Origin of the sequence: Dactylosporangium salmoneum (assembly GCF_039532525.1) — a bacterium.
Lineage (GTDB): Bacteria > Actinomycetota > Actinomycetes > Mycobacteriales > Micromonosporaceae > Dactylosporangium > Dactylosporangium salmoneum.
In genome coordinates this window covers 194,859-287,375 of record NZ_BAAARV010000033.1, presented here as the reverse complement: position 1 = coordinate 287,375, position 92,517 = coordinate 194,859, and the positions used below count along the sequence as shown (strand labels likewise).

Genomic DNA, 92,517 nt, shown 5'->3' with positions numbered 1-92,517 from the left:
CCCCGCCTCGCCGAGGGACCCCCGTCCGTGCGCGTCGACGCCGCGTGGCGCGAGGTGCTGCTCGGCCTGCGCCAGGCCGGCCGCCCGGCCCCGCCCCACCTGAGCGCGGCCGAGATCGCGCAGTACGCGGCGACGGCGGCCGAGCCGCGGGCCCACGCCGGCCCCCGCGCCGTCCGCCCGCCCGCCCCGCCGGTCGGCGACCTGGCCGGCCTGGTCAACGAGGTCGCCTTCGCCGGGCAGGCCGCCCGTATCGACGAACCGCAGGCCTCGCGGGCCACGGCCCAGGCGACGGCGTACCTGACCGACTTGAAGGCCCGCCGCCCCTGGTGGCGCCGCGTGCTGTGGACGTTCGACCCGCGCCCTCTGCGCTGGCGCAAGTAGCGTTGCATCGACCGGTTACGGTTTCGGGAGTGCGACGGCGACACCTGTTCACCCTCGCCGCCGTCAGTGCCGTGGCGAGCGGCTGCACGCCCGCGGCCGCACCCGGGGCCAGCCCCTCCGCCGAGCCGGCCGGCCCGCCCTCCGGCGGGCTGCGGTTCCCGGACGGGTTCCAGTGGGGGGCGGCGACGTCGGCGTACCAGATCGAGGGGGCCGCGGCCGAGGACGGGCGCGGCCCGTCGGTCTGGGACACCTTCAGCCACCAGGCCGGCAAGGTCCTCGGCGGCGACACCGGCGACGTGGCCGCCGACCACTACCACCGCGTCTACGAGGACCTCGACCTCATGAAGGGCCTGGGGCTCAAGAGCTACCGGTTCTCCATCTCCTGGTCGCGGGTGCTGCCGCAGGGCCGCGGCCCGCTCAACGCCAAGGGCCTGGACTTCTACCACCGGCTCGTGGACGGCCTGCTGGCCCGCGACATCGCGCCCATGGCCACGCTCTTCCACTGGGACACGCCGCAAGCGCTGCAGGACAAGGGCGGGTGGGAGCAGCGCGACTGTGCGCAGTGGTTCGCCGACTACGCCCAGCAGATGTTCTACTCCCTCGGCGACAAGGTGCACACCTGGCTGACGCTCAACGAGCCCAAGACCGTGGTCGCCATGGGGTACGGCGTCGGCGTGCACGCCCCCGGGAAGAAGAACCGGCGGCTGGGCGACGTCGCCGGCCACCACTTGCTGCTGGGCCATGGGCTGGCGGTGCGGGCTTTCCGCGGTACGAACAAGGCAGGAAGAATCGGCGCGGCCCTGAACCTGTCCCCGGTCTACCCCGCTGACAACTCAGCCGGTGCCGCGAAGCAGGTGGTGGCCGTTGACGAGGAGGAAAACCGCCGCTGGCTGGACCCGGTCCTGCTGTCCAGGTACCCCGCGGCCTGGCTGTCCGCCAATGCGGCCCTGCACCCGACCATCCACGACGGCGACCTGGACGTGATCGGCTCCCGCTCGGACCTTCTGGCCGTGCAGTACTACAACCCGGTCAACGTCACCGCCGGCGGCGGCCGGGTGGCCCGCCACCCCACCACCCAGGCGACGTGGCTGGAGGTCTACCCCGAGGGCCTGCACGACCTGCTGACCCGGATCAAGCGCGACTACGGCGACATCCCGCTCACCATCACCGAGAACGGCATGCCCTCGACCGCCGACGTGCAGGACGACGACCGGATCGCGTTCCTGCGCGACCACCTCGCCGCGGCGCACAAGGCGATCCAGGCGGGGGTCAAGCTGGAGGGCTACCACGTCTGGTCGCTGCTGGACAACTTCGAGTGGGCCGAGGGCTACTCGCAGCGCTGGGGCCTGATCCGGGTCGACGAGCAGACCCACGACCGCCGCCGCAAGGCCAGCGCCGACTGGTACCAGGGCGTGATCGCCCGCAACGGCCTGCCCTGATCACTCGGGCGCGAGCATGCCGTGCTGGTCTCCGTCGTGATCAGCCGAGCCAGCCCGGGCGGACCAGGCCGGCCTCGTAGGCGAAGACGACGAGCTGGGCGCGGTCGCGGGCGCCGAGCTTGATCATGGCCCGGCTGACGTGGGTCTTGGCGGTGGCGGGGCTGACGTAGAGCTTGGCCGCGATGTCCTCGTTCGACAGGCCCGCGCCGACCAGGGACATCACCTCGCGCTCGCGGTCGGTCAGGGTGTCCAGGGACATCGGGGCGAGCGGGGCGCGGGAGCGGCTGGCGAACTCCTCGATGAGGCGGCGGGTCACGCCGGGCGACAGCAGAGCGTCGCCGGCCGCGACCGCGCGCACGCCCCGCAGCAGGTCGACCGGCTCGGTGTCCTTGACCAGGAAGCCGCTGGCGCCGACCCGCAGCGCCTCGAAGACGTACTCGTCCAGGTCGAACGTGGTCAGGATGACGATGCGCACGTCGGCCAGGCGGGTGTCGGCGGCGATGCGGCGGGTCGCCTCCAGGCCGTCGAGGACCGGCATGCGGATGTCCATGAGCACCACGTCGGGGCGGGCCTGGACGGCCAGCCTGACCGCCTCCGCGCCGTCGGCCGCCTCGCCGACGACCTCGATGTCGGACTGGGCGTCGAGCAGGGCCTTGAAGCCGGCCCGCACGAGCGCCTGGTCGTCGGCCAGCAGCACCTTGATCACGGCTTGTCTTCCTCACGCAGCGGGATGATGGCGCGGACCTCGAAGCCGCCGCCCTCGCGCGGGCCGGCCTCGACGGTGCCGCCGAACGTGGCGGCGCGGTGGCGCATGCCGGCGATGCCGTTGCCGGACTCGGCCCGCGGCTCCTCCGGCCGGTCCGCGGGCGGGCCCTTGCCGTCGTCGGTGACCACCAGGGTCAGCTCGGCCGGGCCGTAGCCGACGACGACCGTGGCGGTGGCGCCGGGGCCCGCGTGCCGGCGGACGTTGGTCAGCGCCTCCTGGACGATGCGGTACGCCGCCCGGTCCACCTGCGGCGGCAGCGCCCGGGGAGCACCGACGGTGTCGAGCGTGACCGGCAGGCCCGCGCCCCTCGCCTCGCCGGCCAGCCGCTCCAGGTCGGCCAGGCCCGGCGCGGGGGTGCGCGGCGCCGCCTCCCCGGGGTTGAGCCCGGCCAGCACCGCGCGGGTCTCGCGCAGCGCCTCCGCGCTGGCGTGCTTGATCGCACTGAGCGCCACCCGGGCCTGCTCCGGCTGCTCGTCCATGAGGTGCAGCCCGACCCCGGCCTGCACGTTGATGAGCGACAGGTGGTGGCCGATGACGTCGTGCAGCTCCCGGGCGATGAGCAGCCGCTCGTCGCTGGCCTGGCGGCGCTGCTGCTCCTTGCGGGCCTTCTCCTCCTCGGCCCGGGCGAGGGCCTCCTGATGGGCCCGGTCGCGGGCCATCTGGCTGTACCGCGCCCCGCGCACCCGTGCCGCCTCGCCGAAGAACGCGATGATGATGCACCACACCCCGATGACGACCAGGCGCGCGACGGACGCGTGCGGCAGGACGAGCACGACGAACGTGGTGTAGGCGGCGACGACGGCGATCCAGGTCAGCCAGCGGTAGCCTGCCGACAGGGCGCCGTAGACCGCGACGATGGCGGCGAGGAATCCCGGTCCGTTGGGGTACAGCTGGGCGAAGTAGGCGACCGTGGCGGCCAGCGCCCCGGCCAGCGTGAGCAGGGGCGCCCTGGTGCGCAGGATCAGGGCGGCCGGGCCGGCGACGAGCAGCAGGTAGCCGGTCTGGTCCAGCTCGTGGCCGGTGCTGCCGTAGGCGGCCGCCCGGGTGCCGAACACCTGCAGGAGCGCGATGAAGATGGCCAGGCCCATCGGGTGCGGCCCGCCGTGCCAGCGCCCGGAGCCGCGCCGCCGCTCGATGCGCTGCTCGAACCGCTGGAACTTGCGCTCGAGGCGCGCGGCGCGCTGCTGGCTGGCCCACGGCGCTCTCCCCACGCCACAAACGGTAGTGGAGCGGCGGGACGTGCGGCATCGCCTCCCCGGCGCGGCGGCGCGTACTCCCGCGGGAGTACGGCGCCCGTCCGGCTGCGTCTGCCGCGGTACGGCACGAGCCGACGCCGGTGCGACGCGCGGGACCGCCGTGACGGGCACGCTGGAGTCCATCGACGGAAGGGGGCCGAGAACATGGCCGGCGAACGGGTACGCGCCTCGGACAGCGAGCGCGAACAGTACGCCAACATGGTGCGGGCCGGCATGACCGAGGGCCGGCTCACGCTCGAGGAGGGGGAGGAACGGCTCAGCGGGGTCTACGCCGCGAAGTTTCGCGACGAGCTGCCGCCGCTGACCGCCGACCTGCCCGAGGGGGGCCGGCGCGGGCTGTACGAGACGCCGGAGGCCAAGGAGCAGTTCGCCCGGGACTCCCGGCGCCACCTGTGGGGGCACACGGGCTTCGTCGCGGTCCTCGCGGCGACGCTGACGGGGCTGTGGGTGCTGTCGGGGGCGCACTTCTTCTGGCCGGCGATCCCGCTCTTCTTCATGGTGTTCGGCCTGGCCCGGCACGCCCGCTGGCGGGCGTACGGCGGCCACCCGCGCTGGGGCCGCGGCCATCACCACGGCTGGGGGCGCGGACCGTGGGGGGCCGCGTCGGACCGGCAGGGCTGGGGCCGCTGACACACACCGATCGGGGCCGCCGCCGGGGGTGCGGCGGCCCCGCCGACCCGGGGAGAAGGGGCAGGGCATGTTGGGATCGACGTTGTTCGAGCTGAAAGGCCGGGTCGCCGTGGTGCTGGGCGGGCCCGACGGAATGCCTGCGGCGGTGTGCCGGATGCTCGCCGAGCGCGGCGCCCGCATCGCGGTCATCGGCGCGGACGAGGCCGAGCTGGCCGACCTGGTCGACGAGCTGCGCTGGGGCGGCGCCGAGGCGCTCGGCATCGTCGCCGAGGGCACCGACGCGGCCGCCATGGACGCGGTGCGGGTCAGCGTGCTCACCGAGCTCGGCGCGCCGGAGCTGCTGTTCGTGCTGCCCTGCCCGGGGCACGGCGCCGGCGGCTGGCAGCAGACCGTCGACAGTGGACTGACCGCGACCTTCCAGGCGCTGCAGGCGTTCGTGCCGCACATGGCCGAGGCGGGCGGCGGCGCGGTGGTGACGCTCGCGCCGAGCGGGGCGGACCCGGCCACCAACGCGGTCGGCGGCGGCGTGACGGCGCTCACCCAGCACTACGCCCGGCTGGTCGCCGGGGCCGGGGTGCGGGCCAATGTCGTGTCCTGGACACCGCGCGAGTCCACCGTCGACGACGCCGCCTTCGCCGCTGTCTACCTGGCCTCGGACGCCGCGGCGAGCATGACGGCGACGACACTCGACGTTGCGGGTACATTGATGCGGCTGTAGATCCTATGTACGAATGACCGTCCACCTGGGATAGTCACCAGGCATGATGGGCTCTTCGCACGCTCTTTCCGGGGCGGCGGTCTGGTTGACCGGTTCGCTCGCGCTGGACCAGCTCGGGCACTTCCACCAGACCCCGCTGCAGCTGACCGTCGGCACCGCGATCTGCGCCGGCGGCGCCCTGGTGCCCGACCTGGACCTCTCGGGCCGGGTCACGCGGCGGCAGGGCGGCGCGACGGTGGCCCATACGTTCGGCGTGTTCTCGCTGTTCCTGGCCGAGTGTGTCGAGAAGTTCTCGCTCGGCGTCTACAAGCTGACCCGGATGAAGTACGACCCGCCGCGGCACAACGGCCACCGCACGCTGACCCACACCATCATCTTCAACGTCGGCGTCGGCTACGGCACCCTGGCCCTGTGCAACGCCTACGGCAAATGGGCGGTCATGGGCGTGCTGTTCTTCTCCTTCGCTCTGGCGCTGCGCGGGCTGTTCGAGAAGTGGGCCGAGCGGGCCGGCTGGCTCATCGTCACCCTGGCCTCGGCCGCCGCGGCCTTCCTGGTCTACGAGCGGCTGCCCGGCGACCGCGGCTACCCGCTGCTCGGCGTGGCGGTCGGCGTCGGCGGCCTGATCCATCTGCTGGGCGACATGATCACCCGGCACGGTTCGCCGATCCTCTGGCCGATCCCGACCGGGCGGCGGATGTGGCGCTGCTTCGGCCTGCCGCACTCGGTGGCGCTCACCGCCGGCGACAAGACCGAGACCGTCTTCCTGCGCACGGTCTTCGCCACGGTGGCGATCTTCGCCGGGGCGGTGTTGCTGGCTCCCGTACTCATGGATCGGTTTAACATCCAGTTGTGACGGTGAGCGCCGAGACCCGGCTCGTGATCGTGATGCGGACCGACCTCGGCATGGGCAAGGGCAAGATCGCCGCGCAGGCCGCGCACGCCGCGGTCGCGGCGGCCATGGCCAACGTGCGCGCGCCGGCGTTCGCCGACTGGTGGCGGGCCGGGCAGCCGAAGGTGGTGCTCAAGGTGCCCGACGAGGACACGCTGGGCCTGGTCGTGGCCGCGGCCGAGGAGGCCGGGCTGCCGGTCGAGGTGGTCCACGACGCCGGCCGCACCCAGGTCGCCGCCGGCACCGCCACCTGCTGCGCGATCGGCCCGGCCCGCGGCGCCGACCTGCACCCGGTGACGGGCTCACTGTCGCTTCTCTGACACACGCAACGGCCGCCCCCGGAACAACCGGGGGCGGCCGCCGTGGCCCCGTTATCAGTCGGCGAGCGCGACGATGCCCTGCGCCCAGCGGAAGTACTTGTTCGTGCCCAGGTCGCGCACGGTCTTGATGTTGAAGGCGGCCTGCAGCTTCTCGGCGTCGCCCTCGCTCACGCCGGCGATCGCGGTGACGGGGGCGTCGGCGAGCTCCTGCGCGCTCTTGCCTTCCCATTGCTTCATGAGCTTCTTCTCGAGACCCAGCATGGGTTGCTCTCCTTTCCTCGGTCAGATCGGCGCCAGGCTACGTCGCACCTATACCTGTTGCAACGTGAGGGCGTCCGGACGAGTGTGCCGTTCGGCTTGCCACATCCGCCGTTTCGCGGAGATGATCGGCTGATGAACAGCCAATGGGGGCTGACGATCCCTCTGCCGGGGGTCCCGCTGCCCGACCACGCGGCGCTGCTGGCCACCCTCGCGGACCTCGGCTACACCGACGTGTGGACCTCGGAGGTCGCCGGGACCGACGCGTTCACCCCGTTGGCGCTGGCCTCCGCCTGGTCGCCCGGCCTGCGGCTGGGCACCGCGATCGTGCCCGTGTTCACGCGCGGGCCGGCCCTGCTGGCCATGCAGGCGGCGACCCTCGCCGAGGCCGCACCGGGCCGGTTCGCCCTCGGCATCGGCGCCTCCTCGCCGGTCGTGGTCGGCGACTGGAACGCGGTGCCGTTCGAGCGGCCCTACGAGCGCAGCCGCGACGTCCTGCGCTTCCTGCGCGCGGCGCTCGCCGGCGAGCTCGTCGACGGGGACTTCGACACGTTCGCCGTGCGGCGGTTCCGGTTGGAGCGGGCTCCCGCGGTACCGCCGAAACTGCTCCTGGCGGGTCTGAGGGGCCGGATGCTGCGCCTGGCGGCGGCCGAGGCCGACGGCGCCATCCTCAACTGGCTGTCGGTCGAGGACGTGGCGACCGCGCGGGCCGAGCTGGCGGCCGCGCCCGAGGGCTTCGAGGTGGCCGCCCGGATCTTCGTCTGCCCCACCGCCGACGCCGAGGAGGCCCGCGCGACCGGGCGCCGGCTCATCGCCGCCTACCTGACCGTGCCCGCCTACGCGGCGTTCCACCGCTGGCTGGGCCGCGGCGAGGCGCTGAAGCCGATGTGGGACGCGTGGGCGGCCGGGGACCGCAAGGGCGCCCTCGCGGCGATTCCCGACGAGGTGGTCGACGCCCTCATCGTGCACGGCCCGGCCGCGCGGTGCCGCGAGCACGTGCGCCGCTACGCCGCGGCCGGCGTCACCACCCCGGTGATCGCGCTGCTGCCGACCCGGGAGCTCGCCGCCGGCGGCGCGCCCGCGCTGCTGGACACCCTGCGCCAACTGGGGGCCCGATCGTGAACGTGGACGGCAAGGTCGTCGTCATCACCGGCGCCGCCGGCGGGATCGGGGCGGCGATGGCCCGCCGGTTCGCCGCCGGCAAGGCCGCCGCGCTCGTGCTGGCCGACCTCGACGGCGAGGCCGCCGCCGCGCTGGCCGCGAGCCTGCCCGGCGAGGCCGTCGGCGTCGAGGTCGACGTGACCAGCGAGGAGCAGGTGGCCGAGCTGGTCGGGGAGACCCTCGAGCGGCACGACCGCATCGACCTGTTCTGCGCCAACGCCGGCATCACCAGCGGCGCCGGCCTGGAGGCGAGCAACGACGCGTGGGCCCGCACCTGGGCGGTCAACGTGCTGTCCCACGTGTACTCGGCCCGGGCCGTGCTGCCCTCGATGCTGGAGCGCGGGGAGGGGTACCTCCTGCACACCTGCTCGGCCGCGGGCCTGCTCACCGCCGTCGGTGACGCCCCCTACTCGGTGACGAAGCACGCCGCGGTGTCCTTCGCCGAGTGGCTGTCCATCACGTACGGCAGCCGCGGCATCAAGGTCAGCGCGCTGTGCCCGCAGGGCGTGGACACCCCGATGCTGCAGGATGGCCTCAAGGCCGGCCACATCGGCGCCAAGGTGACCGCGGCCGGCGGCGCCGTGCTGTCCGCCGACGACGTGGCCGAGAGCGTCGTGGCCGGCCTCGACGCCGAACGGTTCCTGATCCTGCCGCACCCGGAGGTGGGGCGGTACTACCTGCACCGCGCCACCGACACCGACCGCTGGCTCGCCGGCATGCGCGGCCTGCGCGACTCGCTGTCATGAGGCAGCCGGACGTGCTCCAGGCCGCCCTGGACGTGGTCGTGCCGTTCGCCCGCGGCCGCCAGGGCCGGGTGGTGGTGGGCATCTGCGGCCCGCCCGCCGCCGGCAAGTCCACCCTGTCCTCGGCGCTCGCCGAGGCCCTCCAGGACGTCCACATCGGACTGTCCAGTGTGGCCGTCCCCATGGACGGCTTCCACCTGTCGAACGTGGAGCTGGACCGGCTCGGCCTGGCCGACCGCAAGGGGGCGCCGGAGACCTTCGACTCGGCCGGCTTCGTGCACCTGCTGCGCCGCCTGCGGGCCGGCGAGGACCTCGTCTACGCCCCCGCCTACAGCCGCACCCTGCACGAGTCGATCGGCGGCGTCATCCCGGTGCCGTCCTCGGTGCGGGTCATCGTGGTCGAGGGCAACTACCTGCTGCTGGAGCACGGCCCGTGGGCGTCGGTGCGCGACCTGCTCGACCTGGTCCTGTACCTCGACGCCCCCGACGAGGTGCGCCAGGAGTCGCTGGTGCGCCGCCAGCTGGCGAAGGGCCTCGACCTGCCGGAGGCGCAGGACTGGGTCTCGCGCAGCGACGAGGCCAACGCCTCGGTGATCGCGGCCACCCGCAACCGCGCGGACCTCATCCTGACCCGCTGAACAGCCGCTCGGCGTTGTCCCAGCAGACCTTGCCGAGCCACTCGTCGCCGAGCCGCAGCCGCCGCAGCGACTCGATCTGGTGCTCGTACGGGTACGGGATGTTGGGGAAGTCGCTGCCGAGCAGCACGCGCCCGGCCAGCCCGAGGTCCCTGATCCGGGGCAGCAGCCGCTCGTCCGGGCCGCCGAAGAAGTCCGTGAACACCATGGTGGTGTCCAGGTGTACGCCGTCGTGCCGGTCGGCCAGGTCCAGGAACTCCTCGAACTCGGGCGCCCCCATGTGCGCGACGATCGCCCGCAGTCCCCGGTGGTTGCCCAGCAGCTCGCCGAAGGGCCCGGGCCCGGTGAAGGCGTTCGGGACCGGCCCGGAGCCGGCGTGGACGACCACCGGGATCCGCTCGGCGGCGAGGCGGTCCCAGACGGGGGCGAGGATCGGCTCCCGCGGGTCGTAGGCGCCCACCTGTAGGTGCACCTTGAACACCTCCGCGCCCCGCGCGATGGCGGCGTCCACGTACTCCTCCACCCCCTCCTCGGGGTAGAACGTGGCGCTGGGCAGGCACCCGGGCGCGCGCCCGGCGAAGTCGATGGTCCACTCGTTGAGGCCCCGCGCCATGCCGGGCTTGTGGGCGTACGCGAGCGCCGTGAACCGCTCGACGCCCTGTGCCCGCAGCGTCTGGACGCGCTCGTCCTCGTCGCCGCGGTACAGGATCGGCCACGGCCGGCCGACGAGCGGCCCTTCGGCGTCGAAGTACGCCTGGACGCTCCTCAGCAGCCTCGGCGGCATGAAGTGGGTGTGGACGTCGAACAGTCTCCGCACAGCGTCACGATATGTCGGGCTTCACGCCGGTTGTGCGTCACGCCGGGTTGTCGGCGTGGGTCAGGGTTTCCCAGGCCACGAAGAGGTTGTTGGTGCCGGCCGGGCGGGACGGCTCGGTCAGGCGCTGGGTGTTGGTCATGGCGATGCCCATGCGGTTGTGCAGGGCGTTGTAGGCGACCTCGGTGACCGGGCCCAGGCCGAGGTTGAGCTTGCCGCCGCAGAGCCACGCCGGGACCGCCTCGCCCAGCTGCCTGTCCCCGTCCGGCCAGCGCCGGGACTTCAGCACCCGTTGGGCAGGCAATCAGGTTGCCTCGCCGGTTGCCGGAAAGTGTCGTACCCCGGCGCTATGGTGACCCCGAGTTCGCGCCCCGGCCGCGTCGACCCGCTCGGCACAGCGTGACTCGCTTCGCACGGATGACAGCATTGGGGGATGACCGACGTGACGCGACGTTCCTTGCACGGGCTGGCCGAGCTGGTGCTGGCCGGGCCGCAGTATCGGGCGAGCGGGACCATCCGGCTGCGGGTGACGGAGGACGGGTTCGCCACCGTGGCGGCGCCGGACCTGCGGGTGAATGCCGACTCGCTGTTCGTGGGCGGCCGGCGGGTGCCACTGGGCGGGCGGACGCTGCGGGAGCTGGCGGACGAGGCCGGGGTCGGGATCGGGGCGCCGGAAGGGCTCTACTCGGACAGCTCGGGGGCGGGGCCGGACGACCGGGTCGTGCTCGACGGGGCCGAAGCGATCCTGGACGCGTTCGTGGCCGGCGACGCGGCGCTGCGGAAGCTGGACGGGGAGGCGACGCCGGTGCTGTGGCCGGAGCACTTCGACGTCGGGATCGCGCTCGACGAGGTGAATTACGGGGTGTCCGCGGGGGACACGGCGATCGACGAGCCGTACGCCTATGTGGTGCCCTGGACGCCCCGCGCCGGGGACTTCTGGAACATGCCCTTCGGCGCCGGTCGGCCCGTTCGGGAGGTGGCGGACATCGCGGCCTTCTTCGCCGAGGGGCGGCGCCTGGTCACGCAGGGCTGAGACTCCGGGCCGCGCGCTTGACGGCCTGGTCCCGTCGGCGCGCGAACCGCGGCGGCCGGCCGCGCTCGAGCGGAATGCCCCGGTCGTCGCGGGCCCGCCCCGGCCCACGCGGCCGTGGCGAACCGTACGGCGGGCGGCCAGACCGAGCAGCGCACGGATGGCCGAGCAGCGCGCATACGGCCGGGCGCACAGACGGCCGGGGCGAGCGGCGCACGCGCGGCCGGGTGCACAGATGGCCGGGGCGAGCGGCGCGGCGCCACGGAAGCCGGACAGGGAGACGACGCCCGTGCTGCGGCCCGAGCACTCCGGCGGCGGGATCGCGCTCGACGAGGCGATGTACGGGGTGTCCGCGCGAGATGCAGCGATCGACGAACCGTACGCCTCCGTGGCGACCTGGACGCGCCGCGCCAGGGACTTCTGGAACATGCCCTTCGGCGCCGGTCGGCCCGTCCGGGAGATGGCGGGCATCGCGGCCTTCTTCGCCGAGGGGCGCCGCGTGGCCACGCGGAGCTGAGTCGGTGGCCCGTGCCCCCACGGAGATCGAAGACGAGGCAGGATTGATCGCGTGGGAACCGATCGCGTGACGGTGTGGGACGACCTGTTGACTGCGCACGAGCGGGCCGCGCTGGCGCCCGGGCGGCCGGAGGATCTCGACCGCACCCCCGACGTGCTGGTCGTCGGGGGCGGGGTGATCGGGCTGATGGCGGCCGCGTTCTGCCTGCGGCGCGGGTTCGAGCGCGTCGTGCTGATCGAGCGCGCGCCGCGGCTCGTGCCCGGGGCCTCCTCCGGCAACGGCGGCGCGGTCGCCCCGGACATGCACCTGCTGACCGACACGCCGCAGTTCGTGGCGTTCGGGCGCAAGAGCCGGCAGCTGTACCTCGACCTCGACGCCGAATGGGACGGCGCGATCGGCCTTCGCCGCACCCGCTGGCTCGACATCCGCGCGGAGGTCCCGCGGCAGCTGCCGGCGCCGCTGCGCGCCCTGACCGCGGACGAGGTGCGCGACCTGGAGCCGGACGTGCGGCTGCCCGACGGCGCGTCGGCCGTGCTCGCCGAGGGGCAGCTCGCGGTGCACCCCGGAAGGCTGGCGGCGGCGCTGGCCGGCAAGGCCGGGCAGGTGGCCACCGGGGTCGGGCTGCTCGGCGTGTCGATGCGTGGCGACCGGGTCGCGGTCGCGCACACCACGGCCGGCGACTTCGCGCCCGGCGCCCTGGTCGTGGCCACCGGGCTGGTGCCGCGGCCCTGGCACACCGGCGTGCCGCAGCGCTGGGTCAAGGGGCACATGCTCGCCGTCGCCCCCGGGCCCTGGCGCCTGGGCAGCGTGCTGGCCGGGCCGTACGGCGGCGGCTCCCCGCTGCCGGGCGGCGGCGTGGTCTGCGGCGGCACGTTCGACGACGACGCCGGCCCCGACGTGCGGCCGGAGGTCGCCGACCCGATGGCGAAGGCCCTGGCGACGCTGCTGCCGGGGGCCGCGGAGGTGCCGATCAGCCACCGCTGGTGCTGCTTCCGGCCGCGGATCGAGGGCCGCCAGCCCGTGGTGGACCGGCTGCCGGGCCTGGACAACGCCTGGTTCGCCGGCGGGCACTTCACCACCGGGATGATGATGGCGCCGGCGACCGGGGCGGCGGTGGCCGAGTGGATCGCGACCGGCTCGGCGCCCCCCGAGGTGGAAGGATTCAGCCTGCCCGTGAGCGAAACCTGCCCGTGAGCAAGGCCCGCCCGTGAGCGAGACCCGCCCTTGAGCAAGGCCCGCCCGTGAGCGAAACCCGCCCGTGAGCAAGGCCCGCCCGTGAGCGAAACCCGCCCGTGAGCAAGGCCCGCCCGTGAGCGAAGGGGGCCAGGCGGGTCAGGGGGTCAGGTCGATGTAGGGCGACCAGCGACCCGCGTAGTACTTGTAGTAGCTGTGGCCGTCCTGCGCCAGCGTGTAGGCCTCGGTGGTGCCGAAGCGCGGGTTGTAGAGCACGGACGGCGCGCCGGTGTTGGCCCCGCCCAGGTCGTTCCAGCCGGACCAGGCGCCGAGGTAGTACACGTACTGCAGCTCCGCGCCCGGCGTGTGGACGTACACCTCCGTCGTGCCCGACGAACGGTTGTAGACCGCCGACGGGTCGGTGTCCAGGCTGCCGCCGAGGCCGATCCAGTCCGCCCATCCGCCGAGGTAGTAGCGGTAGGCGAGCTTGTTGCCGGTGGTGCGCAGGTAGACCTCGGTCGTGCCGTACTTCGGGTTGTAGAGCACCGACGGGGTGCCCTGCACGTCGCCGCCGAGGCCGATCCAGTCCGCCCACCCGCCGAGGTAGTAGCGGTAGGCCAGGCCCGCGGCGGTGCGCGCGTAGGCCTCGGTGGTGCCGAAGCGCGGGTTGTAGAGCACGCCCGGGTCGCCGGTCAGCGCGCCGCCGAGGTCGATCCAGTCCGACCAGCCGTTGCTGAAGTAGCGGTACGCGAGGGTGCCGGCCGCGGTGCGGGTGTAGACCTCGGTCGTGCCGAAGCGCGGGTTGTAGATGACCGCCGGGTTGCCGGCCGCGGTGCCGCCGAGGTCGATCCAGTCCGACCAGCCGTTGGAGTAGTAACGGTACGCGATGTGGTTGTTCGACAGCCGCGCGTACGCCTCCGTGGTGCCGAAGCGCGGGTTGTAGAGCACGGCCGGGTCGCCGGCCACCGCGCCGCCGAGGTCGGTCCACGACGACCAGGCGCCGGACCAGTAGGCGTAGACGAGGTGGTCGGTGCCGGTGGCCCGGGCGTAGACCTCGGTGGTGCCGAAGCGGGGGTTGAACAGGCTCTGCGGGCGGCCGGCCGGGCGCGGCGGGTCGGACTGGCGCACGAAGAGCACCCGGTTCGGCGAGGTGGCGGCCGCGTACGCCGGATACGACGACATGTTCAGCGCCCCGACGGTCGAGCTCTGCACCAGCGCGTTGCGGACCTGCTCGGCGCTGTAGTCCTGGTGCGCCTCGAGGATCAGCGCGGCCGCCCCGGTGACGTGCGGCGAGGCCATCGACGTGCCGTCGAGCGTCTTGGTGCCGCCGCCGATCCAGTCCGAGGTGATGCCCTCCCCCGGCGCGTACAGGTCCACGCAGGGGCCGTAGTCCGACCAGTGCACGGGGTGGTCGTCGATGGTGGAGGCGCCGACGACGAGCGCCTCGGCGACGTCGCCGGGCGAGTTGGTGCAGGCGTCGAGGGGGTTGTCGTCGGCGTCGCCGTTGCCGGCCGCCACCGACCAGGTCAGGCCGGAGGCGATGGAGCGGCGCAGGGCGGCGTCGAGGACGACGGAGGTGTCGTCGGAGCCGAGGCTCATGTTGACCACGGCCGGGTGGCGGGCGTTGGCGGTCACCCAGTCGATGCCGGCCACGACCTCGGACAGGAAGCCGTTGCCGCTGCAGTCCAGCACCCGCACGGCGACCAGCGAGACGCCCTTGGCCACGCCGTAGGTGGCGCCGCCGATGGTGCCGGCCACGTGGGTGCCGTGCCCGTCGCAGTCGCTGGCGTTGGCCGGGTCGTTGCTGTTGGCGGCGTTGGCCGGGTTGTCGTAGGGGTTGGTGACCCGGTCGACGAAGTTGTGCCCGTAGCTGGCCCGGCCGCCGAAGTCGCTGTGCGTGATCGCGATGCCGGAGTCGACGACGTACGCCGTGACGTGCGGGGCGGTGTTCGGGTACGTGTAGCTGGCGTCGCGGGTGTTGGCGTGGCTGTCGATGCGGTCCAGGCCCCACGTCGGGTTGGCCTGGGCGGCCGTCGTGCGCAGCAGGGTGTTGCGCTCGACCCGGGCCACGCCGGACGCGGCCGCCAGCCGGCGGGCCTGGGCGTCGGTGAGGTTGTCGACGGCGAAGCCGCGGACCGTGGCGCTGTACTGCTCGCGGACGTCGCCGCCGTACTGCCGGGACAGCTTCTGCGCCGCGTCGCTCACCGCCGCCTGGGCCTGCGCCGCGGTCTGCGCGCCGGGCGGGTCCTCGAGCAGCACCACGTAGCCGCCGGACTCCTCCGCCCCGGCCGCGCCGAACACGACCCCCTCGGGCGGCGCGGCGTTCGCCGCGCCGGGGGCCAGTACGACCAGCGACGCGAGGGCCAGGACCTTGCCGATGCGGACCATCTTCGCCATCACCCTCGGACGTAGGACAACTACTGAGAGTCACCCTAGCCGGGTGGGCCGGTCAGCGGCGCTTGATCCACCAGATGATGCCCAGCACCACGGCGAAGCTGGCGGCGGCGGTCACCACGTAGGGCACGGCCCGGCGCACCGCGAACCCCACCCCGCTGACCGCGAGCAGGTCGATCGGCTCGGCATCGGGCTCCACGGGAGCGATAGGCCCGGCCGGCTCGACCAAAGCAACCGGCGCCTCTTCGACCGCGGCGAGCTTCGACGCCAGGCAGTCGGCGAACTGGCCGATCAGGCGGCCGCTCACGTCGCCGATCAGGCCGCGGCCGAACTGGGCGGCCTTGCCGGTGATGTCGAGGTCGGTGCTGACGTTCACCCGGGTGCCGTCGCCCTCGGCGGCCAGCGTGGCGGTCACGGTGGCCCGGGCCGTGCCGCCGCCGCGGCTGTCCGCCCCGGACGCGGCGATGACCACCCGGCGGCCCTCCTCGTCGCGCTCGACGAAGCGGCCGGAGCCCTTGAACATCAGACTCACCGGCCCCAGCTTCACCTTCACGGTGCCGGTGAACTCGTCGCCGTCGACCGAGGTCAGCGTGGCCCCCGGCATGCACGGCGCGATCGTCTCGATGTCCAGCAGCACCGCCCAGGCCCGCTGCACGGGGACGGGCACGGTGAAGGCGTTCTCCAGCTGCACGGGTACCTCCAGGGCTCGGCGACCGGGTCCCCTCGACCGTAGTCCCCGAGCCCGGGCGGATGTGGGTCAGACCCCGAGAGCGCGGCAGACGGCCCGGGTGGTGAGGACCCGGGCCAGCTCCCTGCGGTAGTCGGCCGACGCCGAGAGGTCGTCCACCGGCGCGATGCCGGCCGCGACCGGCGAGCAGGCCTCGGCGATCGCCGGCTGGGCGGCCGGGGCCCCGGCCAGGGCCGCCTCGATCTCCCGGGCGCGGTGCGGCACGGGTCCGACGTTCGTGAGCGCGATGCGGGCCGCCCCGATGGCGTCCCCGTCCCGCCGGACGGCGACGGCCACCCCGACGATCGCCCACGACTGGGCGGTGCGGTGGAACTTCTCGTAGTGGGCGGCCCAGCCGGCGGTGGACGGCAGCCGTACCTCGACCACCACCTCGTCCGGCCCGAGCGCGGTGGTGAACAGGCCGACCGCGAAGTCGGCCGCCGGGATCGTCCGGCTGCCCGCCGGGCCCTGCACGACGAGGGTCGCGTCCAGGGCCGCCGCCACGGCGGGCAGGTCGGCGGCCGGGTCGGCGTGGGCCAGGGAGCCGCCCAGGGTGCCGCGATGGCGCACCTGGCGGTCCCCGACCGTGCCGGCCGCGGCGGCGAGCAGCGGCGCGTGCTGCCGGACGAGATCGGAGGCGGCGACCTCCGCGTGCGTGGTCATCGCGCCGATGACCAGTGTTTCGCCCTCCACGCGGATGCCGGCGAGGCCGGGCACCGCGCCGAGGTCGACGAGCAGGGTGGGCGCGGCCAGGCGCAGGCGCAGCACGGGCAGCAGCGACTGCCCACCGGCGAGCACCTTGCCCTCCTCGGCCGAGCCGAGCGCGGCCACGGCCTCCTCGACCGTGGACGGCCGCGCGTAGTCGAACGGCACCGGGATCACGCCACACCTCCGCGCTTGACGGCCCGCCACACGCGTTCGGGTGTGCACGGCATCGGTACGTCGGACACGCCGTAGGGCCGCAGCGCGTCCACGATCGCGTTGACCACCGCCGGGGTGGCGGCGATCGCGCCGGCCTCGCCCACGCCCTTGACCCCCAGCGGGTTGGACGTCGCCGGCGTCTCGGTCCGGTCGGTGACGATGACCGGCAGGTCGGCCGCGGAGGGGATCGTGTACTCCACGAACGACCCGGTCAGCAGGGTGCCGTTCGCGTCGTAGACGGCCTCCTCGTGCAGGGCCTGCGCGACCCCCTGGGCCACGCCGCCGTGCACCTGCCCCTCGACGATCAGCGGGTTGACCACGCGGCCGACGTCGTCGACGGCGACGTACCGCCGGATCGTGACCCGCCCCGTGAGCGTGTCGACCTCCGTCGCGCACAGGTGGGTGCCGTGCGGGAAGGAGAACGTCTGCGGGTCGAAGGTCGCGTCGGCGTCCAGCGACGCCTCGACCCCGTCGGGCAGGTCGTGCGCGGCGAAGACGGCGAAGGCGCAGTCCCCGAGGGTCTTCGCGGCGTCGGGGGTACCGCGGACCCGGAACGCCCCGCCGGTGAACTCGACGTCGTCCGGACTGCACTCCAGCATGTGGGCGGCGACCGTCCGCGCCTTGTCCCGCACCTTGCCGCAGGCCTCGACCAGGGCCACCCCGCCCACGGCGAGGGAGCGGGAGCCGTACGTGTCCAGGCCCTTGTGCGACGTGCGGGTGTCGCCGTGCAGCACCTCGACGTCCTCGAACGCCACGCCCAGCTCGTCGGCGACGATCTGGCTCCACGCCGTCACGTGCCCCTGCCCGTGCGGGCTCGTGCCGGTGACCACCTCGACCTTGCCGGTGGGCAGGACGCGCACGGAGGCGCTCTCCCAGCCGCCGGCGGCGTAGCGCAGGGCGCCGAGGATGCGCGACGGGGCGAGGCCGCACATCTCGGTGTACGTCGAGACGCCGAGACCCAGCTGTACCGGATCCCCGGCCGCTCGCCGGCTCGCCTGCTCCGCGCGCAGCTCGTCGTAGCCGAACAGCGCCAGCGCCTTGTCCGTGGCGGCGTCGTAGTCGCCCGAGTCGTACACCAGCCCGGCGACCGTCGTGTAGGGGAACTCGTCGGCCTTGATCCAGTTGCGCCGCCGCACCTCGATCGGGTCCAGCCCGACCTCGGCGGCGAGCTCGTCCATGGCCCGCTCGATCGCGTACGTCGCCTCGGGCCGCCCGGCCCCGCGGTAGGCGTCGGTGATCGTGGTGTTGGTGAACACGCCGGTGCACTCGAAGCGGTACGCCGGGACCTTGTAGATCGCGTTGTACATGAACGCGCCCAGGATCGGCACGCCCGGCCCGACCAGCCCGAGGTACGCCCCCATGTTGGCCAGCAGCCGCACGTCGATCCCGGTGAGCGTCCCGTCCCGGCGCGCGGTCAGCGTGATCTCCTGGATCTGGTCCCGCCCGTGGTGCGCCGAGAGCATCGTGTCCCCGCGCGTCTCCGTGTACTTCACCGGCCGCTGGACCCGCCGGGCCGCCAGGAAGGCGATCAGCTCCTCCGGCGTGACCTGCAGCTTGCCGCCGAACCCGCCGCCCACGTCGGGCGCGATGACCCGGATCTTGTGCTCCGGCACCCCGGTCAGCAGCGCGTAGAACACCCGCAGGATGTGCGGGATCTGGGTGGACGACCAGACGGTGTACTCCCCCGCCCCGGGGTCCACGATCACGCTGCGCGGCTCCATGAACGCCGGGATCAGCCGCTGCTGCACGTACCGCCGGTGGATGCGCACCTCGCCCTCGGCGTCGGCCACGCTGGCCCCGGTCCCCGCCGCGGCCGAGTCGAACACCCAGGTGTACGACCGGTTCGTGCCCTTGTCGGGATGCACCAGCACCTCGTCGCGGGCCGCGGCGGCGAGGTCGAGCGCGGCCTCCAGCGGCTCGTAGTCGACCTCGATCGCCTCCAGCGCGTCCACGGCGCTCGCCGCGTCCCGGGCCACGACGACCGCGACCGCCTCCCCGTGGTGGCGCACCACGTCCACGGCCAGCGGCGGGCGCACCGGGTGCACGATGTCCTCGGTCACCGGCCAGGCGCAGGGCAGGCTCCCCTGCACGTCGGCGACGTCGGCCCCGCTGAACGCGGCGACCACGCCGGGCTCGCGCAGCGCCGCGGACACGTCGACCCGCTCGATCCGCGCGTGCGCGTGCGGGCTGCGCAGGATCGCCAGGTGCAGCATGCCGGGCACCGCGAGGTTGTCGGTCCAGCGCGTGCGGCCGGTGATGAGCCGCGCGTCCTCCTTGCGCCGCCGGGCGGCGCCGACCTCGGTGGTGCTCATGCCATGGCCTTCGCGGCGGCCTGGACGGCCCGGACGATATTCTGGTAGCCCGTGCAGCGGCAGAGGTTGCCGGACAGCCCCTCCCGGATCTCCTCCTCGGACGGGTCGGCGTTGTCGCGCAGCAGGTCGACCGCGGACAGGATCATCCCGGGGGTGCAGAACCCGCACTGCAGCGCGTGCAGCTCGTGGAACGCCCGCTGGACGGGGTGCAGCTCCCCGCCGTCGCCGGCGAGTCCCTCGATCGTGGTGACGCTGGCCCCGTCGGCCTGCGCGGCGAGCACCGAGCAGCTCTTCACGCTGCGGCCGTTCATGAGCACCGTGCACGATCCGCAGTTGCTGGTATCGCAGCCGACGACCGTGCCAACCTTGCCGAGCCGTTCACGGAGATGGTGGACGAGGAGGGTCCGGGGTTCGACGTCGTCGGCGTAGCGGCTGCCGTCGACCTCGACACTCACGGGGACCCGCGCTGATGGGGACATGTGGCCTCCCAGGAAGACACTGCCCCATCAGCAGAACCCATAGATCATGATCGACTCAAGTGCCGGTTCGGCCCGCGTGTGATCAGGTGATCTCGAGGTTGGCCATCATGCCCATGTCCTCGTGCTCGGCGTTGTGGCAGTGGAAGAGGTACCTCCCGCGGTACCCCTCGAAGCGGGTGATGATCTCCACCGCCTCGCCCGGGCGCAGCGAGACGGTGTCCTTGAGCCCCGCGTCGTGCGCCAGCGGCGCCCGGCCCCGCCGCGACAGCACCCGGAAGCCGACCAGGTGCAGGTGCACCGGGTGGTGGACGTCGGCGACCAGCCGCCACACCTCGACATCGCCGAGTGCGGTGGTGACGTCGGCGCGCGCCGGGTCGAAGGGGCGCCCGCCGATCAGCCAGCCGTGCTCGCCGCCCATCCGCCCGGCGCGGAACGCGAGGTCGCGCACCCGGACGGCGTCGCCGCGGCGCCAGGTGGGCAGGTCGGTGCAGAGCACCGGCGGGACGCGGCTGTCGTCGGGCGCGCGACGGGCGACACGGAACGCCATGACGTCCGTGGTCCGGCCCTCGCCGAGCAGGTTGCGCAGCCGCACGCGGGCGCCGGCCGGGACCGCCGAGAAGTCGACGACGATGTCGTAGCGCTCGGCGGGCGCGATCGGCAGGCTCCCGTGCACGACCGGCGCGGCGAGCAGGCCCTGGTCGGCGCCGACCTGCACGAGATCCAGCCGCCGCCCGTCGTCGGTGCGCGCCTCGAGCTCGTAGTGGCGGGAGTTGGACGCGTTGAGGACCCGCAGCCGGTACCGGGCCGCGTCCACCTCGTGCACCGGCCAGGGGGCGCCGTTGACCAGGATGACGTCGCCCTGCACGCCGGCGAGGTAGGCCGGCCGCACGCCCGGGCGCTCCTGCAGCGTCGGGTCGAGCGCGGGGTAGGCGAGGCTCCCGTCGGCGGCGAACGCCCGGTCGGCGAGCACGAGCGGCAGCTCGCGCGGGCCGGACGGCAGGCCCAGGTTCTCCTCGGCGTCGTCGCGGACGATGTGCAGGCCGGCCAGGCCCCGCCAGATCGCCGGGCCGGTGAAGTCCATGCGGTGGTCGTGGTACCACAGCAGGGTCGGCCGCTGCTCCAGCGGGAACGTGTAGTCCCGCGTCACGTGGCTCACCACGGCCCGCGGGTCGTTCCCCATGTGCATGCCGGCGTGGTGGCCGCCCTCCGGCAGGATCAGGTCGGTCGGGTAGCCGTCCGAGGCCGCCGGGGTCCGGCCGCCGTGCAGGTGCACGACGGTCGGGACGGGCAGCTCGTTGCGGTGCGTGACGGTGATCGGGCGCCCCCGCCGCGACTCGATCGTCGGGCCGGGGAAGGTGCCCTCATAGGTCCACATCGGCGTGTGCACGCCCGGCAGGATCTCCATGACCGTTTCGCGCTGGGCGATGGTGTACCTCCCGTCGCCGGCCGGTCGCAGCACCGGCGGGATCGGCAGCGGCGTCCGGTAGGGCTCCGGCAGCGGCAGGGCGCTGCGCAGCTGGGCGCCGGTGGCCGCGGGGCGGCGGGCCAGGGCGGCCGAGGCCGACAGGCCCGCGACCGCCACCAACCCGAGGCCCAGCACCCGCCGCCTGGTCAGGTCGTGCTCAGACAACGCCTGTCCCCTCCCGTGTCCGCCAGACGAGCAGGAACTGCACGACGACGCCGACGACGGTCAGCACGCCCAGCGGGATGTGCAGCCACAGGGCGCCGTCCAGACCGGCGAAGTACTGCACCGTCTCGGCCGTCACCAGGCCGGCCGTGGGCGGGAAGAGCCCCGGCCGGCGGGTGCGGGCCCAGGCCACCGCCGCCACGATCAGCTGCACGTAGCCGATCGAGGTGACCACGTCGGCGCCGGTCGCGTGCCAGCGCAGGGCGTCGAAGTCGCCGCTGAGGTACACCCCGGCGAACACCGGCTGGGCGGCGATCGCCACCAGGTGCGCGCTGACGACGGCGCGCAGGACCCATGCCGGCATCCTCAGTACCCGATCGTCTCGCGCAGCAGCAGGACCGTGACGTGGCCGAGCCGGGGCGGGGCGTTGAGGACCAGCAGCTGGTTGACGGCGCTGGGCTGCCCGTGGGTCCGGCGGACGCGGGCGTCCTCCAGCGGCAGGACGTGCTCCTGCACCCGGCGCACGGCGGCGTCGAGGTCCGGCACCACCTTCTGCGCGCCGACGAGCCAGATCGCGCGCCCGGCGCCGCCGGTGTACGCCGGCAGCTGGCCCCCCGTCGCCGAGGCGACGACCAGGGAGCCGGTCTCGGTGAGCGCGTTGACGCTGCCCACGACCACGTCCGGGGTGGCGACCAGCCGGCGCAGGTCGTCGCCCTCGGCGGCCCGGTCCATGGTCGCCGCGCGGGGCTTGACGGCCCGGTACCGGCCGCTGCGGTTGATGTCGTCGTCGATGCCGGACAGCCGCAGCGTCTCGCTCGCGGCGGTGAAGACGCACGCCTGCGCCGGGATCAGCTCCTCGACCCGGACCCGGGCCTCGGCGGCACTGTCGAGGATCTCGACGGTGAAGCCGTTGCCGGCCAGCGCCTCGGCCGCTCGTTCGAGGGTCGTCATGCCCCGGCCCCCGGTGCGTTGCCCCCGAGGGGGGACATGTCGACGTAACGCATCTCGTACACGCGCTCGCTGAACTTCCAGCCGTCCCCGGTGCGCCGGTACCGGTCGTGGTAGACGGCGTAGTTGACGCCCTGCTTGCCGTCGAGCAGCCGGGCGATCTCCTGCATGTAGGTGCGGCCGGTCGCGGTGTCGCCGTCGAGCTCGATGATGCCGGGATGCGAGTTCTGCACGAAGAAGTCCCACTGCGCCTGGAGCCGCTCGCCCACGACGCGGATCTCCTCGCGCCCGGTCATCTCGGCGACGGGGGGCATCCGCAGCACGCCGTCCTCGGTGAACAGCGACGCGAGGCGGGCCCGGTCGCGCATCATGACGGCGTCGGTGAACTCGCCGCGCAGCGCCTCGATCTCGACGCGGTCGGCGATCGCTTGAAAGTCGGTCATGCCCGTTCCGACAAGGCAGCCGCCCGGAACGTCAGGCTCGGCGCCTGTCGCGGGACGGACCTCACATTCCGGTGCGCTGTCCGGTCGGAGAAGGTATGAGCGACCGAGTCATGAGCGAACGCCGGCAGCTGACCAACGTGGCGTACCGGATGCTCGGCTCCCTGGCCGACGCCGAGGACGTCGTGCAGGAGGCCTACGCCCGCTGGTACGCCCTCTCCCCGCACGACCGCGACGCGATCGCCTCGCCGGGCGCCTGGCTGACCACGGTGGCCACCCGCACCTGCCTCAACCTGCTCGGCTCGGCCCGGGCCCGCCGGGAGCGCTACGTGGGCGAGTGGATCCCCGAGCCGCTGCCCGAGCGGCGGGAATGGGCGGACGCGGCTGCGGCCGACCCGGCGGACCGGATCACCCTCGACGAGTCGATCAGCATGGCGTTCCTCGTCGTGCTGGACCACATGACGCCGGCCGAGCGCGTCACCTTCGTCCTGCACGACGTCTTCCGCTACTCGTTCGCCGAGGTGGGCGAGATCATCGGCCGCACGCCGGCCGCCTGCCGCCAGCTGGCCCTCTCCGCCCGCCGCCGCATCCGCGACTCGCGGCGGCCGGTCACGCCGGCGGGGACGCGGGCCGGCGTCGTGCGGGACTTCAAGCGGGCGTGGGAGGCCAAGGACGTCAAGGCCCTCGTCGGGCTGCTCGACCCCGGCGCCACCCTCGTCGCCGACGGCGGCGGCCTGGTCGGCGCCCTGCGGCGGCCGGTCGAGGGGGCGGAGCGGATCGCCCGCACCTACCTCAGCATCGCCCGCGTCGCGCCGGGGCTGACGCTGGTGGAGCGCACGGTCAACGGCCAGCCCGGGCTGGTGGGGCAGCTGGACGGCGTCACGGTCACCGTGTTCGCGTTCCAGGTCGCCGGCGGCCGGATCACCAACATCTGGGCGATCCGCAACCCGGAGAAGCTGCGCCCCTGGGCCTGAGCGTGCACCTAGTCCATGGTGGGTGCGAGCAGCGGGCGGGCGGTGGACTCCTGGGCGGCCAGGGCCTCCATCGCGGCCCGGTAGGCGGCGCGGTCCAGGTCGCCGGTCAGCAGCCGGGCGGCGGCCGCGCGCTCGGCCCGGTTCAGCTGGCGGGCCGGCCCGGAGTCGATGGCCGCCCGGCGCAGGTGGTGGGCGATGAGGAGGACGTAGACGGCCGCGATCGCCGCGGCGGCCAGCATCGTCGCGAGCATCCGCCGAGGGTAGGCCGGGGGCCGTGCGGGCGGTACCGGCCCTGCGGCTGGAAAGAACCGGCCGGCAGGGTGGCAACCTGTTGGGGTGCCGGAGGACAACGAAAAGGGCTACCGGCGCTCGGCCGGGACCGAGCGCGGGCTGGCGCGGCGCCAGGAGCTGCTGGAGAAGGTGGTCGAGGACCTGGCCGAGAACGGGCTCGTGGACTTCTCGCTGCGGCGGGCGGCCCGCGCGGCCGGGACCACGCACAAGGTGCTGCTGTACCACTTCGACGGGGTCGACGACCTGCTCGTGCTGGCGGTCGACCGGCTTCGGCAGCGGCGCATCGACCACAGCCTCGCCGCGGCGGCCGGCAGCGCGACGACGCTGGCCGGACGGGTCGAGGCGATCTGGCCGGTGCTCACCGACCCGCGCTTCGGGCACCGGGTGCTGGAGCAGTCGACCGGGCTGGCGATGTACGACCCGGGCCGCTACGCCAAGTTCGGCCGGGAGGCCACCGAGCAGTACCTGCCCGCGCTGCTGGCGATCTGTCCCGCGCACTGGGACGAGCGGCGCCGGCGCGAGGTCGCCGAGATGATCCTCGCCACCCTCCGCGGGCTGCTGCTGGACCGGGTGACCGGCGGTGACCACGAGGGCGTCGACGCCGGGCTGCGGGCGCTGCTGCGGGCCCTGCGCCACGAGGAGGAGCGGGACCTGGCGACAATGTGAACCACGTGGTTCACTTCATGGCATGGCCGAGATCGAGCTGAGCGCCGGGACCATCGAGTACCTCGACACCGGGGGCGACCGGCCCGTCGCGCTCCTCCTGCACGGGCTCCTCATGGACGAGACCCTCTGGGGTTCCGTCGTGTCCGAGATTTCGGACACGTACCGCTGCATCGTCCCGACCCTCCCCTTCGGCGCGCACCGGCGCCCGGTGCGCCGGGACGCCGACCTGTCGCTGCCGGGCGTCGCCGGGCTGGTCGCCGAGCTCATGCAGCGGCTCGGCCTCGACGACGTGACGCTGGTCGGCAACGACACCGGCGGGGCGATCGCCCAGCTCGTGGCGGCCGACCCGGAGCGCAACGGGCGCGTCGGCACGCTGGTGCTCGTTTCCTGCGAGGCGTTCGACAACCTGCCCCCGGGCCTCACCGGGCGCACCATCGCGCTGCTCGGCCGCCTGCCGGCCGGGGCGTTCAAGGCGTTCATGCAGCAGATGCGGCTGCGCCCGGCCCGCCGGCTGCCGATCGCCTTCGGCCGGCTCACCCTGCGCGGCGACGCGGTCACCAGCGGCTGGGTGCGCCCGATCCTGACCGTGCCGGGGATCGCGGCGGACGCGGTGCGGGTGCTGCGGGCCGCCTTCGCCGACCGCGCCGTGCTGGAGCGCGCCGCCGGGCGCCTGGCCGCGTTCGACCGGCCGGCCCTGGTGGTGTGGGCCGAGCGGGACCGGGTGATGCCGCCCGAGCACGGCCGGCGCCTGGCCGCGCTGCTGCCGCAGGCCCGGCTGGAGCTGGTGGCGGACAGCTACACGCTCATCCCGCTGGACCAGCCCCGGCGGCTGGCGCACCTGCTGAAGACCGGGCAGCGCTAACCGTGGTGGATGCGGCCGGCGGTGGTGGTCAGCCGGGCCCCGCCGCCGCCCCACCGGCCCGCGATGATCTCGGCTGCGATGCTCACCGCCGTCTCCTCCGGCGTGCGGGCGCCCAGGTCCAGCCCGATCGGCGAGGACAGCCGGGCCAGCTCCGCCTCTGCGACCCCGGCCTCGCGCAGCCGGGCCATCCGGTCGTCGTGCGTGCGCCGCGACCCCATCGCGCCGATGTAGGCGAAGTCGTGGGTGAGCGCCACCTGCAGCACCGGCACGTCGAACTTCGGGTCGTGGGTGAGCACGCACACCACGGTGCGCCCGTCGACCCGGCCGGCGTCGATCTCCCCCTGGAGGTAGCGGTGCGGCCAGTCGACCACCACGTCGTCGGCCCCGGGGAACCGTTTCGACGTGGCGAAGACCGGGCGGGCGTCGCAGACCGTCACGTGGTACCCCAGGAAGCCCCCCATCCGCGCGACGGACGCGGCGAAGTCGATGGCCCCGAAGACGAGCATCCGGGCCGGTGGGGCGTACGAGGCGACGAAGAGCGTCAGGCCCTCGCCGCGGCGCTCCCCGTCCGGGCCGTAGTGCAGCGTGTCGGTCCGGCCGGCGGCGAGCAGGCCGCGGGCGTCGTCGGTGGCGGCGGCGTCGAGCCGGGGCGAGCCCAGCGTCCCGTCGACCGAGTCGGGCCAGACCACGAGCCGGCGGCCGAGGCGGCCGGCGGGGCCCTCGACGACGGAGACGACCGCGACCGGGTCGCGGCGGCGGATCGCCGCGGCCACCCGGTCCAGCTCCGGGAACGACGCCCGGCTGACCGGCTCGACCAGCAGCTCGATGATGCCGCCGCAGGTCAGCCCGACGGCGAACGCGTCGTCGTCGCTGACGCCGTAGCGCTGCACGACCGGGGCGCCGGCCGCGACCACCTCGCGGGCCAGCTCGTACACGGCGCCCTCCACGCAGCCGCCGGACACGCTGCCGACGGCGGTGCCGTCCGGGCCGACCAGCATCGTGGCGCCCGCCGGGCGGGGCGAGCTGCGCCAGGTGCGCACCACGGTGGCCATCCCGACCGGTTCCCCGGCCCGCCACCAGCCCAGCAGCTCGTCCAACACCTCACGCACGGCGAACCTCCATGTTCTCCACCAACGCCTCCAGCGCCGCGATCGTATGGCCCGCCACGAGGGCGTCGACGTGCGGCAGCACCGCGGCCAGCCCGCCCGCGGACGGGGCGAAGCCGGGCCGCCCGGCGTGCGGGCTGACCCAGACGACCCGGGCGGCGAGCCGGCGCAGATGCGCCACGGTACCGGCCAGGCGGGCCGGGTCGCCGGTCTCCCACCCGTCGCTGAAGATCACGACCACGGCCCGGCGGGCGGCGCCGCGGTGGCCGTCGCCGCGCACGAAGGCGGCCAGCGTGTCGCCGAGCCGGGTGCCGCCGCGCCAGTCCGGGATGAGCTGCCCGGCCCGGCGCAGCGCGGCCTCCGGGTCGCGGACCCGCAGCGCGGCCGAGAGCGGGGTGAGCCGGGTGCCCAGCGCGTAGGCGGCGGTCCACCGTGGACGGTGGCGGACCAGCGCGTGGGCGAAGCGCAGCAGCGCGTCGGCGTAGGGCGACATGGAGCCGGAGACGTCGACGAGCAGCACCAGCTTGCGCGGGCGCGGGCGGCGGGCCCGGCGCAGCAGCACGCCGGGGCCGCGCAGCAGGTGGCGCACGGTGCGGCGGCGGTCGACGGCGCCGCGCGGGGCCGGGGTGTACCGCCGGCCGGTCCGCATCGGGTGGGCGCCCGCGGTCAGCGACAGCAGCCGCTGGGCCTCCGTGCGCTCCACGGGCGAGAGGGTCGCGAGGTCGCGATGGCGCAGTACCTCGTGCGCCGACGCCCGCACCGCCAGCGCGGGATCGCCGCCGCCCGCCGCGACCTGCGGCGGCATCGTGGCGCGCAACAGCGACCGCTCGGGCAGCCGGCGCACCTGCCACGGCGTGCCCTTCGCCGCCGCCTGCCCGGCGTGGCCCCGCCAGGCCGCGTCGTAGCGCTCGATGTCCTCGGGCGAGCCGCACAGGGTGAGCCGGCCGACCCAGTAGGCGTGCTCGGGCCCGGCCGCGTCCAGGGCGGTCCAGAACGACAGGAGCCGGTCAAGCGAGTACATCGGAATCCCGCACCAGCTCGATGTCCTCGCGCACCTTGAGCACCACGCCGAGGGTCTGCGGCCCGGGCGCGGTCAGCCCGAGCGCGTCCAGCGCCGCCGCCCAGTCGATCGCCTCGGCCACCCCGGGCGGCTTGACCAGGTCGAGGGTGCGCAGCCGGGCGGTGGCCGCGGCGACGGCGACGGCGAGCCGCTCGCCGACGCCGGGCAGCCGGGCGCGCAGGATCGCGGCCTCCCGCTCGGGCGTCGGGTGGGCCACCCAGTGGTAGAGGCAGCGGCGCTTCAGCGCGTCGTGCACCTCGCGGGTGCGGTTGCTGGTGACGACCACGACCGGCGGCTCGGCGGCCTCGATCCGGCCGAGCTCGGGCACGGTGACCGCGGCGTCGGCCAGCAGCTCCAGCAGGTACGCCTCGAACTCGTCGTCGGCCCGGTCGATCTCGTCGACCAGCAGCACGCACGGGGCCCGCTCGACCGCCTGCAGCAGCGGCCGGGCGATCAGGAAGCGCCGGTCGTAGAGGCCGGCCTCCAGCTGGTCGGCCGACAGCTCGCCCCGCCCGGCCGCCTCCACGGCCCGCAGGTGCAGCACCTGGCGGGGGAAGTCCCAGTCGTAGAGGGCCTGGGCGGCGTCGAGCCCCTCGTAGCACTGCAGCCGGATGAGCTCGACCCCGGCCGCCGCGGCCAGGGCGGCCGCGAACGCGGTCTTGCCCACCCCGGCGTCACCCTCGAGGAAGATCGGCCGGCCCAGGCGCAGGGCGAGGAAGCCCGCCATCGCGAGCCCCTCGTCGGCGAGGTAGCCCGCGTCGGCCAGGCGCGCCGCGAGAGCGGCCGGCGACGCGAAGTCCGGCACGCTCCCACTATGCGCCACGAACCGGCACCGGCGTTAATTCGCCAGGAGCGGGACGACGGGGGTCAATCCACCGGCGGTACGTCGAGGTCGGTGTCGTCGGCGATGTCCTCGCACGGCACGCCCTGCACGTCGCCGGCGTGGGCGACCAGGTAGGCGCGCGCCCCGACGTCGGCCGTGGCCAGCGTGCTCACCCCGGCCCAGTGACCGCGGCCGAGGATCACCGGGTGGCCGCGCTTGCCCTTGTAGGTCGCGGTCAGCAGGGCGCCCGGCCCGGGCGGAGCGGCAGCCAGCAACCGGGCCACGGCGTCGGGCCCGATGCCGGGGGTGTCGACGAGCAGCACGGCGGCCGCCTCGGCGTCGGTCTCGGCCAGGGCGGCCAGGCCGACCCGCAGCGAGGAGCCCATGCCGCTCTTCCAGGCCGGGTTCTCCAGCAGGTGGGCGTCGCCGAGCTGCGCCTCGTCGCGGACCCGGCCCGCCTCGGCGCCGAGCACGACCCAGATCCGCGTGCAGCCGCCGTCGCGGAGCGTGGCGACGGCGCGCTCGACCAGCAGGCGGCCGTCCTCGTGGCGCACGAGCGCCTTGGGCCCGCCATACCGGCGGCCGCCGCCTGCGGCGAGAACCAGTCCGACGATCGCGCTCAGTGCGGACTCCTACGAATGGTCGCGTCCCTTACCGACGCGCATCAGATTAATACGCCGCCCAGTCCGGCTCGATGAGGCTCCGCTCCGATCGACCCAGACGGGCGCCGATCGGTAGGCTGCATGCTCATGGCCCTCCATGATCACTGCTCGTACTGCGGCGCCGCCTATCCGCAAGGGTCGGCCTGGCCGCGGGTGTGCGCGGCCTGTGGCGAGACGACCTGGCTCAACCCCACGCCGGTCGCGGTGAACCTGCTGCCGGTCGATACCGACAACGGCCGCGGGGTGCTGGTGGTCCGCCGCAACATCCCGCCGTTCATCGGCGAGCTGGCCCTGCCGGGCGGCTTCATCGAGGTGGGCGAGACCTGGCAGGAGGCCGCGGTCCGGGAGCTGCGCGAGGAGACCACGATCCTGGCCGACCCGGCCGACGTGCGCCTCTTCGACGTGCACAGCGTGCCCCGCAGCATCCTCATCTTCGCGCTGCTCCCGGCCCGCCCGCTGGCCGAGCTGCCGGCGTCGGTCAGCAACGAGGAGACGCAGGGCATCGAGATCGCCCTCGAGCCGGCGCAGCTGTGCTTCCCCGCGCACACGGACATGCTGGCCGCCTACTTCGCGTCGGAGTAGCGCCCGACGATCGTCACGTCCAGGGGGAAGCGCACCTCGGTGTCGCCGAAGAGCAGGCGGCGGGCCTCGTCGCCGGCCGCGTGCACGGCCGCGGCGACCTCCTGGGCCTCCTCCTGGGGGCAGTGCACGATGACCTCGTCGTGCTGGAAGAAGACCAGCTCCGCGCGGCGGCCGGCCAGCGCCGCGCGGAGGCGGGCCAGCAGGACCAGGGCCCACTCGGCCGCGGTGCCCTGGATGACGAAGTTGCGGGTGAACCGGCCGCGGGCCCGGCCCTTGGCCCCGCCGCGGGACTCGACCTCGGCGCCGGGCTCGTCGAAGCCCTCTCGCCAGCTGACCGAGGCCGGCGGGCAGGTGCGCCCGAGCCAGGTGCGCACCAGTCCCCCGCTCTCCCCGGTGCGGGCCGCCTCCTCGACCAGGTCCCAGGCCGTCGGGTAGAAGCGGCGCAGCGCGGCGAGGGCGGGCGCGGCGTTGCCGCCGGTCTGGCCGTACATCGCGCCGAGCATGGCGATCTTGGCCTTGGCCCGGTCGCCGTCGAACGCCTCGGTGGCCAGGGCCGCGTAGAGGTCGCCGGCCGCGCCCGCGCGGGCCAGGCGCCGGTCGCCGGCGACGGCGGCGAGCACCCGGGGCTCCAGCTGGCCGGCGTCGGCCACGACCAGCGCCCAGCCGGGGTCGGCGACCACGGCCCGGCGCACGATCTTGGGGATCTGCAGGGCGCCGCCGCCACGGGTGGCCCAGCGGCCGGAGACGACGCCGCCGGGGATGTACTCGGCCCGGAACCGGCCGCCGGTGACCCACTGGTCCAGCCAGGACCAGCCGTGCGCCGTCCAGAGGCGGTACAGCTCCTTGTACTCCAGCAGGATCGGCACGGCCGGGTGGTCGACGTGCTCCAGCTCCCATTTGCGGGTGCTGCGCAGCATGATGCCGGCCCGGGCGAAGGCCCGCAGCAGCTCGGCCGGCGAGTCGGCGTGCACTCGCTGACCGAGGGCCTCGTTGAGCCGGACGCCCAGCTCGGCCAGGCGGGCCGGCGGGCCGCCGACCGGCGAGGGCGGGCCGAGCAACTCGCGCAGCAGGGCGTCGTGGACATCTGCCCGCCAGGGCAGGCCGGCCAGGCCCATCTCGACGGCGACGAGCGCGCCGGCCGACTCGGCGGCCACGAGGGTGCGCATGGCGCCGGCCCGCGGCGCGAGGGGGTGGGCGGACGGCAGCTCGGGCAGCGCCTCGATCCGCCGCCGCTGGGCCTGGTAGACGGCCAGGAGGTCGTCCAGCGGTACCGCGGGAGCGTCGAACGCGTCGAACAGCGAATCCTGCGACAGTCCCGGGGGCTCGGCGGCCCGGGCGGGAGGGTCCGGCGGCACCGGGAGCCCGGCCAGCCGGGCGGTCGCCGCGGCGATCGTGCGCGGCTGGCCCCACGCGCCCTCGGCGCCGAGCAGGAGCGCCTCGGCCAGTTCGAGGTCGTGGCAGCGCTCGACGCGGACTCCCCGCTGTACCAGCCGGGGATAGATCTCGGCCGTGGAGGCCCAAAGCCAGCGGGGGCGGTCGCGTGACTCGACTTCCGCGACCGCCCCCGCCAGATCGGGGACGAACCGCTCGGGCCCGGCGGGCGTGCCGTCGTCGGCCAGCGGTCTGAGCAGACCACCGGCCCCGGACGGCACCAGCGCGACGAGCACGAGCCATTACACCGCACCCCGCACGCGGGGCGCGGGACCTACTTGACGGCGCCGGCGGTGAGACCGGCCTGGATCTGACGCTGGAAGATGATGTACATCACGATCATCGGCAGGATCGAGATGGTCAGCGCCGCGAACAGGCCCGACCAGTCGGCCTCGTAGCCGGCCGCGGTCGAGATGTCGGCGATGCCCTGCGTGAGCACCCACTTGTCCTTCGCCCCGGCCATCAGGACCAGGGGCAGGAGGTACTGCGCCCACTGCCCGATCAGGTTGAAGATCGTGAGGCTGATCAGGCCCGGCTTGGCCATCGGCAGCATCACCGAGAAGAACAGCCGGGTGTGCGACGCCCCGTCGATCGTCGCCGCCTCGGCCACCGAGTTGGGCAGCGACCGGAAGAACGCCGACAGGAAGAAGATCGTGAACGGCAGGGAGTACGCGATGTACACCAGGATCAGGCCGGTGTAGCTGTTGAGCAGCCCGAAGTTCTTCACGACGAAGAACAGCGGGACGACGGCGAGGAACGGCGGGAACGCGATACCGGCCACGAACGCGAAGTAGATGATCCGGTTGCCCCAGAAGCGGTACCGCGCCAGCACGTACGCCGCCATCGAGGACAGCAGCATCGTGCCGGCCGTGCTGATGCTCACGACGAGCACGCTGTTGAGCACGTAGCGGCCGACGTGCGCCTTGTTCCAGGCCCGGCCCCAGTTCTCCCAGCGAAGGTGGTCCGGCATGGTCCACGGGGCGCTGAAAATCTCGGTGGTGTTCTTGAACGAGGCCAGGAACACCCAGATCAGCGGCACAATGATGAGCAGGGCCCACACGGCCAGCAGGACGTGGCCGATGCCGCCGAGCAGGTTGAACCTGCGCCGGTTGGCCGGCCGCGCCGCCCGGGGGGCGGCGTGGCTCGGTCCGCTCTGCTGGCCAGGAGTCACCCGGCCGGTGATGGCGGTCATTCCTGGCCTCTCAGAACTCGTACGCTTCGCGCCGGGTGACGCGCAGCGTCAGCGCGGCGAAGGTGAGGGTCAGCAGGCACAGCGCGACGCCGTAGGTGCTCGCGTCGCCGAGGCGGCTCTGCTGCATGTTGTTGTAGATCTCCAGGCCGAGGACCGTGGTGGCGCCGTCGGGGCCGCCGTTGTCCTGGGCCAGCACCTGCACGATGGCGAAGCCGTCGAAGGCCATGATTCCCAGGTACACCCACGCCGTCTGCAGCGTGTCCCACAGCAGCGGCAGCGTCACCGAGAAGAACAGCCGGACCTTGGACGCGCCGTCGAGCTCGGCCGCCTCGTAGATCTCGCCGGGGATGTTGGCCATGCCCGCCGAGAAGAGCACCACGTAGAAGCCGACCGCCTGCCACACCAGCACCGCGATGATCGAGGGCAGCGCCAGGTTCTTCTCGATCAGGAAGCCGATCGGCTTGTCCAGCCCCGCCTTCAGCAGCACGCCGTTGATCAGGCCGGACTCGTTCGGCCGGTACACCGTCTGGAACAGCACCGCGATGACCGGGATCGCGAGCACCTGGGGGAGGAAGAACACCACGCGGTAGAACTTCGACCCCCAGACGCCACGGGTCTGGCCGCCCTGGCCCTTGCCCCCCACGTTGAGCATGAAGGCAAAGACCAGGGCGAACGCGATGGTGATCAGCGGCAGGAAGACCAGCATGATCGCGTGGTGCTCCAGCGCCTGCCAGAACCGGTGGTTTTGGAACATGCGCGAGTAGTTCTCCGTCCCGTTCCACTTGGGCGGGACGAATCCGCGCCACTGAGTGAACGACAGACGAATCGTCTGCACGTACGGGGACAGGACGAAGATCGCGTAAAGCGTCACCGGCGCAACCAGGAACCCCAGAATGAAGGGGTATCTTCCGTGCCGCATGATCAGGCTCCGATCAGCGCTTGAACTTGGTGATGGACGAGTCCTTCTTGATCTCGTCGGCCTTCTTCTGGATGCGCTCGACGAAGGCGTCGGCCTTGATGCGGCCGAACATGAGCTCGTTGGTGGCGGTACGGGCCTCCTTGTCGAGGTCCTTGTACCAGCCGTCGAAGTACAGGTTGAAGACTTCCTGGCCGGCCGCCTTGAGGGCGTCCTGCGAGGACTGGACACCGGGGGTGAAGGTCAGGCCCTCGGTGCTCCCCTGGACAATGGTGGGCGCCTTGACGGTCTCCGTAAAGCCCTTGCCGCCCGCCTTCGACAGCATCTGGCGCATGTACTCCATGCCGCCCTTGGGGTTCTTGCTCTTGGCCAGCACGATGTAGCCCTCGCCGGCGGCCGCGCGCACCGCGGTCGACTTGAGCTTGTCCGACGACGTGATGCTCGGCGTCGTGAACATCTGGTACTTGAAGTCGGCCGGTGTGTCCTTCTTCTGCTCGTTCTCGAGCCAGTCACCGGACGGGTACATCGCCAGCTGGTACTGGTCCTGCTTGAGCTGGACGTCGGTGTGCTTGAGACCCTCCGCGCCCTGCAGGTTGTACTTGGCGCCGATCTCGGCCCACGCCTCGGCGGCCTGCTTGACCGCGTCGGCCTTCCAGGCACCGTCCTCGAGGTTGTCGATGTTCTTGAGGACGTCCGTGCCACCGATCTTGGCGGCGCTGGTGAGGATGACGTTCCACTGGTAGTAGGCGGCGTTCGCACCGGCGTAGGCGTAGGGCGCGATACCGGCCTTCTTGATGTCCTCGCAGAGCGCGGTGAACTCGCTCCACGTGGTCGGCGCCTTCCAGTTGTGGTCGCCGAAGAGCTTGCCCGAGTACCAGATGCCGAACACGGTGGAGACGTAGTACAGCACGTACGGCTTGCCGTTGAACGAGCCGGCCTCGATGGCGCCCGGCATCAGGGTGTCGCGGACCTTCTTGCTCGCGTCGTCGACCGACGGCGCGTCGAACAGCGGCGTGAGGTCCTGCAGCTGGCCGTCGGCGACCAGGGCGCCGAAGTCCATCGACTTCTCACCCGAGTTGTTGACGAACTCGGGGGCGTTGCCGCCGGAGATCAGCGGCTGGACCAGGGTGCTGATGGCCTGGCTCGACTGGTGCTTGACCTCGGACTTCGGGTGCGCCTTCTTGTACAGCGGCTCGTGCACGTCCGTGGCGTACTTGTCGCCGTAGCCACCGTTGAAGATGACGACGTTGATCGGCTGGTCCTCCGGGGCGCCCAGCGGGTTGTTGGCGCTGACGGCCCCGGTGTTCGAGTCGGACGGGCTGTCGCTGCTGCTGTCGGCGCAGGCGGCGAGCAGACCGGCGGCCGGCGTCGCGAGCGCGGCCACGGCCCCCGCCCGCTTCAGGACGGTACGACGAGTCAGATCATTGGACATTTTGGGGGTCTCCTCGGTTCGGGTCAGGCGGTTCGCCGGACACGCCCGGCGTACCGCGACTCGAGGGTGTGGTTGTGCTCGTCCCCGCCAGGGACGTTTGCGGACAGGTAGACGGGTGCCACCTCGCCCGCAGCCTCGATGCGTCGCACGACCTCGGCGACCACCAGCTGCGCGAGCAGCGCGTTGGTGACCGATGAGACCGGGCAGACCGCGCCGCCGCTCTCCAGCGACAGCAGTGCGTCGCCGTACGGCGCGCCGTTGTCCAGCACGACGTCGGCAATGTCGGCGAGCCGCTGGCCCGAGGGGTGCCTGGGGGACACCCGAGCGGTGTGCTCGACCGATGTGATCGCGATCAATTTGTGCCCACGCTGCTTGATCAGCAGCGCCATCTCGACGATCCCCCCGTTGATCCCCGACTGTGAGGCCATCACGAACACGTCCTCCGGACGCGGCGCGGCGATCTCGTAGAGCCGGACCGCGATGCTCGGATCGCGCTCCAGCTTCTCGTCCTCGAGGATCTTCGGGTCCGCGCCGCCGTAGACGACGAGGTCCCGAAGGAGGATCTTGTTCGTCGGCACGAGGCCCCCGGCGCGGCCGGCGAAATCCACCGCCACCGCCTCGGAGTGTCCCGTGCCGAACGCCTGGAGGAGGCCGCCGGCGCGCAGCGCGGCGGTGATGTGGTCGGCCGCCTGGCTGACGGTGTCGACCTGGGTAAGGGCGATCCGGTCGATGACCGACTGGATCGCGGAGACGTAACCGTGAGCGGTGACGGCCATCCCGTCGCCCTTTCTCGCGCGAGCGTCCTGGAGGGTGGTCACGACGCTTCCTTTCCGGTGGCCGACCGGTGACCGGCGACCGCCTGGGCCGTGACGGAGAACGCTGCGTGAGCGCGCTCGTGGGTGCGCTGGGCGACCGCGATGTACAGCAGGTCGAGCACCACGAGCTGCGGGTGGCGGGCCGAGAGGGCGTCGGGCCGGAACGTCGTCGCCTGCGTCGCGGTGAGCAGGACGATGTCGGCCAGCTCGGCCAGCGGCGAGCGCGGGAAGCTGGTCAGCGCGACCGTCGTCGCGCCCCGGCTGCTCGCCTCGGCGATCATCTCGATCGTCTCCCGGGTCTGGCCGCTGTGCGACACGCCCAGGGCCACGTCGCCGGCCTTGAGCAGGGCGGCGCTGGCCAGGCCGTTGTGCACGTCGTTCCAGGCCCAGGCGGCGATGCCGATGCGGTGCAGGCAGAACTGCATCTCCCCGCCGACCAGCGCGCTGCCGCTGGCGCCGTAGATGTCGACCCGGTCGGCCCGCGCGATCGCCTCCGCGGCGCGCTCCACCTCGGTCAGGTCCAGCAGGGCCGCCGTGTCGTGCATGGCCTGGGTATCGGCCGCCATGATCTGCCCGAGCACCCGCTCCAGCGGGTCGGTCGGCTGGATCTCGCGCCCGATGTCCATCGTCCAGCCGCCCGTGCGCGCCGCCCGGCCCGTCTCGCCGGCGATGGCCAGCCGCAGTTCGGCGTAGCCGACGAAGCCCAGCGCCCGGCAGAAGCGGGTCACGGTGGCCGGCGAGGTGCCGCTGCGCTCGGCGAGCTCGACGATGGTCGAGCGGGCCGCGGCGGCCGGGTCGGCGAGGATCAGGTCGGCGACGCGCTGCAGGGCGCCGGTGAGTTCGGGCAGCCCGGCACGGACCCGCACCAGTACGCTCTCCCCGGCCGTGGCCGAGGCGATCGCGAAGCCGTCGCCGGGCACCGCCCCGGCGACCGGAACGGCGGACACCGGCGAGGCGCCGACAGCGGTCTGCACCGCCGTCGTGAGCTCCTCGCGAGATGCCATCTCGTTCCCTTTCAGCAAAGTTCCTTAACTGTTGCGGTAAAAGTTCTTACTGAGGGGCCCTTCTTGTCAAGGAGTTGGGTGAAGTTTTCAAACTGTTACCTAAGAAGTGGATCTTAAAGGGAGCTAAAACCCCAGGTCAGACCCAATATTGATCTTGGGACGGGCGCGTCCTGCGGACGTCCAAGAAGACCATCCCGACCGGGGGTCGCGGCAGCCGCCGGCCAAGATTTAGCCCGTTTTGTTACAAGCGGAGGGTCGGTACGGTTCGCCGGTTTTCACGAGAAACGGCCGAACCAACCCCCTTGGGGATGGTTCGGCCGTGGGCGTGATCGAGCTGTTGACCTGCGCGTTCTCAGTTCGCAACACTTCCGTGCTCGACAAGAGCGCTGGTCAGAATTTCCAAACCTTCCCGCGCCTCGTCCTCGGTGAGGTTCAGCGGCGGGCCCATCCGGATCGTCGTGCCGTACAGCCCGCCCTTGCCCACCAGCAGGCCGTCGCGCTTGCACGACTCGAACACTGCGGCGGTCGCCGCCGCGCTCGTCAGCTCGATGCCGATCATGAGCCCCTTGCCGCGCACCTCGACCACGATCGGGCTCTGCACCGCGCGCAGGCCGCCCAGCAGGATGGCCCCGGTGCGGGCCGCGTTGGCCTGCAGGTCGTGCTCCACGATGTAGTCGAGCACCGCGTTGCCGGCCGCCGTGGCGATCGGGTTGCCGCCGAAGGTCGAGAACGAGATCCCCTGCACCGACTCCAGCACCTCGGCCCGCCCGACGACGCCGGCCAGGGCGATGCCGTTGCCGATGCCCTTGGCGAACGTCAGCAGGTCCGGCGTCACGCCGTGGGCCTGGTAGCCCCAGAAGTGCTCGCCGGTGCGCCCCCAGCCGGTCTGCACCTCGTCGCTGATGAGCAGGATGCCGTGCTCGTCGAGCACCCGCTGCCACACGGCCATCAGCTTGTCCGGGCCGTGCGTGAAGCCGCCGACGCCCTGGATCGGCTCGGCGATCAGGCAGGCCACCGGCCCGGCCGTCGTGGTCGCGAGCACCTCGCGCAGGTCCTCCTCGGCCGCCTCGAGGTACCGCTCGTCGCTCATGCCCCGCAGCAGCCCCCGCAGGCGGTCCCCGGAGTGCAGGTAGCTGACGTTGTACGGGCTGTAGGCCGACGCCGACCACGCCCGGTTACCGGTCACCGCAATGGTCGCCGCCGTGCGGCCGTGGTAGCTGTTGCGCACGGCCAGGATGCTGTTGCTGCCCCGCCGGTTCGTGGCGACCTGCAGCGCCGCCTCGTTGGCCTCGGTGCCGGAGTTGGTGAAGAAGACCCGGGCGTCGGGGATGCCGGACAGCTCCGCGATCTTCTCGGCCAGCTCCACCTGCTTGCGGATCAGGTACAGCGTGGAGGTGTGCACGACGCCGGTGCGCAGCTGCCGCTCGATCGCCTCCCGGACCTCCGGCAGGTCGTAGCCGAGCGAGTTGGTCAGGACGCCGCCGAAGAAATCCAGATATGTTTTTCCGTTACTGTCCGTGACGCGGGCACCCTTGCCCGTGACCAGCTCGATCGGCTCTTCGTAGTACAGGGGCATCCAAGCGGGCATGACCCGCCGATGGCGCGTGAGTAGGTCGTCCATGCCGTACATTCTCACGCTGGCGTTTTCCGGGCGCTTCGGTATGCTGACCCGCGATGTTGACGGCACCCAGACGTCTCCTCACGCTCCTGGTCACCGCACTGCTGTTGGTGGCCACGTTCGGTAACGCCGCGATGGCGGAGCCGACCCCCGGAGCCGACGAGGACGGCGGCCAGAACCTCACCGTGCGTCAGGCTCTGGACAAGGCAACGGCTGAGTACAACGACGCGAAAGGCCGGCTGGACAAGTCCGTGGCCGACCAGGCCGCGATCGGCGACCAGATGACCAAGACCCAGGCCAAGCTGGGCGAGCTGCAGGCGGCCGCGGGCGCGATCGCCAACGCCGCCTACCGCGGCCGGCGGGTCAGCCTGGTCAACGTGATCGTCGGCGCCGAGAACCCCGATGACATGCTGCACAACATGGTCACGGTGGAGTACCTCGTCCAGCGCGAGAACGACCAGCTGCACGAGGTCATCGAGGCCCAGAAGCAGCTGGAGCAGCAGCGCAAGGACGTCGACGCCGCGGTCGCCAACCAGCAGGCCCAGCTCAAGATCATGGAAGCCAACAAGAAGGCCGCCGAGGACGCGCTGCGCAAGGCCGGCGGCGGCGCCGACGTGTCCGGCGGCGCCCCCTCGGGCGGCAAGGTCACCACCAACTCGGTGGCGCGCAACTCGGACGGCTCCTACCCGTCCGAGGGCTGCACGATCGACGACCCGACGACGAGCGGCTGCATCTCCCCGCGGATGCTCAACTTCTACAACCAGGCCCGCATGGCCGGCTTCACGCACTACACGAGCTGTCACCGCAACGGCGGCGGGGGCGACCATCCCCTCGGCAAGGCGTGCGACTTCTCGGCGAATGCATCGACATTCGTCAACGCGAGGGCGACGGGGGCCGACAAGACGTACGGGGACAACCTCGCCGCCTGGGCCCTGGCCAACGCCAAGAACCTCGGCGTCAAGTACGTGATCTGGTACAAACGCATCTGGCAGCCCAGTAGCGGCTGGAAGTCCTACGGCGGCGACGGCACCCCGGCCGGCGACCACTACAACCACGTGCACATTTCGATGCAGTGACGCGGGCGTGTCCGACATGTCGGGCGCTCCGCGCCACGACATGTCGGATTTATACCCCGGCGGGCGGCATCTAGGTCTCGTGTGGTGTTTTCGCCGAAACGCCGGCACTCCTCGGGTTCAAGAGGGCGAAACGACGTTCTGGCCGCTCGCCGCTGCCGGCCGGGTCCGAGGCGGAGAGCCTGCTGTTCGTGGCGCCGAACGCGCTCGAGCGTGGTCGACGGGCTGGTGCGGCGGCTGCGACCGCCGCGGTGCCTCAGCTGCGCAGGGCGTCCAGGGCCAGCAGCGCGACGTGCAGGGACAGGCAGGCGGGGACCGAGTCCAGGTCGGCGCCCAGGATCTTGCGGATCTTGGCCAGCCGCTCGTAGAAGGCCGGGCGCGACAGGTGGCTGTGCTCGGCCGCGGCCGACTTGTTGCGCCCGCACTCCAGGTAGACGCGCAGCACGCCCAGGAGTTGCTCACGCGGGTTGTGGGCGTCGTAGGCCAGCAGCGGCCCCAGCTCGCGCTCCACGAACGTCTGCAGCCGGGGCTCGTCGCGCAGCATGTGCAGCAGCCCGGCCAGGCCCACGTCGGTCAGGCGCACCACGCCGCTCACCGGATGGCGGACCGCCTCGGCCACCTGGGCCGCCTCGACCAGGGAGCGGCGGGCCTCGCGCGGGGACGAGACGCCCTCGCCGGCGGCGATGACGACCGGCTCGCCGCCGGCCGAGCGCTGGAGCCGCTCGGCGAACTGCCGCAGCACCTCGGGTTCGTCCGACTTGTCGCGCAGGGCCAGCAGGACGCCGGCGCGCAGCGGGTCCAGGGTGCCGACCAGGCCCTTGACCGAGAGCTCGGACAGCGCCCGCTCGGCCGCGGCGGCCACGGCGGGGCGCAGGACCAGGCCGACGAGGTGGCGGCGCTCCAGGACCACGCCGAGCGCCCGGGAGCGAAGCGCCACCTCCTCGACCGGCATGGTGTGGTTGAGCAGGGCGGTGAGGAGCGTGCGCTGGGGGCCCTCCGGGTCGGGGTCGATCAGGCGGCCCAGGGCCAGGGTGGAGGCGGCCCGCTCGATGAGGATGACGTGCCGCGCCTCGGCCGACGGCACGCGCATGAGCAGGCGGCCCCAGTCCTGGCCGCGGGCGCCGACCGTGGTCACCAGCCACCCGGAGCCAGGATCGTGTGCGGTACGGCCCGCAGGCCGGATGACCCGCGAGTGCGACTCCCAGTTGGCCAGCAGCAGCTCGGCCGAGCCGCCCGCGGCGTCGTAGGCCAGGACCTGCCGGGACAGGTTCTCGAGGACCACCGGGGCGCCCGCCAGCGCGGCCGCCTGAGCGACGACCTCGGCGGGGCCGGCGCCCTCGACCGACAGGTCGGTGAAGCGCTGGTGGATCTCCTCGGTGGCGCGCAGCTCGGCCAGCTGGGCGTCGATGATCATCGAGTGGACGGCCTCGGTGATGGCGACGAACGGGGTGCCCCGGTGCAGCTCGACCAGCGGGAGGCCCAGGTCGGCGGCGATGCGGACCATCGCGTCGGGCAGGCGGCGGGCGTAGCGGCGGCCCAGCTCCACCGCCAGGCCGCAGGCGCCCACCTCGGCCAGGTCGGCGATGTACCGGCGCAGGCCGGCGTCGTCCGGCGGCAGGCCGATGCCGGTCGTGAGGACCAGCTCACCGCCGCGCAGCAGGGTGGCGATGTCCGGCACCTCGGAGCTGTGCACCCAGCGCACCGCCGCGTCGAGGCCGCGCTCGCCCGCCACGACCCTCGGCGCGCCGTTGCGCACCGGCTCCAGGTCGAGCACCTCGCGGACGGTCGGAAACATCAGCGCGGATGCTACCGCGCGGAGGGCCTCACGCGAGCTCACCGGCTTCCCGGAGGGTCTCCGGGCGCCGCTGCCGGATCGGGGTGGCCAGCGCCGCAAGCGCGATGGCCACGCAGGCGGCGCCGCCGACCGCGCAGGTGGCCGTCACGCCGTAGCGGGCGGCCGCCCAAGTGAGCGCGGCCGCGCCGATCGGGCCGAGCGAGTTGTGCAGGGTCCAGAACGCGGACGTGACCCGGCCGAGCAGATGGCCCGGGGTGATCTCCTGACGCAACGACATCGAGCAGATGCCGGCCCAGCCGGTGGCCAGCAGCTGCACGGTGGCGAGCGCGCCGACGGCGATCACGCTGGTGGTCAGGCCGAGCGCGGCGATGGCCACGCCGCACAGCGCCCACGAGCCGATCCAGCAGGCGCCGAAGCCCAGCCAGTTGCGGAACGGGGCGACGGTGCTGGCCGCGAGCAGCGAGCCCAGCGTCGCCGCGGCCAGCACGTAGCCGACGATGCTGTCGGAGCGGCCGAGATCGTGCTTGAGGTAATAGATGATCAGGTCGGTCAGGCCGGTGGTGATGAACAGCAGCAGCGACAGCAGCACGGTCAGCGAGCGCAGCACCGGATGCCGCCACAGGAACGTGACGCCGGCCAGGAAGTCCTCGCGCAGCGCGCGGCGCCCGGAGGCGACCGGCTCGGCGGCCGTGGCCGTGGCGGCGGGCCGGATGCGGATCAGCAGCAGGCCGGCGGCGGAGGCGGCGAAGGTCGCGGCGTCGACCGCCACGGCGGCCGAGGGGCCGAGCGTGGCGGACAGGATGCCGGCGAGCATGGGGCCGCCGACGCTGGCCACCGCATAGCTCGAGTAGAGGTGCCCGTTGGCCCGCGTGATCTGCTCGGGCGGTACGAGGGCCGGCACCACGGTCACGTAGGTGACCTGGAACTGCATGGCGAACGCGCCGGCCAGCGGGACGACCGCGTAGATCAGCCAGACCTGCGGCGAGATCAACCACGCCAGCGGCACGATGCCGTAGAGCACGCAGCGCGCCACGTCACAGCCGATGAGCAGGGCCCGCCGGTTGGCCCGGTCGGCGATGTAGCCGGCGAACACCCCGGTGACGACGGACGAGACGCCGACCAGGCCGGTCACCACGCCCATCTGCACCAGCGAGCCGGTGGCCTGCAGGACCAGCAGCGGAATCGCCACGAACGAGAACGAGTCGCCCAGCGCCGACAGTGTCTGACTGGCGAGGAAGATCTGGAAATCCCTGCTGCGCCACAGGCTGACGCCGGCCCCGTTGGACATCAGCATCCATGGAACAAGCGGGTCCGCCGGCTGTCAACAACCCGCGGCCGGAAGCGTCACCGGTGGCGCTTCCGGCCGCGGTGCGCTACAGAATGCCCCGGGCGGCGAACGCGGCGCGGGTGGTCCGCGCGGCGGCCGGGCCGTAGAGGCGCTGGGCGGCGTCGACGGTGGCCTGGGCCGCGGCCGCGAACGACACGTCCGGGGTGAACGCGAACTGGGCCTCGACGATCAGGGTCGTCGCCCGGGCGTCGCCGAGCCCGGTGCGGATGTCCCAGAGCGCCCGGGACCAGATCTCGCCGTCGGCGTGGACCTCGCCGACGACGTCCGCGGGGTAGTGCTTGTCGCCGTCGAGGCGGCGCAGGCAGTGCGGGACGGTGGTGGTGTACGCCGTGGAGTCCCAGTCGGCGACGCAGGCCTCCGGGGTCAGCGTGGGCACGCCGGTCGCCCAGCTGGAGACCGCCACCGCGAGGTAGTCGCCGAAGGCCTCGCCGATGGCGCCGGACTCGGGGGTGGTGCCGAAGCCCGGGACCTGGCCGTCCTGCACCGAGTGGCCGTACTCGTGCACGATGACCTCGGCGTCCTCGGCGTCGTCGACGCCGCCCTTGCCGAGGCTGATGTTGGCCTTGTCCTCGCGGAAGAAGGAGTTGTCGCCGCCGTACTGGTCGATGCGCAGCTCGATCTGGCGCTGGTTCACCGGCCGCAGCGTGGAGCCGAAGCCGAGGTGCTGCAGGTAGTGCTGGGCGGTGGTGACCCAGTAGTACCCCATGACCTGCTCGAACTGGTCGGCGTCGCGGTGCCAGGCCGGGAAGGCGCCGTCGACGAGCGCGGCGGCCCGGCCGGTGGAGCTCTTCACGACGACGTAGCGCCCGGCCAGACGGCCGGAGCCGTCGAGGTCGGTGAGCGTCACCCGCCGGTACGCGGCGGCGAACGCCGGCAGGTCGGCGTCCTTGGCGTCGGTCAGGTCCTGGCGGCCGAGCGCCTGCACGGGGTTGGGGGCGAAGACGGTGGCGGCGGCGGAGGTGCCGGCCGCGGCCGCCGGTGTCGCCGGGGCGAGGGCGGCCACCACGACCGCCCCGATCAGCATGAGACTTCGTCGCATGTCGATGCAGCGGCGGAGGGGTCCCTGGCGTTACAGACGTCAGGGGTGCGACGGGTGAGCGGGATGACTTGGCTGCTTACCGTTGCCGCTGCCGTTGTTGGCGCCGTTGCCGTTGCCGCTGTTGCTCTTGCTGTCGCTGCCGTTGCTGCCGTCGCCCTTGTTGCCGTTGCCATTGCCTGGGGTGGGTGCCGCGGCGGAACCACTGGGGCCGACGCCGAGCAGCCGCCGGCAGTACTCCTCGATCGCCGGCTGGCCGCCCGCCAGCCGGGCCAGCTCCTGACGTTCCTCGGCGGTGACGGGGCGGGCGTGCGGGTCCGCCCGGAAGGCCAGGAACCGCTGGCAGGCCTCGGCCGGTACGAAGGACGCCGAGACGGACGGCGACGGCCCGGCCGTCGCCGAGGCGCGCGGCCGCCCCGACGGACGCTGGTCCGCCGGCTTCGCGCTCGGCCGGTCGTCCTCGCCGATCCAGGCCCGGACCGGTTCGGGCAGGTGGCCGGTCCCGGCCGCGTAGGCGGTCCCCCCGGCCGACACCGCGGCGAGCGCGGCGAGGGCCAACGCGACGGCCCGGCGGCGGCGCCGGTTCACGGGCCGGTACTCCCGGCGGAAGCCGGCGACGGCCGCGTCCTCCCCGGCCAGTTCGTGTGGCCGGCCGGGCGCGGCGGCGGCCCGCAGGAGCTCGCCCAGCCGGCCGTCCGGCAGTTCCTCAGGATGCATCTGGACCGTCCTCGGCGGCGTTGCGATAGTCGCGAACCTGTGGATGCTCGGCCAGCCGGCGTAACCCGCGCATCGTGGCCACCCGCACCGCGCCGGAGCGCTTGCCGAGCACCTTGGCGGTGCCGGCGACGTCGAGACCGGCGACGACCCGCAACATGACGGCCTCCGCCTGCTCGCGCGGCAGGGTGGCGATCAGCCCGACGGCCCGGTCGGTGTCGGCGAGCGCCACCACCTCGGCCGCGGCGTCGGGCGCGACGGCCGACGCGGCCAGCTGGTCGATGGCCTCGTGCGGCTCCTCGTGCCGGCGCCAGGCGCGCCGGTTCTCGTCGATGCCGCGGTTGCGGGCTATGCGGAAGAGCCAGACCCGGAACGCCGTCGCCGTACCCCGGAACCGCGAGAGGTCCCGCGAGACCTGCAGCCAGGTCTCGGAGGCGACGTCCTCGGCGGCGTCACCGCACACCACCCGCAGGTACCGAAGCACGTACGGATGCAGGGCACGCCACAGCACGGCGAACGCCGCCGCGTCGCCCTCGATCGCCGCGGCGAGCGCCTCCGCCAAGTCCTCGTCGGCCACACGTCGCATTGAAGCCGTCATCGACGCGCGGCCGCCAGCCCCGAGCGAGTCATGGGCCGCCAGCGCTGCCGCCCGCCGAGCATGGCCGCCACCGTTGCTTGCACAACGACAAGATAGAGCAAGTAGCGGTAGACGGCCTGTTGCAGTGGTACGACCCATACGGCCCCGACCCCCTCTCCGTCCAGGTGCAGCGCGTACGCGGTCGTGGCCATCTGCAGCGCGGTGAACCCGCACCACACGGCGGCGACCTGGGCGACCGGCAGGAACAGCACCCCGTACAGCGCGTACACGTCGATCAGCGGCGCGGTCAGCGGCAGCAGCATCTGGAAGAGCACCAGGTAGAGCAGCCCCCGCCGGCCGAGGCGCCCGGCGCCGCCCGGCTCGAGGACCGCGGCCCGGTGCTTCCAGGCGGCCTGCATGGTGCCGTAGCACCAGCGGTACCGCTGCCGCCACCACTGCCGCGGCGAGCTCGGCGCCTCCGTCCAGGCCACCGCCTTCTCGGCGTAGACCGCGCGCCAACCGGCGCGCAGCACCGCCATGGTCAGGTCGGTGTCCTCGGCCAGCGTGCCGGTGGGCACCCCGCCGGCGTCGCGCAGCGCCTGCCGCCGGAAGGCGCCGATCGCCCCGGGGATGGTCGGCATGCACTCGCCGAGGTCGAACAGGCGCCGGTCGAGGTTGAAGCCGACCACGTACTCCAGGTGCTGCCAGCGGCCGAGCAGGCCGTCCCGGTTGGCGACCTTGGTGTTGCCGCTCACCGCGCCGACCGCCGGCTCGGCGAAGGGCTGCACGAGCCGCCCGATCGCGTCCGGCTCGAAGACCGTGTCGCCGTCGACGAGCACCAGCAGGTCACCGCTGGCCGCCGCGATGCCGGTGTTGAGCGCGGCCGGCTTGCCGGCGTTGGCCTGCCGGATCAGCGACAGCACCGGCACCTGCAGCCGCAGCCGCTGGACGATGCCGGAGGTCGCGTCCGTCGAGCCGTCGTCGACGACGATGATCTCCACGTCGGGATAGTCGCTGCCGGCCAGCGAGCGGACCGTCTGGGCGATGTTCGCGGCCTCGTTGTACGCGGGGACGACGACCGACACCAGGCCGAGGTACTGCCCCGGCCGCGCGGACCGGCGGGCGCGGCGGGCGTGCCGCCGGGCGGCCGTGACCTGCACGACGAGCCGCGCCAGGGCCAGCACCGTGGCGACGATCACGATCCACCGGACCGCGACAGCGAGCAGGTGACCGATCGTCTGGCTCCACCGCAGCGCGAGCCCGCTGACGACCGCGCCCCGCCCGGCGGCCGCGGCCTCCGGCAGGCCGAGACCGGCCGGCACGGTGACGAACCGGGCGCCCTGCAAGCCGGCCAGGATCCGCCGGGTGGCCTCGACGGTCTGTGAGCGGTCGCCTCCGCCGTCGTGCAGCATGATGACGGCCCCGGCGCCCGCCGGCCCCGTGAGCGCGGCCCGCACGATCGCGTCCGCGCCCGGGCGCTCCCAGTCCCGGGTGTCCCGGTCGGCCAGGACGGCGAGGTACCCCTCGCCCGCGGCCGTGCGCAGGACCGCGGTCTCGGCGGCGTCGAGCGCGTCCGGCGTCGAGGAGTAGGGCGGGCGCATGAGGCGCGCGGTGCGCCCGGTCGCCGCCGCGATCGCGTTCGCGGTCATGGTCAGTTCGAGGCGCTGCCGCCACGCCGGCTGGGCGGCGAGGTCGGGGTGGGTGAAGGTGTGCACGCCGACCTCGTGGCCCTCGTCCACCATCCGGCGCACCAGCTCCGGGTAGCGGTTGACCTGCGCGCCGACGACGAAGAACGTGGCGTGGGCGTGGTACTGGCGCAGCAGGTCGAGCAGCTGGGGCGTCCATCGCGGGTCCGGGCCGTCGTCGAACGTCAGCGCGATGCTCCCGGGCGACATCCCGGCCTCGCGCATGCCGCCGTCCGGCGAGGCCACGATGACCGGCCCGGCGGTGCCGGCGAAGGCCGGCCCGGACGCCGGCGCGGCCGCGGCGTGTCCCTCCCCGCCCGGCCGGGCGGCGTAGCCGTCCAGGCACAGCTCGGCCAGCAGCACGACGAGGGCGAGCAGCAGGAGGATCCAGTGGGCCCGAGGTTCGCGCCGGGCCTTGTGGGCGGCCACGGCTACTTCGTCCGGCTCGATTTGGGGTTGCCAGGGTGCGTCGTCGGGCGGTTGCCCGGTTTCGCGGTGGTCGCGGCCGGGGATGGCGTGGCCGCGCCCGCGGACGTTCTCGGCCGCCGCGTGGCCGGCGGCCCGGACGCGGCCGGGGCCGGTGCCGGCGCGAGGCCGCCGCCGGCGTCACGCTGCTGCAATGCGCCGCGCCCGCTGTCCGGCAGGCCGGGCACCGGAATCGGCGAGGAACCCAGCAGCCCGGCGACGAGCAGGCCCACGCCGGCGAACAGCAGCACGCCGAGCCCCGCGCCGAGCGCGGTGATGAGCCGCCGCCGCCGGCCGCTGCGGTCCATGAACACAGGTTCCACGGCACCAACCGGCGGCACAGCTCCCCAAGGCGTTACACCCCGCCCCCGGCGACGCTGCCGCTGACCGTCGCCGCCCCGCTCAAAGCGGCAGGCGCCGGTAGGCGCGGTCGAGCTGGTCCTGGCCGTGCCCGCGGGCGGCAGTGTAGCCGTCGGGTCGCACCAGTACCCACCCGTCGTCGCCCAGACCGAGGGTGTCGGCGGCGGGTCTGTCGACCGGGCAGTCGCGCGCCAGGCCCGGCAGGGACGGTGTCGCGCCGCCGGCCGCCGCGGCGGTGGCCGAGGTGACCAGCAGCCAGGTGGGCTCGCGCAACGCGGCGAACAGCTTCTTCCAGCCGGCAGTGTCGGCCTCGGGGTTCGGCTGTCCCAACCCACGACGCCCCGGTTTCCTGCCGGTTGTAGGTGGTATATGACGCTGGCAGCCGTGTTTCTGCTTCCGCATTCCGATCAGACGGAAGAAAGCGACCACCCAATGGTGAACACCGCGCAGAAGGTCGCCATCATCACGGGCGCCTCGCAGGGCATCGGCGCCGCCCTGGTCACCGCCTACCGGGAACTCGGCTACGCGGTCGTCGCGACCGCCCGTTCCATCGGCGAGTCCGCCGATCCCGAGGTGCTGACCATCCGCGGCGACGTGGCCGAGCCGGGCGTCGGCGCCCAGATCGTCGACGCCGCGCTGGGACGGTTCGGCCGCATCGACACGCTGGTCAACAACGCCGGAGTCTTCATCGCCAAGCCGTTCACCGACTACACCGGCGAAGACTACGACACCGTGGCCGGGGTCAACCTGCGCGGCTTCTTCGAGGTCTCCCGCAGCGCCGTCGCCGCGATGCTCTCCCGGGACGGCGGCGGTCACCTGATCAACATCTCCACCAGCCTGGTCGACCACGCCAACTCGCAGGTACCCTCGGCGCTCGCCTCGCTGACCAAAGGCGGGCTGAACGCGGTCACCAAGGCGCTGGCGATCGAGTACGCGACCCGCGGCATCCGGGTCAACACCGTCGCGCTCGGCAACATCCGCACGCCGATGCACCCACCCGAGGAGTACGAGGCCCTGGCCGCGCTGCACCCGATGGGCCGGTTGGGCGAGATCGACGACGTCGTCCAAGCGGTCGTCTACCTCGAGAACGCCTCGTTCGTCACCGGGGAGATCCTGCACGTCGACGGCGGCCAGAGCGCAGGGCATTGAGCACGACAAGCCCTGAGACGGCCCGCCCTGCCGCCCAGGGCGGAATCCAGTGCGTGCGGGCAGGAGAGGCGATCACCGACGTGAGCTGCGCACCCGGCGCGAACCCGGTGTCGACCTCGGCCAGCCACTCCTCAGCGGCTACGCTGCGCCCCAGTGGCCGCCGTACGGTATTCGATTGTCTCCGCAAGTCATCGATGACGATCCCGGACTTTCGTATCAGGGGGCCGGCATCCACTTTGGCTGGTCCGAGCCAGCACCGGACGTTGTGCAGACATAGCGCTTTCCGGTAGCCGAGTATCCGTACTCGCCCTTGTCCTTCTTCTTGCAGAAGGCACCCGGAGTCACGCCCTGAAGGGCGCCACTGCCAGAACTACCGGTGGTGATCCGCCCCTCGGCCTTCACGTCGGTGTAGACGATGATCTTTTGGCCGATCACGAGGGGCTGGCCCGCCGCTGGGGCGGTGCGGGTCACGACGTGATCACCCCAGTAGTACCCGTCTGGCGGGGTGTGCTCGGTCGCCTCCTCGAACGGCCCAGCGGGAAAGCTAATCCCGTAGTTCCATTTCTCGCCGGTCAGGTCCGGCATCGTCGGGTTGCCCTGGAAGAAGTCCCAAACCTCTGGGTCCACGACGTGGAACTTGACCGTGCCAGTGACCGGCTCGCCGGCTGCCGGCGAAGTGCTGACCACCCGATCGCGGTCACTCGGGTGGCCGTAAAGGTCCGTGGTTTCGATTCCGTTCTTGTACGACACCATCAGCGTGACGTCGGCCTTCGCTGACTTCAGGTCCTTCCCGATGTAGTTCGGCATGGTCAGCGTCGTGCCATCCAGGGCTACCGGGTCGGTGTACTTCACCACACGGAAGCTCACCTGCCGGCCCGCATAGCCGTTTGCATACAGGTCGACGCAAGCGCCAGCATCAGGCGTTTGGGCTACGATCCGCCAGTTATTCCGGTCAAGGACATGCCGGCCCTGCCCGGTCGCGTCGGTCTCGTTCCCCATCGTGAGCTTGGCGGCTTGCAGGGCCGTGTTTGCCTCCGTCAGGCTTGACCCCACCATGTCAGGGACCTGCACCGAATTGCCGGCGCAGCCTTCTGCGTCTGCGTGACTGACAGGGCCGGGCTTATAGCCACACGCCGCAATGGCTACGACCGCCGCGACAACGCCGACTCCTACGAGAACGTTCTTGGCGCCCATCAGTGATCCCGGCCTTCTGACGCGGTCCCGACGGCCCAGCCGCCCAATCGGTGACGAAACAAATTCGGCGGATCTTATCTCAGTTCGGCTGTCCGCAATGCGCGCCTCGTCGCGCATTGCGCCAGGGTCGGGTAGCCCGGGGAAGCGGTCAGGGCCCCGTTTCTGTCTGGTTTGGTGATGGTTTGCTCCAGCTCACCGAATACGAGCAGGCCATGTTCCTCCGCAGCGTTACGGCCATTCGGGAGGGAACCAGTCGGAGCCGGTCTTGGTGCTGGCCCGCGTGCGCCAAGCGCTTGCTTGGCGCCCGCCTCCGCCGGGCGCGCCTGGCGGCCGTCCTCTCCCCCGGTCCGCTACCGGATCCCGGGACGGATCAGCCCGGCCTCGTAGGCGGCGATCGTGGCCTGAACCCGGTCGCGCACCCCGAGCTTGCTGAGGATGACCGCAACGTGGTCCTTGGCCGTCGACGTGCTGATCCCGAGCGCCGCCGCGATTTCGGCGTTCGAGAGCCCGCGGGCCACCTGATGCAGCACCTGCGTCTCGCGTGTGGTCAGCCCGCGCAGGCGCTCAGCGTCGGCCGGGCCGGGGCCGGTCGCGAAGCGGTCGATGAGCCGACGCGTGACACCGGGGTCGAGGATGGCCTCGCCCGCGGCGACGACCCGGACCGCTTCCACGACCTTGGCCGCCTCCGCATCCTTGAGCAGGAACCCGGCGGCACCGGCGCGCAGGGCCGCGAACACGTACTCATCGAGCCCGAACGTCGTCAGCATGACGATCCTGGTCGCCGGCTGTCGCCGGCCGATCAGCTCGGCGGCCGCGAGACCGTCGGTGCCGGGCATCCGCACGTCGAGGATGGCCACGTCGGGGGCGGTGGACGCGGCGATCGCGGCAGCGGCCTCGCCGTCGGCGGCCTGCCCGACGACGGTCATGTCGGGTTCGGCGTCGAGGATCGCGGCGATGCCGGCCCGCACCACCGCCTGGTCGTCGGCAACGATCACGCGGATCATCGCAGCGCCTCCGGCAACCAGACGCGGACCGTCGTGCGGTCGGTGTCGAGCGTCACGGAACCGCCGGCGGCGTCCACCAGGTGCCGCAGCGGCCGCATCAGGTCGCGGCCCGCGGGCGGACGGCGGCGAACCTCCATGCCGAGGCCGTTGTCGGCGTACGTCACGACGACCGTCGCACCGTCGGTGATGAGCGCCGCACCGGCACGGTGCGCGACCACCTCCAGCGGCGCCGGCAGCGGGCGGGGCGCGCCAAGGTAGCGCAGCGAGGACCGGCGCCGCGCCGCCAGGTCGGCCAGAGCGGCCACCGCCGGTGGCGGATCAGGCGAGTCCTCCGGCAGCCCTTGGAGAAGCTTCCGGAGCGCATGCAGGCCGGCGCGGGCCTCTTTGGCGACCTCGTCCAGCCGGCCGGCCTCGGCCGCGGCGACCGCCGACACCGCGTGCCCACGTGCGCTGCGGCGCAGCCCGTCCGCGATGCGGAGCCGCTCGTGCCGCGCGGCGCTCTCCGCCCGGCGCAGCAGCGCCTCCCGTTCGTGTTGCTCGGCCGCGGCTTGCCTCGACCGCCGCGCCGCCACCAACCTCCCCACCAGCCAGGTGACCATCAACGGAGCCCCGAGGATGACCGCCAGCACGGCCGAGGCCGCGATACGGTTCCCCGTGATGTCCGGGCCGGCGCCCAGCGCTACGCCGCCGACGGCGGCCACTGCCAGCGGCGCACCGAGCCCGTAGCGGTTCGCGGGCCGATAGGCGGCCACTGCGTAGACCAGCGCGAGCTCGACCCACCAGCACCACAGGAACGTCTCGGCCGGGTCCCGCCGGGTCCACCCCGCCGCGGTACACCCCAGCCAGGCAAGCAGGATCGCCAGCGCCGCGCTCAGCGCGGGGCCGGGCGCGAGCCGACGCCACGCCAGCGGCAGCGCGTGCAGGGTCAGCAGCGCGACCAGCAGCATCCCCGGCACGGGCGCGGCCAGCGGATCCGGGTCGTCCCCGCTCGGCAACAGCACCGCACCCATCGACAGGCCGAGCGCGAGGACGACCAGCGCCCGGTCCCGGATCACCCCGCCGGCCACGTGCAACGCCGGGGCGCCCGGTGCCGGGTCCGAGCTGGTCGGCAGCCGCGCATGGACCCGCCAGCCCGATCCGGCCGGTCCAGCCTCCAGGCGCCCGCCGGCCGCCTCGACGCGGGCGCGCAGCCCGGCGAGGCCTCGCCCGGCGCCGAGGTCACCGGCGGCCGGTGCGCCGCCGTCGTCGAGCACCTCGACGCTCACCCAGCCGTCGCCGGCCGCGATCCGGACCATCGTCGCGGCACCCTCCGCGTACCGCATGATGTTGGTCAGCGCCTCGCGGACGATCCGGTACACCAGGCCCGCGACGTCCGGCGGCAGGGCCGCCGCGGTGTGTTCGTACCGAACCGACGGGTGTCGGGCCACCAGCGCGTCGATTGCCGCGATGCCGGCCTCATGGTCCGGCTCCGCCAGCACGACCAGGCGGTCCAGGTCCTCGACGGCCTGCCGCCCGGCGTGCACCGCGTGCTCGACCGCCCCCTCCCGCAGCGCCGGGTCCGCGAGACGCAGCGCCGCACCGGCGGACACGACGATCGCGGTCAGGCGGTGCGCGGCCACGTCGTGCGGTTCGGCGGCGAGTCGCCGGCGTTCCTCCGCCGCCGCGAACGGCGCAAGTGCGTCCGACGCCGACCGGAAGGCCGCCGCCGCGTCCCGGTCGACGCGGATCCGCCGCCCCAGCCGCCCGACCGCCCACACCGCGCCGCCCACGGCGCCGAGCAACAGCGCCGCACCGGCCGCCGCCCGCAGCGAGGCACCGTGGAAGGCCGCCGCCACGGCCAGCCCGAGCACCACGGCCGCGACGCCGACCGCCGAGACCACCGCGGTACGGTGCACCACGAGCCCGTACGACGTCAGCACCACCGCGACCGGTCCGGCGACCGCGACCGTGGCGAGGCCCTCGCTCAGCGCCGTGGCGAGCACGGCACACAGCAGCGCGAGCTCGGGCGCGCGGCGCCGGTACAGCAGCGCGCCGAACGCAACCACGGCGACCGCGCAGACCCCGGAGAGCGGGCGCGCGTCCAGCGCGACGCCGAACCACCACGGCCCCAGCGGCCACCACAGCACCTGCGCCAGGACGACCGCCGCCGGCACTCGCAGGTCGCGCCTGGCCGGCGCCCACTGACCCATGCATCGAGCGTACGGGCAGGCTTTCGGCGGGGCAGGCCCCCGCCGAAAGAGGGGGTGCCGGCCCTGGGCATCCCATCCGCGGGCACGACGAGAACGCCCGGCCGGCCGCTCAACATGATCCTCATGGTCCGTACCTTGCTTCGCCGTTGCGCCGGCGGCGTGCTGCTGTCCGTGGCCGTCGTCGCCGCCGTGACCGCGGGCGCCGCCGGCTTCTTCGCCACCGCCGCCGCTACCGCCTGGATCCCGCTGCTGTGCGCGGCCGGGCTTGTCGCGCTGGCCGCCGTCGCCTACCCGCTGGCCTGGCCGGCGTTCGCGCTCCTCGGACTCCGGCGACGGCGGCGTGCGGCGACCACGTTCGCGGCCGGCGTGGCCGTCGCCGTCGGCGGGCTCGCCACGGTGACCGTGTTCCGGCCCGGCCCGCACCCCGCTGCCCCGGCGCCGCCTGCCGGCGTGCGGTTCTGGAACCTGCCGACCGGGTCTCGCATCGCCTACGTCCACGCCACCGCCACGGGTGCGCCCCGGCCCGCGCCGGTGATCTTCCTGCACGGCGGCCCCGGCACCCCCGGCGAAGGCATGCCCGCGGCCGGCACAACGCTCGCGGCCGACGGCTTCGAGGTATACGCCTACGACCAACTCGGCGCCGGCCGCTCCACCCGGCTCGACGACGTGACCGGATACACCGTTGCCCGGCAGGTCGCCGACCTCGACGCGATCCGCGTGACGCTCGGCGCCGACAAGCTCATACTCATCGGACAGTCGTGGGGCGGCTCCCTCGCCGCGCAATACCTCGCGGCGCACCCTCAGCACGTTGCGCGAGCCGTCTTCACCTCCCCCGGGCCCATCTGGCCGGGCGCCTACACGGACGGCGGGGGCGGCGACCCGTGGGCCCGGCTCACCGCGGAACAGCGCGAGCGCCGCGATGATCTGTTCAGCTCGCCGCGCGTCATCGTCGCGTCGATCCTGCAGGCCATCAACCCGAACGCGGCGCACGCCCTCGTCGGCGACGACGAGGCCGACGCGCTGCTGCACGCCGCCGCGCTGCTCGGCAAGGACACCGCCAACTGCCCCGGGGCGCCGCCGGCGAAGGTCCACGACAACCACCAGGGGTACTACGGCAACCAGCTGACGGTCGAGGACTTCGCGCACGTGCCGGACCCCCGGCCGGCGTTGCGGCAGCTGCAGGTGCCGGCCCTCGTCATGCGCGGCGAATGCGACTTCGTGCCGTGGGCGCAGACGTACGAGTACCGGCGCACGTTCCAGCAGGCGACGCTGGTGTACCTGCCACACACCGGACACAATCTCGAAGGCGGTCAGCCGGACGCGTACGTCGCGCTGTTGCGCGCATTCCTGCGCGACGAGCCGCTCCCGCTGCCCGCATACACCTCCGCCGACCCACCCTCGTGAACCATACCGGGGCGAGGGCCTCGCGTTCGGGCTGCGCGGCCGGCAGCCGCTACGAGTCGATGCGTACCCGTGGTGGGCGGTCCAGTCGGCCACGTCCGGCGGACAGCGGCGGTGTGGCGGCCGTCGGTTACGATGCGGGGCTCTGCCTGGCGAACAGGAGATCGTCGATGGGTGCTGTTGCGGGGCTGCGTACGCGAATGCCGCTGGTGATTGCGGTGATCGTCGGTCTGATAGCCGTCGTGGTGACGTACGTGGTGCTCCGTCGCGACCCCGGGGAGGCGGGCGCCGACAAGCGAGCCGGCTGTGAACCCATCGAGGTCAGTTCGTCGACCGAGAAGGCCGACCTGATGATCGAGTTGGCCCGCCGGTACAACGCCTCCGACACGCTGTACGGCGGCAAGCGGTGCGCGTCGGTGACCGTGCACCGGCTCACGTCCGGCGCGGCGGCGGAGGCGCTTGGCTCCGGCTGGGATGAACAGCGCGACGGTGGGCCGGCACCGCAGGTGTGGACGCCCACCGCATCGTTGTGGCTCCAGTTGGCCCGCCACCGGGAGACCACCGGCGGCAAGCAGGTGATGCCAGCGGCCGGCACGCAGATGCCGTCGATCGCGCAGAGCCCGTTGGTCATCTCGATGCCGAAGCCGATGGCCGAGGCGTTCGGCTGGCCGAACCGCGAGTTCGGGTGGAGCGACGTGCTGGCGCTGGCGTCCGACCCGCAGGGGTGGGGCCGGTACGGCCATCCCGAGTGGGGGCGCTTCTCCTTCGGCAAGGACAACCCGCACCGGTCCACGTCCGGCCTGGCCGCGACGGTGGCCACGTACTACGCGGCGACCGGCCTGTCCCGCGAACTGACGGCGGCCGATCTCACCCAGCCCAATGTGATCAACTTCGTTCGCGGGGTCGAAGCCGGCGTCCTGCACTACACCGACGATGCGGTGAAGTTCCTCGGCAACTTGGCCGAGGCCGACGCCAAGGGCGCCGCGATGTCGTACGTGAGCGCCGTCGTGCATCAGGAGCAGCTCACCTTCCTCTACAACAAGGGCAACACCACCGGCGACCCGAAGGTGAAAGGCAAGGCGCCCACGGTGCCGCTCGTGCCGATGGTGCCGCGGGACGGCACGCTGATGCTCGACCACCCGTACGTGGTGCTGCCTTCGGCCAGTGCCGCACAACGGGAAGCAGCCGGGGACTTCCTCGCGTTCCTGCAGCAACCGGCCCAGCAGGCCGTGTTCGCGGCGATGGGCTTCCGCGACCACCAGGGCAACGCCGGCCCCGAATTGACGCAGACCCTGCAGATCCCGGCCGGGCAGAAGCTCAACCTGATCCAGCCGCCCGTCGGGGAGGTCCTGGACAAGATCCTCGCCGGCTGGGACGACCTGCGGAAGAAGGCGAGGGTGCTGCTCGTTCTCGACGTCTCGGGCTCGATGAAGGAGAAGGCGGCCGGTGACATCAGCAAGCTGGAAGCCGCGAAGAACGCGGCAATCGCGAGCCTCGACCTGCTGCATCCCGACGACGAGGTGGCACTGTGGACGTTCTCGGGGCAGCGACCAAACGGTGCGCAGCCCTACACCGAGCGGCTGCCGACGTCGCGCATCCGCGACGCGAAGCAGCAACTCACCGACATCATCCGGGCGCTGAGCGCCGATGGCGGCACGGCCTTGTACCACACGACCCGGGCCGCCGACGCGTACATGCGGGAACGGCTGGACGCCGACCGCATCAACGCGGTCGTGCTGCTCACCGATGGGCGCAACGAGTATCCGGCCGACAACGACCGGGCGAAGCTGCTCCGCGACCTGGACGGGTCACGCCTGGAGAACTCGGTTCGCATCTTCGGTATCGCCTTCGGCGAGGAGGCCGACCTGGACACGCTCGAACAGATCGCGAAAGTGTCGCGGGCAGCCGCCTACGACGCGCGCGACCCGGCCAGCGTCGACAAGATATTCAGCTCGGTGCTGAGTAATTTCTAGCGGGCAACGTCCGACAACCGCGTCTTCAGCGGTCGAACGCGATACCGAGGGCCACCCGCACCGTATGCACGATCACGGCGACCACGGCTCCCGCAGTCAGCACGGCCGCCGCGCTCGCACCGGCGAGGCCGCCGATCGTGCTGCTCAGGGCACCGAGCAGCACGGCCGCTGCCACACTCCACGGATCGGTGAGGTGGCGGCGGATCGATCGCCCCTGCCCCGGTTCGACGGCCTCGTCGATGCGCGACGCTTGGCCTGCCGTCGTCGAGGCCGGCGATAGCTGCATGACTCGCTGCGGCGAGCCCTGCGGCACGGGTGACGGGCCGGCGGCCGTTCCACGCGCCTGCGCAACGGTCTCCTCCGACCCGGCACCGACGGGCAGCCTCATCGTGACACCGGTGGGCGTGCGTTCCTCGCACGCGTCGAGCAGGATCAGTGAACCCTCAGCCACCACGAGCTCGGGCTGCTCCAGAACCGCCGGCGGCATCCCGAACGCGCGGTGCAGCAGCGTCGCAACGAGTGGGACGCGGCTCGACCCGCCGACGAGGAAGATGCCGCCGACGTCTGACAGCTCGATGCCGGCGCTGCGCACCGCGGCGCGGGTGACCGCAACCGTCCGCGCGATGACCGGTTCGGCGAGCTGCTCGAACTCGTCCCGGCTCACCGGAACGGTGTCGTCCAGGACCGGCAGGTGCACCAGCGTCTGCGAACGCCGGCTCAACGACTCCTTGGCCAGCCGAACGTCCTCCCACAGCTGCCACCGGGCACGACGGTCGGCGGCGGTGGCCGGTCGCCGCAACCGGTCCCCAGCGTCCGGGGCCCGCTGCGCGATCAGCCGGCCCAGGTGCTCCACCAACGCGGCGTCCAGGTCCAGGCCGCCCACCTCGGGCAGCCCTTCACTGGCCAGTACCGTCAGCGCTCCTGAGGGGCCGCGCCGAACCACACCGGCGTCGAACGTGCCAGCTCCGAAGTCGTACACAACCGCGCACTGACCCGCGCCGACCCGGCCGAGGAAGTAGGCGGCGGCAGCGATCGGCTCCGACACGAGTATCGGGCTCGGCAGGCCGGCACGGACGGCCGCAGCGGTCAACCGGCTCAACCGCGACGTGCCCCAGGTCTCCGGATGCGTGACCACGACACGATCCGGGAGCTGGCCGACGACCTGCCGCGCCTCCGACGCGACACGTCCCAGCACGGCGGCGACCAGGTCGACCACGTCGGTCTCGTAGCCGCCGAGCAGGACGATCCCGTCTGCCATCCTTCGCTTCGGGTTGGGCTCGTACCGATCCGGATGCACCCGCGCCGACCGCACGGCTTCGGCACCAGACAACACGTCGCCGGGGCCTCCCAGGAGTACCGCCGACGGCAGCAACGGTGACCCATCGAAGAGCAGGGCACGGGCCTCACCGCCGCCGCGACGCACCATGGCCACGGTGTTGAAGGTGCCGAAGTCAATCCCGAGCAGCACGCCGTGAGCCATCGTTGCAGCGTACGCGGCCCCGCATTTTCCGTCCCGCCTTGATCGGTGCGTCCTGGCGATGCCGATAACGGACCTTCCGATGCCCATTCGGATGCCGCCGCAGCTGCTCGCCGAAGCCCGGCAACTCCAAGCGGCCTACCCACAACAGGTCCATTTCCTACTGGGTAACCATGAGCACGCCCACCTTGGCGGCCCACGACTGGCCAAGTTCCATGCCGACGAGGCGGCCCACTTGGAGCGGCAGTACGCCTCGGGTGGTTTCGCCCCGATCCGGCGGTGGCTGGCGGGTTGGCCGCTCGCGGCCGTTGCGCCAGCGCGGGCATCGCCTTCACCCACGCCGCGCCGCACGCGCAGATCTCCGGCCCTCGTGACCTCGATGACCTGGCGCTGACCGGGTACGAGTCGACGCCCCTGGCCGACATGGCATCGACCGGGCCGCTCGGGGCGCTCCTGTGGGCGCGTACCACCCCCGCGGAGCGGGGTTTCGCGTTTCTCCACGCTCTGCACCATGGGTGCAAGGTGGCTGTCTTCGGCCATGACACCGTGCAGGAGGGGCGGGATCGGGTCAGTAGCCCCCTGCATGCAGGACCAACTACACCTGCTGACAAGTCTCCGAGATCCCTGACTCGGTTCGCCCCACCACACCAGGCAGAATCCGGTGCGTGCAGGCAGCAGAGACGATCACCGACCACCACGATGAACGAATCGCCGACTACCGGGCGCTCACCGACGTGGAACTGCGCACCCGGTGGGAACCCCCGAACGGCCTGTTCATCGCCGAGGGCGAGCTCGTCCTACGCCGCGCACTGCGGGCCGGCTACCGGATCCGCTCCGTCCTGATCGACGCCAAACGCGTCGCGCAGCTCGACGACCTGCCGATCGGCGACGCGCCCGTGTACGCGGGCGACCAGGCGACGCTCGAGGCCATCACCGGCTTCCACGTCCACCGCGGCGTGCTGGCCTCGTTCCACCGCAAGCCCGGGCTGGACGCGGCGCAGGTACTTCGGGCCGCCCAGCGGATCGCCATCCTGGAGGACATCAACAACCACACGAACGTCGGCGCGCTGTTCCGCAGCGCGGCGGCGCTCGGCATGGACGCGGTGCTGCTGTCGCCGACGTGCGCGGATCCGCTGTACCGCCGCAGCGTCCGGGTCAGCATGGGCGAGGTCTTCGCCGTGCCGTACGCGCGGCTGGAGCCGTGGCCGGACGCCCTCGATCGGGTGAAGGAGGCGGGGTTCACGGTGCTCGCGCTGACCCCGGCCGCCGACGCGGTGCCGATCCAGACGCTGAGCGCGGCGCAGCGCGCCCGGCCGGCGCTCCTGCTCGGGGCGGAGGGGCCGGGGCTGACCGAGCGGGCGCAGCGGGCCGCCGACGCCCGGGTGGTCATCCCGATGCGCCGGGGCGTCGACTCGCTGAACGTCGCGAACGCCGCCGCGGTGGCCTTCTGGGAGCTCAACCGCGACTTGTGAGCGCGCCGGGCCACCGGGCGCGATGCCCGGTGGCCCGGCGGTGTCGCTCAGGCCTCGTCGCGGTCGTGCTCCGGCTGCGGGTCGAAGACCGACGCCGGCACGCCGGGCGAGCCCGTCAGCTCGCGGCCGGCCTGGTCGCCGGAGACCTGGGCGGCGGCCGCGGCGGCCTCGGCGTTGGCGGCGGCGCCCGCCTCCTCGGCGGACCGCCGGGCCTCGAGGACCTCCGCGGACTCGGCCTCCTCCACGGCGCTCTGGTCGATGTGCCGGCTGCGCTGCTCGTTGGTCATCTGCGCCACGCCGCCGAGCGCGCCGCCGATGCCCTCGAGGGCCTTGGTCAGCTCCACCGGCAGGATCCACAGCTTGTTCGACTGGCCGGCGGCGATCTGCGGCAGCGACTGCAGGTACTGGTACGCCATCACCTTGGAGTCGGGGTTGGCCAGGTGGATGGAGTCCACGACGGTCCGGATGGCCTTCGCCTGGCCCTCCGCCGTCAGGATGCGGGACTGGCGCTCGCCTTCTGCCCGCAGTACCGCGGCCTGCTTCTCACCCTCGGCGGTCAGGATCTGCGACTGCTTGAGGCCCTCCGCGTGCAGGATGGCCGCGCGCCGGTCCCGCTCCGCCCGCATCTGCTTCTCCATGGAGTCGCGGATGCTCGGCGGCGGCTCGATCGCCTTGATCTCGACCCGGGTGACCTTGATGCCCCAGCGCCCGGTGGTCTCGTCGAGCACGCCGGACAGGTGCCGGTTGATCTCGTCGCGGCTGGTGAGCGCCTTCTCCAGGTCGAGCGAACCGATCACGTTACGCAGCGTGGTGACGGTCAGCTGCTCGATCGCCTGCAGGTAGGAGTAGATCTCGTACGTCGCCCGGACCGAGTCGACGACCTTGAAGTACAGCACCGTGTCGATCGACACGACGAGGTTGTCCGAGGTGATCACCGGCTGGGGCGGGAAGTTGACCACCGCCTCGCGCTTGTCCACCTTGTTGCGGACGGAGTCGATGAACGGCACCAGGATGTTGAGGCCCGGGGTCAGGGTCCGGCTGTACTTGCCGAGCCGCTCCACCACGTATTCGACCTGCTGCGGCACGACCTTCACCGACTTGACGACCGTGATGATGCCGATCAGGGCGACGGCAATCACCAGCACAGCCAGGAGCACAGTTGGATCCACGGGGCCTCAGTCCTTCCACACCATTGCGGTAGCGCCCTTGATCTCGATCACCCGCACCCGCTCGCCCTTTTCGAAGCGCTGGGTCGCGTCGTACGGCCGGGCCCGCCAGAGCTCGCCGTCAATCTTGATCATCCCATTGTCGTTGTCGACGTTCTCCAGCACGAGCGCCATCGAGCCCTCGATGGCCTCGACACCCATCTGGGTATCGCGTTCGTCGCGTTGCATGTAGCGGCGCAGCGTGGGCCGCACCGCCACGAACGACAGCGCACTCACCCCGGCGAAGACGGCCGCCTGCACCGGCCCGTTGGCGCCGAGGGCGGCAGCCCCGGCGGCGGCGAACGCGCCGATCGCGAACATCAGCAGCACGAAGGTGGTCGTGAAGACCTCCGCCGCGACGAGTGCGGCGCCGACGATCAACCAGACGATCAGCCAGACATCCACACTTCGATCGTGTCACGCCGATGCACGCGATGCTGTACCCGGGGCGTGGCACTTGCCCCAACCTTGCCGCTTCCCGCCACCCCCGCGGGGGGTGCACAGTTGGGCCGTTCGGACAGCCCGTTCTCCCGGAAGGCTCACCCCCGTGCCCCTCCTGCCCGAAACCGTGTCCCGCATCGACGAGCTGGTGGCCCACGCCCACGCCGGCGCGCGGGTGCCGACCCTGGTGGCCGGGGTCGTCCGCGACGGCGCGCCGGCCCACGTGGCCTCGGCCGGCCCCTACCTGCCCGGCCAGCAGTTCCGGATCGGTTCGATCACCAAAACCATGACCGCCGCACTGGTACTCGCACTGCGCGACGAGGGCCGCCTGGCCCTCGACGACCTGCTGTACCGCCACCTCCCCGGCACCCCGGTCGGCGCGGTGACCCTGCGCCAGCTGCTCGGCCACGCCGGCGGCGTGCAGCGCGAGCCCGACGGCGACTGGTGGGAGCGCAACGCCGGCACGGACGTCGACACGTTCCTGTCCACCCTGACCGCCGACAAGGTCGCCTACCCGCCCCTGCACGGCTTCCACTACTCGAACCTCGCCTACGGCCTGCTGGGCGCCGTGGTCTCCCGGCTGGGCGGCGAGGACTGGCGGGAGATGACCGCCAAGCGCCTCCTGCGCCCGCTCGGCCTGGACCGCACCACCCACGACCCGGCGGAGCCCTTCGCCCGCGGCTACGTCATGCACCCGTGGCTCGACGAGATGCGCGAGGAGCCGCGCCTGGACGCCGGCGCGATGGCCCCGGCCGGCCAGCTGTGGTCGACCGTCGAGGACCTCTCCCGCTGGGCCGCCTTCCTGGCCGACCCCGACCCGGCCGTGCTCGCCCCGGCCACCGTCGAGCAGATGTGCGCCCCGGTGGTGCTCAGCGACCTGGAGGGCTGGACCGCGGGCCACGGCCTGGGCCTGCAGCTGTGGCGGCGCGGGGAGCGGGTGTTCGTGGGCCACAGCGGCTCGATGCCCGGGTACGTCGCCGTCCTCGCCGTCCACCGGCCCTCGCGCACGGCGGTGGTGGCCTTCGCCAACGCGTACACGATGCGGTACCCGGGCGGGATCCCCGGCTTCGGGCTCGACCTGCTGGAGACGGTCCTCGAGCGGGAGCCGGCGCCGGTGGCCCCCTGGCGGCCGGGCACCCCGCCGCCGGCCGAGGTGGCGCCGCTGACCGGCCGCTGGTGGTGGATGGGCCGGGAGTTCGAGGCCGGCTGGGACGGTGGCTGGCTGGTGATCACCCCGCTGACCACGGGCGACGCGCCCTGGCGGTTCGAGCCGGACGGCCTGGCGGCGAACCGGTGGCGGGGCCGGTCGGGCGAGAACGACGGCGAGATCCTGCAGGTGCGCCGCTCGGCGACGGGCGAGGTGACGGCGCTGGACATCGCGACGTTCGTCTTCACCCGCTCGCCGTGGCCGGCATAGCTCCCCCATTTCGGACATTTCACGATTTAACGGCGCCTGACGGTTGACGCGGGTGCCGATAAGTCGGGCGCTGGCGCGCCACGACTTATCGGATTTATACCCTGGCCGGGTAAATGTCCGACATGTCGTGGCGCGCCAGCGCCCGACATGTCGCTTTCGGGGCGATTCAGTCGTCCTCGTCCGGCTCCGTGACGAAGTCGATCAAGCGCTCCATGGAGTTGATCAGCGGGGTCTCGACGTCGCGGAAGCTCGAGACCGAGGCCAGGATGCGCCGCCACATGTCGGCCGGCTCGGCCACGCCCAGCGCCGCGCAGACGCCCTCCTTCCACGGCCGGCCCGGCGGGACCACGGGCCACGCGCGGATGCCGATCGCCGAGGGCTTCACGGCCTGCCAGACGTCGACGTACGGGTGGCCGGTCACCAGCACGTACGGCGACTGCACCGACGCCACGATCCGGCTCTCCTTCGAGCCCGGCACGAGGTGGTCGACGAGCACGCCGAGGCGCGCCACCGGGCCCGGCCCGAACTCGCGGACCGCCGCCGACAGCTCGTCGATGCCGTCCAGCGGCTCCACCACCACGCCCTCGATGCGCAGGTCGTCGCCCCAGATCCGCTCGACCAGGGCGGCGTCGTGCACGCCCTCGACCCAGATCCGGCTGCGGCGGGCCACCCGGGCGGTCACCCCGGCCACGGCGATCGAGCCCGACGCCGTCATCTGCCGCTGCTGTACCCGCACGGGCGCCGGCCGCACAAGGGTCACCGGCTCCCCGTCGAGCAGGAAGGCGGCCGGGTCGAGGGGGAAGTTGCGCCGCTTGCCGTGCCGATCCTCGAGCACCACGGCCCCGAACTCGAACCCGACCACGGCCCCGCAGAAGCCCGAGTCCGCGTCCTCCACGACCAGGTCCAGCTCGGCGTCGACCACGGGCACCGCGCGCCGGCGCCGCCAGTCATTGTTCGCCAGGACGTCCATGCCCGGGAAGCGTATCGGCTGACGGCCTCATCGCCTGCGAGACATACCGGCACGTCAGCACGTACCCTTGCTCCCATGTCCCCCGCAGCACGCGCGGCGACCCTCCAGGCGCGCCGCTCGGCGCGTTTCGTGGCATGGGTCCGGGCGTGGCGCGCCGGCCTGGTGCCGTGCGACGACGCCGCCGCCGAGATCTCCGGCGACGAGGAGCACATGGTCTCCGACGTCCCCGGCACGTGGACCGACGTGTCGCTCGCCGACGCCCTGCCGTCGCTGTCGAAGCTGCACCCCGACGAGGTACGCCTGGTGCTCCCCGCCCCGGGTGACCCCCGCGGCCTGCCGGGCCCCGGTCCCTTCACCGGCGCCGCCCTGGTCGCCGGCGAGGGCGTGATCGCGGGTGGCCTGGGCTTCGTGCCGGAGGTCCGGCTGCACACCTCCGGCTCGGGCGACGAGTTCGAGACCGTGCGCTGGCAGGTGTTCGCGCTCCCGGTCGAGCGCCCGGCCGCGCACGAGCCGACCACCGCCGAGGCCGAGGCCGAGCTCTCCGCCGAGCTGGTGACCGCCACCCGCACGCTGGCCAAGCTCGACATCGCCCAGTGGCGCCCGGAGCTGGCCGGCGCGATCGAGGCCATCCGCAAGCCCGACGGCGCCACCGACCTGCCGCCGGGGTACGACCCGCGGGCCCGGCGCCTCTACGCCCGCGCCAGCATCCTCGACCGCGTCCTCGCCCTGGCCGAGCACGCCGCACCGGGCGGGGCCGTCAACGGCTACGAGGTCCAGCAGCGCGACGCGGCCCTGCGCCCGCTCACCACCGCCTGCCGGCGCGCCCTGGTCGCCGCCTGCAACGCGCCCCTGCTCTGACCGCTCGTCCGGCCGGACCCGTCGCCGGCGAGCGCCCGACATGTCGCCCTGGGCGGGCGATCAGGCCGGGCGCCGGCGGGTTGGGGGGTCAGACCTCGTCGATCAGGTGGGCGACGGAAGGGATGATGCGCGAGGGCCGGTAGGGGTACCGCTCCACGTCCGACGCCGAGCTGATCCCGCTGAGCACCAGGATCGTCTCCAGCCCTGCCTCCAGCCCGCACAGGACGTCGGTGTCCATGCGGTCGCCGATCATGGCGGTGGTCTCGGAGTGGGCGTCGATGCTGTTCAGGGCCGAGCGCATCATCATCGGGTTGGGCTTGCCGATGAAGTACGGCTCGATGCCCGTCGCCTTCGAGATGAGCGCGGCCACGGCGCCGCAGGCCGGCAGGGCGCCCTCGTTCGACGGGCCGGTCGCGTCCGGGTTGGTGCAGATGAACCGGGCGCCGTCGTTGATGAGCCGGATGGCGGTGGTGATGGCCTCGAAGCTGTACGTCCGGGTCTCCCCCAGCACGACGTAGTCGGGCTCGGTGTCGGTCAGGATGTAGCCGACCTCGTGCATGGCCGTGGTGAGGCCCGCCTCGCCGATGACGTAGGCGGTGCCGCCCGGCCGCTGGGTGTCCAGGAACTGGGCGGTGGCCAGGGCCGAGGTCCAGATGGCCGACTCGGGGACGTCGAAGCCTATACGGCGCAGCCGGGCCTGCAGGTCCCGCGCCGTGTAGATGGAGTTGTTGGTCAGGATCAGGAAGGGCTTGCCGGACGAGCGCAGCCGGTTGACGAACTCCGGTGCGCCGGGCACGGGCTCGCCCTCGTGCACGAGGACCCCGTCCATGTCGGTGAGCCAGGACTCGATGGGCTTGCGTTCTCTCACGCGCAACATACTCCCTCAGAAACGTTTCGAGCCTATGCGCGTTTTGGTGACACGCAGCAGTCGGCGGGGCAGAAGTCCCAGGTCGGGACGGTGCCGAGGGCGTGACGCACATTACTGTGAGCAAGCACGCGCTCGTCGACCAGCTGTCGGATCATGTCCACGAAGCGGGGGTCGACCCCGGGGGTGGCGGCCCGGGCGAAGGCGAGGCCGAGGCGCCCGGCGGTGGCCCGGGCCTCCTCGTCGAGGTCCCAGATGACCTCCAGGTGGTCGGAGATAAAGCCGATCGGGCTCACCACCACCTCGGTGACCCCCTGCTTGGCCAGCGCCTCGAGGTGGTCGTTGACGTCCGGCTCCAGCCACGGCACGTGCGGCGGGCCGGAGCGGCTCTGCCAGACCAGGTCCCACCCGAGCTCCGGGGCGGCCTCGGCGGCCACCAGGGCCGCCGTCTCGCGCAGCTGGGCCAGGTAGCGGCCGGTGCCGCCGGGGCCGCTGGCCGCGTTCATCGACGTGGGGATCGAGTGCGCGGTGAAGACGAGGCGGGCGGCCATCCGCGACGGCAGGGTGTCCAGCGCGGCCCGCACGGCGTCGGCGTGCGGCGCGATGTAGCCGGGGTGGTCGTGGTACTGCCGGATCTTGTCGATAGCGGGGGCGTCGGGCACCTCGGCGCAGGCGATCACGATGTCGTCGAGATACTGCCGGCACGACGAATAGGACCCGAAGGGGCTCGTCACAAAGGCGAGCGCCCGTTGTACGCCGTCATCGCGCATCTGCCGGACGGTGTCGGCGAGCATCGGGTGCCAGTTGCGGTTGCCCCAGTAGATGGGCAGATCCAGGTGGGGGCGCAGCGCCTCGATGAGCGCGCGGCACTGGGCGTTGATGGGTGAGACGCCGCCGAAGTGCCGGTAGTGCTCGGCGACGGTCTCCAGGCGCTCCCGGGGGATACCCCGGCCGCGGGTGACGTTCTCCAGGAAGGGCAGGACATCCTCCTGCCCTTCCGGACCGCCGAACGAAAGCAGGAGGAACGCGTCATATGCCACGCTCCTCATTCTGCTCCTGCTCCCGGGGTGAGACCTACTGGGACGAGCCCACCGCGTGGTAGCCGCCGTCGACGTGCACGATCTCGCCGGTGGTGGCCGGGAACCAGTCCGACATGAGCGCGCAGCAGGCCTTGGCCGCGGCGGCCTGGTCGTGCAGGTCCCAGCCGAGCGGCGCGGTCTTGGCCCACGAGTCCTCGAACACCGCGAAGCCGGGGATCGACTTGGCCGCCATCGTGCGCAGCGGGCCGGCGGCGACGAGGTTCACCCGGATGCCGCGCGGGCCCAGCTCGCGGGCCAGGTAGCGGGACGTGGACTCGAGGCCGGCCTTGGCCACGCCCATCCAGTCGTACACCGGCCAGGCCTTCGTGGCGTCGAAGTCCAGGCCGACGACGGAACCGCCGGGGCCCATCAGCGGCAGGCAGGCCACCGCGAGGGACTTGAACGAGAACGTCGACACGTGCAGCGCGGTGGCCACGTCCTCCCACGGCGCGGCCAGGAAGTCGCCGCCGAGGCAGGAGGCCGGGGCGAAGCCGATCGAGTGCAGCACGCCGTCGAGGCCGTCGGCGTGCTCGCGGACCTTGTCGGCCAGCCCGTCGAGGTGCTCCTGGTTGGTGACGTCGAGCTCGATCACCGGGGCCTCCTGCGGCAGCCGCTTGGCGATGCGCTCGACCAGCGACAGCCGGCCGAAGCCGGTGAGCACGACCTGGGCGCCCTGCTCCTGGGCGAGCTTCGCGACGGAGAAAGCGATCGACTGTTCGGTGATGATGCCCGTGACGAGCAGCCGCTTGCCTTCGAGAAGTCCTGCCATGGTCTCCGAGGTCTCCCTAAATCGTGATGTCCGAGCAAATCCGGCACTCGTGCCGGATTCTTCGTGCCAGGCCCCGTCGAAGCCTCAGTGCCCCATGCCCATGCCGCCGTCGACGGGGATGACGGCGCCGGTGATGTAGGCCGCGGCGTCGCTGGCGAGGAACGTGACCACGTCGGCGACCTCCTCGGGCTTGGCCATGCGACCGAGCGGGATGTTCTTCTTGTACTCCGCCTGCGTCGCCTCCGGAAGCACCGCCGTCATGTCGGTCTCGATGAAGCCGGGCGCCACGACGTTGGCGGTGATGTTGCGGCTGCCCAGCTCGCGCGTGATCGAGCGGGCCATGCCGACCAGGCCGGCCTTGCTGGCGGCGTAGTTGACCTGGCCGGGGCTGCCGTAGAGGCCCACGACCGAGGAGATGAAGATGATCCGGCCCCAGCGGGCCCGCAGCATCTTGCTCGCGGCCCGCTTGGCGCAGCGGAACGAGCCGGTCAGGTTCGTGTCGATGACCCCGGTGAACTGCTCCTCGCTCATGCGCAGCAGCAGCGTGTCCTGGGTGATGCCGGCGTTGGCGATGAGCACCTCGACCGGGCCGAGCGCGTTCTCGACCTCGGTGAAGGCGGCGTCCACGGCGGCGGTGTCGGTGATGTCACACTGCACGCCGAAAAGGCCCTCCGGAGCGCCGGAGCCACGGTGGGTGACCGCGACCCGGTCGCCCTGCTTCGCGAACGCCTGCGCGATCGCCAGTCCGATGCCCCGGTTGCCGCCGGTGACCAGCACGGTCCTCGCCACGGTGCCGCCTCTCGTGAAAGTCGGGAAAACAACAAGCATCGTAGGACCCGGGTGGCCGGGCGGCTGATGCCGGGCGGCGCGGGGCGCAGTACGATATTGAGGTTTGGATGTCCGGCCGCGATGACGGCTGGGCCCGATTCGCTGCCCGTCCGGCACGGCAGCCGCTCCCCCGGAGGTGATCGCTGTGCGAAGTAGCGATCCCTCCAGTCGTGGCCGGTAGTTCCCTAGCAGAGCACCCGCCACGGCTTTCCGCGTGTCTGTTCTCCGTTTTCCTGCGCAGACAACACTCGTTGGGAGCACGTCGTGAGCCGTTACCTCGCGCCCATTGGCTTTGTCCTGGCCGCCGTCTGGGTCGCCACCCTGTTCTTCCTCGTCGGCGCGCACTGAGCCGGCGCCCTGAAGCACCCCTGGCCCAGCCGGGCCGCGGCCGTCGTGCCGCGGCCCCGATGAACGCTGCCGTTACGGGATGACGCTGCCGTTACGGCAGTCGCGAACCCCACAGCAGGCTCAGGGCGCCGGCGCACAGCGCCAGCAGGAAGCCGATCCCGAGGTACCACTGGGTGATCTCCTGCGGCTTGGTGCGGTAGCCGATGGAGCTGCCCATGTCGGAGTAGACCCGCTTGAGCTCTTCCTTGCTGGCGGCCTCGTAGAAGTACCCCTTGGTGACCTCGGCCACCTTCTGCAGCGACGGGCGGTCGACGGGGACCCGCTGCGGCGTGTTGCCGATGCGGACCACGCCGTCGTCGGTGCCGAAGGCGATCGTCGACACCGGCACGTTGGCCGCGGACGCGGCGGCGGAGGCGTCCTCCAGCGAGCGGCCCGCGGTGCGGAAGCCGTCGGAGAGCAGCACGATCCGGGCCGGCGGCGGGCCGGCGGCGCCGTCGGCGGGCACCGTGCGGATGGCGTCGAGGCTGGTGAACACCGCCTCGCCGGTCGCCGTCGACTCCTGCAGGGTCAGGCCGTCGATGGCCTGCATGATCGCGCTGCGCTCCTTCGTCGGCGAGACGAGCACGCTGGCCGTCTTGGCGAAGGAGACCAGGCCCACGTTGAAGCTCGCCGGCAGCTGCCTGACGAAGTCGCTGGCCGCCGACTTGGCCGCGTCGATGCGGGTCGGCGCGACGTCGGTGGCCTGCATCGACAGCGACACGTCGATGGCCAGCATGATCGTGGCCCGCTCCAGCGGCTCCTTGGTGTCCACCGACGGGCGCGTCAGGCCGAAGGCCAGCACGACCAGGGCGAGCAGGAAGGCCGTGGCGCTGACGTGCCGGCGCACCCCGATGCCCTTCGGCACCAGGCTGCTGAGCAGGTCGACGTTGGTGAATCGGACCGCGAAGGCGCGGCGGTGCAGCTGCCGCCACACGTAGATGCCGATCACCGCGGCGACCGGCAGGAGCGCCAGCAGCCACCACGGGTTGAGCAGACGGATCATCGGGTCGTACCTCGAGTTCGGGCGTGTCGCTGAGCAGCGACGAACCGGACGATGTCCAGGAGCCAGTCGGAGTCGGTGCGCAGCCGCAGATGTGCCGCGTTGGCGCCACGCAAGGCCGAGGCTATCTCGGCGCGCTGGGCCGCCGCGGCGTGGGCGTAGCGGTGGCGCAGCTTCGGGTCAGCGGTCTGTACCTCGTGCATCCGGCCCGTCTCCGGGTCGACGAGGGCGATGACGCCGACGTTTGGCAGTTCCAGCTCCCGCGGGTCGACGACCTCGACCGCGAGGAGGTCGTGGCGCACCCCGAGCTTGCGCAGCGGCCGGGCCCACTGGCTCGGCGGCGTCATGAAGTCGGAGATCACCACGGCGAGGCCGCGCCGGCGCGGGGGCCGGTTGAGCATGTCGATGAGCGCGCCGAGGTCGGCCCGCCCGGGCACGCCCCGGGTGAGCGCGATCGCGCGGAGCAGGCCCTGCGCGTCCTTGCGGCCCGGGCGGGCCGGGAGGCGGCTCAGGCTGTCCGCCGTGCCGACGACGGCTCCGATGCGGTTGCCACCGCGGACCGTGAGGTGCGCGACGGCGGCCGCGGCGGCGATCGCGAGATCGCGCTTGAGGTACTTCGCGGTGCCGAAGTCCAGGCTGGCGCTCAGGTCCACGGCCAGCCACGCCTCGAGCTCGCGGTCGGAGACCGTCTGGCGCACGTGCGGCAGCGTGGTGCGCGCGGTGACCGGCCAGTCCATCCGGCGCACGTCGTCACCCGGGCGGTACTCCCGCGACTCCCCCGCCTCCGTGCCGGGCCCGGGCAGCAGGCCGAGATAGTCCCCCTGCAGCAGCCCGTCGAGCTTGCGCGTGACGAGCAGCTGCATGCGGTTGAGGACGATCTCCGCGCGCGCGTCGTCCAGCCCGGTGCCCGCCTGGAGCTTCACCGCCCCGGCCAGGTGGTGATGGTGGTGGTCGGCGGCTGGCCCCCGGGCGGCGGGCCGGCCTGACCCTGCGGCGCGCCGGTGGTGGCCTGCTGGCGCGGGGCGACCGTGGGCGGCGGCACCGCGGCCATCACCCGGCGCACGACGTCGTCGGCCGGGATGTCGTCGGCCAGCGCGTCGTAGGACAGCACCAGGCGGTGGCGCAGGATGTCCGGGGCGATGTCCTGGATGTCCTGCGGCAGCGCGTAGTCCCGGCCGCGCAGCAGCGCCAGGGCGCGCGAGGCCCGCACGATGCCCAGCGAGGCGCGGGGGCTGGCACCGTACTGGATGAGGTGCGCGATGTCGGCCAGGCCGTGCTCGGCCGGCGCGCGGGTGGCGACCACCAGCCGCACCGCGTAGTCGACGAGCGCGTTGTGCACGAACACGTCGTCGGCCCTGTCCTGCAGCGCCATGAGCTCCTGGGTGGTGAGCACCGCGACCGGCTCCGGGGTCTTCACGCTGACCCGGTAGACGATCTCGCGCTCCTCGGCGTCGGTGGGGTAGCCCACCTGGATCTTCATCAGGAACCGGTCGCGCTGGGCCTCGGGCAGCGGGTAGACGCCCTCCTGCTCGATCGGGTTCTGCGTGGCCATGACCAGGAACGGGCGGGGCACGTCGTAGGTCTCGCCGCCGATGGAGACCTGCTGCTCGGCCATGACCTCCAGCAGCGCGGACTGGACCTTGGCGGGTGCCCGGTTGATCTCGTCGGCCAGCAGGAAGTTCACGAACACCGGGCCCAGCTCGACGTCGAACTTCTCGCTGGACTGCCGGTAGATCCGGGTGCCCACGATGTCGGCCGGCACGAGGTCGGGCGTGAACTGGATGCGGGAGAACGTGCCACCGACGACCCGGGCGAGCGTCTCCACGGCGAGCGTCTTGGCCACGCCCGGCACGCCCTCCAGCAGCACATGGCCGCGGCACAGCAGGGAGACGAACATCCGCTCGATCATGCGGTCCTGGCCGACGATCACCCGCTTGACCTCGAAGAGCGCCCGCTCGAGCACGGTAGCGTCCTGGGCGGGGGTCGAGACAGGGTTGTTCGGCTGGGTCACCGGTCCTCCACGCGTATGTCTGACAGCTTGCCAAAGCTATGGCAAACCTAGCGTCGCACGACGCGGCGACCGACCGCGATCCGACGCCGCTGAGAGCCTACTGGGAGTTCGCATACGGTCGCCTTAGTCCGAAATATCACATATGTGGCTATCAATGCTGGGGATTTCTCGGAAATTCCGTCGCTCGGCGCCCCACACGACTGGACATCACCCGTACTTCGGTGGGTACCATTTCACCCGTCGCCGGGCGGCTTCCCCCGTGGCCGCCCGGCGCTCACCACCGGCGCACACTGTTGGCGTGGACGAGCTCATCTGCTCCGCCAAGGGGTGCCGATCCGGAGCCATGTGGCGGCTGCTGTGGAACAACCCGAAGCTGCACACCCCGGACCGCCGCAAGACGTGGCTCGCGTGCGACGAGCACAGGGCGTCGCTGTCGGCCTTCCTCGACGCGCGCGGCTTCCTGCGGGACGTCGCCGCGATCGATGACCGGGATACGCTCGAGGGGTGAATGCTCCGGTCGCGCCCGATCCGTTGCGCCCGTGGCCGGACTCCGTGGAGTGGAGACCCGTCTCCCCGCGGTACTTCCTGGTCAGGCTGGCGGCGCTGGCCGCCTGGGTGATCCTGCTGGCCGTCGCCGGGGTCGTGGCCGCGGCGCTGTGGTCGGCGTGGTGCCTGCTCGGCTCCGCCGCCGTGCTCGTCGCCGGCATCGTGCGGGCGGTGTTCATGCGCCGCTCGGTGCGCTCCTGGGGCTACGCCGAGCGGGCCGAGGATCTGCTCGTCCGGCACGGGCTGCTGATCCGGCGGTTGTCCATCGTGCCGTACGCCAGGATGCAGTTCGTCGACGTGACCGCCGGCCCGATGGAGCGCGCCGCCGGCCTCGCCACCGTCACCTTGCACACGGCCGCCGCCGCGAGCGACGCCAGGGTCCCCGGCCTGGAGGCCGCCGAGGCCACGAGGCTGCGCGACCGCCTGGCGGCCCTCGGCGAGATCCGGGAAGAGGGTCTGTGAGCGGTTCGGAGCGAAGCGGCGCCTGGTCCGGGTCGATCGGTGCGGAGCCTCATCGAGCCGGACCGGGCGTTGAGGCCGCTCACCATCAGCACAGCCCGCGGTCGCGCCGCCGCAGCGATGCGGAGGCGGCGTGACGGAGCCGCTGTCCCTTCCGCGGCAGCGGCTGCATCCGCTGACCCCGCTGGTGCGCGGGGCGAAGATCCTGTTCCTGGCCGCGGTCGCCGTCTCCTGGCGCGGGCTGAGCGACCTCGGCCTCGAGCACTGGCTCATGGCCATGGCGGTGGTCCTGGTCGGCGCGGTGGTCGTCTCCGCCGTGGTGTGGGCCTTCACCGGCTACGAGGTGGTCGGCCGCGAGCTGCGCGTGCACGAGGGCCTGCTGTCGCGCCGGGTGCGCACCATCCCGCTCGAGCGGGTGCAGGCGATCGACGTGGTCCGCCCGGCCCTGGCCCGCGTGTTCGGCCTGGCCGAGCTGCGCCTGGAGGTGATCGGCGGGGCGAAGGCGGAGGCGCCGCTGGCGTACCTCACCGTCGACGGCGCCACCGCGCTGCGCGCCTCCCTCCTCGGCCTGGCCACGGGCGCCGCCGCGGCCGAGCCCGCCGCCGAGCGGCCCCTGTTCGCCGTCGACAACGGCCGGCTGCTCATCGCCCAGCTGCTCACCCCGCAGGTGGTCGCCGTGCCGATCGGCGCCGCCTTCGTGATCTGGCCGGCGCTGGTGCACCCGGACTGGACGCTCATCGGCGCGGCCAGCACCATCACCGCGTTCCTCGGCGTGTTCCAGGTGCCGGTGCGCCGGGTCCTCGACGAGTGGGACTTCCGCATCGCCGCCGACGCCGCCGCGCTGCGGCTGCGCCAGGGCCTGCTCAACAAGCGCAGCCAGTCGGTGCCGCCGCGGCGCGTGCAGGGCGTGAAGGTGACCTGGCCGCTGCTGTGGCGGGGCGTGGGCTGGGCGAGGGCCCACATCGACGTGGCCGGGTACGGCGGCGACGGCGACGAGCAGCTGCGCGCCGGCACGCTGGCCCCGGCGGCCCCGACCGGCGAGACCACCGCCGTCGCCGCGATCGTGCTCGGCGCGGCCGTCGACCCGCGCCCCGGCCCGCACCCGATCGACGCCGCCGCCCTGCCGTTCAGCGGCCCGCCGCGCCGGGCCCGCTGGCTCGCGCCGCTGTCGTGGTCGCGCATCGGCGTGGCCGTCACCGACGACGTGGTGGCCGTGCGGGAGGGCGTGCTGACCCGCGAGCTGGTCTCGGTGCCGCTGGCCCGGGTGCAGAGCGTGCGGGTCGTGCAGGGGCCGTGGCAGCGGCTGCTCGGCCTGGCCACCGTCACGGTCGACACGGCGGGCGGGCTGCACGCCACCGCGCGGCTGCGCGACGCCGCCGACGCGTACCGGCTGACCGGGGAGCTGGCCGCCCGTTCCCGCGCGGCCCGCCGCACCTTCTCGGCCCGCCTGGCCGAGGCCCGCTCGGCCGCCGCTCCCCCGCCCGCGGTCGCCGCCGACCGGCCCGAGCCCTTGGCCTAGCCGGCGGCCAGGAGCGGCAGCACCTCGCCGATCGGGTCGCGGATGACCTCGTCGGCGATCGGGTCGTACGGGGTCTCGCCGGCGTTGACGATCACGATCCGGGCGCCGTGCTTGGCCGCCACCTCCACCAGCCCCGCCGCCGGGTGCACGGTCAGGGAGGTGCCCACGGCCACGAACGTGCGGCAATCCATCGCCGCCTCGGCCGCCGCGGTCAGCGTCTCCATGTTCATCCGCTGCCCGAAGGAGATGGTGGCCGACTTGAGGATGCCGCCGCAGCCGAGGCACGCCGGGTCGGCCTCGCCCGCCTCGACCCGGTCGAGGGTCTCCCGCATCGGCCCGCGCGCCCCGCAGCCCAGGCACTCGGTCTCGTGCAGCGTGCCGTGCAGCTCGATCACCCGCGCCGGGTCCAGGCCGGCCCGCTGGTGCAGCCCGTCGATGTTCTGGGTGACGACCGCGGTGAGCCGCCCGGCCTCGGCCAGCGCCGCCAGGGCGAGGTGCGCGGCGTTGGGCCGGGCCGCCCACGCCGGGTGGTGCAGCCGCTCCTGCCACGAGCGGCGGCGCACGTCCGGGTCGGCGACGTAGTGCTCGATCGAGGACAGTTTCATCGCCTCGGGGTCGCGGGTCCACACGCCGTTGGGCCCGCGGAAGTCGGGGATCCCGGAGTCGGTGGAGATGCCGGCGCCGGTCAGCGCGACGACGGACCCCTCGGCGAACCACTCGGCGGCGTCATACATGCCCGCCAGGGTAGATCGCCGGTTCCGGTCGCGGCCGTCGAATTATGGCGGTCTCTGGGTGATGGGTCATTAGGCTGGAGGGTATGCAGCCGAGCGAGCGCCCCACGGTCGATGCCGCCCCCTGGGTCGGGGCCCTCACCCGAGTCGAGCTGACGGTCACCGACGCCGACACCGCGCAGGCACTCGGCTCGGGCGACGTGCCCGTGCTCGCCACCCCGCGCGTGCTGGCGCTGGCCGAGGCCGCCACCGTCGGCGCGACCGCGAGCCGGCTGCCACCCGGCTACACCACCGTCGGCACCCGGATCGAGCTGGAGCACAAGGCGGCCACCCCGATCGGCGGGCGGGTCGTCGCGGAGGCCCGGCTGGCCAAGGCCGACGGCCGCCGCCTGGTCTTCGAGATCCTGGTCCGCGACGGCCGACAGACCGTCGCCGAGGGGCGCGTCGAGCGGGTGATCGTCGAGCGCGCACGGTTCCTGGCCAAGGCGCTGGAGGAGTCATGACCGTTCTTCGCGAGATCGCCGCGGGCGTCCACGTCCTGCGCCATCCGGTCCTCGACGTCAACGCGACCCTCGTCGTCGGCGGCGAGGCGGCGCTGGTCGTCGACACGCTGTCCACGGCCGAGCAGGCTCAGGACCTCCTGGCCGCGGTACGCCGGGTCACCCCCCTCCCCCTGCTCGTCGTCAACACCCATCACCACTTCGACCACACCATGGGCAACATGGTCTTCGCCGCCGGCGGGGCGCCCATCTACGGCCACGAGGAGGCCGCCGCCCTGATCGGCCCGGCCCTGCGCGACCGGGCCGTGCTCGAGTACCCGGAGCTGGCCGACGGCCTCGCCTGCACCACCCCGGTGGCGCCCGGCCGGCTGGTCCGCGCGGCCGACGACCTCGACCTCGGCGACCGCCTGGTGCAGCTGCGCCACTACGGCCGCGGCCACTCGGCCGGCGACCTCGTCGCCCTGGTCCCCGACGCCGACCTGGCCATCGCGGGCGACCTGGTCGAGGAGAGCGGCCCGCCGCAGTTCGACGACGCGTACCCCCTCGAATGGCCCGACACCGTCGCCACCCTCCTCGCGCAGCTCGGCCCGCAGGCCCAGGTGGTGCCGGGCCACGGCAAGGTGGTCGGCCCGCGGTTCGTCACCGCCCAGCACGAGCAGCTCGCCGCCCTGGCCTGGCTGATCCGCGACGGCGACCGGGACGGCGCCCCGGCCGAGCGGGTGGCCGCGAAGTCCCCGTTCCCGCAGGACATGGCCCTGTGCGCGGTGAAGCGCGGCTACGTCCAGCTCAACATGCCCTGAACCCTGCGAAAGCCCCGCCAGGCGGCAGGGTGTGCTGAATCGGACATGTCTCTCGTCGGGGCGTAAGTCCGATAAGTCGTGGCGCGCCGGCGCCCGACGTATCGACCAAGGGTCACGCCGGGATGGCCGACACGTCGCGGTCGAAGTTGCGGTGCGCCGCCACCGCCGTCAGCAGCCTCTGCGGGAACTGTCGTGGCGCGCCGGCGCCCGACGTATCGACCAAGGGTCACGCCGGGATGGCCGACACGTCCCGGTCGAAGTTGCGGTGCGCCGCCACCGCCGTCAGCAGCGTCTGCGGGAACTCCGGCGTGAACTCCTCCTCCACGATGAGCGCCGGATCGGCCTCCGCCGTCGTCAGCGGGATCTGCGCGCGCTGCAGCACCCCCAGCCCGGACCCGAACGCCGCCACCGGCTTGCCGTGCTTGTACGCCTCGGCGGCGAAGTGCACGGCGGCGCCGTCCACCGACAGGTCGGCCGCCGCGCTGGGCACCACCACGGCGTCGTACAGCACCGAGGAGGTCGTCGCGATCGCCCGGGTCACCTCCACCGGCACCCCATCGGAGCCGGTCACCGAGCCGTCGAACGGCGCCAGCAGGTCGGCCGAGGCGCCGGCCGCGGTGCAGGCGTCGCGCAGCAGCGCGAGGACCCGGGCGTCGGCGCCGTCGGCGACGAGCACCGCGATCCGGCGGGTGCGCGGCGACGCCTCCACGCCCTCCCGGTGCGCCTGGGACAGGGCGGGCGAGCTGCGGCCATGGTTGTCGACCGACTTCACCGGCTCCTCGACGCCGATGCCCCGGGCCACCGACACCGCGAGGTCGTAGTCGATCCGGTTGAGGTGCTCGACGGCCCGCACCCGGATCGGCAGCGCGACCTTGCCCAGCTCGTAGCGGTACGCGGCGATGATGTGCTCCTGCTCCCAGGACGTCATGCTGTTCCAGAACAGGGTCGCCTGCCAGTAGTGCTCGGCGAACGTCTCGCTGCGCTTGCGCTCCTTGGGTCCCTCGACGTGCTCGGGGTAGGACCGGAAGCCGGGGCCGCCGGTGGGCGTGCCGTTGAGGTAGTTCGGGTGGTAGTTGGCCCGGCCGACCGGCACCGCGCTCTGGTGCGCCCCGTCCTGCTGGTGGTTGCGCACCGGCGCGAGCGGCCGGTTGATCGGCAGCTGGGCGAAGTTGGGGCCGCCGAGGCGGGTCAGCTGGGTGTCCATGTACGAGAACAGCCGCGCCTGCAGCAGCGGGTCGTCGGTGAAGTCGATGCCGGGCACGACGTTGCCGACGCAGAAGGCGACCTGCTCGGTCTCGGCGAAGAAGTTGTCGGGGTTGCGGTCCAGGGTCAGCCGGCCGACGGGGGTGACCGGGACGAGCTCCTCCGGGATGAGCTTGGTCGGGTCGAGCACGTCGATGTCGTCGAGCTCGAACGCCCGCTCCTCGGGGATGAGCTGCAGCCCGAGCTCCCACGACGGGAACTGGCCGGCCTCGATCGCGTCCCACAGGTCGCGCCGGTTGAAGTCGGGGTCGCGGCCGGAGATCAGCTGGGCCTCGTCGAAGACCAGTGAATGGGTGCCCAGCACCGGGGTCCAGTGGAACTTCACGAACGTGCTCCTGCCGTGGCCGTTGACCAGGCGGAAGGTGTGCACGCCGAAGCCCTGCATCATCCGGTAGCTGCGCGGCAGTGCCCGGTCGGACATGAGCCAGATGACGTGGTGCATGGTCTCCGGCTGCAGGGTGACGAAGTCCCAGAAGGCGTCGTGGGCGGAGGAGGCCTGGGGCATCTCGTGGTGCGGCTCGGGCTTGAGCGCGTGCACCAGGTCGGGGAACTTCATGCCGTCCTGGATGAAGAAGACCGGCATGTTGTTGCCGACCAGGTCGAAGTTGCCCTGCCGGGTGTAGAACTTCACGGCGAAGCCGCGCACGTCGCGGGCCGTGTCACTGGAGCCGCGCGAGCCCTGGACGGTGGAGAAGCGGGCGAAGACCGGCGTGCGGGCGTCGGGGTCGGTGAGGAAGTCCGCCGTCGTGTACTCGTCCAGGGGCTCGTACACCTGGAAGTACCCGTGCGCGCCGGCCCCGCGGGCGTGCACCACCCGCTCGGGGATCCGCTCGTGGTCGAAGCGCATCAGCTTCTCCCGCAGGTGGAAGTCCTCGAGCAGGGTCGGCCCCCGGGCACCCGCGCGCAGCGAGTTGTCGGTGTCGTCGACCGGAGTGCCCTGGTCGGTGGTCAGCGCACCGGCGCCGAACGGGCGCCGGCTCCCGGCGAGCTGCCGGTCCTTGGACGTCATACCTCTACCGCTACCACCGGTGGCACGGTTTACACCTTCTGCCCGACCCGGCCGCAGATCGTGGCCAGCGCGCGGGCCAGGTCGGCGCCGCTCATCGCCCGCTCCGGGGCGACCAGGTGCTGCACGACCACGCCGGCCAGCAGCGCCTGGTAGAGCCCGCCGACGACCCGCGCAGTGTCCGGGTCGGCCGCCGCGTCGATGTCGTGGAACAGCCCGGCCAGCGCCACCTCGGCCTCCACCTGCGCGGCCGCCCACGGCGACTCCGGCGCGGCCTGGTGGCCCAGGTGCGTCACCAGCTCGAACTGGGTCGTCCAGAGCGCCCGGTTCGCGGCCACCGAGGCGATGACCCGGTCCCAGATCGCCACGAACCGCTCCCGCTGGTCGGTCAGGTCGGGGCCGCCGGTGAGCGCCCGCTCCAGCTCCTCGCCCCAGCGGTCCAGGGCCAGCCGCAGGGCCTCGTTGAGCAGGGCCTCCGTGGTCTTGAAGTGATAGCCGATGGCGGCGAGGCTCACGCCGGCCGCGGTGGTGATGTCGCGCGCGGTGGTGGCCGCGTAGCCCTTCTCGAGCAGGCACTGCACGGCACCCTCGAGCAGCTTCTCCCGGTTACCCATGCCGCTGATCCTACGTCTGAGAATTCCGTCTTGCACAAATGTCTCAGAAGTTTGTACAGTAGGGACACCACCGCATGAGGGAGATCGAACATGTCCGTCGTCGCCACCACCGCCACCACCGCCATCACCGCCGCCGCCGTCCTCGCCGCCGGCTCCGTCCCGCTCGCCTACCGCGCCGTGCTCCAGCGCCGCCGGGCCGCCGCGGCCCGCATCGACGCGCCGAACAAGGTCGTCGAGAGCCGCTACGTCACGATCGGCGGGGTCGAGCAGTGGCTGCAGATCCGCGGCGAGGACCGCGCCAACCCGGTCCTGCTGGTCGTGCACGGCGGCCCCGGCTCGCCGTACTCGGTCTTCACCCCGGTGCTGCGCGAGTGGGAGAAGCACTTCACGGTCGTGCACTGGGACCGCCGCGGCGCCGGCAGGACGCTGCGCAGGAACGGCTTCCACCCCGAGGAGATCACCTTCGAGCGGATGGTCGACGACGGCATCGAGGTCGCCGAGTTCCTGCGCGGCCACCTCGGCCAGGAGAAGATCACGCTGTTCGCGGGCTCGATGGGCACGATCGTCGGCCTGCCGATGGTCCAGCGCCGCCCCGACCTGTTCCACGCCTACGTCGGGACCGACTTCTACGTGAACATGGTCGACAACGAGCGCACCGGCCGGCAGGAGACCCTCGAGCGGCTGCGCGCCGCCGGCAACGCCAAGGGCGTCGCCGCGCTCGAGGCCCTCGACCCCGACCCGCGCACCTGGGACGTCAAGGCCTGGGGCACCCGCATGCAGTGGTCGATGGGCACCGACCCGATCACGGGCAACGGCGCGCTCAAGAACCTCTTCGCGCTGCTGCTCACCAAGCCGGACTACTCGCTGGGCGACGTGGCCGCCTGGCTCAAGGGCTTCAACAAGACCCGCGACACCATGTTCGAGCAGTTCATGCGGTTCGACGCCCGGGCGCTCGGGCTGCGGTACGAGGTGCCGTTCTTCCTCTTCCAGGGCGCCTCGGACGTCGTGACGCTGACCGGCCCGGCCGTGGAGTTCTTCAACGAGGTCGACGCGCCGCAGAAGGAGCTGGTGCTGATCGAAGGGGCGAGCCACTTCGCCGCCTTCACCCAGCCGGCCGCCTTCCTCGACGCCCTGCGCGAGGTGAAGTGCTAGGTCAGCGTGACCACGGTGCCGGTGCGGCGGGCCTCCTCCGCCGCCCACACCACCCGGTGGCCGTCGAGGCTCTCGGTGACGTCGGAGCGCAGCAGCCCGGCGTCACCGGCGGCCACGGCGGCCACGAACGCGTGCACCAGGCCCGCGTCGCCGTCGGAGTGGTCGCCCGACACCGAGCGACCCAGGTCGATCACGTCGTCCTCGCCGGTGCGGAAGTCGACCACGCGCAGCCGGGCGCCGTCGCCGTCGATGTAGCCGTGGGTGCCGAAGAGCCGGGTCTTGCGCTGCTCGGCCGGGGCGAACGCGGTCATCGTGAGCGAGACGGTCGCGCCGTCGGCCAGCTCCATCGACACCACCTGGTGGTCGACGACGTCGTTGTCACAGGCATAGACGCAGCGGCCGTACGGCCCGTAGCGCAGCGCCTCCACCAGCGCGACGGGATCGGCCAGGGGCGTGAGCACCGACGCCGGCCACGGCGCCCGATCGGCCGGGTCCAGCCCGGCGAGCACCCCGAGGTACAACCGGGGGGCCGAATATGGGCAGGTGGGCTCGATCCCGCAGTCCAGGCACCGCTCGGCCGCCCCCTCCGGGCGCTGGTCGGCCCGGAAGTGCGCGAGGCCGCCGAACGAGGAGACCCGGCGGGCCGGGCGGCCGGCGAGGTACAGCAGCCAGTCCACGTCGTGGCAGGCCTTCGCCAGCAGCATGGGCGAGGACTCGTCCTCCCGCCGCCAGTTGCCCCGCACGAACGAGTGCGCCTGGTGCCACCACCCGACCGGCTCCAGGTGCTGGATGCTCACCAGCCGGCCGATCCGACCGGCGTCGAGGAGCTCCTTGAGCGCGGCGGTGTAGGGGGTGTACCGCAGGACGTGGCAGACCGCGGCCATGACCCCGGCCCGGCGCACCGCCTCGGCGATCGTGGTCGCGCCGGCCTCCGTCGGCGCCATGGGCTTCTCCAGCAGCAGGTGGTACCCCTGCCCGGCCAGCAGCACCGCCGGCCCGACGTGGTGGGTGTCCTGCGTCGCCACGATCGCCCCGTCGGCCAGTTTCGGGACGTCGCGCAGCCGCTCCCAGCCGTCGAACACGCGCTCGTCCGGGATGGCGAACTCCTCGGCGAAGGCCTTCCGGCGCGCCGGATCGGCCTCGGCCACGGCCACGATCCGGGCCCGCCCGGTGTCGGCGGCCATCCGCGCGTATCGGGCGCCGCGCTGCCCCGCGCCGACGACCAGCAGGTTCACGACGTCGTTCATGCTAGGACCACCTCGGTGCCGGCCTTGCGGATCGCCTCGACGTGCCCCGGGTCCGCGCTCGCGTCGGTGACCAGCACGGTCACGTCGCCGATCGGGCAGATCCCGGCCAGACAGGTGCGGCCCACCTTCGAGCCGTCGGCGACCACCATGACCCGGTCGGCCCGGCGGATCATCGCCGCGTTGGTGTGCGCCTCGATCTCGTCGTGCGTGGTGAGCCCGCCCCGGGCGCTGATCCCGTCCACGCCCACGACCGCGATCTCCATGTTGAGCCCGGCGAGCGCCTGATCGGCGATCGGGCCGACGAGCTCGTACGACTGCGTCCTCGAGACGCCCCCGGTCATGATGAGCTTCAGCCGCGGGCGAAGGGCCAGCTCGGCCGCGATGTTGAGGGCGTTGGTCACCACGGTGAGGTCGACCCGCTCGGCCAGCAGCCGGGCGAGGATCAGGGTCGTCGTGCCGCCGGTCAGCCCCAGCGTGAGCGGCCCGTGCGGCAGCAGCCCGGCGGCCCGCCTGGCCACGAGGGCCTTCGCCTCGCGGTTCTGGCCTCCGCGGTACCGCACGGGAAGCTCATAGGCGACGTCCACCGCCACCGCGCCGCCGTGCGTGCGGGCGAGCAGCCGCTGCTCCTCCAGCACCTGCAGGTCGCGCCGGATGGTGGCGGCCGAGACGTCGAACTCCTCGGCGAGCGCGCCCGCGTCGACCGAGCCGAGCCGGGACACCCGGTCGAGGATGGCGGTCATGCGATCGGAGCGGCGCATGTGCACCAATGCTAGGCGCGTTGCGCGTTCACCGTCAAAACGCGCAATCTGAAATGTCCACTTGCGCATTCAGCCTTGCCCGGCGAACGAAAACGCGCATAGCGTCGAGTACATGGTTGCTGCCACTGATCTGGAGATCGCCAGCCAGCCCGACGTGTGGGCCCGCGGCCTGACCATGGCCGACGAGGTCCGCGCCGCCCTGGCCGCACCGGGCGAGCGGATGCTCGTGCTCGGCTGCGGCACGTCGTGGTTCGTCGCCCAGAGCCTGGCCGAGCTGCGCGAGTCGGCCGGCCTCGGCGAGACGGACGCCGTCTGCGCCTCGGAGTTCGTCCCGCGCCGCCGTTACGACCGCGTCGTGGCCGTCACGCGCTCGGGCACCTCGACCGAGGTCCTCGACGCGCTGCGCCGGCTGCCGGCCGGCCCGCACCGCGTGGCCTTCACCGCCGTCGACGGCGAGCCGGTCGACGGCCTCGCCGACACCCGCGTGCTGCTCGACTTCGCCGACGAGCGCAGCGTCGTGCAGACCCGCTTCCCGACCACGGTGCTCGCCGCCGCGCGGGCCGCGTTCGGCCTGCTGGGGGACGGCCTGCTGCGTGACGGCGCGGCCGCCCTGGCCGCCGACCTGCCCGCCGACCCGGCCTCGGTGGACCACCTCGTCTTCCTCGGCACCGGCTGGACCGTCGGCCTGGCCCACGAGGCCGCGCTGAAGGTGCGCGAGGCCGCGCAGGCGTGGTCGGAGTCGTACCCCGCGATGGACTACCGGCACGGCCCGGTCGCGGTCGCCGGGGAGCGCAGCCTGGTCTGGGCCTTCGGCGACGTGCCGGCCTCGCTCGACGACACCGTGCGCGCGGCCGGCGCCCGGGTGCACCGCGACGGCCTGGACCCCCTCGCCCAGCTGGTCCTGGCGCAGCGCTTCGCCGTGGCCCTGGCCGCCCACCGCGGCCTCGACCCGGACTACCCGCGCCTGCTGACCCGCTCCGTCGTGCTGCCCGCGTGATCCTGACCGTCACCCTCAATCCGGCGCTCGACCTGACCTACGAGGTCGAGCAGCTGCGGCCGTACGCGACGCATCGGGTCTCGGCGGTGCACGAGCGCCCGGGCGGCAAGGGCCTCAACGTGGCCGGCGTCCTGCACGCCCTGGGCGAGCCGGTGCTGGCCACGGGGCTGCTCGGCGGCCCGACCGGCGCCCGGGTGCAGGCCCTGGTCGACGCGGCCGGGCTGCCGTCGTCCTTCGCCCCGATCGCGGGCGAGACCCGCCGGACGGTGACGGTGGCCGACCGCACCGACGCGACCGGCCTGTGGGAGCCCGGCCCGGTGGTGAGCGCGGCGGAGTGGTCGGCGTTCGTCGCCCGCTTCCGCGCGCTGCTCGACGGCGCCGCAGCGGTGGCCCTGTCGGGCTCGCTGCCGGCGGGTCTTGCCCCGGACGCGTACGCGGTGCTGATCGAGATCGCGCGCTCGCTCGGCGTCCCGTCGGTGCTGGACACCAGCGGCGAGGCCCTGCGCCTGGGCCTGCTCGCCGGGCCGACGCTGGCCAAGCCCAACGAGGCGGAGCTGGCCGCGCTGGTGGGCTCCTCGGGCTCGTCCGAGCCCGGGATCCGCTCCCTGCTGGCCCCCGGGTCGGCGGCGGTGGTGGTGTCCCGCGGCCCGCGCGGGCTGCACGCGGTGACGGCGGACGGCTCCTGGCGGGCCGCCCCGCCGTCCGCGCTGCGCGGCAACCCGACCGGCGCCGGCGACGCCTGCGTGGCCGCCCTGGCCAGGGGCCTGCGTGACGACACCCCGTGGCCGCCCCTGCTGGCCGACGCGGTCGCCCTGTCGGCCGCCGCCGTGGCCGCCCCGGTCGCCGGCTCGATCGACATTGAGAGATATTCGCAGTTCAAGGAGGCCATCGATGCTGGTACCGACGGGTGATCTGGTCGCCGAGGCGCGCCGTCGCGGCGTCGGGGTCGGCGCGTTCAACGTGATCACCGTGGAGCACGCCGAGGCGATCGCGGCCGGGGCCGAGGCCGCCGGCGTCCCGGTGATTCTGCAGATCAGCGAGAACGCGGTGCGCTTCCACCACGGCCGGCTCGCCCCGATCGCCGCCGCCGCCCGGGCCGTGGCCGCGCTGGCCGCCGTGCCGGTCGCGCTGCACCTCGACCACGTGGAGAGCGACGAGCTCTTCGACCAGGCCGCCGAGCACGGCTTCGGCTCCGCGATGTACGACGCGGCGCGCCTGGACTACGCCGCCAACGTGGCCGCGACCGCCGCCGCCGCGCGGCGCGGGCACGGGCGGGGGCTGTGGGTGGAGAGCGAGCTGGGCGAGGTGGGCGGCAAGGACGGCGCCCACGCCCCCGGGGTGCGCACCGACCCGGGCGAGGCGGTCGCCTTCGTCGCGGCCACCGGCGTCGACGCCCTCGCCGTGGCGGTCGGCTCCTCGCACGCGATGACCACCCGGGCCGCGCGGCTCGACCACGGGCTGATCGCCGAGCTACGGGCCGCGGTCGCCGTGCCGCTGGTGCTGCACGGCTCGTCCGGGGTGCCGGACGACGAGCTGCGGGCGGCGGTCCGCGGCGGGCTGGTGAAGGTCAACATCGGCACGGCGCTCAACGTCGCCTTCACCGGGGCGGTCCGCGCGGCGCTGGAACAGGACGGGCGCGTGGTGGACCCTCGCAAGTACCTCGCCCCGGCCCGGCTCGGGATGGCCGAGGCGGTCACGCGTGCCCTGCAGGTCGTCACGAATTCCGGCGGTGCGGGCGTTCCTTAGATCCACACCTTACCACACGTCATCAAACCTCATCGATCAGTGATCGACTAGGCTCGACCCACCGTCACGACGGGCCTACCGGCAGCATGCGGACCGCGGCGACGCCCCGAGCCTGGCGGGTGTGTTCACGGGTCGGTGCCGTCCGAGCCTGGTGGGCAGTGGCGGTCAGCCGAGGGATCTCCTTGTCGGTCTTCACGTACAGTGCGGTCAAAACCCAGGCATCTCAGCGAGAGGCCGGTGCCCTGGTGGAGACCGTCGGCGAGAGCGTTGACATGTCGCGCGGTGCGCGTCTGGCCGTGCACGGTGCCGTCTCCACAGCGCTGGCCCTGTGTAGTGATCGTGAACTGCGTGACCTCGTGGATGCGGCCGAGCCGATGGGTTCTGGTATCGGCGGGACATCGGCGCTGCTGGACATCGGCGGGACCCCGGTGTTCGTCAAGCGGGTGCCGCTGACGGCTCTGGAGCGGCAGCCGGAGAACGTCCGGTCCACGGCAAACCTCTTCGGGCTGCCCATGTTCTGCCATTACGGCGTCGGAGTCATCGGGGCGCCGGGCTTCGGGGCCTGGCGGGAGTTGGCCGTGCACACCATGACGACGAACTGGGTGCTCGCGGCGGACTGTGATGCCTTTCCACTGATGTACCACTGGCGGGTGTTGCCGCACTGCGGGCAGGCGCTTCCCGAGGAACTGGCCGACGTAGAACGGGCTGTCGCCTACTGGGGAGGCGGAGCGGAGATGCGTCGCCGGATCGAGGGTCTGCGAGATGCTTCGGCGAGCATCGCGCTGTTTCTGGAGTACATCCCGCAGAATCTGCACGATTGGCTGGGCGCTCAGGTCAACGCCGGCGACGAGGCGGCCGACCGGGCCTGCGCCATGGTCGCGAGGCAACTGGAGGCTGGGACCTCGTTCATGAACGCCCGCGGGCTCCTGCACTTCGACGCCCACTTCCAGAACATCCTGACCGACGGCGAGCGGCTGTTCTTTGCGGACTACGGCCTCGCGATCTCCTCCCGGTTCGACCTGTCGAAGGAGGAGGCCGGGTTCTTCGCCGGGCATCAGACCTATGACCGTTGCTACACCATCACACACCTGGTGATCTGGCTCATCACCGCTCTGTACGGGTACCAGCAGGACGACCGCAACGCGTTCGTACGCGCATGCGCCCAGGGGGAGCACCCGACGAAAGTTCCCCCGCAGGTCGCGGCGATCCTCATGCGCCACGCCCCGCTCGCCGCGGTGATGACGGACTTCTACCGCAAGTTCCAACTGGAGAGCAGGCAGACCCCGTACCCGATGGAGCAGATCCGCCGGATCGGCGGGTTGGGCAGCTCGCCCATCGGCTGATGGACCCGGCTCGCCGGCCTGGGTCGCTCGGTTGAGGGCACCGTTACGACGGGCCCACCGACAGCACGCGGACCGCGGCGGCGCCCTGGGCGTCGGACTCGGCCAGGTCGACCTCGGCGACGATCGCCCAGTCGCGGTCGCCCTCCGGGTCGTCGAAGATCTGGCGCACCTGCCAGCGGTCCGGCTTCTGCTCGATGACGAGCAGCGCCGGGCCACGGGCGTCGGGGCCCACGCCCAGCGAGTCGTACTCGTCGAAGTACCCCTCGATGGCCTCTTCCCAGGCGGCGGCGTTGAACCCGTGCTCGCCGTCCAGCTCGCCCAGCTCGTCGTAGCGGCGCAGCGCGGCCAGCTCCACCCGCCGGAACAGCGCGTTGCGTACCAGCACCCGGAAGGCCCGCACGTTGCGGGTGACGGCCGGCGGCTCGTCGCGCACGGTCTCCTCGACGGCCGAGGGGTTGCGCAGCCGCTCCCACTCGTCGATGAGGCTGGAGTCGACCTGCCGCACCAGCTCGCCGAGCCACTCGATGAGGTCGGTCAGCTCCTCGGTGCGGGCGTCCTCCGGCACCGTCTGGCGCACGGCCTTGTAGGCGTCGGCGAGGTACCGCAGGACCAGCCCCTCCGAGCGGGACAGCTGGTAGAACCCGACGTACTCGACGAACGTCATCGCCCGCTCGTACATGTCGCGCACCACGGACTTTGGCGACAGCTCGTAGTCGGCGACCCACGGGTGGCCCTGCTTGTACAGGTGGTAGGCGTTGTCCAGCAGCTCCACCAGCGGCTTCGGGTGGGTGACGTCCTCGAGCAGTTCCAGGCGCTGGTCGTACTCGATGCCTTCGGCCTTCATCGCCGCGACGGCCTCGCCGCGGGCCTTGAACTGCTGCGCGGAGAGCACCTGGCGCGGGTCGTCCAATGTGGACTCGATGACCGACAGCACGTCGAGGGCGTAGCCGGGGGCCTCCCGGTCGAGCAGCTCGATGGCGGCCAGGGCGAACGGCGACAGCGGCTGGTTGAGCGCGAAGTCCATCTGCAGGTCGACGGTGAGCCGGACCCGGCGGCCCTCCTCGTCGGGCTCCGGGAGCTGCTCGACCACGCCGCCGGCCAGCAGGGCGCGGTAGATGGCGATGGCCCGGCGGATGAGCCGCCGCTGCGCGGGGGCGTCCTCGTGGTTCTGGGTCAGCAGGTGGCGCATCGCGGCGAACGCGTCGCCGGAGCGGCTGATCACGTTGAGCAGCATCGCGTGCGACACCTGGAAGCTCGACTTGAGCGGCTCCGGCTCGGCCTCGACGAGCCGGTCGAAGGTGGGCCGGCCCCAGCCGATCGAGCCCTCGGGCGGCTTCTTCTTGACCACCTTGCGGCGCTTCTTCGGGTCGTCGCCGGCCTTGGCCAGCGCCCGCTCGTTGTCGATGACGTGCTCGGGCGCCTGTACGACGACGGTGCCGATGGTGTCGAAGCCGGCCCGCCCGGCCCGCCCGGCGATCTGGTGGAACTCGCGGGCGTACAGCAGCCGGGTGCGCTGCCCGTCGTACTTCGACAGCGCCGTGAACAGCACCGTGCGGATCGGCACGTTGATGCCCACGCCGAGCGTGTCCGTGCCGCAGATGACTTTCAGCAGGCCGGCCTGTGCCAGGGTTTCCACGAGTCTGCGGTACTTCGGGAGCATCCCGGCGTGGTGGACCCCGATCCCGTGCCGGACGAGCCGGGACAGCGTCTTGCCGAAGCCGGCCGTGAACCGGAAGTTCCCGATCGCCTCGGCGATCATGTCCTTCTCGGCGCGGGTCGACACGTTGACGCTCATCAGCGCCTGCGCCCGTTCCAGGGCGGCGGCCTGGGTGAAGTGCACGATGTAGACCGGGGCCTGCCGGGTGCCCAGCAGCTCCTCGATCGTCTCGTGCAGCGGGTCCATGGAGTAGGTGAACATCAGCGGTACCGGCCGCTCGGCGTTCTTCACCACCGCGGTGGGCCGCCCGGTGCGCCGGGTCAGGTCCTCCTCGAAGCGGGTGACGTCGCCCAGCGTCGCCGACATGAGCACGAACTGGGCCTGCGGCAGCTCGATCAGCGGCACCTGCCAGGCCCAGCCGCGGTCGGGGTCGGCGTAGAAGTGGAACTCGTCCATGACGACGATGCCGACGTCGGCCTTCTCGCCGTCGCGCAGTGCGATGTTGGCCAGGATTTCCGCGGTACAGCAAATAATCGGCGCATCGGCGTTGACGCTCGCGTCGCCGGTGAGCATGCCGACGTTCTCCGCGCCGAACATCTCCACCAGCGCGAAGAACTTCTCCGACACCAGCGCCTTGATGGGCGCCGTGTAGAACGTCGTCCGGTCGGTGGCCAGCGCCGCGAAGTGCGCCCCCGCGGCCACGAGGCTCTTGCCCGACCCGGTGGGGGTGTTCAGGATGACGTTCGCCCCGGAGACGATCTCGATGAGCGACTCTTCTTGATGGGGGTACAGCGTGAGCCCCTGCTCCCCGGCCCACTCAGCAAACGCCTCGAAGACCGCGTCGGGGTCTCCACCGCGCGGAACGCGGTTCGCCAGATTCTTCACGACCCCTCCGCTTCGCTCCGGGGCCGTTTGGGGCTGCTTCCATTGGTCGCGGCCCCTCCGCTTCGCTCCGGTCCGCTCCGTTCGTACATCAGGTCGTAGGCCGGCCGCCCGTCGCGCACGGCGCGCAGCTCGAACTTGGTCAGCGGCCGGTGCACCGGGCGGGGCGCGAAGCCGTCGTGGCGGTTGACCAGCCCCGGGTCGGCGTCGAGGGTCTCGAGCATCGCGTGCGCGTACCCCTCGTCGTCGGTGGCGCAGTGCAGCACGCCCCCGGGCCGCAGCCGCTCCCGCAGCAGCGCCACCCGCTCGGGCACGATGAGCCGCCGCTTGTGGTGGCGCGCCTTGGGCCACGGGTCCGGAAAGAACACGTGCACCGCGTCGAGGCTCCCGGCGGGGATGTCGTCGCGCACCAGCTCCATCGCGTCGACCGAGGCCACCCGCAGGTTGGTGAGCCCGCCGTCCTCGATCAGGTGCAGCAGGTTCGCCACCCCGGGCGTGTGCACCTCGACCGCCAGGTAGCGCCGGCCCGGGTCGGCGGCCGCCATCTGCGCGGTCGCCTCGCCCATGCCGGAGCCGATCTCGAGGACGTCGACCGGGTCGCCGGGCGCGAAGGCATACCGCGCGGCGAGGCGCTCCAGAGCGTCGAAGTGCCGACCACTGAGCCGCCCGCGGCGCGGGTGATAGGTCCGGACGATGCGAGGCGGCCGGTCGACGGTGTACATGGGACCACAACCTTACCCGACGGCACGGTACCCGGGCGATAGGGCCCGAACGCGACAAGTTGTGCCATTGTTCGCTGCTGTTCGGGGCAGCGGTTCCGGCGAAGGCGGTCGGAAACGACGCACCGCTCAGCGCCGAAGTGCCTCCTGGGCCGCCTGGACGAGTGCCATCACGCCTTCCCCCGAGGCGGCCGAAGCGGCCGAGGCCGGCCACACCAGTGCGAAGGTCAGCCGCGGCGCCGCGCCGGCCAGCGGCACGAACCGCACGTCCGGCCGCCGCACGGTGTCCACCAGGAGTTGCGGCACGGGTAGCGCGCCCCGCCCCGCCGCCACCAGGTCCAGCGCCGCCGCCGGGTCGTCGACGGCCTCGGGGGCCAGCCGCGCCCCGTCCGGCACCACCATCCCGCGCGGGAGCAGCAGCCGCCCGGCCCGGTCGAGGGTGAGCGCGCCCGCCGTGGACAGCGGGTCGGCGGAGGCCACGGCCAGGTGGGTGAGCGGCACGTGGAACCGGGCGGAGCTGGCGAACCCGGGCGGGAACGGGGTGCTCATGATCGCCGCCGCGGCGTGGCCGAGGCCGAGGGCGTCGGTCGCGGCCCGCCAGCCGGCCGGGACGAGCTCCACGTCGAGCCCCGGCTTACGAAGGGCGAGGCGGCGCGCGACCCGGGCCGCGAGGCCGCCCACGATCGGGGCATAAGCGAGGCGAATGGCGGCGGGGGCGGGCACGGCCAGGCGCGCCGCCTCGGCGGTGAAGGCCGCGGCCTGCTCGAGGACCGCCTCGGCGTGGGCCAGCAGGGCCGCTCCGGCGGGGCTCGGCAGCACCTCGCGGCTCGTGCGCTCGAACAGGCGGAGTCCCAGCTCACGCTCCAGCCGGGCGACCGCCTGGCTCACCGCAGGCTGGGACAGTCCGAGGGCCTCGGCCGCGCGCGAGAACGAGCGGTGCCGCGCCACCAGCGCGAAGCACTCGATGTCCCGCAGGGCCGCCACGCCGACCAGTATCGGCCATGAGCCGCGCTTATCGATCGGGAAAACCGGCGGCCCGGCGGCCACGATCCGCGGCGTGACGACCGACTTTCCTGCCGCAACCATCCTGGGGTACCCGCGCATCGGCCCCGGCCGCGAGCTCAAGCACGCCCTGGAGTCCTACTGGGCCGGGCGCACCGGCCGGGCCGCGCTGGAGGAGGCCGGGCGCCGGCTGCGCGCGCAGACCTGGGCGCGGCTGCACGAGCTGGGCCTGCGCGCGCCGGGGGCGCTGCCGTCGAACACCTTTTCGCAGTACGACCACGTGCTCGACGCCGCCGTGGCGGTCGGTGCGGTGCCGGAGCGCTACCGGGGGGCCGCCGACCCGTACTTCGCGATGGCCCGGGGCGCGGACGGCCTGCCCCCGCTGCGCATGACGAAGTGGTTCGACACCAACTACCACTACATCGTCCCCGAGATCGGGCCGCGCACCGCGTTCGCCGCCTCCCCGGACAAGCCGCTGGCCGAGCTCGCCGAGGCGCGGGCGCTCGGCCACGCGACCCGGCCGGTGCTGCTCGGCCCGGTGACGCTGCTGCGCCTGGCCCGGGCCGCGCCGGGCGCGCCGGGCGGGTTCAGCCCGCTGGACCGCCTGGACGACCTGCTCGACGTGTACGGCGAGCTGCTGTCCGCCCTGGCCCCGCACGCGGCCTGGGTGCAGCTGGACGAGCCGATCGCGGTCGTCGACGGTGGCTCGCCGGCGCTGCGGCACGCCTACCGCCGCCTCGCCGCGCTGACCGCCCGCCCGCGGCTGCTCGTCGCCACCTACTTCGGCGACGCCGGCGACGCGCTGCCGGCCCTCGCCGTCGCGCCCGTGGACGGGATCGCGGTCGACCTGACGCATGGCGTGCCGCGGAACCTGGGGCTCTTCGAGGGGCGCACGATCGTCGGCGGGGTCGTCTCCGGCCGCGACGTGTGGCGCACCGACCCCGACGCGGCGCGGGCCCTGCTCGCCGCGGCCGGCGCCACCGCGGTCGGCACGAGCTGCTCGCTGCTGCACGTGCCGTACACCCTGCGCGGCGAGTCGGCCCTCCCCGAAAGCAGCAAGGCGGCCAGTCCCGAAAGCAGCGAGCCGGCCAGTCCCGAAAGCAGCAAGGCGGCCAGTCCCGAAAGCAGCGAGCCGGCCGGTCGCGAAAGCAGCAAGGCGGGCCTTCCCGAAGGCCTCGCGTTCGCGGAGGAGAAGGTCGCCGAGGTCGTGTCGCTGGCCGCGCTCGGGCCGAAGGAGGGCCCGCTGCCGCAGCGTCCCCGCGCCGCCGGGACGCTCGGCGTGGAGTCCCGCGCCCCGTACGCCGCCCGCGAGCAGGCCCAGCGCGACCTGGGTCTCCCGCCGCTGCCCGTCACCACGATCGGCTCCTTCCCGCAGACCGGTGAGCTGCGGGCGGCCCGCGCCGCCGTGGCCGCCGGCCGGCTGCCGCTCGCCGGGTACGAGGCGCGCATCGAGGAGGAGATCGCCCGCGTCATCGCCGAGCAGGAGGCCCTGGGCCTCGACGTCCTCGTGCACGGCGAGCCGGAGCGCAACGACATGGTCCAGTACTTCGCCGAGCACCTCGACGGCTTCGCGGTCACCCGGAACGGCTGGGTGCAGTCGTACGGCTCCCGCTGCACCCGCCCGCCGATCCTGCACGGCGACGTGCGCCGCCCCGCCCCGATCACCGTGCGCTGGGCCACCCACGCCCAGTCCCTCACCGCCCGCCCGGTCAAGGGCATGCTGACCGGCCCGGTGACGATCGTCGCCTGGAGCTTCGTGCGCCCGGACCTGCCGCTGCGCGACGTCACCCTGCAGGTCGCCGACGCCGTTCGGGAGGAGGTCCGGGACCTGCAGGCCGCGGGCATCCGCATCATCCAGGTCGACGAGCCGGCCCTGCGGGAGCTGCTGCCGCTGCGCAAGGAGGAGCAGGAGGAGTACCTCGCCTGGGCCGTCGCCGCCTATCGCCGGGCCACCTCGGCCGCCTCGCCGGGCACCCAGATCCATACCCACCTGTGCTACAGCGACGCCGCCGAGGTCCTGTCCGCCGTCGACGCCCTGGACGCGGACGTCACGTCGATCGAGGCGGCCCGCTCGGCGTTCGCGGTGGCGGGCTTCGACCGCGGGATCGGCCCCGGGGTGTACGACATCCACTCCCCGCGCGTCCCGGAGCGCGACGAGATCGAGTCCCGCCTGCGCGCCGCGCTGGCCACCATCCACCCGTCGCGACTGTGGGTGAACCCGGACTGCGGCCTGAAGACCCGCACGTACGACGAGGTGAGGGCCGCCCTGAGCAACGTCGTTGCGGCGGCCGGCGCGGTCAGGCAATCCGTAAGGTGAGGGCATGTCGTACCCTTCACCGCTGTATCACGGCGAGTCCGGCGAGCTGTCCGCCACCTACCGCCCGGTGGGCACCCCGCCCGACTTCACCTACGCCAGCGGCAACACCGTGCACTACCTGGCGACGGGGAAGACCACGAGGGGCGAGTTCGGCCTGTACCGCTGGGTGATGGGCCCGGAGCCCAGCGGCCCGGACCCGCACTTCCACCGCTCGATCTCGGAGTCGTTCTTCATCCTGAGCGGCTCGGTGCGCATCTACGACGGCAGCCGCTGGATCGACACCGAGCCGGGGGACTTCGTCCACGTCCCGCAGGGCGGCATCCACGGCTTCCGCAACGAGTCCGGCGCCCCGGCGGAGATGCTGCTGCACTTCGCCCCGGGCGCGCCGCGGGAGGCCTACTTCGAGGGCCTGCCGAACCTGAAGGACATGACCGACGAGGAGCGGGCCGCCTTCATGCTGGAGCACGACACGTTCTGGACCTGACCCGCGTCCGGCCGCCCGCCG

General features: G+C 72.9%; 89 protein-coding genes and 2 pseudogenes. 35 read left to right on the top strand and 56 right to left on the bottom strand.

All coding sequences use genetic code 11. The features are described 5' to 3' along the window. Positions 1 to 381, top strand: a pseudogene (locus ABD352_RS23240) (transglutaminase domain-containing protein); the annotation flags it as partial. A 29-nt stretch (positions 382 to 410) separates the two neighbouring features. Next, positions 411 to 1,820 carry a GH1 family beta-glucosidase gene (locus ABD352_RS23235; protein WP_425553608.1) on the top strand — a complete coding sequence of 470 codons (1,410 nt, stop codon included), beginning with the start codon at positions 411 to 413 and terminating at the stop codon, positions 1,818 to 1,820. Positions 1,821 to 1,860: 40 nt separating this feature from the next. Here the strand turns inward: ABD352_RS23235 and ABD352_RS23230 are convergent, their stop codons facing one another. Beyond that, positions 1,861 to 2,526: a response regulator gene (locus ABD352_RS23230; RefSeq protein ID WP_344614551.1), complete on the bottom strand. Its 666-nt coding sequence runs from the start codon at positions 2,524 to 2,526 to the stop codon at positions 1,861 to 1,863. Next, a complete protein-coding gene (locus tag ABD352_RS23225; RefSeq protein ID WP_344614550.1) occupies positions 2,523 to 3,797 on the bottom strand; it encodes a sensor histidine kinase in 1,275 nt (424 codons plus the stop codon). Before ABD352_RS23225 ends, ABD352_RS23230 begins: the two co-directional genes overlap by 4 nt. 189 nt (positions 3,798 to 3,986) lie before the next feature. On the opposite strand from ABD352_RS23225, the gene ABD352_RS23220 reads away from it, so the two are divergent. The 4 genes from ABD352_RS23220 (at position 3,987) to pth2 (ending at position 6,399) form a co-directional block, all read left to right on the top strand. Then, positions 3,987 to 4,472 carry a DUF1707 domain-containing protein gene (locus ABD352_RS23220; protein ID WP_344614549.1) on the top strand — a complete coding sequence of 162 codons (486 nt, stop codon included), beginning with the start codon at positions 3,987 to 3,989 and terminating at the stop codon, positions 4,470 to 4,472. A 67-nt stretch (positions 4,473 to 4,539) separates the two neighbouring features. Further along, complete coding sequence (locus tag ABD352_RS23215) at positions 4,540 to 5,190, top strand: SDR family NAD(P)-dependent oxidoreductase (protein WP_344614548.1); 651 nt, start codon at positions 4,540 to 4,542, stop codon at positions 5,188 to 5,190. A 43-nt stretch (positions 5,191 to 5,233) separates the two neighbouring features. Further along, the gene (locus ABD352_RS23210) at positions 5,234 to 6,043 is read left to right on the top strand and encodes a metal-dependent hydrolase (protein WP_344614547.1); all 810 of its coding nucleotides are present in this window, start codon (positions 5,234 to 5,236) and stop codon (positions 6,041 to 6,043) included. After that, positions 6,040 to 6,399 (top strand): peptidyl-tRNA hydrolase Pth2, encoded by a 360-nt coding sequence (gene pth2, locus ABD352_RS23205; RefSeq protein ID WP_344614546.1) that lies wholly within the window; start codon positions 6,040 to 6,042, stop codon positions 6,397 to 6,399. The genes ABD352_RS23210 and pth2 overlap by 4 nt, the downstream gene beginning before the upstream one ends. Before the next feature lie 54 nt (positions 6,400 to 6,453). On the opposite strand, the gene ABD352_RS23200 is transcribed toward pth2, so the two are convergent. After that, entirely contained in the window at positions 6,454 to 6,660 is a 207-nt protein-coding gene (locus ABD352_RS23200) for a hypothetical protein (protein ID WP_344614545.1), read from the bottom strand. Between the two features lie 150 nt (positions 6,661 to 6,810). Here ABD352_RS23200 and ABD352_RS23195 point away from each other — a divergent pair, with 150 nt between their 5' ends. From ABD352_RS23195 to ABD352_RS23185, 3 genes are read left to right on the top strand one after another with little or no spacing between them, the layout of a single operon-like run. After that, entirely contained in the window at positions 6,811 to 7,779 is a 969-nt protein-coding gene (locus ABD352_RS23195) for an LLM class F420-dependent oxidoreductase (protein ID WP_344614616.1), read from the top strand. Continuing rightward, positions 7,776 to 8,564, top strand: a complete 789-nt coding sequence (locus ABD352_RS23190) for an SDR family oxidoreductase (protein ID WP_344614544.1) — start codon at positions 7,776 to 7,778, stop codon at positions 8,562 to 8,564. Before ABD352_RS23195 ends, ABD352_RS23190 begins: the two co-directional genes overlap by 4 nt. Next, complete coding sequence (locus ABD352_RS23185) at positions 8,561 to 9,199, top strand: nucleoside/nucleotide kinase family protein (RefSeq protein WP_344614543.1); 639 nt, start codon at positions 8,561 to 8,563, stop codon at positions 9,197 to 9,199. The genes ABD352_RS23190 and ABD352_RS23185 overlap by 4 nt, the downstream gene beginning before the upstream one ends. On the opposite strand, the gene ABD352_RS23180 is transcribed toward ABD352_RS23185, so the two are convergent. Further along, complete coding sequence (locus tag ABD352_RS23180; protein ID WP_344614542.1) at positions 9,183 to 10,013, bottom strand: amidohydrolase family protein; 831 nt, start codon at positions 10,011 to 10,013, stop codon at positions 9,183 to 9,185. The genes ABD352_RS23185 and ABD352_RS23180 overlap by 17 nt on opposite strands. 37 nt (positions 10,014 to 10,050) lie before the next feature. Further along, the gene (locus ABD352_RS23175; protein ID WP_344614541.1) at positions 10,051 to 10,314 is read right to left on the bottom strand and encodes a hypothetical protein; all 264 of its coding nucleotides are present in this window, start codon (positions 10,312 to 10,314) and stop codon (positions 10,051 to 10,053) included. Between the two features lie 129 nt (positions 10,315 to 10,443). Between ABD352_RS23175 and ABD352_RS23170 the strand changes: the two genes are divergently transcribed. The 3 genes from ABD352_RS23170 (at position 10,444) to ABD352_RS23160 (ending at position 12,751) form a co-directional block, all read left to right on the top strand. After that, positions 10,444 to 11,043, top strand: a complete 600-nt coding sequence (locus tag ABD352_RS23170; RefSeq protein ID WP_344614540.1) for a hypothetical protein — start codon at positions 10,444 to 10,446, stop codon at positions 11,041 to 11,043. 286 nt (positions 11,044 to 11,329) lie between these two features. After that, positions 11,330 to 11,557 carry a hypothetical protein gene (locus ABD352_RS23165; protein WP_344614539.1) on the top strand — a complete coding sequence of 76 codons (228 nt, stop codon included), beginning with the start codon at positions 11,330 to 11,332 and terminating at the stop codon, positions 11,555 to 11,557. Positions 11,558 to 11,608: 51 nt separating this feature from the next. Beyond that, positions 11,609 to 12,751, top strand: coding sequence for an NAD(P)/FAD-dependent oxidoreductase (locus ABD352_RS23160; protein ID WP_344614538.1), 1,143 nt, complete (start codon positions 11,609 to 11,611; stop codon positions 12,749 to 12,751). Positions 12,752 to 12,889: 138 nt separating this feature from the next. Here the strand turns inward: ABD352_RS23160 and ABD352_RS23155 are convergent, their stop codons facing one another. The 9 genes from ABD352_RS23155 to ABD352_RS23115 all read right to left on the bottom strand — a co-directional run bounded on the left by ABD352_RS23155 (position 12,890) and on the right by ABD352_RS23115 (position 22,581). Next, positions 12,890 to 15,127 carry a S8 family serine peptidase gene (locus ABD352_RS23155; protein WP_344614537.1) on the bottom strand — a complete coding sequence of 746 codons (2,238 nt, stop codon included), beginning with the start codon at positions 15,125 to 15,127 and terminating at the stop codon, positions 12,890 to 12,892. Between the two features lie 52 nt (positions 15,128 to 15,179). Beyond that, positions 15,180 to 15,815: an SRPBCC family protein gene (locus ABD352_RS23150; RefSeq protein WP_344614536.1), complete on the bottom strand. Its 636-nt coding sequence runs from the start codon at positions 15,813 to 15,815 to the stop codon at positions 15,180 to 15,182. Positions 15,816 to 15,881: 66 nt separating this feature from the next. Continuing rightward, positions 15,882 to 16,733 carry an FAD binding domain-containing protein gene (locus ABD352_RS23145; protein ID WP_344614535.1) on the bottom strand — a complete coding sequence of 284 codons (852 nt, stop codon included), beginning with the start codon at positions 16,731 to 16,733 and terminating at the stop codon, positions 15,882 to 15,884. After that, complete coding sequence (locus ABD352_RS23140; protein ID WP_344614534.1) at positions 16,730 to 19,084, bottom strand: xanthine dehydrogenase family protein molybdopterin-binding subunit; 2,355 nt, start codon at positions 19,082 to 19,084, stop codon at positions 16,730 to 16,732. Before ABD352_RS23140 ends, ABD352_RS23145 begins: the two co-directional genes overlap by 4 nt. Continuing rightward, a complete protein-coding gene (locus tag ABD352_RS23135; RefSeq protein WP_344614533.1) occupies positions 19,081 to 19,563 on the bottom strand; it encodes a (2Fe-2S)-binding protein in 483 nt (160 codons plus the stop codon). The genes ABD352_RS23140 and ABD352_RS23135 overlap by 4 nt, the downstream gene beginning before the upstream one ends. Positions 19,564 to 19,645: 82 nt before the next feature. After that, positions 19,646 to 21,193 carry a multicopper oxidase family protein gene (locus ABD352_RS23130; RefSeq protein ID WP_344614532.1) on the bottom strand — a complete coding sequence of 516 codons (1,548 nt, stop codon included), beginning with the start codon at positions 21,191 to 21,193 and terminating at the stop codon, positions 19,646 to 19,648. Next, a complete protein-coding gene (locus ABD352_RS23125) occupies positions 21,186 to 21,554 on the bottom strand; it encodes a hypothetical protein (RefSeq protein ID WP_344614531.1) in 369 nt (122 codons plus the stop codon). The genes ABD352_RS23130 and ABD352_RS23125 overlap by 8 nt, the downstream gene beginning before the upstream one ends. A 2-nt stretch (positions 21,555 to 21,556) precedes the next feature. Further along, complete coding sequence (locus tag ABD352_RS23120; RefSeq protein ID WP_344614530.1) at positions 21,557 to 22,141, bottom strand: LUD domain-containing protein; 585 nt, start codon at positions 22,139 to 22,141, stop codon at positions 21,557 to 21,559. Further along, complete coding sequence (locus tag ABD352_RS23115) at positions 22,138 to 22,581, bottom strand: nuclear transport factor 2 family protein (protein WP_344614529.1); 444 nt, start codon at positions 22,579 to 22,581, stop codon at positions 22,138 to 22,140. Before ABD352_RS23115 ends, ABD352_RS23120 begins: the two co-directional genes overlap by 4 nt. A gap of 95 nt (positions 22,582 to 22,676) precedes the next feature. On the opposite strand from ABD352_RS23115, the gene sigJ reads away from it, so the two are divergent. Then, entirely contained in the window at positions 22,677 to 23,552 is an 876-nt protein-coding gene (sigJ, locus tag ABD352_RS23110; RefSeq protein ID WP_344614528.1) for an RNA polymerase sigma factor SigJ, read from the top strand. A gap of 8 nt (positions 23,553 to 23,560) precedes the next feature. On the opposite strand, the gene ABD352_RS23105 is transcribed toward sigJ, so the two are convergent. Beyond that, positions 23,561 to 23,803, bottom strand: a complete 243-nt coding sequence (locus ABD352_RS23105; protein ID WP_344614527.1) for a hypothetical protein — start codon at positions 23,801 to 23,803, stop codon at positions 23,561 to 23,563. An 85-nt stretch (positions 23,804 to 23,888) separates the two neighbouring features. On the opposite strand from ABD352_RS23105, the gene ABD352_RS23100 reads away from it, so the two are divergent. Both ABD352_RS23100 and ABD352_RS23095 read left to right on the top strand, forming a co-directional pair. Next, positions 23,889 to 24,509: a TetR/AcrR family transcriptional regulator gene (locus tag ABD352_RS23100; RefSeq protein WP_344614526.1), complete on the top strand. Its 621-nt coding sequence runs from the start codon at positions 23,889 to 23,891 to the stop codon at positions 24,507 to 24,509. 22 nt (positions 24,510 to 24,531) lie between these two features. Then, positions 24,532 to 25,371, top strand: coding sequence for an alpha/beta fold hydrolase (locus ABD352_RS23095; protein ID WP_344614525.1), 840 nt, complete (start codon positions 24,532 to 24,534; stop codon positions 25,369 to 25,371). Here the strand turns inward: ABD352_RS23095 and ABD352_RS23090 are convergent. The 4 genes from ABD352_RS23090 to ABD352_RS23075 all read right to left on the bottom strand — a co-directional run bounded on the left by ABD352_RS23090 (position 25,368) and on the right by ABD352_RS23075 (position 28,965). Beyond that, complete coding sequence (locus ABD352_RS23090; RefSeq protein ID WP_344614524.1) at positions 25,368 to 26,480, bottom strand: XdhC family protein; 1,113 nt, start codon at positions 26,478 to 26,480, stop codon at positions 25,368 to 25,370. The genes ABD352_RS23095 and ABD352_RS23090 overlap by 4 nt on opposite strands. Further along, positions 26,473 to 27,498: a vWA domain-containing protein gene (locus ABD352_RS23085; protein ID WP_344614523.1), complete on the bottom strand. Its 1,026-nt coding sequence runs from the start codon at positions 27,496 to 27,498 to the stop codon at positions 26,473 to 26,475. The genes ABD352_RS23090 and ABD352_RS23085 overlap by 8 nt, the downstream gene beginning before the upstream one ends. Continuing rightward, on the bottom strand, positions 27,485 to 28,342 hold the full coding sequence (locus tag ABD352_RS23080) for an AAA family ATPase (RefSeq protein ID WP_344614522.1): 858 nt from the start codon (positions 28,340 to 28,342) through the stop codon (positions 27,485 to 27,487). The genes ABD352_RS23085 and ABD352_RS23080 overlap by 14 nt, the downstream gene beginning before the upstream one ends. Before the next feature lie 62 nt (positions 28,343 to 28,404). After that, positions 28,405 to 28,965 (bottom strand): nucleotidyltransferase family protein, encoded by a 561-nt coding sequence (locus ABD352_RS23075; RefSeq protein WP_344614615.1) that lies wholly within the window; start codon positions 28,963 to 28,965, stop codon positions 28,405 to 28,407. Positions 28,966 to 29,109: 144 nt separating this feature from the next. Here ABD352_RS23075 and ABD352_RS23070 point away from each other — a divergent pair, with 144 nt between their 5' ends. Further along, positions 29,110 to 29,604, top strand: a complete 495-nt coding sequence (locus tag ABD352_RS23070) for an NUDIX domain-containing protein (protein WP_344614521.1) — start codon at positions 29,110 to 29,112, stop codon at positions 29,602 to 29,604. Here the strand turns inward: ABD352_RS23070 and ABD352_RS23065 are convergent. The 7 genes from ABD352_RS23065 to ABD352_RS23035 form a co-directional block, all read right to left on the bottom strand. Continuing rightward, positions 29,586 to 31,271: a bifunctional 3'-5' exonuclease/DNA polymerase gene (locus ABD352_RS23065; protein ID WP_344614520.1), complete on the bottom strand. Its 1,686-nt coding sequence runs from the start codon at positions 31,269 to 31,271 to the stop codon at positions 29,586 to 29,588. The genes ABD352_RS23070 and ABD352_RS23065 overlap by 19 nt on opposite strands. Before the next feature lie 38 nt (positions 31,272 to 31,309). Further along, the gene (locus ABD352_RS23060; RefSeq protein ID WP_344614519.1) at positions 31,310 to 32,227 is read right to left on the bottom strand and encodes a carbohydrate ABC transporter permease; all 918 of its coding nucleotides are present in this window, start codon (positions 32,225 to 32,227) and stop codon (positions 31,310 to 31,312) included. A gap of 10 nt (positions 32,228 to 32,237) precedes the next feature. Then, positions 32,238 to 33,098 carry a carbohydrate ABC transporter permease gene (locus tag ABD352_RS23055; RefSeq protein ID WP_344614518.1) on the bottom strand — a complete coding sequence of 287 codons (861 nt, stop codon included), beginning with the start codon at positions 33,096 to 33,098 and terminating at the stop codon, positions 32,238 to 32,240. Between the two features lie 61 nt (positions 33,099 to 33,159). Beyond that, positions 33,160 to 34,575 carry an N-acetylglucosamine/diacetylchitobiose ABC transporter substrate-binding protein gene (gene ngcE / locus ABD352_RS23050; RefSeq protein WP_344614517.1) on the bottom strand — a complete coding sequence of 472 codons (1,416 nt, stop codon included), beginning with the start codon at positions 34,573 to 34,575 and terminating at the stop codon, positions 33,160 to 33,162. A 23-nt stretch (positions 34,576 to 34,598) separates the two neighbouring features. Then, positions 34,599 to 35,351 carry a sugar isomerase domain-containing protein gene (locus ABD352_RS23045; protein ID WP_344614614.1) on the bottom strand — a complete coding sequence of 251 codons (753 nt, stop codon included), beginning with the start codon at positions 35,349 to 35,351 and terminating at the stop codon, positions 34,599 to 34,601. Positions 35,352 to 35,389: 38 nt separating this feature from the next. After that, the gene (locus tag ABD352_RS23040) at positions 35,390 to 36,394 is read right to left on the bottom strand and encodes a MurR/RpiR family transcriptional regulator (RefSeq protein WP_344614516.1); all 1,005 of its coding nucleotides are present in this window, start codon (positions 36,392 to 36,394) and stop codon (positions 35,390 to 35,392) included. 352 nt (positions 36,395 to 36,746) lie between these two features. Beyond that, positions 36,747 to 38,015, bottom strand: coding sequence for an aspartate aminotransferase family protein (locus ABD352_RS23035; protein ID WP_344614515.1), 1,269 nt, complete (start codon positions 38,013 to 38,015; stop codon positions 36,747 to 36,749). A 53-nt stretch (positions 38,016 to 38,068) separates the two neighbouring features. Here ABD352_RS23035 and ABD352_RS23030 point away from each other — a divergent pair, with 53 nt between their 5' ends. Next, on the top strand, positions 38,069 to 39,088 hold the full coding sequence (locus ABD352_RS23030) for a coiled-coil domain-containing protein (protein ID WP_344614514.1): 1,020 nt from the start codon (positions 38,069 to 38,071) through the stop codon (positions 39,086 to 39,088). Positions 39,089 to 39,341: 253 nt separating this feature from the next. Here ABD352_RS23030 and ABD352_RS23025 read toward each other — a convergent pair whose 3' ends face one another. The 8 genes from ABD352_RS23025 to ABD352_RS22990 all read right to left on the bottom strand — a co-directional run bounded on the left by ABD352_RS23025 (position 39,342) and on the right by ABD352_RS22990 (position 47,395). Then, positions 39,342 to 40,880 carry a PucR family transcriptional regulator gene (locus ABD352_RS23025; protein WP_344614513.1) on the bottom strand — a complete coding sequence of 513 codons (1,539 nt, stop codon included), beginning with the start codon at positions 40,878 to 40,880 and terminating at the stop codon, positions 39,342 to 39,344. Between the two features lie 28 nt (positions 40,881 to 40,908). After that, positions 40,909 to 42,168 (bottom strand): MFS transporter, encoded by a 1,260-nt coding sequence (locus ABD352_RS23020; RefSeq protein ID WP_344614512.1) that lies wholly within the window; start codon positions 42,166 to 42,168, stop codon positions 40,909 to 40,911. Between the two features lie 85 nt (positions 42,169 to 42,253). Next, a complete protein-coding gene (locus tag ABD352_RS23015; RefSeq protein WP_344614511.1) occupies positions 42,254 to 43,252 on the bottom strand; it encodes a M4 family metallopeptidase in 999 nt (332 codons plus the stop codon). 54 nt (positions 43,253 to 43,306) lie between these two features. After that, the gene (locus ABD352_RS23010; RefSeq protein WP_344614510.1) at positions 43,307 to 43,981 is read right to left on the bottom strand and encodes a hypothetical protein; all 675 of its coding nucleotides are present in this window, start codon (positions 43,979 to 43,981) and stop codon (positions 43,307 to 43,309) included. Further along, positions 43,971 to 44,564, bottom strand: a complete 594-nt coding sequence (locus ABD352_RS23005) for an RNA polymerase sigma factor (protein WP_344614509.1) — start codon at positions 44,562 to 44,564, stop codon at positions 43,971 to 43,973. The genes ABD352_RS23010 and ABD352_RS23005 overlap by 11 nt, the downstream gene beginning before the upstream one ends. 8 nt (positions 44,565 to 44,572) lie before the next feature. After that, the gene (locus ABD352_RS23000) at positions 44,573 to 46,669 is read right to left on the bottom strand and encodes a bifunctional polysaccharide deacetylase/glycosyltransferase family 2 protein (RefSeq protein WP_344614508.1); all 2,097 of its coding nucleotides are present in this window, start codon (positions 46,667 to 46,669) and stop codon (positions 44,573 to 44,575) included. A 2-nt stretch (positions 46,670 to 46,671) separates the two neighbouring features. Continuing rightward, on the bottom strand, positions 46,672 to 47,028 hold the full coding sequence (locus tag ABD352_RS22995) for a hypothetical protein (RefSeq protein ID WP_344614507.1): 357 nt from the start codon (positions 47,026 to 47,028) through the stop codon (positions 46,672 to 46,674). Positions 47,029 to 47,107: 79 nt separating this feature from the next. Then, positions 47,108 to 47,395, bottom strand: coding sequence for a hypothetical protein (locus ABD352_RS22990; protein WP_344614506.1), 288 nt, complete (start codon positions 47,393 to 47,395; stop codon positions 47,108 to 47,110). 102 nt (positions 47,396 to 47,497) lie between these two features. On the opposite strand from ABD352_RS22990, the gene ABD352_RS22985 reads away from it, so the two are divergent. Continuing rightward, on the top strand, positions 47,498 to 48,214 hold the full coding sequence (locus ABD352_RS22985; RefSeq protein WP_344614505.1) for an SDR family NAD(P)-dependent oxidoreductase: 717 nt from the start codon (positions 47,498 to 47,500) through the stop codon (positions 48,212 to 48,214). A 216-nt stretch (positions 48,215 to 48,430) separates the two neighbouring features. On the opposite strand, the gene ABD352_RS22980 is transcribed toward ABD352_RS22985, so the two are convergent. The 3 genes from ABD352_RS22980 to ABD352_RS22970 form a co-directional block, all read right to left on the bottom strand. Continuing rightward, entirely contained in the window at positions 48,431 to 49,525 is a 1,095-nt protein-coding gene (locus tag ABD352_RS22980) for a PASTA domain-containing protein (RefSeq protein ID WP_344614504.1), read from the bottom strand. 233 nt (positions 49,526 to 49,758) lie between these two features. Continuing rightward, positions 49,759 to 50,412, bottom strand: coding sequence for a response regulator (locus ABD352_RS22975; RefSeq protein ID WP_344614503.1), 654 nt, complete (start codon positions 50,410 to 50,412; stop codon positions 49,759 to 49,761). Further along, positions 50,409 to 52,601 carry a sensor histidine kinase gene (locus ABD352_RS22970; RefSeq protein ID WP_344614502.1) on the bottom strand — a complete coding sequence of 731 codons (2,193 nt, stop codon included), beginning with the start codon at positions 52,599 to 52,601 and terminating at the stop codon, positions 50,409 to 50,411. Before ABD352_RS22970 ends, ABD352_RS22975 begins: the two co-directional genes overlap by 4 nt. Positions 52,602 to 52,724: 123 nt before the next feature. Here ABD352_RS22970 and ABD352_RS22965 point away from each other — a divergent pair, with 123 nt between their 5' ends. Together ABD352_RS22965 and ABD352_RS22960 are read left to right on the top strand one after the other, a co-directional pair. Further along, positions 52,725 to 54,005 carry an alpha/beta fold hydrolase gene (locus ABD352_RS22965; RefSeq protein ID WP_344614501.1) on the top strand — a complete coding sequence of 427 codons (1,281 nt, stop codon included), beginning with the start codon at positions 52,725 to 52,727 and terminating at the stop codon, positions 54,003 to 54,005. Positions 54,006 to 54,064: 59 nt separating this feature from the next. Beyond that, positions 54,065 to 55,975: a substrate-binding domain-containing protein gene (locus ABD352_RS22960; protein ID WP_344614613.1), complete on the top strand. Its 1,911-nt coding sequence runs from the start codon at positions 54,065 to 54,067 to the stop codon at positions 55,973 to 55,975. Between the two features lie 25 nt (positions 55,976 to 56,000). Here ABD352_RS22960 and ABD352_RS22955 read toward each other — a convergent pair whose 3' ends face one another. Beyond that, on the bottom strand, positions 56,001 to 57,455 hold the full coding sequence (locus ABD352_RS22955; protein ID WP_344614500.1) for an Hsp70 family protein: 1,455 nt from the start codon (positions 57,453 to 57,455) through the stop codon (positions 56,001 to 56,003). Between the two features lie 662 nt (positions 57,456 to 58,117). Here ABD352_RS22955 and ABD352_RS22950 point away from each other — a divergent pair. Beyond that, positions 58,118 to 58,924 carry a TrmH family RNA methyltransferase gene (locus tag ABD352_RS22950; protein WP_344614499.1) on the top strand — a complete coding sequence of 269 codons (807 nt, stop codon included), beginning with the start codon at positions 58,118 to 58,120 and terminating at the stop codon, positions 58,922 to 58,924. A gap of 47 nt (positions 58,925 to 58,971) precedes the next feature. On the opposite strand, the gene ABD352_RS22945 is transcribed toward ABD352_RS22950, so the two are convergent. Beyond that, a complete protein-coding gene (locus ABD352_RS22945) occupies positions 58,972 to 60,093 on the bottom strand; it encodes an SPFH domain-containing protein (RefSeq protein ID WP_344614498.1) in 1,122 nt (373 codons plus the stop codon). 6 nt (positions 60,094 to 60,099) lie between these two features. Further along, a complete protein-coding gene (locus ABD352_RS22940) occupies positions 60,100 to 60,534 on the bottom strand; it encodes an NfeD family protein (RefSeq protein WP_344614497.1) in 435 nt (144 codons plus the stop codon). Between the two features lie 142 nt (positions 60,535 to 60,676). Here ABD352_RS22940 and ABD352_RS22935 point away from each other — a divergent pair, with 142 nt between their 5' ends. Beyond that, the gene (locus ABD352_RS22935) at positions 60,677 to 61,987 is read left to right on the top strand and encodes a serine hydrolase domain-containing protein (protein WP_344614496.1); all 1,311 of its coding nucleotides are present in this window, start codon (positions 60,677 to 60,679) and stop codon (positions 61,985 to 61,987) included. Positions 61,988 to 62,153: 166 nt separating this feature from the next. On the opposite strand, the gene ABD352_RS22930 is transcribed toward ABD352_RS22935, so the two are convergent. Continuing rightward, positions 62,154 to 62,957, bottom strand: a complete 804-nt coding sequence (locus ABD352_RS22930; RefSeq protein WP_344614495.1) for a DUF3097 domain-containing protein — start codon at positions 62,955 to 62,957, stop codon at positions 62,154 to 62,156. Between the two features lie 75 nt (positions 62,958 to 63,032). On the opposite strand from ABD352_RS22930, the gene ABD352_RS22925 reads away from it, so the two are divergent. After that, positions 63,033 to 63,815 (top strand): hypothetical protein, encoded by a 783-nt coding sequence (locus ABD352_RS22925; protein ID WP_344614494.1) that lies wholly within the window; start codon positions 63,033 to 63,035, stop codon positions 63,813 to 63,815. A gap of 88 nt (positions 63,816 to 63,903) precedes the next feature. Here ABD352_RS22925 and ABD352_RS22920 read toward each other — a convergent pair whose 3' ends face one another. From ABD352_RS22920 to ABD352_RS22890, 7 genes are all read right to left on the bottom strand, one after another. After that, positions 63,904 to 64,692: an HAD-IIA family hydrolase gene (locus ABD352_RS22920; RefSeq protein ID WP_344614493.1), complete on the bottom strand. Its 789-nt coding sequence runs from the start codon at positions 64,690 to 64,692 to the stop codon at positions 63,904 to 63,906. A gap of 23 nt (positions 64,693 to 64,715) precedes the next feature. After that, positions 64,716 to 65,720, bottom strand: coding sequence for a ferrochelatase (locus ABD352_RS22915; RefSeq protein WP_344614492.1), 1,005 nt, complete (start codon positions 65,718 to 65,720; stop codon positions 64,716 to 64,718). A 34-nt stretch (positions 65,721 to 65,754) separates the two neighbouring features. After that, positions 65,755 to 66,528 carry an enoyl-ACP reductase FabI gene (gene fabI, locus ABD352_RS22910; RefSeq protein WP_344614491.1) on the bottom strand — a complete coding sequence of 258 codons (774 nt, stop codon included), beginning with the start codon at positions 66,526 to 66,528 and terminating at the stop codon, positions 65,755 to 65,757. 84 nt (positions 66,529 to 66,612) lie between these two features. Further along, positions 66,613 to 67,317, bottom strand: coding sequence for a 3-oxoacyl-[acyl-carrier-protein] reductase (fabG, locus tag ABD352_RS22905; RefSeq protein WP_344614490.1), 705 nt, complete (start codon positions 67,315 to 67,317; stop codon positions 66,613 to 66,615). A gap of 478 nt (positions 67,318 to 67,795) precedes the next feature. Continuing rightward, positions 67,796 to 68,746 carry a VWA domain-containing protein gene (locus tag ABD352_RS22900; protein WP_344614489.1) on the bottom strand — a complete coding sequence of 317 codons (951 nt, stop codon included), beginning with the start codon at positions 68,744 to 68,746 and terminating at the stop codon, positions 67,796 to 67,798. Next, on the bottom strand, positions 68,743 to 69,606 hold the full coding sequence (locus ABD352_RS22895) for a DUF58 domain-containing protein (protein WP_344614612.1): 864 nt from the start codon (positions 69,604 to 69,606) through the stop codon (positions 68,743 to 68,745). The genes ABD352_RS22900 and ABD352_RS22895 overlap by 4 nt, the downstream gene beginning before the upstream one ends. Before the next feature lie 56 nt (positions 69,607 to 69,662). Then, positions 69,663 to 70,754 (bottom strand): AAA family ATPase, encoded by a 1,092-nt coding sequence (locus ABD352_RS22890; protein WP_344614488.1) that lies wholly within the window; start codon positions 70,752 to 70,754, stop codon positions 69,663 to 69,665. Between the two features lie 343 nt (positions 70,755 to 71,097). On the opposite strand from ABD352_RS22890, the gene ABD352_RS22885 reads away from it, so the two are divergent. The 3 genes from ABD352_RS22885 (at position 71,098) to ABD352_RS22875 (ending at position 73,278) form a co-directional block, all read left to right on the top strand. Beyond that, positions 71,098 to 71,262 (top strand): acetone carboxylase, encoded by a 165-nt coding sequence (locus ABD352_RS22885; RefSeq protein WP_344614611.1) that lies wholly within the window; start codon positions 71,098 to 71,100, stop codon positions 71,260 to 71,262. Next, positions 71,259 to 71,762 (top strand): PH domain-containing protein, encoded by a 504-nt coding sequence (locus tag ABD352_RS22880; protein WP_344614487.1) that lies wholly within the window; start codon positions 71,259 to 71,261, stop codon positions 71,760 to 71,762. The genes ABD352_RS22885 and ABD352_RS22880 overlap by 4 nt, the downstream gene beginning before the upstream one ends. A gap of 130 nt (positions 71,763 to 71,892) precedes the next feature. Beyond that, complete coding sequence (locus ABD352_RS22875) at positions 71,893 to 73,278, top strand: PH domain-containing protein (RefSeq protein ID WP_344614486.1); 1,386 nt, start codon at positions 71,893 to 71,895, stop codon at positions 73,276 to 73,278. On the opposite strand, the gene ABD352_RS22870 is transcribed toward ABD352_RS22875, so the two are convergent. Beyond that, entirely contained in the window at positions 73,275 to 74,012 is a 738-nt protein-coding gene (locus tag ABD352_RS22870; RefSeq protein WP_344614485.1) for an SIR2 family NAD-dependent protein deacylase, read from the bottom strand. The two genes, ABD352_RS22875 and ABD352_RS22870, sit on opposite strands and share 4 nt — an antisense overlap. An 83-nt stretch (positions 74,013 to 74,095) precedes the next feature. Here ABD352_RS22870 and ABD352_RS22865 point away from each other — a divergent pair, with 83 nt between their 5' ends. Both ABD352_RS22865 and ABD352_RS22860 read left to right on the top strand, forming a co-directional pair. Then, the gene (locus ABD352_RS22865) at positions 74,096 to 74,512 is read left to right on the top strand and encodes a thioesterase family protein (RefSeq protein WP_344614484.1); all 417 of its coding nucleotides are present in this window, start codon (positions 74,096 to 74,098) and stop codon (positions 74,510 to 74,512) included. Next, positions 74,509 to 75,309 (top strand): MBL fold metallo-hydrolase, encoded by an 801-nt coding sequence (locus tag ABD352_RS22860; protein ID WP_344614483.1) that lies wholly within the window; start codon positions 74,509 to 74,511, stop codon positions 75,307 to 75,309. Before ABD352_RS22865 ends, ABD352_RS22860 begins: the two co-directional genes overlap by 4 nt. 226 nt (positions 75,310 to 75,535) lie before the next feature. Here ABD352_RS22860 and ABD352_RS22855 read toward each other — a convergent pair whose 3' ends face one another. Together ABD352_RS22855 and ABD352_RS22850 are read right to left on the bottom strand one after the other, a co-directional pair. Further along, positions 75,536 to 77,581: a catalase gene (locus tag ABD352_RS22855; RefSeq protein WP_344614482.1), complete on the bottom strand. Its 2,046-nt coding sequence runs from the start codon at positions 77,579 to 77,581 to the stop codon at positions 75,536 to 75,538. A gap of 29 nt (positions 77,582 to 77,610) precedes the next feature. Continuing rightward, positions 77,611 to 78,192 (bottom strand): TetR/AcrR family transcriptional regulator, encoded by a 582-nt coding sequence (locus ABD352_RS22850; protein WP_344614481.1) that lies wholly within the window; start codon positions 78,190 to 78,192, stop codon positions 77,611 to 77,613. A 90-nt stretch (positions 78,193 to 78,282) separates the two neighbouring features. Between ABD352_RS22850 and ABD352_RS22845 the strand changes: the two genes are divergently transcribed. Then, entirely contained in the window at positions 78,283 to 79,344 is a 1,062-nt protein-coding gene (locus ABD352_RS22845) for an alpha/beta fold hydrolase (protein WP_344614480.1), read from the top strand. On the opposite strand, the gene ABD352_RS22840 is transcribed toward ABD352_RS22845, so the two are convergent. Beyond that, positions 79,341 to 80,591 (bottom strand): Gfo/Idh/MocA family protein, encoded by a 1,251-nt coding sequence (locus tag ABD352_RS22840; RefSeq protein ID WP_344614479.1) that lies wholly within the window; start codon positions 80,589 to 80,591, stop codon positions 79,341 to 79,343. The genes ABD352_RS22845 and ABD352_RS22840 overlap by 4 nt on opposite strands. Next, positions 80,588 to 81,349 (bottom strand): DeoR/GlpR family DNA-binding transcription regulator, encoded by a 762-nt coding sequence (locus ABD352_RS22835; RefSeq protein ID WP_344614478.1) that lies wholly within the window; start codon positions 81,347 to 81,349, stop codon positions 80,588 to 80,590. The genes ABD352_RS22840 and ABD352_RS22835 overlap by 4 nt, the downstream gene beginning before the upstream one ends. Before the next feature lie 112 nt (positions 81,350 to 81,461). Here ABD352_RS22835 and ABD352_RS22830 point away from each other — a divergent pair, with 112 nt between their 5' ends. The 4 genes from ABD352_RS22830 (at position 81,462) to ABD352_RS22815 (ending at position 85,435) form a co-directional block, all read left to right on the top strand. After that, entirely contained in the window at positions 81,462 to 82,346 is an 885-nt protein-coding gene (locus ABD352_RS22830; RefSeq protein WP_344614477.1) for an SIS domain-containing protein, read from the top strand. Beyond that, the gene (locus ABD352_RS22825; protein ID WP_344614476.1) at positions 82,343 to 83,257 is read left to right on the top strand and encodes a 1-phosphofructokinase family hexose kinase; all 915 of its coding nucleotides are present in this window, start codon (positions 82,343 to 82,345) and stop codon (positions 83,255 to 83,257) included. The genes ABD352_RS22830 and ABD352_RS22825 overlap by 4 nt, the downstream gene beginning before the upstream one ends. Further along, positions 83,238 to 84,092, top strand: a complete 855-nt coding sequence (locus ABD352_RS22820) for a class II fructose-bisphosphate aldolase (RefSeq protein ID WP_344614475.1) — start codon at positions 83,238 to 83,240, stop codon at positions 84,090 to 84,092. Before ABD352_RS22825 ends, ABD352_RS22820 begins: the two co-directional genes overlap by 20 nt. A 245-nt stretch (positions 84,093 to 84,337) precedes the next feature. After that, entirely contained in the window at positions 84,338 to 85,435 is a 1,098-nt protein-coding gene (locus ABD352_RS22815) for a protein kinase family protein (protein WP_344614474.1), read from the top strand. Between the two features lie 43 nt (positions 85,436 to 85,478). Here the strand turns inward: ABD352_RS22815 and ABD352_RS22810 are convergent, their stop codons facing one another. The 3 genes and pseudogenes from ABD352_RS22810 to ABD352_RS22800 form a co-directional block, all read right to left on the bottom strand. Then, entirely contained in the window at positions 85,479 to 87,968 is a 2,490-nt protein-coding gene (locus tag ABD352_RS22810; RefSeq protein ID WP_344614610.1) for a DEAD/DEAH box helicase, read from the bottom strand. A gap of 86 nt (positions 87,969 to 88,054) precedes the next feature. Further along, positions 88,055 to 88,696 (bottom strand): annotated as a pseudogene (gene trmB, locus ABD352_RS22805) (tRNA (guanosine(46)-N7)-methyltransferase TrmB); the annotation flags it as partial. Positions 88,697 to 88,822: 126 nt separating this feature from the next. Continuing rightward, positions 88,823 to 89,677, bottom strand: coding sequence for a LysR family transcriptional regulator (locus ABD352_RS22800; protein ID WP_344614473.1), 855 nt, complete (start codon positions 89,675 to 89,677; stop codon positions 88,823 to 88,825). Between the two features lie 73 nt (positions 89,678 to 89,750). Here ABD352_RS22800 and metE point away from each other — a divergent pair, with 73 nt between their 5' ends. Together metE and ABD352_RS22790 are read left to right on the top strand one after the other, a co-directional pair. Then, positions 89,751 to 92,012, top strand: coding sequence for a 5-methyltetrahydropteroyltriglutamate--homocysteine S-methyltransferase (gene metE, locus ABD352_RS22795; protein ID WP_344614472.1), 2,262 nt, complete (start codon positions 89,751 to 89,753; stop codon positions 92,010 to 92,012). A gap of 4 nt (positions 92,013 to 92,016) precedes the next feature. Further along, positions 92,017 to 92,496: a cupin domain-containing protein gene (locus ABD352_RS22790; protein WP_344614471.1), complete on the top strand. Its 480-nt coding sequence runs from the start codon at positions 92,017 to 92,019 to the stop codon at positions 92,494 to 92,496. The last annotated feature ends 21 nt before the right edge of the window (positions 92,497 to 92,517 follow it).

Bases quoted from the DNA above. Each gene is read 5' to 3' on its own strand.
- ABD352_RS23220 (WP_344614549.1), top strand. From the start codon at position 3,987: ATGGCCGGCGAACGGGTACGCGCCTCGGACAGCGAGCGCGAACAGTAC.
- ABD352_RS23215 (WP_344614548.1), top strand. From the start codon at position 4,540: ATGTTGGGATCGACGTTGTTCGAGCTGAAAGGCCGGGTCGCCGTGGTG.
- ABD352_RS23210 (WP_344614547.1), top strand. From the start codon at position 5,234: ATGATGGGCTCTTCGCACGCTCTTTCCGGGGCGGCGGTCTGGTTGACC.
- ABD352_RS23200 (WP_344614545.1), bottom strand. From the start codon at position 6,660: ATGCTGGGTCTCGAGAAGAAGCTCATGAAGCAATGGGAAGGCAAGAGC.
- ABD352_RS23185 (WP_344614543.1), top strand. From the start codon at position 8,561: ATGAGGCAGCCGGACGTGCTCCAGGCCGCCCTGGACGTGGTCGTGCCG.
- ABD352_RS23170 (WP_344614540.1), top strand. From the start codon at position 10,444: ATGACCGACGTGACGCGACGTTCCTTGCACGGGCTGGCCGAGCTGGTG.
- ABD352_RS23155 (WP_344614537.1), bottom strand. From the start codon at position 15,127: ATGGCGAAGATGGTCCGCATCGGCAAGGTCCTGGCCCTCGCGTCGCTG.
- ABD352_RS23140 (WP_344614534.1), bottom strand. From the start codon at position 19,084: ATGAGCACCACCGAGGTCGGCGCCGCCCGGCGGCGCAAGGAGGACGCG.
- ABD352_RS23135 (WP_344614533.1), bottom strand. From the start codon at position 19,563: ATGTCCCCATCAGCGCGGGTCCCCGTGAGTGTCGAGGTCGACGGCAGC.
- ABD352_RS23125 (WP_344614531.1), bottom strand. From the start codon at position 21,554: ATGCCGGCATGGGTCCTGCGCGCCGTCGTCAGCGCGCACCTGGTGGCG.
- ABD352_RS23120 (WP_344614530.1), bottom strand. From the start codon at position 22,141: ATGACGACCCTCGAACGAGCGGCCGAGGCGCTGGCCGGCAACGGCTTC.
- ABD352_RS23115 (WP_344614529.1), bottom strand. From the start codon at position 22,581: ATGACCGACTTTCAAGCGATCGCCGACCGCGTCGAGATCGAGGCGCTG.
- sigJ (WP_344614528.1), top strand. From the start codon at position 22,677: ATGAGCGACCGAGTCATGAGCGAACGCCGGCAGCTGACCAACGTGGCG.
- ABD352_RS23105 (WP_344614527.1), bottom strand. From the start codon at position 23,803: ATGCTCGCGACGATGCTGGCCGCCGCGGCGATCGCGGCCGTCTACGTC.
- ABD352_RS23095 (WP_344614525.1), top strand. From the start codon at position 24,532: ATGGCCGAGATCGAGCTGAGCGCCGGGACCATCGAGTACCTCGACACC.
- ABD352_RS23085 (WP_344614523.1), bottom strand. From the start codon at position 27,498: ATGTACTCGCTTGACCGGCTCCTGTCGTTCTGGACCGCCCTGGACGCG.
- ABD352_RS23070 (WP_344614521.1), top strand. From the start codon at position 29,110: ATGGCCCTCCATGATCACTGCTCGTACTGCGGCGCCGCCTATCCGCAA.
- ABD352_RS23060 (WP_344614519.1), bottom strand. From the start codon at position 32,227: ATGACCGCCATCACCGGCCGGGTGACTCCTGGCCAGCAGAGCGGACCG.
- ngcE (WP_344614517.1), bottom strand. From the start codon at position 34,575: ATGTCCAATGATCTGACTCGTCGTACCGTCCTGAAGCGGGCGGGGGCC.
- ABD352_RS23045 (WP_344614614.1), bottom strand. From the start codon at position 35,351: ATGGCCGTCACCGCTCACGGTTACGTCTCCGCGATCCAGTCGGTCATC.
- ABD352_RS23040 (WP_344614516.1), bottom strand. From the start codon at position 36,394: ATGGCATCTCGCGAGGAGCTCACGACGGCGGTGCAGACCGCTGTCGGC.
- ABD352_RS23035 (WP_344614515.1), bottom strand. From the start codon at position 38,015: ATGGACGACCTACTCACGCGCCATCGGCGGGTCATGCCCGCTTGGATG.
- ABD352_RS23030 (WP_344614514.1), top strand. From the start codon at position 38,069: ATGTTGACGGCACCCAGACGTCTCCTCACGCTCCTGGTCACCGCACTG.
- ABD352_RS23025 (WP_344614513.1), bottom strand. From the start codon at position 40,880: ATGTTTCCGACCGTCCGCGAGGTGCTCGACCTGGAGCCGGTGCGCAAC.
- ABD352_RS23020 (WP_344614512.1), bottom strand. From the start codon at position 42,168: ATGTCCAACGGGGCCGGCGTCAGCCTGTGGCGCAGCAGGGATTTCCAG.
- ABD352_RS23015 (WP_344614511.1), bottom strand. From the start codon at position 43,252: ATGCTGATCGGGGCGGTCGTGGTGGCCGCCCTCGCCCCGGCGACACCG.
- ABD352_RS23010 (WP_344614510.1), bottom strand. From the start codon at position 43,981: ATGCATCCTGAGGAACTGCCGGACGGCCGGCTGGGCGAGCTCCTGCGG.
- ABD352_RS23005 (WP_344614509.1), bottom strand. From the start codon at position 44,564: ATGCGACGTGTGGCCGACGAGGACTTGGCGGAGGCGCTCGCCGCGGCG.
- ABD352_RS22985 (WP_344614505.1), top strand. From the start codon at position 47,498: ATGGTGAACACCGCGCAGAAGGTCGCCATCATCACGGGCGCCTCGCAG.
- ABD352_RS22980 (WP_344614504.1), bottom strand. From the start codon at position 49,525: ATGCGCGACGAGGCGCGCATTGCGGACAGCCGAACTGAGATAAGATCC.
- ABD352_RS22975 (WP_344614503.1), bottom strand. From the start codon at position 50,412: ATGATCCGCGTGATCGTTGCCGACGACCAGGCGGTGGTGCGGGCCGGC.
- ABD352_RS22970 (WP_344614502.1), bottom strand. From the start codon at position 52,601: ATGGGTCAGTGGGCGCCGGCCAGGCGCGACCTGCGAGTGCCGGCGGCG.
- ABD352_RS22965 (WP_344614501.1), top strand. From the start codon at position 52,725: ATGGTCCGTACCTTGCTTCGCCGTTGCGCCGGCGGCGTGCTGCTGTCC.
- ABD352_RS22960 (WP_344614613.1), top strand. From the start codon at position 54,065: ATGCGTACCCGTGGTGGGCGGTCCAGTCGGCCACGTCCGGCGGACAGC.
- ABD352_RS22955 (WP_344614500.1), bottom strand. From the start codon at position 57,455: ATGGCTCACGGCGTGCTGCTCGGGATTGACTTCGGCACCTTCAACACC.
- ABD352_RS22930 (WP_344614495.1), bottom strand. From the start codon at position 62,957: ATGGACGTCCTGGCGAACAATGACTGGCGGCGCCGGCGCGCGGTGCCC.
- ABD352_RS22925 (WP_344614494.1), top strand. From the start codon at position 63,033: ATGTCCCCCGCAGCACGCGCGGCGACCCTCCAGGCGCGCCGCTCGGCG.
- ABD352_RS22920 (WP_344614493.1), bottom strand. From the start codon at position 64,692: ATGTTGCGCGTGAGAGAACGCAAGCCCATCGAGTCCTGGCTCACCGAC.
- fabI (WP_344614491.1), bottom strand. From the start codon at position 66,528: ATGGCAGGACTTCTCGAAGGCAAGCGGCTGCTCGTCACGGGCATCATC.
- ABD352_RS22900 (WP_344614489.1), bottom strand. From the start codon at position 68,746: ATGATCCGTCTGCTCAACCCGTGGTGGCTGCTGGCGCTCCTGCCGGTC.
- ABD352_RS22895 (WP_344614612.1), bottom strand. From the start codon at position 69,606: ATGCAGCTGCTCGTCACGCGCAAGCTCGACGGGCTGCTGCAGGGGGAC.
- ABD352_RS22885 (WP_344614611.1), top strand. From the start codon at position 71,098: ATGTGGCGGCTGCTGTGGAACAACCCGAAGCTGCACACCCCGGACCGC.
- ABD352_RS22870 (WP_344614485.1), bottom strand. From the start codon at position 74,012: ATGTATGACGCCGCCGAGTGGTTCGCCGAGGGGTCCGTCGTCGCGCTG.
- ABD352_RS22865 (WP_344614484.1), top strand. From the start codon at position 74,096: ATGCAGCCGAGCGAGCGCCCCACGGTCGATGCCGCCCCCTGGGTCGGG.
- ABD352_RS22860 (WP_344614483.1), top strand. From the start codon at position 74,509: ATGACCGTTCTTCGCGAGATCGCCGCGGGCGTCCACGTCCTGCGCCAT.
- ABD352_RS22855 (WP_344614482.1), bottom strand. From the start codon at position 77,581: ATGACGTCCAAGGACCGGCAGCTCGCCGGGAGCCGGCGCCCGTTCGGC.
- ABD352_RS22850 (WP_344614481.1), bottom strand. From the start codon at position 78,192: ATGGGTAACCGGGAGAAGCTGCTCGAGGGTGCCGTGCAGTGCCTGCTC.
- ABD352_RS22845 (WP_344614480.1), top strand. From the start codon at position 78,283: ATGTCCGTCGTCGCCACCACCGCCACCACCGCCATCACCGCCGCCGCC.
- ABD352_RS22840 (WP_344614479.1), bottom strand. From the start codon at position 80,591: ATGAACGACGTCGTGAACCTGCTGGTCGTCGGCGCGGGGCAGCGCGGC.
- ABD352_RS22835 (WP_344614478.1), bottom strand. From the start codon at position 81,349: ATGCGCCGCTCCGATCGCATGACCGCCATCCTCGACCGGGTGTCCCGG.
- ABD352_RS22830 (WP_344614477.1), top strand. From the start codon at position 81,462: ATGGTTGCTGCCACTGATCTGGAGATCGCCAGCCAGCCCGACGTGTGG.
- ABD352_RS22820 (WP_344614475.1), top strand. From the start codon at position 83,238: ATGCTGGTACCGACGGGTGATCTGGTCGCCGAGGCGCGCCGTCGCGGC.
- ABD352_RS22790 (WP_344614471.1), top strand. From the start codon at position 92,017: ATGTCGTACCCTTCACCGCTGTATCACGGCGAGTCCGGCGAGCTGTCC.